Here is a 111933-nt window from a genome sequence, read left to right as displayed (position 1 = left end):
GGACATACAAAAATCCCTCCATGATAATCAGATGAATTATAGTATTTCATCTGACAACCATAGAGGGATCATAACAGCCAACTGCTCACACTTTTTTTATCTCAGCAACAGCTATTACATTTTGTTATGTTCACTTTACAAACTCGTTGATAAGTGGCGTTTTGTAGGCATTCTTTATTTTTTGGTATTATAATAAATTATGTTCAATCAAGTCATCTTTTTTTAAGAAAGTCACAGCCACTGACAACTTTTTGCCAGTAGTACGGGTGACTAGACTAGCGGTCGAAAGTTAACACACCCCCTTAACTAATAAGTAAGCCTTATGTTTACAAAAATAAACGTTTTAATTTCTGCTATACTAGCTTCAGGTTGGTAAAAGTAGTCATTAGCCTCATTTATAGTTTCAAGGGGTCAACTTTAATACGGGCTATCTAACACAAAGTACGCTAAAATAGACGTAGGCCCAGTAACAATCAAGGTTTCCACGTATCCTTTCAATTATCACCTGATATATGACAGGGCGTTAACTGATAAAAAATAGTTATACTGATTTTCTTCAATTATTTCTTTAATCACATAGATGTGTTAAAATTTTTAATCCGTGATAAATTTTAGTTATCACTTTAACCCGTTAACCTTTATCCTAATCGTCAAACATTATTCACAGTTATTTAATATTTAGGCTAAGATTATTTGTTAAAGTGAGCCATACTTGGGATTCTTGGGGCTTACACCCCGTTAAACTAATGTACCCCCTTAACCCATAACTAAATTGGACTGACGGATTTATAAAAATGCTGTTAAACCGGCATTTATATTAATTTTATTTAAATGAACATTAGTAATACTTATCAATTCAGGGCATTAATTATTAAATCAATTTTTGCGTTATATCGTCAACAACACTATTTATAATATCAGTGGTATGATTAATCGGTAACTTACCTGAAAGATTGATTACGCTCAATCAAAATTTCGGCCCACTTGGCTAAGTACCCATTAACATTAATAATTTTTATGGAGGCTGCATTTTTCATGAACATTAAGGATCTGTATTACTTCCAGCGTCTAATCAGTACTCAGAGTTATACGCAAACAGCTGCTGATTTCCATGTCAGTCAGCCCACCATTTCACAGGCCATCAAACGACTGGAGCGTCATTTTCAAACGACCCTCTTTTTCCGGCAAGCGAAGACCAAAGCACTCGTCTTAACCCCTAGTGGGCAACAGCTTTTATTAGCGGCGAATGATATCATTTCTAACTAGCAACATGTTAACGAATCCATTGGTCATTTACGTCAACACACGCTACGGCTAGGAATCGAACCTGCTGTGGGTGAACATTACTTACCTGCAATCACAAAGCCAATCATCGAACACGACTTATTAAGCAGCGTTCACACCGTTGAAATGGGTGCCAACCAATTAGTTAAACAAGTCTTGGGCGGTCAACTCGACTTAGCCATCAGTGGTAACTTGGATCAAACCTTAGACGAACGGCTTGCGGTGACCCCACTACGGTCATTCCAGTTTAAAATCCTAGCTAATCCAGACCATCCACTCGCTAAAATGGCTCATCCAACCTTTAAAGAAGCCCTTAAATCACCATTTGTTATTTTAAATGCGACTTACTTAAATAAGTTGGTTTTCCATCAATTGGCGGAACAACTTTCAATTGAGCCACAGGTGCTCTTTGAATCCGATAACAGTACTTTAATCAGCGGCTTAGTCCGCGAAAATCTGGCTCTCGGCTTTATTTCAGATATTGCGACGCCACCGGCTGATGACCTCGTCGAAATTCCAATCGAAGATGTTCAAGTCCCTAGCGTGCATATCAATCTAATCCGTCGTGCCCACCAATTTCCAATTGGTTTGTTCAAGCAAATCATGGATATTGTCGAACAAACTTTCAAAACGGAAGATGCCGCTGCGAAAGAATAATTCGGGCGCCTTTAAGCCCAACTCAAAAAGCAGATCTTCCAGTCACTTGACTGCAAGATCTGCTTTTTAGTACGTTAAAACTGATAAACTTTCGCCTCATATGGCCGTAACTGGTCACCGGCATCATCCGTGTAATTGCTAATTAAGACTTTAGCGGTCGTCGGCAACTGGTCAAAGTGGCGGGTTTGAGCCGTCGCTGTAAAGTTGCAAATAACCAGTAGCGTCTGGTCTGCATCTTGACGAAGATAAGCATAAACTGCCGCGTCATCTGCCGCCAATAACTGATAGTTGCCATCTGTGATCACCGGGAGCGTATGCCGCAATTCAATCAAGCGTTGGTAATAACTGAAGATCGAATCAGCTTGCGCCAAAGTTTGCTTAGCATTAATTTCCGCATAATTTTCATTAACCTTCAGCCATGGCATCCCCGTTGAAAAACCAGCGTTTAAGCTCGCATCCCATTGCATTGGTGTTCGCGCATTATCACGTGAGATGTGTGACAAATAGGCCAGCATCGTTGCGGCGGGTACCCGTTGCTCATCGTCGACAAAATGATGATAGGCGTTCAATGATTCCAAATCTTGATAGTCGCTGAGTTGTGTAAAGTGGGCATTCGTCATTGCCAACTCTTCGCCTTCATAAATGTATGGAGTCCCTTGAAGAAAATGAAGCAAGGTTGCCAACATTTTAGCTGAACGTTCGCGATAGACCGGACCGTCATCACCAAAGCGTGACACAATTCGTGGTTGGTCGTGATTATTCCAATATAAACTATTCCAAGCCGTGCCGTGTAACCCAGTTTGCCACTTGGTCAAACTCTGTTTCAAAGCGGTTAATTTCACTGGCTGATCATTCCATTTACCAAGTTCTGGCGCCGGATTTCCATCAAGTCCCATGTGCTCAAATTCAAAGACCATGTTTAACTCATTCGTATTCAGGCCCGCTGACTGCTTGGCATCCGTCACAGTTGCCGCCGGGGACTCACCAACCGTAATTAAATCGTGACCCGCCAAGACCTTGGCGTGCATTTCTTGTAGGAATTCGCTTAACCGCGGGCCGTTTGCAATGAGTGGTCCAATGTCAGCGTAGGGTTCCCCAGGATTAGGTTGACCATCGGCAAAGCTGGCTGGTTTCGAAATCAAATTGATCACATCTAGGCGGAATCCATCGACTCCCTTATTAACCCAGAAGTTCATCATGTCATAAACCGCTTGACGCAATTTAGGATTTTCCCAATTTAAATCGGCTTGTTCCACTGCAAATGAGTGCAAATAATATTGCTGACGGCTCTCAACGTACTCCCAAACGGAACCACCGAAGAAGCCGCCCCAATTGTTAGGCGCATGACCATCAACCGGATCACGCCAAATATAATAATCTGAATAAGGATTGTCTTTACTCTTGGCACTCTCTTTAAACCACTTATTTTCAGTCGACGAGTGGTTAACAACGATATCCATCATAATTTTCAGCCCACGCTCATGCGCAGCGGCCAATAGTTTGTCGAAATCAGCCATCGTCCCAAACTCCGGATTAATATCGTAATAATCGCTAATATCGTAGCCATTATCAACACCGGGCGAGCGATAAACGGGATTTAGCCAAATAACATCCGCACCTAACTTCTTGATATAGTCGAGTCGACTAGTGACACCGGGTAAATCACCGATACCATCACCATTTGAATCTTGAAATGACCGTGGATAAACTTGATAAACGACCGCCTTTTGCCACCATTGCGTTGTTGTCAAAAAATCACTCCTCTGAAGTTATTAATGTTAACGTTTCCAACAGCTCCATTTTAACATTGCAGCTTAATGATTATTGATAAAACAATTTCTAAATTTGAAATATATTTCAAATTCAAGATTGGTTAAAAAATCTGATTGGACCAAGCCCGTCCTGACGATAAAACTATTAGTCGTGAGACTTATTTTTTCGCTAAATTCAACCTGCTGGTAGGAAGATTGGTGAACAAATAAGCGCCCTCCATCTCTGATTGAGTGGGCATCTAGTTATGACCGATCATTCAAAATGATGCCCATTTCTAGCCGTGAGGGGGCTTTGTTTGGGGCTCAGCCGTGGCATTTGACTTAGCACGGCGATTTGTCCGCGCTTAGTCAAAAACCAGCTTTTGAGACCGCCCTTTGGCTCAAAAATGGTTCACAGCGTTCCAGCCCCAAACGAAGCCCCCGGTAGGCAGAAATTAACACCAATCCTTGACGCCCTCAAAAGTTCATGCTATTATCGCAGTTAACTTCATAAGGAACATTTAGGCTACTTTCAAGTAGGATGAACACTGTGCGTCAGGAAGTCGGTGGTTGCTGCGAACCGATCAGGTGTGACATCACGAAATACAGTTAGCCGTTGTCCGGGTGCGCCCGGCGGATTGTAATTAGCGCCGTTATCAGCTAGTGAGTGGAAAAGTGTTCGTCTTTTCAAGCTGGGTGGTACCACGGTCTAACCAATCGTCCCTGTTGCAATTTATTGCAGCGGGGACTTTTTTTGTCAAAAAATTAGAGGAGTGTTTAAATTATGAAAAATATAGAAAACTGGCGACCGGTTCATTTACCCGAAGCCTTAACCGTGCTACTCATTATGCTCGCCATCATGGGTTTAGGTGTCATCAAGTTTGGTCTCTCACCACAGACCCCTGTCATTCTAGTCATTGCCTTAGTTATTTTATGGGCGCGTATCAGGGGTGCCGCCTGGGACGACATCCATGGGGGCATCATCGATGGGATTAAAACTGGGATCATTCCCATCTTTATCTTCTTACTGATCGGCGCCTTAATCAGTGTTTGGATTGCGGCCGGCATCATTCCATCCATGATGGTCTTCGGCTTCCATCTCATTTCGGCCCAATGGTTCGTTCCTTCGGTCTTCCTAGTCTGTGCCATTATCGGAACTTCTATTGGGAGTGCCTTCACAATTATTTCAACCATTGGAATTGCCCTATTTGGCATTGGCACAACCATGGGCATCAACCCGGCCCTAATCGCTGGCGCCATCATTTCCGGGGCGATTTTTGGCGACAAAACTTCGCCACTGTCGGACTCAACTAACTTGGCCGCCGCGATCGCTGAAAGTGACTTGTTTGATCATATTCGAAATTTAATGTGGTCAACGATTCCGGCCTTCGTCGTTTCGCTAATTTTATACACGGTGTTAGGTGCCGGGGCCGCCACTGAAACCCATTTGGGCAAAATCAGCACGACCTTAGCTGTTCTAAATCAAAACTTCACAATCAGTTGGTGGGCAGCCTTGCCTTTAATCTTAATGCTCGTTTGTGCCATTCGAAAAATTCCAGCGATTGCGACACTTTTAATGAATATCGCCCTAGCAATCGTCATGATTTTTGTCCAAAATCCACACACACCTTTAATCAAAATTGCGACCATGATTGAAACTGGCTTTGTTTCGAAAACTGGTAATACCGGTGTTGATCAACTGCTCTCTCGTGGTGGGATCAGTGCCATGATGGGAACCGTTTCGCTAATCTTGCTGACGCTCTCATTGGGTGGCCTGCTAATGCGCTTCAATTTAATCCAAACTGCCATGGTGCCACTCGCTAAACGACTTCAAGGTGCCGGAATGACCGTTACTGCTACGATTTTGGCCGGTATCGGCGTGAATGTTTTCGTTGGTGAACAATACTTGTCAGTTATTTTACCCGGAAAAGCTTTCAAGAAGACCTTCAATGACCAAGGCTTGGCTAATCTGGCCTTGAGTCGGGTGTTGGAAGATGGCGGAACGGTGATTAACTACTTGATTCCTTGGGGTGTCGCTGGGGCCTTTGCGGCGAACACCCTGGGCGTCTCCACCTTAGCCTACTTACCATTTTGTTTCTTTAGCTTGCTGTCCCCGGTCTTCTCAATTATTAGTGGCTTCACTGGTTGGGGGCTCAAACGACAAAAAACGCTTAAAGCTTAAAATCAAGCAAAGACGCTTGCTAAGTTAGTCAGTAAACATAAGCTCGAATCCGATGGTCGTGACTTGTGCTTATTCCCTCGCCCCCGCTACAATTAATTAAAAGGACTTTTTGTCAAGAAGGGGGCACATGATGCTTGCATATGGTTATCGAAAATTTGGGGGACCTGCCGTTTTTGAAACACTTGACCAGCCGGCTTTAAAACCAACGGCCAACCAAGTTATTATTACAACATTGGCAGTTAATTTGAATGATGAGGATCGGATTGAACGTTTAGGCGCCAACGAAGCCACGCCATTGCCGGTTATTCCGGGACATGATGTGGTGGGCCGTGTGAGCCAAGTTGGCGCCGCAGTCACCGATATTTCAGTCGGCACATTGGTCGCCGCTCATACTGAACACGCCTATGCCGAACAAGTTTGTTTGGACGCTGACAGTACCGTCACGGTGCCGGACAATTTGACGCCAGCCCAGGCCGTCAGCCTAATTACACCCGGAATTACGGCCTATAAAACAGTGCGTTATTTTGCTGATATTCAACCAGACCAGACCGTCATCGTCAAAGGGGCCGATGGTGGAGTCGGGTTGCTAGTCGTTCAGTTGTCAAAACGGCTCGGCGCTAAGGTTATTGCGATTGCGAGTCAGCAACACGCTGACGCCTTGACCGCATTAGGCGTCGACCAATTTGTAGCCTATGACCATCAAGACCCTGCTCACGTCCTGGCCGACAGCGGTGATGTGGTGATTAACGTTGCGTTAAACGGTGTTGATGGCAAGGCGGATTTAGCAATGGCTAAGTTTGACGCGACGATTGTCTCTATCGCGACCCACCTACCGGTCACTAGCAAATCAATTCGCTTCCGTTCGATTCACGCAACAAACGCCATTTCCGACCAAGCCGCGCTACAGATGTTATTCAGATTGTTAAGTATCGGCGAATTACAGACCAACATTGGCTATCAATTACCCTTTAATTTAGCCGGTTTCATTCAAGGTCACGAATTATTGGACCAGCCACATACCGGCCGGATCGTGATTAAAAAATAAAAGATCGTGCCTAGTTCAGTCTGAGATGACTGGGCTGGGCACGATTTTTTTTTTTTCAAAAGCTTAAAAACACGCAAAACGAATTGTAAGCACTGTTATATCAGCCACGAATACGCCTAAATTAGTCTCGTGGTGAGCCATTCCACTAGTCAGATTCGTGTGCTACGTGGGACAGCACAACGATGTTATCAGTCCAGCCAGAAGCCTATTAAAACCTTTTACAGCGCGTAGACCTTAGCCTCATAGGGGCGTAGCTGATTACCACCGTCATCTTGATAGTTACTGATTATCAATCGCGCTTGCGCGGTTACGACCGACGTCAGCTCACGATCAATTGTCTGGTCGGTAAAGTTACAGATGACGATCCAAGTTTGCTCCTGCCAGCGACGTTCATACATGAAAACTGCTTCATCATCTGGTAATAACAACTTAAAATCACCCAATGTGATCAATGGATAATCATGGCGCAAGTCAATCAATTTCTGATAATAAAACCACACTGAGTCAGGGTCTGCTAAGGCAGCTTTGACATTCACCATTGGATAATTTTCGTTCACCCTAATCCAAGGGGTTGTCTCACTAAAACCAGCATTTTCAGTGGCATCCCATTGCATCGGTGTTCGTGAATTGTCACGTGAATTTGCCTCAATCCGTGCCATCATCTCGGGTGCAGACAGTTGGTGTTTTTGAGTGACCACTTCTTGATAAGCATTCAAGGTTTCAATATCACGATAATCCGTGAGCCGTGTAAAATGGGCATTGGTCATCCCAATTTCTTCACCTTGATAAATATAAGGTGTGCCTTGTAACAAGTGCAAACAAGTTGCCAGTAGTTTAGCTGAGCGTTCCCGATATTGTGGCGAATCATTGCCAAACCGCGAAACTGCCCGCGGTGTATCATGATTATTCCAAAATAAGCTGTTCCAAGCTTGGCCATTTAAGCCAGTTTGCCACTCATTAATCACCTGTTTTAAGCCGACTAATGGTGTCTTGCGCGTACTCCATTTACCAAAGCCATGTTGGCTATTATCCAGTCTCAAATGCTGAAACTCAAATATCATGTCAAGTTCGTGTCGATTTTGACCAGCATATTTCAGCCCATCCGCTGGCGTCACGCCATGTGTTTCCCCAACGGTCATCGCATCGTACTTAGACAAAACTTCTCGGTGCATTTCACGCAAAAATTCATGTACGCGGGGCCCATTTGTCACTTGGGAATCACCAAATTCACTATGTGGTTTCACCGGCCCATCTGGTAAGCCCGGTCGTTTTGAAATCTGATTGATGACATCCATCCGGAAACCATCAATGCCCTTCGTTAGCCACCAATTCATCATGTCATAAATACTTTGCCGCAACTGCGGATTTTCCCAATTTAAGTCTGGCTGTTTTGTTGAAAACGTGTGTAAATAATATTCTTGCGTCTTCTCATCATACTGCCAAGCTGAACCACCGAAAGCCGAATCCCAATTATTAGGCGCTTTTTCACCGTTACCGGCACGCCAAAAATAGAAATTACGATAAGCGTTATCCCGACTGGCTCGGCTTTTTTTAAACCAAGCATGTTCATCCGAAGTATGATTGACGACTAGATCCATGATGAGTCGCAGTCCTCGTTGATGGGCAGCTTCCAATAGCCGGTCAAAATCACTCATCGTCCCGAATTCATTCGCGATTTTTTGATAATCACTGATATCATAGCCATTATCATCATTGGGGGACTGATAAATCGGATTCAACCAGATCACATCAATTCCCAGTCGTTTTAAATAATCCAGATGATCAATGATACCTTGAATATCACCAATCCCATCATGGTTCGTGTCTTGAAAGCTGCGTGGATAAACCTGGTAGACAACGGCCTTTTGCCACCACTTGATTGTCGTCTCTGTCACGTCCATATTCCTCCAATTTTCATCAAATAAGCATCCGCTCGATACGTTTAAGCCGTCGTGCCCTTGATCAATTTAACCGGCAAAATGTACTTCTCTTCCAACTTACAGTTGGCATCGTCAATCCGTTGTAATAACAGTGAAACTAACAAGGTACTAATATCCGCCAACGGTTGCTCGATTGTCGTTAGTGCCGGATGGTAATTGCGTATCAACGCCGTCCCATCATAGCCGACAAGACGTAACTCATCAGGAATGCTTATTTTTAATTGCTGGGCAACATTGACCGTTAAAAGTGCGGTCAAATCGTCACTACAAAAAATCCCGTTATAATCATGATTTTCTAAAATCGTTCTGATTTCCATGGTCTTCAAAGCTGGCGACAATTCAAAGGGTAATTCATGCACATGTGCCGTTAATCCTTGTTGCTTCAAATACGCTTCATAACCTTCACGACGGCCATTCGTCGGCGAGCCAGCATGACTCTTACCCGTAAAAATAGCAATTTTGTCCGCGCCAGCTTGTTGTAACGTTTGGGCCGCGAGCCAGCCCCCATTGAAGTTATCCGAGCTAACGATCGGCACATTATCCGACAAATAGCGGTCAAACGAAATAATCGGTAACCCGTATTGTTGGTACTCTTCAATCCCCAAGTTATGTGCACCGGCAATAATCCCGTCCACCTGATTTGCCATCAACATTTGCAAATAATCTCGTTCCTTTTGGGGATCATCCGCGCTGTTACATAGAATCACTTTATAATTTTTCGCAAATAGCAACTTTTCAATTCGTGAAACTAGCTCTGCAAAAAAAGGATTACTAATATCCGAAAAGATTAAGCCAACTAATTGCGTATTTTTTCCTTGTAAGGATCGTGCCATATTATTTGGTTGATAATGTAGTTCCCGCATCGCCGCGAACACTTTTTGTTTCGTCTTCTCACTGAGATAACCGTGGTCATTAATGACTCGCGAGACCGTGGTCACTGAGACGCCAGCGAGTTGAGCCACATCATTTAATTTTGGTTTCATTCAAACGACTCCAATAACACCTTATTTACGCCAATTCCAAACAGTTCCGCTCACTGCCGCGACATTTCCAGCTAATTGTAGCTGCGTTGGCGCATCATCCAAGAAGAAGCGGCCAGTCATGGTCGTATATCCATTATTAATATAGCATTCAAAAACCGAGACATCTATGATTAGCCGGAGTTTTAACGCCGTGTGCCGTAAAACTTGGGTCGTGCGCGTTTGACCATACTTTTCGGCAAATGGGTGTCCGGTGTGACGACGATCAATCGTGACTGTGCCCGTTTGAGAATCTAAGTCAATTAACAAATAGTGCGCCGCATCAGTAGTCGCCACCTTTAGTCGGACTTGTTCATCCGCCGCTAACGTCAACTCAGTCTCAAACGCACCGGTCAAACTAGTGACCTCAGCTTGCAAGACTTGCGCATTTTCACGCAATCGCTTGGTTTCAATAACCGGATTCTGATATAAATGATTATCTTTTAAAGTTAGCTCCTTAACTAAGCTCAAACAATGTGCCCAGTTTTCTGAATCGGTCGGGTATCCAATTTCTGGCAGGCCTATCCAACTGACGGCTAACGCCCGCCCATCCGGTGCATTGAAGGCTTGGGTCGCATAAACATCAAAGCCCGCATCCAATTGTGTCGGTGCTCCCGCTGCGGTAAATTTAACTTGATCCAAATCAAACTGGGTCCCAACTAACGAAACGTTCGGATAAATATTCTCATATGCCAAGGTTGTCTGTGGTAAGCCTTGTGGACAGAAGATCAGGACCGGCTGCCCGTCGATCTCAACTAAATTAGGACATTCAACCATATAACCACGTAATTCGGCTGGCAAATCTAGTTCGCCTTGCAAGTCCCACTGTTTTAAATCTGAACTGTGATAAAGCAATGCCGCACCGCGATTGGCGGTTGTTTGTGCGCCAATCAAAGCATAATACTCGCCATTGCGTTCAAATAGATCAGGATCACGAAACGACGTCGTATAGCCCGCTGGTGCAGCCATAATCATTGGCGGGGTTATTTTTTTAACCTGATTATCAGTGTCCATCCAGGCCCCAATTTGATAGGCATGCCGGTTCCAGTCAGCATCGCGCACATTACCGGTATACATAATAAATAGCCGGTCACCTACCGGAATCGCAGTTCCCGTATAGGCACCATGTGAATCATATTTAGAGTCGGGCTGAATGGCTAAGCCTTCGTCATGCCAATGAATTAAATCCGTTGAGGTCAGGTGCTGCCAAGCTTTTAATCCATGAACGGGACCATATGGAAAAACTTGATAGGATAACTGCCATTGATGATTAAAATAAGCAAACCCATTCGGGTCATTCAAAAGACCAGAAGCCGGTTGAATATGATTGTGCAAGCGCCATTTAGACGTCGCCACTTGTGCCGTTAAAGCGGGTAGCGTTGACTTGGGCCAAGCGTTGTATGGGGTATATCTCGTTTCACGATTCCAAATCATTAGTTAAAACTCCTCTGAGGTCAATTTAAGTTGGCTCTATTATAAAACCGCTTTCAACGTTATGTCAAACGTTTATCATTTTTATGTTAATCCTGTCGCAAATTGCTTACATAACCGCACTATTGAGCTCAAAAACAATTTATGGCAAACGCTTGACATAAAATTAAAACTTGTTATGATTGGATTTGTAAAGCGCTTGCAAAAATCGAATTGCAAAAATAATTAAAACCTCAAAGGAGTGGTCTTAAATGAACCATCAAGAAGTTGCGAACCGTGTTCTAGCCGCAATTGGTAAAAACAATATTCAAGCAGCGGCACATTGTGCGACCCGGTTACGCTTAGTTATCAAGGATGAATCCAAAATTGATCAAAAGGCTTTAGACGACGATCCCGATGTTAAGGGAACCTTTGAAACCAATGGCCAATTTCAAATTATCATCGGCCCTGGCGATGTCGATCACGTCTACGATGCCCTAATTGCCGCAACTGGTCTTAAAGAAGCAACCCCCGACGATATTAAAGCCGTCGCTAGTGCCGGCCAAAAACGCAATCCATTAATGGACTTTCTTAAAGTGCTATCAGATATTTTTATTCCTATTATTCCAGCGTTAGTCGCTGGTGGGCTATTAATGGCTTTAAACAACGTTTTGACTGCCGAACATCTTTTCATGGCAAAATCAGTCGTTGAAGTTTATCCTGGGCTAAAAGGAATCGCTGAAATGATCAATGCGATGGCCAGTGCGCCCTTCACGTTCCTACCAATTCTGTTAGGCTTCTCCGCGACAAAACGTTTCGGCGGAAATCCTTACTTAGGAGCTGCCATGGGGATGATCATGGTCTTACCAGACTTGGTCAACGGTTACAGTGTTGCTGCAACTATGGCTGCTGGGAAAATGCCTTATTGGAATGTCTTTGGCTTACACATTTCGCAAGCCGGCTATCAAGGTCAAGTTTTACCAGTCTTAGCCGTTGCCTTCATTTTGGCCACTTTGGAAAAGTTTTTCCACAAGCATATCAAAGGGGCTTTTGACTTTACGTTTACGCCAATGTTTTCAATTGTCATTACTGGTTTCTTAACTTTCACCATCGTTGGTCCCGTTTTACGAGCGGTTAGTGATGCCTTAACGAACGGCTTAGTTGGTCTCTATAACACCACTGGTTGGGTCGGCATGGGAATCTTCGGGCTTCTCTATTCAGCAATCGTGATCACTGGGCTACATCAGACTTTCCCAGCAATTGAAACCCAACTTCTGGCAAACGTTGCTAAAACCGGTGGCTCATTCATCTTCCCAGTTGCTTCAATGGCCAATATCGCTCAAGGGGCCGCAACTTTAGCTATTTTCTTTGCGACTAAGAGTCAAAAACAAAAGGCCTTGACGTCATCCGCCGGTCTTTCTGCCTTACTTGGGATTACCGAGCCTGCCATCTTCGGAGTTAACTTAAAGATGAAGTTTCCATTCGTCTTTGCCGCGATTGCTTCTGGGATTGCCTGTGTCTTCTTAGGCTGGTTCCACGTTTTAGCCGTTGCCATGGGACCGGCTTCCGTCATTGGGTTTATCTCAATTGCCTCAAAATCAATTCCAGCCTTCATGTTGAGTGCTGTCATTTCATTTATCATCGCTTTCATCCCAACCTTCGTTTATGCTAAGCGGACACTCGGTGATGACAGCGATAAAGTCGAAACCACTAATACCGCAACAACACCAGCGGTTAGCCTAGTTAACGACGAAGTTTTAACGGCACCAGTTAGTGGAGCTGTTGAAAGTCTCCGCGATGTGCATGATCAAGTTTTCTCTGCCGAAATTATGGGTAAAGGTGCTGCTTTCATCCCCGCAGACGATCAAGTTTTAGCGCCCGCCAACGGAACCATTACCGTGACCTATGAGAGTAAACACGCTTATGGAATTAAAACTGATGACGGTGCTGAAGTCTTGATTCATTTAGGGCTCGATACCGTCAACTTAAATGGTGAACATTTCACCACTAACGTTAAAAAGGGCGACACCGTGCATAAAGGCGACCTATTAGGGACTTTCGACATTAAAGCTTTAAAAGCCGCTAACTATGATCCAACAGTGATGCTTGTCATCACCAATACTGCCGATTACGCGAACGTTGAACGACTAAAAGCACAACAAGTTCAGGCTGGCGACCAAATCGTTGCCTTAACAGAACCAGCCGAAACTGGGGTTGCCGCCGCAATCTAAGTCGCTAAGGAGGGCTGATCATGCCGGTTACAGTAGATAAAGAAACAGGTTTGATCAACCTTTACAATAATCAAATCAGCTATGTGATCCAAATCTTGGCACAACGCTATCCGGTGCACCGCTATTTTGGTAAAGTATTGACCGATGTCCAAACATTGCCACCACTGCCAACCGGCGACCATGCCTTTGCTGTTGATACCCAGCCAGACTTTCCCTATTCTGTTACCTCACTGCCCTTGGAGTATTCAACCATTGGTAGCGGCGATTATCGCCAACCGGGAGAGCTAATTGCGTCATCAACTGGCCAATTGTTACCAATTTTAACGTATACCGGTATGACGATTACTGATCAGCCCCTAAACCCTGACCAGTTACCGCCAACTGTGGCTGCGACGACTGCCGTGACCACGTTAGTGCTACATTTAACGGATACGTTGACTGGCCTTAACTGTGATTTGAATTATACGATTTTTGAAAAATCGGCGCTGATTTTACGTAGTACGACCTTAGTCAATTCCGGAAAACACGCCCTTACCGTCCAGGCACTCAACAGTCTGCAATTGGACTTAGCAGACGACCACTACGAAGCCTTAACGTTTAGTGGTACTCACGCACATGAAGCTAATCCGACGCTGGCACCACTGCATCCGGGAATTCAAAGTCAACGTAGTTTGCGCGGCACTAGTGGACCGCAGCAACAGCCTTTCATGGGACTAGCACGACCACACGCCACCGAATTTAGTGGTGACGTCTTAGGCACTGCCCTTGTTTGGAGTGGTAATTTTCAAACCACTGCTGAAGTCGACCAGTACGCCCATACACGCTTGACGATTGGCCTAGAACCAACGACCTTTCAATGGCAGTTGGCAGCTGGGGCGCGTTTTCAATCACCCGAGGCAGTCCTTGCTTGGTCGCCGGATGGCTTTAATGGCCTATCACAATGCTTTCATGAGTTTGCCAATCAGCTACAACCGAGCCTCGCAGCTAATCCGATTGCAGTGAATAGTTGGGAAACCTGTTTCTTTGATGTTAATGAAACTAAGATTAGTCAGATGATCGCCCAAGCTAAAGCGTTAGGCTGCGACTTGGTTGTCATCGATGATGGCTGGTTCGTTAATCGTCACGACGAAAGTGGGCAGTTAGGGGACTGGCAAGCAGATCCGGTCAAATTTCCCCATGGGCTACGATTTCTTGCTGATCAGGCACATCAATCGGGTATTCAACTCGGCTTATGGTTAGAGCCAGAGATGGTAACAACTAACAGCCAACTCTATCACGATCATCCAGATTGGGCGCTTCACTATCAACAACGCGACCCAATCACCGCGCGCCATCAGCTCGTCTTAGATCTCTCACGAGCAGTGGTTCGACAACAGCTGCTAACGACAATTACTGACCTAATCACGACGAATCAGCTAGACTATCTCAAATGGGACATGAATCGTCATCTGACCCAAGTGGGTAATGATGTGTTGCCTCCTGCTCAACAAGGTGAAATCTATTATCGCTACGTTTTAGGTCTCTACGCACTTTTAGCTGAACTGCAAGCCCGCTTTCCTAAGCTGATTATCGAAAACTGTTCGGCTGGCGGTGGCCGCTTGGACTTTGGGATGCTTGCTTATACGCATCAAACTTGGTTGAGTGACCTCACCGATCCAGTCGATCGTGCCAAGATTGAAAATGGTGTCAGTTACTTATTCCCACCAAACGTCTTTAGTACCCACGTCTCCGCGTCACCTAATGGTCAAAATGGTCGGGTCACGTCTTTACAAACCCGATTAAACCTAGCTAGCATCGGTAATTTGGGCTTTGAAATGGCGTTAGAGACGCTAACCGCTGCGGACAAGCAACTCATCAAAAGACAAGGCCAACAAGTGAAAACTTGGCAACCTGATTTTAACGAGGCTTCTTTCTACCGCCTACAAGATTGGCGTGATGACGCAAACTCCCAGGCATGGCTGCTAGTCACGCCTGACCGTAAACAAGCTCTTTGTTTTTACACAACGGGCCTAAGTTCTGCCGTAAAAGTCCCCCATCAGCTCCCGTTACATTACTTAGCTGATCAACGGTATTATCGGGTTAACGGCCAACGCCAGCTCGGTCAAAGTTTAAATCTAGTCGGCTTGCAAATTTCACCGCCCTCACGAGATTTCGAAAATCAGTTAGTTTGGCTGCAAGCAACTGATTAAGGGATAAGCTGAATCTTTACAACTTTCATACACAAGCTTAATCATAACTATGCATTGCATGCGTATATTAAAAGGTGAAATAACTGCAACACCCCCTGGGTATTTTTTAAAGGTTCGACTTGTTTGTTCGTAATGACGTAAAAACAGCAATGACTTTAAACGGTCATTGCTGTTTTTTGATACTGTTAGGCTAAATCGTTCCAATAATTACCGGTTCGCCAGTGAACTTGAATTTACTATCGGCAATCACAACCATCGTCTGATCGCTTGCATTCTGGTAATCTCCTGCTGGTAATTGACAGTCCACTTCTCCAACAAAGGGACTAAAAGCAAAATAACCAACAATTTTTTTCGAGTCATCCGTATACGTCACCGACATAACGGACTCGTTCTCTGCCTGAATGGTATAGTTACCAGTACTAAAAACGGGCTTATGTTTCAATGCAGCCAATCGACTAATCAACCCTGACAAGTCAGTCGCCCCGTGCAACTCAATCGGATCAGATTCAAACAAACTTGGCAAATGTGCTGCGCTAAATTCTTCACCGTTATAAATAAGCCCGGCACCCTTTTGAAAGAGACTGAAAGCTAGCATATTGCGTCTTATCTGGGGATTCGGCAAATATTCAGCTGCGCGTGGCACATCATGATTTTCCAAGAAACGCATCTTAACGTAATTCTTAGGGTAAGTCACGTCTTGCTTCATTAGAATCCGTGCAAATTCCGCTAATGATCGTTCCCCTTTAACTGTCGCCCGAAAATCTTCCAGAACATCGTAGTCATAAGTTAGGTCAAAAGCTTGATAAATTTCACTATCAGATAAATCATCAAACCCGGCTTCACGCACTTGTTTGATGAAATCAGGACCATTCGTCTCTGCCAGCCAGATTAAGCCTGGTTTATATTTAGCCAGTTCGCGTCGTGCCGTGAGCCAAAAATCCAATGGGACTAATGGGGCCACGTCACAACGAAAACCATCGACATAGTCAGCCCATTGCTTCAATGTTTGAATTTGATAATCCCACAAATCTCGCTGATGATAATCCAAATCTATAATATCTGACCAGTCAGCAACTCGATTACCTAGACGACCATCTGGTTTATGATAGAACCAATCTGGATGGTCTCGGAGAAGCTTGGAATCTGGTGACGTATGATTATACACAACGTCAATCATGACTTGCATTCCTTGCGCGTGAATCTCCTTCGTTAAGGCAATAAAGTCGGCCATCGTTCCCAATTCTGGATTAATGCCGCGGTAGTCTGAAATCGCATAAGGAGAGCCGAGGGTTCCCTTACGATTTTTCAGACCAATCGGCTGAATTGGCATTAACCAAATTATTGTCGTTCCTAGTCCCTTAATCCGAGGTAAGTCGGCCTGAACGGCTTTGAATGTTCCCTGTTTTGAATAATTACGCGTAAAAACTGAATAAATCAGCTGTTGTCGTAACTTAATATCTGTCCCAATTGCCATTGTTAAAACTCCTTTTTGTCATTGATAGTGACGGTCATCGACCAGGGAGAATAATTCAATTGACCCGCATGCTGGTCAACAGCTCCAACCGTTAGACTAGGCTGCCCGCCATCATTATTAGTGACCAATTGCACTGTGTCCGATAAATTACAAGTTACCGTTGCGAGTTGTCCTGCTAGTTGGCGGGTGTATTGAAATACCCCATTGGCAGTAGGTTGAATCACCTCATCGCCTGCCGTAAATAATGGCGTTTGTTTCAGCTGGAATAACTGCCGATAAAACACCAATAAACTTGTCGGGTCTGAGGTTTCAGCCGCAACTGAAACTGGCGTCGTTTGTTGACCATTTAGCCAAGGTTCATGCTTTGAAAAACCTTGGTATGGTTGGTCAGAATCCCATGGCATCATCCCTCGTGCCGCCATCTTATGCGTTTGATTTAGCATTTTCATAGTCTGATCCGCCGAATAACCCACTGCCAGTGCTTGTTGATAGAATGGTAATACTGTCTGGTCATGAAAATCCGACAATTGCTTCAGGTAACTATTTTTCAGCCCCAGCTCCTCGCCATAATAAATAATGGGCAAACCACGTTGTAAATATAGCATTGCAGCCAAACATTTCAGACTTTGCCAATAATAGTCCGTGCTAGCATACCTCGAAGCAACCCGAGCCATATCGTGATTACTCCAATACAGAACTGGCAAGCTAACATCAGCAAGCTTTGTCTCAATTGTTGTTAACCGTTGGCGCATTCCCTCAACATCTAGAGCTTTAGGTTGAAATTCTGCCGGCAACCGCGAATCAAGCTGATCTAAACGGTCCACAATTGAACGAAAAGTAATTACCGCATCACATTCATCATTCTGCGGCCGACTATAATCAATCAATAACTCTGGGCTAGCAGAAGCAGCTTCACCTAAAATGAAGACATCTGGTTTAATCGCCCGCAACGCATGACAAAATTCACGCAAGTAAGGCTGCACTCGACTCAGATGGGCATAAAACGTATCATCAATAACTGGTTTTTGTGACTCACCCACTGCAAATTGTTTAAAATTGGCTTTATCAATGTGAATAAATGCATCCAGTCTTAACCCATCAACACCTTTATTTAGCCAAAACTTGGCAATTTCAATCATAGCTTGTCTCACGGCCGGATTCTGCCAATTTAAATCTGGCATATGCCGGTCAAATAGATGAAAGTAATAATGATTAGGTGCTTTGGGCGTTGGCTCCCAGACACTACCACCAAAGAACGACCCCCAATTATTCGGTAACTGTCCTGGCTTGGCTTGGGCCCACAAATAATAATCATGATATTTACTTTGGGGGTCCTTCAAGGCTGCTTGAAACCAAGGATGTTGATCAGACGTATGGTTCATGACAAAATCCAATAATAAATGCATTCCATTCTGATGTAAGGCTTGGATCAGTGCTTCAACGTCGGCCATTGAGCCCACCGATTGGTCAATCTGATAATAATCGGCAACATCATAACCATTATCAACTTGAGGTGACACATAAATTGGATTCAACCAAATCGTCGTAATTCCCAAAGCCTTCAAGTACGGGATTTTTTGGATAACCCCCTGCAAGTCCCCGATACCATCATCGTTAGTATCCTTAAAGCTTTTAGGATAAATTTGATAAATAACTTGTTTTTCATGCCAATTTGCCATTTCGATTACACCTCCTAAGCCAATGTTTGAACCGAATTACGTTCAATAATTCGATGTGGTACGATAATCTTAGCAGCTAAGCTATCAGCGTGTTTCAAATCAATCACAATTCGTGCTGCTTCCGCTCCCAATCGCCGTGGAAAAATTTCAACAGAGGTTAGAGTAGGGTGTGACGCCTCTGCAAAAATCGAATTATTAAACCCAATGACTGACGGACGGTCCTCTTTTGAATGTACTGCATTCAAGACTTGCTGTAATCGCAGTCCTAGCATGTCATCAACGGCAACAAAAGCGGTTACATTTGGATAGTCGTTCACATATTGTTTAATAATTTCAAAATCATCCACATATTTAGCAAATGCTATTTTTAATTTACGCGTTGAATAGCCGTGTGCCTCAATAATTTGACGATAGCCCATTAGCCGGTCATTTTGAACCATTTTTCCTAAATCACTATAAACAAAACAAATCTCTTGATGACCATGTGCCACGAGGAACCGCGTTGCGTCAGCCCCAGCTAGAATATTATCGTTATCAACATAAGGGGTTTCATTGACATGCCGATATGGTTTTCCAACGATAACAAAGTGTACCTTGAGCGCAATCAATCTCTCAATTACGGGATCATTTTTCTCAGAGTATAGTAAAATAAATCGCCGAATCATACCCTGCGTTACCATCGTGTTAATACTATTTAATAACTCTTCTTGTGAAGTGCCAGTCGCTAAATTAACCATTAATTTAGCCTCATAGCAGACTTCACTTACGCCACGAATAATCTCCATAAAAAACGGGTTAGCAAAAATATCTTGATGGTCAACAGGTAAAATAACACCAATTGCATTACTCCGCTTGTTGGCTAAACTTTGGGCATTAAAATCTGGTGCATAGTTTAATTTAGCCATCGCCTCATGGACTCTTTTTTGCGTTTTGGGGCTAATAGTTGGATTATTATGCATTGCTCTGGAAGCAGTTGATGGCGAAACGCCTGCTAATTCTGCAACATCTTTAATCGTTGCCATAATCTCATCTCCTGCATTTTCTCACTGCCGATTCTGCAATAATTCGGGCAACCAACCGAATTATTCGTATGACACTTTTATTATAAAAACATTTATATTAAGAACCTATTATACTTATAAAATTAGGCCGTGCACAATGCACAGCCTAATCATTAACTTATTAACAAACATGCCAGATTAGCATTTAATGTAAACAACCATTAAGCTTTAGTATCCGCCATCACTTTGTCCTTTAAGATAACGTCTTCACCGTTCAATTCAATCGTTAACGCATCGCCGCTGACTAACTCAACCGTCGTCTGCTTTTGATCAACATCGACTTTTAACAACCGGCCTCGGAAGTTAACGTGGAATTGATAGTGTGACCATTCCTTTGGTGCGAATGGTGCGAAGGATAGTTTGCCATCACGAACTCGCATCCCAGCGAATCCTTGGACAATTGCTAACCACGATCCGGTCATCGACGTAATGTGTAAGCCATCGACCGTATCGTTGTTATAGTTATCCAAATCTAGCCGAGCAGTCCGTTGATACATTTCAACTGCCTTTTCTTCATAATGAAGATCGGCCGCCAAGATGGCATGAACAGCTGGTGACAAGCTTGATTCATGAACAGTCAATGGTTCATAAAAATCAAAGTTAGCCTTCTTCTGCTCAGGGGTAAAGTGATCCATGAAGTAGTAAATGCCTTGTAAGACATCCGCTTGCTTAATGTATGGTGACCGCAAAATGTGATCCCATGACCAATGTTGATTGATTGGCCGTTGATCCGCTGGAATTGATGACGCTGGCTTCAGGTCTTTATCCAAGAACGTATCGTTTTGAACGAAGATCCCCAAGTCATCATCATGTGGGAAGTACATCCGGTCAACAATATCTTGCCACTTTGCTAATTCATCGGCACTTACCTTTAACGTGTCGCGTTTAGCAGCAGCAACCTTCTTTAAACTTGCCAACGTGTATTGTAAGGTCCAGCGTGCTAAGAAGTTGGTGTACCAGTTATTGTTAACGTTATTTTCGTATTCATTGGGACCAGTGACCCCGTGGATCATATATTGTTGCTTACGTTCGGAGAAGTGCACCCGATCAGCCCAGAAGCGTGAAATCGCCGTCAGGACATCGATACCTTTTTCCTTCAAGTAAGTTTCATCACCAGTGTAACGGGTGTAATTATAAATCGCATAAGCAATCGAGCCATTCCGATGAATTTCTTCAAAGGTAATTTCCCATTCATTATGACATTCAATGCCGTTGAAGGTTACCATTGGGAAGAGTGCCCCATCGAGGCCTTGCATCTTCGCATTATGGAAAGCGCCGTCCAATTGATTATAACGGTATTCCAACAGATTCTCAGTCACTTTAGGCTTAGCCAGTGACAAGTAGAACGGTACCCCGAAGGCTTCAGTGTCCCAATATGTGGCACCACCGTACTTTTCACCAGTGAACCCTTTTGGTCCAAGGTTCAAGCGCTTGTCTTCGCCATAATAAGTGGAGAACAACTGGAATAAATTAAACCGAATTCCTTGTTGCGCAGCATCGTCGCCATCAATAGCAACGTCCGCTAATTCCCAACGTTTGGCCCAAACGGCGACATGCGCCTTTAGCAGTTCATCATAAGTTTGGGCATGCACCGTTTCGGCTAATTTTGCCATCCCAGCACGTAATGCTGACATGTCTGGATAGTCCCGTGAAGTGACGACGACCACCCGTTTTTCAAAATTCTTGGTTTCATCAGGCGCTAGCGTGCCACGGAAAATATTGGTTACTGCTTTTTCCGTATCAGGCGCATTTGAGCCGCGGAAGTCCGTGAGATGCATCATTTGCATGCCTAAAGTGAAGCGGGGAGTTCCAAAGTCGTTAGGCTTCGTTTCGGCTACCATGCTCCCACCAGTGACGGCATGGCGCTTATCAAGCACTTGCCAGAACTGTTCGTCATAGTTAGCGTCTTCATTGAAAACATCCGCGTCAATTTGAGAAATGAAGCCGACTTGCACCGGTTCATCGCTCAAGTTATGCACACTATAATGCACATCGAACAATTCCTTTTGGGCAACACTCACAAAGCGATCAATTTGGAATTGCACGCGTTTTTCGCCTTTAGTCACGATAAATGACCGGCGTAAAACGCCCGTATGCATATCTAAATCAATCATGAAGTCGCTGATGTCATCTTTCGCTAAATCAACCTGATCGCCATCAATCGTTAAGTTGACTTTGACGAAATTGACCGCATTAATGACCTTACCAAAATAGTCTGGATAGCCATTCTTCCACCAGCCGACACGGGTTTTATCTGGATACCAGACCCCGCCAATGTAAATGCCTTTCAAGGTGTCATTGGAATAATGTTCCTCAAACATCCCCCGCATGCCCATATAACCATTCCCGATACTGGTCATACTTTCTTGTAACCGTTTATCCGTTGGTACTAATTCGTGACTGACTACGTGCCACGGGTCGACCTCAAAAATACGTTTCATTTTGATACGTCCTCCTAAATAATTGGGATAAAAAGGGAGTCTGTGACAATAAAGTCTCCAGACTCCCTTTTGAACCACCTAACGTTTCTACATCAACTCTCGATTATTATTCAATCGTCAATTCAGTATCGTCATCGAAGAAATGGGCTTTACTCATTTCAAACGCCATTTCAACTTCTTCGCCTGGTTTATGATAATCACGTGCATTAACTTGGGCTACAAATTCAGTTTCACCGGTACGTGAATAAAGCATTGAATCAGTACCCAAGAATTCTGAAACTTCAACTTTAGCACTTACAACTGCATCAGGCATCGCTTCCAAAGCTACTTGTTCAGTATGAATATCTTCAGGACGAATCCCGACCGTTAACTTCTTACCGTCGTAACCTTTTTCACGCAAGACCTTTAATCGGCCTTCTGGAACAGCAACATCTAAACCACGACCATTTGAAACCCGACCATTCTTCAATTCAGCATCGAAGAAGTTCATCGATGGTGACCCCATGAATCCAGCCACGAACTTATTAGTTGGCTTATTATAGAGTTCATCAGGCGTCCCAACTTGTTGAATCTTACCATCATTCATGATAACGATTCGATCAGCCATCGTCATTGCTTCGACTTGATCATGGGTGACATAAATCATGTTCGTTTGTAGCCGTTGATGTAATTGGGCAATCTGTGTCCGCATATCAACCCGTAACTTGGCATCCAAGTTTGAGAGGGGTTCATCAAGTAAGAACAACTTGGCATCCCGAACGATTGCTCGTCCTAATGCAACCCGTTGCCGTTGCCCACCAGATAAAGCCGCTGGTTTCCGTTGAAGAAAATCGGTTAGCCCTAAAATTTCGGCTGCATTGTCAACACGCTTTTTGATTTCATCCTTTGGCATTTTCTTAATTGAAAGGCCAAAACCCATGTTGTCAAAAACCGTCATATTTGGATACAGGGCGTAGTTTTGGAAAACCATCGCAATATCCCGATCCTTAGGTGCTAAGTCATTAATGACCTTGCCATCCATCACTAGATCACCTTTTGAAATATCTTCCAAACCGGCAATCATCCGTAATGTGGTTGATTTCCCACAACCAGATGGGCCAACGAAAACAATAAATTCTTTATCTTTAATATCTAGATTAAAGTCACTTACGGAATAATTATCGTTACCGTCGTATTCCTTATAAATATGCTTTAAATTAATTTCAACCATCTTAACTGTCTCCCCTTACTCCGATTTCACCAATCGCATCAATGCTTAAATATGAACTCAGTTTCATTAACTATTTAACTGACCCACTTGTTACCCCAGCAATAATGTATTTCTGGAAGAAGACATACATAATTAAGACCGGCAGTAAAACTAAGACGTATGAAGCAAAGGCTAAGTTGTATTGCGTTGAGAACTGACCTTGGAACACATACTGTGCCAATTGCAACGTCTGTTGATCTGGATTACTCAACAAGACTAATGGCATTAAGAAGTCATTCCAAGTCCACATGAACGAAAGAATTGCAACCGTGGCATGCATCGGCTTCATCAATGGGAAGATCACTTTAAAGAAGATCTGCATTGGCTTAGCCCCATCCATTTCAGCAGCTTCTTCAAGCGCTGTTGGAATTTCCTTAACAAATCCTGAGTATAGGAAGATGTTTTGTGGTAACCCAAAGACAATATATAGGAACGTGATCCCAATAATATTATCCATATGGAAAGCACTAACTTCTTTAACTAACGGTAACATGATGACATTGAACGGAATGAACATCGCACTGATGAAATAGTAATACATCATATTAAAGAATTTGTTCTTTAACCGATACCGTGTAATGACATAAGCAGCCATCGAGTTCGTGAAAATCGTAAAGATGACGTTAACAACTGTGATAAACAAGGTGTTCAAAAACATCTTTGGAAAGTTTGTCATTTGCCAAGCGTTCTTAAAGTTTTCCCAATGAATTTGTTTCGGGAGTGATAAGACGTTTGTCATTTGGCTTGGATCCTTTAAAGCAATCACAACTGTGATATAAAGCGGTCCTAAAATTGCAAAGATCGCAAGCACCATCATGACACTAGTCAGTGTCCAGTTTACTTTTTTCTTACGCTTCTTGGACTTACGTGGAGCCGGCGTATTATTATTCAAATCTGCATTAGCTTGCATTATCCCAACCGCTCCTCTCGTTTATTCAAAACTCTCAACTGAATGAGTGAGATCGTAAGTACAACAATGAACAGTACCACGGCGTTCGCAGATTGAATGGCGAATTGTGAGCCTTGGAAACCTTGCGTATAAATTTCAACTGAAATTGATGTTGTACTATTACCTGGACCACCGTTTGTCATCGCCATAATCTGGTCGAAGACCATTAGGTAACCCTTAACTGATAAGACTAAATTAATCGTGAAGAACGGTGCAATCAATGGGAATGTCAAACGCATGAATTTTTGCCATGGGTTGACGCCATCTAGGGCCGCAGCTTCATAAATTTCTGGATCAACTGATTGGAGTCCAGCCAGATAAATCAAGGTATTAAACGCTAATCCTTGCCATATGGTCATAATTAAAATCCCAATCCAAGCATGCGTCGTTCCCAAAATGTTACTGGACATAAAGCCCCAGTGAAGTGTTTGTCCTAAACTTGGTAATAAATTACCAAAGATAAACTTGAACACGAACCCAACAATTAATGAACCAAGCATGTATGGTAAGAAATAAATTGCCTTCAAGAAATTTTGATACTTGATTTTACCGTTCAAGCCAACCGCAATCGCCAAAGCAATCGCATTAACTAAAATTGTGGCAAACAGGGCAAATTTAAATGTGAACCAGTAGGCATGCGTAATATTACTGTTACCAAACATATATAGATAGTTCTTTAAACCGACAAACTTCCAAGTGCCATACCCGCTCCAGTCAGTGAAGCTGTAAAATACTCCGCGTAAAAACGGAATAGTATGAAAAATGAAGAACAGGATTCCAATTGGAACCACCATCATATAATATGCAAATGGTATCTTTTTCCCCTTACGTTTGGGTTTTCTCTTAATCGTCTCTTGCATTAGTTATCGATCCTTTACTTTACATTGGCAGACTTAAAGGCAGAATCAGCTTTCTTCAAACTCTTCGTGATATTAGTTGCATCGCTCATACCCTTAGTTTGGTTAACACCAGTTTGAGTTAAGACTTGAGTCATATCGAAACCATCTGGATAGTAGTGGTCTGGGTAGTTGACAACGTCACCCTTAGCTAAGTCCGCTGAAATTCCTTTAAGGGAAGCATCATTCTGGTCGACACCTTTAATCGCTGAGAAGGAGAATTGTTCCTTATTGTAAAGTTTAGCGTTCTTTTCAGTCATCATGAATTTAACAAACTTCATTGCGGCTGCTTTATTCTTGGAATTCTTAGAAACTGCTAAAGCAACATCAATCCCGGATGTAACTTTGTTCTTGCTGGCATCGTTATTAACTGGCAGTTTGAACATATCCAAGTCAGCGCTCTTCTTGCTAGTCTTAGCTTGTGGAATGACAAAGTTACCATTAATCATCATGGCTGCTTTACCTTCTGCTAAAGCCTTGGTCCCATCATTGTAAGTAGTCCCCATGTAATCTTTTTGGGCATACTTAGAAAGTTCAAGATACTTTGTCATCACTGGTTTGTAAGTTGAAACAAATGTCGTCTTGTTATTCTTACGTTCTTTGATCCATGAGCTACCAACCATGTTTGATGAAAGTTGGTTGAAGACGCCCATCGTTGTCCAACTGTCTTGGAATGGCAATTCAAATGGTGTAATACCCTTGGCTTTTAAAGTCTTGGCATCAGCAATTAATTCGTCCCAAGTGGTTGGTGTCTTAGTAATACCAGCTTTTTTGAAGGCTGCTTTGTTATAAACAACACCGGAAGCGTTAGTTGCATATGGAACCGCATCCAATTTGCCGCCCTTAGAAATTGATGTAATCATCTTTTGATATTGTGGCATCGTATTCTTAGTAAATGATTCCTTGCTCATGTCAACTAAGACACCAGCTTTTTGAATTTGTTGATAGTTAACGTCCCCACCAACGGCCATAATGTCAGGAATTGAGTTCTTAGCCAAATCTGACTTTAAAACAGTTCCGGCATTACTTGGCGATGATAATTGAATCTTAATGTCTGGATTTTGTTTTTCAAATGAAGCAATCATCTTTTTATAAGTTGGCGCATTTTCAGTCTTCGTTGAGAAGAATTGTAAAGTAGTCTTCTCTGAAGAACTGCTATTTCCACAGGCGTTTGTAACTAGTGATAACGCAATTAAACTAGCTGAAACTGCAAGTAACTTGGTTCCTTTTTTCATGTTTATTTCCCCTTTTTTTACCCGATAATCGAGCTATAAACTTTGGCTTCAAACGGACGTAGCTCACTGCCACGGTCGTCATCGTAATTACTGATTAATAAATTGCTATTACTATCTGGTTTAACTTCTGTTTGAATGATTTGATCAGTGTAATTAGCGACAACTAATAATGATTGTTGAGCATTTGTCCGCGTATAAGCATAAACGCTTTCATTTTGTTCTGTCCCCGAAACTTGTTCGTAACGACCATCTGTAATGACATCTAACGTATGGCGTAAACGAATTAATTCTTTATAGAACGCAAATACTGAATGATCATCATTCAATTCAGCCGCAGCATTAATTTCTTTATAATTAGAATTAGCTGCTAACCATGGTTCGTGATCACTGAAGCCACCATTGGCTTCGGCCGACCATTGCATTGGTGTCCGAGCATTATCACGGGAATGAACCCGTAAGTATGCTAGCATCGTGTCCCCGTCAACTAGCTTCTCATCATCAACCAATTCATGATACGCATTAATGGATTCCAAATCTCGATAATCGCTAAGTGATTTAAAGTTTGCATTCGTCATCCCGAGTTCTTCACCTTCATAAATATAAGGTGTCCCCTGCAGCATGTGCAAAACCAACGCTAGCATTTTAGCGGATCGAACCCGATAAGTCTCACTATCATTTCCAAATCTGGAGACAGCTCGTGGCTGATCATGATTATTCCAATATAATGAATTCCAAGCCTTGCCATGGAGACCAACTTGCCATTTAGTTAGGTTGTTTTTCAAATCAACTAAGTTCGTTTTGCGTGAGTCCCACTTACCTAGTGCCGGATTAGCATTTGAATCAAGTCCCATATGTTCAAATTGGAAAACCATATTCAATTCATCACTATTTAAGTTAGAATATTTCAATGCATTTTCAATATCAACACCGGGAGTTTCACCAACCGTAATCAAATCATGTTTTTTCATGACTTGCTGGTTCATTTCTTTCAAATACTCGTGCACATGCGGCCCATTGGAAACTAAGCCTGAGTTTCCGTACATCGCACCGTCAGATTTAGGCCCATCTGGTAATCCAGCTGGTTTGGAAATTAAACTAATAACATCCATTCTAAAACCATCAACACCACGATCAGACCACCAGTTCATCATGTCATAGACCGATTGCCGCATCTCTGCATTTTCCCAATTTAAATCTGGCTGTTCAGGAGCAAACAAATGCAAGTAATATTGTTTTGTGGCCTCATCGTAAGTCCAAGCTGGACCAGAGAATGCTGCGCCCCAATTATTCGGCGCATGTCCATCAACTGGATCACGCCAAATATAATAATCGCGATGCGGATTTTTAACTGACTTTCGGCTTTCGACAAACCAATTATGTTGATCTGAAGTATGATTAACAACCAAGTCCATCATAATCTTCAATCCCAACTGATGTGCTTTTGTCAATAACCGCTCAAAGTCGGCCATTGAACCTAACTCAGGGTTAATGGCTTGATAATCACTGATATCATAACCGTTATCAACACCTGGTGATGCATAAACTGGGTTTAACCAAATCACATCGACGCCAAGATCTTTAATATAATCCAAACGACTAGTAATCCCGTTTAAGTCACCCATACCATCATGGTTACTATCTTGAAAACTACGTGGATACACTTGATACACAACAGACTTTTGCCACCATTGTGCCTTTGAATCCCGTTCACCCATTATTTCGCCTCCAAAAGTGCTAAATACACAACCATTTCAAATGTCTACACAATTACTTTCAAACGTTTATGCAACCGTTTGCACAATGTTGCATAACTAAAGGAATCGCTTACATGTCTATTATACGTATGCATAAACGTTTGTCAATAGAATTAATATTCTGAATTAAATATAATTATTCTCGGATTTTAAGCAACCGGTTGCACAACCGTACCAATACTATTCTACAGACATTAATTCAAGAATCATTTCAGTAATATTCGGAACATCAATACTAGTCAAATAACTAATAAATCCAGCCCGATTCTGTGCTTGATATTGTTGCCAAATAGTTTGTTTTAAATCAAAATTAATTTTTGCAAATTGTAATTTTTGTTGTAAGGCCTGTTCGATTGCTGTCACTTGATTAGTTGGTTGCGGCTTAATCACCTGATAACCCTTGACCGACTCTGATGACTCAATTCGGTCGTAGCTAATTCCCACCGGATTCAAAGTATATTGCCGATTAGTTGGAATGATGTGCTGTGGATCATCAACTGTTATCATGAGTTTACCCGTGGTATCTTGCCACTCAAACTGCGTCTTAGCAATTGCTGTCGCGGTATGTTCAACCATTTCGTAGTGTCCATCACAGCCGCCAAAGATTTTCAGCGTCAAGTGGTCGGGCAACTTGTCAGCAGCGTCCATATAATCAACATTTAATGGCACAATACTGCCGGCTTTGACAAATACTGGATACTGAGATAAGGGCCGAAACGCTGTCACAACGCGATTACCTTGATAGCGGATGCCAGTAAACCAATCGTACCAACTGCCAGCTGGCAGCCAAGTCTTGGCCTTCCCTAACTGAGCCGCATCCGCCATCGGTGTTGTAATTGGTGCAACGATCATGGCTTCGCCAAATTGGTATTCATTTTTGAAGTGGTAAGCCATTTCATCTTCTGGATGACCATAATAGAGCGGTTGAACTAACGGAATCCCCTCAGCATGTGTCCGATAATTTTCACTATCTAAATAAGGAATTAACTGACTCCGTAGTTGTAAAAATTCAATCATGATTTTCTTGATGTCAGGACGATAATTCCAAGGTTCTTTCCCCATAAATATATTATTTGAGCTGTGCATTCTGAGGATCGGACTAAAGACCCCAAATTGGAGCCAGCGTAAAGACAACTCACCGTCATAACTGCCAAACATATGCCCACCAATATCATGGCTCCACCAGGTATAGCCAATATTGGCGGCCGTTGCAGTGAAGTATGGTTGAAACTGGAGTGATTGCCATGAAGCTACCGTATCACCGGAAAAACCGATTGGATAACGATGACTGCCTGGGCCTGCATAACGTGATAGTATCAGCGCATCGTTAGCACGTTTGTGTTTAAGATCTTGATAATGCAAAATGTTTAACAGCCAGAGTGGATCTACCTGTTTCGCACCACGTTGTCCACCTTGTTGCCAATCAATCCACCAAAAATCGACACCTTGTTTTTCGAGATCTGTGTGAACCATCTCAAAATATGCCTTTCGAAACGCCGGATTTTGCAAATCAAAAATTGCTGGCTCTTCTTTGCTCTTATCCAAATGTAACGTCTCCGCAACTTGTGAATAGCTTTCTTCATTAGGCCGAATTCCTGCCGCTGGATGGACGTTCAAGGTGATCTTATGTCCAGTCGTATGCAGCTCGGACATCATCTTAGTAGGATTAGGAAAATAAGTTTTATCCCAAGTATAGCCGGTCCAACCACTGCCATACTTTGCTGGAATATCAGTAGTATGCCAATTCATGTCCAAAACTGAAACTGCAATGGGAATCCGCTGTTCCGTGAACTTTGCCATTAATTTCAAATATTCGTTTTGATGGTAAGGATAGTAACGACTCCACCAGTTACCCAAAGCAAAGCGTGGCACCATTGGTGGAAAACCGGTTAATTCATAATACATTTTGAGCGTCTGACGGAAATCGCGACCATACGTGAAATAGTAGACGTCTTGTTCTTCATGGTCTCGTCGGCTGACTTGATCACCAACTAATAAAAATGAAGCTGAGTCATCAAGCACCCCAAAACCATCTTTGGAAATTATGCCTTCTTCCAATGGAATCGCCCCGTCGGCTTTATCCAATGTACGGGCCGTGCCTTTAAGATTATATTTAACCTTTTCACCATAGTGCCAGCGACTGTAGTGTGTCCCATAGTTACTACGGGCATCAATAAAAAGGCTACCAGCATCAAACTTGCCACCAACATAATATAAAGTGAAATTAGTCGTTCTGAGGACTAATTCATAACCATCAACGGCCATAATTTCATAGTCACTCGACTTCAACTCACGATTTTGAACCAACGAGGTTGTCTGGTCTTCAAATTGTCCTGTCTCAGAATACTCCATCCGCAATAGCCCTGCATCCAGAACCGAAAAGCGAGCCAAACCAACTGTAATGACATTTGTTTTCACAAACTTCACCGCACTTTCTTTTTGAATATCTATACAGTACCACAAAGATAACCGCTTTCAACATGCGGAATAACTTTGATCACTCTTGGAAACAATCTATCTATTACCCTTTAAAAATATATTAATGAGAAAAAGCCAATAAAAACTGTTGTTAGTCGTCAGTTGATTGAACCTACATTTATAATTCTGAGATAACAACTGACAAAATCATTAAAATTATTAACACGGATTCAGATACTGAAATCGACAAAAAGACCGGTAATCGGCTGAATTTGTCAGCCGATTACTGGTCAATTTTTAACTTAGATAAATTCAAAACTCGTCTTCAAACAATCTCGACTATTGCTCCCTACAAAGACATTAAACTGGCCTGGCTCAATTGTGAGCTGATTTTGTTGATTGTAGAATTGCAACATTTCAGCGGTAATCGTAAATGTCACCGTCTTAGTTTCGTGACGATGCAAAGCCACCCGTTGATAGTCCTTCAAAACTTTCACCGGTTGAACAACACTCGCAAAAACATCTTGCAAATATAACTGGACCGTTTCAATGCCGCCAACATCGGATTGGTTTTCTAATTCAATCGAAACTTGGGCCGTCGAAAATTCGGTTAACGAACACCATTAACTACTGAATTTCACCTAGCATTACCCACTCATTTCCAGTAAAATACTAGTCAAACAACTCACCTATTGGAGGCTTCATCATGACAACTCACGCATCCGTCAAATCAATCACACTACTCGGCGTCTTAACCGCCATGCAAATTATGCTTAATAGTCTGTTATCCGTGCAATTTTTAACAACCAAGATCGCATTTGCTTTCGTTGTCGTCGCAATTACCGCGCGGCTATTTTCGCCACTGGTCACGGCCGGCAGCACTGCCCTAGCTTACTTTCTCGGCATGGTCTTGTTTCCAAAGTTCACGTTTTTTCCCGGCTTCATTTTAACCGCTTTTTTAACGGGCCTCGTCTTTGGACTCGCCTTTTATCGGCGGACCTCGCTACCGCGAATTCTGCTAGCAAACTTCATCGTTTTATTTATTCTGAATCTATTTCTCAACAGTCTGTGGTTACATCTCATGTATCTAACACCTTGGTCAGCCCTACTGACCACACGTTTCATTCAAGAAATTGTCTCCTACATCATTTATACTAGCGTGCTGATTGTGCTCTTCAAAGTCCCGGTTATTAACCAATTAACGACGCGTTTCAACGCCAAATAAAAAATATCGATTAGCCCAATTCGGTTAATCGATATTTTTATCAACTATTATTTCACGTATTTAGCAACTTGTGTTCCGGCTTGGCGGCCAAAGATCACGATTTCCGCGACCGAGTTCCCACCAATACGGTTATCACCGTGGAGCCCACCGGTGACTTCACCAGCAGCGTAGAGGCCAGGAATCGCCTGCCCAGACTTCTTCAAGACTTCCGTTTGTGGATTAATCTTCACGCCACCCATTGTGTAGTGAATCCCGGGGGCAATCTTAATCGCATAATATTTCGGTGTATTTAGCTGATTATCCATCCCAGTCGTCCGATCATACTGGGAATCCTTCTTAGCCTTAACATCGTCATTCCACGTTGCGACAGTCTTTTCGAGTTCAGCACTAGGGACGTTCAATTTCTTTGCCAAATCGCTCAATGTTGCGGCTGATTCGACCATCCCTTTCTTTTCGTACTGATTGATCGCAGTGACCCGTTGTTTGACACCGCCATCGAATAAGACATACGCATACTGATCAGATTGCTTGTTAATGGCCGCTGACACAACATCGCGTGTGCCCATTTCATTAGTGAAACGATCACCAGCGGTATTGACTAGAATCCCACCTTCACCACGAACGGCTTCACCAACTAAGTACGGTGGCTTTTGGTAAACCGTTGGATGAATCTGAATCTTATCCATATCAACCGTATAACCGCCCAAGTCAGTAATCATTTTGATCCCATCACCCGTGCTACCAGCTTGGTTCGTCGTGACGTACTTCGATAGATCTGGTCGATATTGCTTAATCATGGCCTTGCTAGCACCAAAGCCACCAGTCGTGACGATGACTGCCTTTGAACTAATGGTTTTCGTCTTGTCTTGGTTAAATTTAACCTTGACGCCATTAACTTTACCGGCTTTTTCATTAATTTTGGTCACATCGGCATTGACATAAATCGGAATTGAATTCTTCTTCACATTTTTCAGTAAGCCGTTAACTAAATAGCCCCCAACGGCCGACCCATCAGCGGGACGATGGGTTCGTTTAACACTCATCCCACCAGTAATGGTCAGGTTAGTCAGCTTGATTCCCATGCCGTCTAGCCAATCCACGGCACTCGCTGAATGATCTACGAAGAACCGCAGCATCGCCTTATCATTCGTGCCATGCCCACCAGTTAACGTTTCCTGATAGAATTTCTCATTGGAATCCTTAATCCCCGCTTTTTTCTGAACCTTGGTTTCAGAGGCATTCATCCCGGACGATGCCTTCAGTGTATTACCACCCGCAACCGGCATCTTTTCTAAAATAACCGGTTTCAAACCTTTTTCTTTAGCAGCCAGCGCCGCCGACATCCCAGCACCCCCGGCACCAATAATGACCACGTCATATTTCGACTTCAAGTCCTTCATGGTTGAATACTGGGTCTTCGACGCTCCGGAAGTCACTTCCGTCTTCTTCGATGACTGACTTTTACTACTGCTGCTTGATTTCGAGCTAGTTGAACTGGTATTCCCACAACCAGCCAAGCTGGCAACAACTAATGTTAAACTGGCGACTAACGCCAAACCACGTGTCTTCATAATATTCCCCTCCAAAGCGATATTTTTCGATATTGTGAAGCATTGCGTTAATTGTAACATGACCTTACTAACCAATGGAACCCTTTTCAACAGCATAAATGCGCAAAAAAAGAGCTAACCAATCCATCAGTTAGCTCATCATTCACAATATCAACGGTTAATTCAATGCGGCAATCATTCCGGTCAAAAAGTCAGTGGCAGTTCCAACAAAGGCCTGCTGCGAGACCTTAAAAATCGGGGCTTTTTCATCTGGATTGACCGACAGAATATGTTGCGCACCTGCCATCCCAAGCACGTACTGTTCCGCGCCGGAAATTCCGATATTAATAATGACTTCGGGCGTGACGGTTGCGCCGTCAATCCCAATCAGTTGTTCAACACTGAACTGTTCCAATTTGGTCAGGGGCTGGGTCACCGCAATGGCTGCACCAATCCACTTAGCCAACTGTTGAGCCTGTAACAAAGTCGCCGGTTCCATCGCGCCTTGGCCTAATGCCACAATGCGTTTAGCATTTTTGATGGCACCAACTGTCACGGGCACTTCCTCGGTCAAGCGTAGCGTTTTAACGACTTGATGCAAACTGCCAATCTGAATTCGCTTGGCAACTGCCACCGGTTGATCGGCGGTCAATGGGTCCCAATGATCGACGCCTAATGCCTGGCGCCCAATTTTACGCGTCAATTGGGTTAACGTCCCCGTCGCCAACGTGATTGCCTGCGCCTCAGCCATTAATTGCGTCAACGGTAGCGTCCTAGTGGTCGAAATCCCACCCATAAGTTGACTTGCCTGTTGGACCATGCTGACGCCATTTTGACTACTCGTGACAGCCGCCATCGTTGCTGCTGTTTCAAAATCACGCTTTTGATCCACTTGTTGCGCCGCATCCCAAGTCAACAACTCACTCGTTCGTAACTTGGTTGCGAGCTCACCTGCTTGAAGCTGAACGACAGCATCCATGTTCAATAGCGATTTACCTAACACCCGTTCACGTGTATAGCGTTTGACGATTGCCATAGTCCGTTGACCGATACCAACACTAATGGCCGCACTCATCACCCGAGCAAGCGCATTAATATGGCGCGCAATCGTGACGCCTTGATCTTGATACCCAAGCAGCTGTGTCTTGCTAACCTGAACACCATTTAGCCGTAATGTCGCCATTGGCACGGCAGGCAGACCAGCGAGGTGTACCGGTTGCAGTGCTCGCAATCCCGCCTGACCAGCAGAAACCACAAACTGTAGCCGGTTTTCACGCAGTGTTTTTGCTAAAACAATATAGGCGGCGGCTTGACCACCATTGACGACCAACGTTTTATCACCAGTGAGCGACCAGCTCTCATCCGCCTGTTTGGACGCACTACACTGAATTGCCTCGCGACCACCACCGTCCGGTTCCGTCATCGCAATGGCCAGTGGCTTTTGCTTAGCTGCTTGTAGCGTTTCAGCAAACTGTGCCGGCTTGCCGTATAGCGATAAGGCAGCCGCGGCGGTCCAAGTGCTTGCCAACATCACGGCCGCACTAACCGACCCTTGCGCAATCGCTGCTAGCACTAAAATTTGTTCCGAAAAACTGGCCTCTGAACCAAATGGCTTAGCTAAACCGAGTTCTGGCAGACCTTCATTGACTAGTAATTGATACGCTTCAGCGCTAGTTTGTTGGCCCTGTGACAATTGCGCGTCAAATGGTGCCAATTTTTCCTGACTAAAGGTCGTTAAATGTTGCCATAAGTCCCGTTGTTCAGCAGTTAAATTCTCATCCATGCCGCACCTCGCTTCGTTAATTGTTTAGCTCTAATTTACCACAACTACAAAAAAGGTGGCGACAATTGCCGCCACCCGTGACACTTATTTCGGTGCGATGAAGCCATTTTCTAAAATCGCCATATACTTTTTAGCCCGTTCGGCGATCCACTGCGCATCCGCCATTGTTTTCATTTCTGGACTAACTTTGGCCTGCGCTTGAAATTCAACAAAAATCTGATTATAAATCCCCATAATTAACTCAATCACCGTCTCACGGTCAACTTCTGGCCGCAAGGGAAGCCGGTCAATGATTTGCCCAATCATCAATTGTGACAACTGCAAGCTTTGCGTATAGAGCGCCTGCAGTTTACCTTGAATCACGACAGGCAGTTTATCCGCATTGCCATACGCGTTGATCATGAGTCGCATCTCATCAGGGTGTTTACGCCCAAATTCTGCCTTATATTGGGTACTGCGCACCACTAATGCAACCAAATCAACGGGTGTTTTAAAGGCTTGTGGTGTCACTTCTGCTTTAATGCGATCCGTCGCAACGACAACGGTTTGAAAGTACAGTTGTTGTTTACTACCGTAATAGTGAAAAACCAGTCCCTTTGACACTTCAGCTGCCAACGCAATCTGCTCAGTTTTAGCGGCCGCGTAGCCGTGTATCGCAAATTCATGGGTCGCTGCAGTCATAATTCTGGTGACTTTTTCGGGATCTTTGGGAGTTGCTGCCCGTGCCATTTTCCGACTCCTCTCTGCTATTGCGCCAAGTCCCGACGCCGATAGCCAATACTTGCTAATACTAATATTAGCACAGTTATTGCAAGTAGCCACCAGCTCGTTGACCAGTCAATTGCCTTGATTGGCACTTTATTCACAAAACCGAGTGGGGTAAACTTTTTGGCCCAAACGGGTAACTTGATCAAGCTGCCTAAATATAGTGAGAAGAAGCCGTACAATACCCAGACCCAGGCTAAATAACGCCATTTTGGCAGCCAACCTGCTAGCAAACTAGCAGCCGCCACCATGACTAACATCGCTGGCACATAGGCCAGGAACACTTGCCAGTAAGTCGACCATTTGATTGGATCGGTCATGACAGTCAGCCCGGTCACATACATGCCAACCAAGCCCGCCATAAAGACCACAACAGCTTCAACTAACGCAAAGACCGTATAGCTTGCCCAAACATGCCAGCGAGAGGTCGCCGTCGCATAGAGTTGATGCAAGTAACCTTTATTTTCATCACTCACCAATTTCAACATGGTCTGTACCGCTGGAATTAGCGCCACAACCACGATAACAATCGCTAGTACCGCGATAAAGTTTTTCACAATAACCCGATTGGCGGCCGCCAATGCTGAAGCGCCTAGAAGCTGCTTGATCATTGGATTACTTTTGGCCAAATCCCCAATCGTATTAAAAATGGACCCGTAAGCTGCGCCTAACACTAAGTTCCCCACGGTCCAAGCAAGCAATACCATGCGAGATTCACGCCACAGTAACGTAGCTGGGCCAGCTAAAAATGGTGACGCCGTCCGTCGACCTTGTCGGGTTGCCAAAAATCCGGCACCCAAATCTCGGCGCCAATTCAACGTCGCTGCCAAAGCGGCACAGATTAATCCGAATAAGAACATCCAGAGTAAGGGGCGCCAGTCGTTCTTTTGATAAATACTCATTTTCTCGATCCAGCCGAATGGAATCCACCAAGTCTGCCGTGGGTCACTGACATCCGTGCTCATCCGTGCAATGTACATCACCCCGAAGATGGCGTAGCTTAGCATCGTGGTCTCACTGGCATTATCTGCCAACTGGGCAACCAGAAGCGTTAGCATGCCAAACAGCCAGCCCATCGCCGCTAGTCCAAAACCAATCAGCCAGTTCCCGGCCGCATCTGCGCCTGGCATCCCTGAAAGCTGTAATCCAAGTCCATACAGCACGCCGAGAATCAAGTTCAGTCCCGTTAATTCTGCCACGCCAGCTGATAATGGGGCTAGGCGGCCAACTGCGTGTGCCCGCACGAGTTCCAGCAAGCCATCATCTTCCTCACCACGAGTGGTGGCGACGGCTAACATAATATTCATAATAACCATGATGATTGCCATGAAGACGACCATTTCAGTGGCAAAGATCTTGGCAGTGGTGTAAGGCGCTTTGGCTGTAAAGGCACCAAACAACGAAACCATCGCTGGTGTCTTCAACGTTGTCACAATGGAATCAATGGCTTTTTGCGTACTATAGATCCCATCAAATTTAGCAGCAATCGCCGTCAGCAACGCGGCCAAAGTGACCGTCCAAATCAAAATTTTCGTCCAGTCACGTTTTAAATTCAGTCGAATCAGTAAGCCGGTTCGTTTAAATAATTGTCCTGACATCATCTGACTCACTTCCCATCAGCGGTCCGCGCATCGTTTGGTGATTCATAATAGCGCATAAATAAATCTTCCAAAGTTGGCGGCGTACTCGTCAAGGTCACAAGCTGTTTTGTGGTTAAATAGCTCATAACGGCCGTCAGTTGATCGGCCTCAACCGCAAGACTGACATGGTTTTCGCCGTGCTTAGTCGTCAGACCGTGTACCCCAGGTAATGTGGCTAACTCTGACAACGGCTGAACCGTCTGAACATCAATGGTCGTTCGCGTTAAGTGCCGCATTTCGGCTAGCGTCCCCGTTTCAACAATACTGCCTTCACGAATGATGCCAATTCGATCACACATTTTCTCCACTTCTGACAAAATATGACTGGAGAGTAAGACACTCTTACCTTGCGATTTAAGCTGCAAGACGTGTTCTTGGAAAGTCTGTTCATTGAGCGGGTCTAAACCTGACGTTGGTTCATCGAAAATATAAAAATCCGCATTCGTCGAAAATGCCGCAATCAAGGCAACTTTTTGCCGATTCCCTTTTGAATAAGTGCGGGCCTTTTTCCGTGGGTCCAACCCAAATTCTTTGATCAACGCATCCGTTTTCTCAGAATGGTGTTCACCGTTCATCTTTAAGAACAGGTCAATAATTTCGCCACCACTTAGATTGGGCCATAAATAAACATCGCCGGGTACATAGGCAATCCGCTGATGAATGTCGACGCTCTTTTCCCACACATCCTCACCAAAAATCGTTGCTGACCCACCGTTAGCCTTTAAAATACCTAACAATACCCGAATCGTCGTAGACTTGCCGGCACCGTTTGGACCGATAAAGCCAAAAACTTCCCCAGGATAAATTTCAAAATCAATATCTTTTAATGCTTGAAACTTGCCAAATCGCTTTTGTAAATGCGAAATCTTTAATAATGGCGCTGTCATCGTCGTTTCCCCCTTGTAATGTGTCAGTAGGTGCTCGCCAACACACAGGTTTTCTAATGCAGAGCAATAATAGTTCTCGTTGACTCGAAAGTCAATGACCAGCTAGTCAATCACTGATTTATTTTTGACATCTGCCTTGAAGTGCCGTTGCACGGCCATTTTGAGTACTGAAATTAACTTAAACAAGTGTCTGGGGTTAGCTGTGCAAAAAGCCGATTTAAAATTGAGCCGATTAAAAAAGCGCCAGTACAATTGTATTGGCGTTATTTTGAATGACCCACTATCGAGCTGCAGGAGACGGGGCATGGAATTTGCTGTGTCGGTGGCGTTAGCGCATGGGTTGGGCGCTTACACCACGGGCGTCTTTCAAGACTTGCTTTTTTAGGCTTGAAAGCGAAGCCCCAGACCGCTCCTCAAGCTGGGGCTGGCCCTCACAGCTAATGAAATGACCCGTCACCTAAAGCGGTCAAATTTTAGTGATGCCCCAGACTCTAAGTAACCTTTCAAAGATCAGGTTAAAAAATCGTTGGCACTAGTCCGCCATCGGCTCGTAAAGCTTCACCTGAAAAACTGCTAGCAAAGGGACTGGCGACAAAGACGGCTAAACGGCCAATCTCAGCGGGGCGAATCAGCCGTTGAATTTGGGACAATGGCCGATGATTAATCATAAAATCGTGTTCCCATTGATCCGCTGGCAGATCGGAATCGGCGTACATGTCATTCAGCATATGCTGAACCCCTTCCGTCAAGGTCGAGCCCGGCATGACGGTATTGACAGTGACATGGGTCCCAACCGTCAATTTTGATAAGCTTTTAGCCAATGACAAATTCATCGACTTCGTCATTGAATATTGCGGCATCTCACCAGATGGCATGACGGCCTCTTCACTCGCAATAAAAATAATCCGCCCAAAGTCATTGGCTAACATCGCCGGCAAATAATGTCGTGCCAAGCGATTCCCTGACAACACATTCACCTTGAAGAACCGTTCCCAAGTCTCATCGTCAATCGTGTCATAGGCCATTGGCCCGAAGATCCCCATATTATTGACGAGGACATCCACAGTCGGCACTTGTTCGAATAACTGGTCTGCTTCCGCGGGACGACTAATATCAAAGGGGGCCGCAATTGGCTGCGTTTCTGGGTAAGCAGTTGCCAATTCGGTCACAACCGCTTGGACCGTTTCCGCGCGGCGGCCATTAATCACGACATCCGCCCCTTCCTTAGCGAAGGCTTCGGCGATTGCCCGACCGATACCTTTTGTTGACCCCGTGACCAAGACCCGTTTATGTTTCAAACCCATTTCCATGCTAAAAATCCTCCGTTCGACTTGATTTTCTGGTTAAGCTTAGCGGTTCTATCCTTAAAAAACAAACAAACCGCCCTTATTGGGACAAAAAAGCGACCCGAAGCAACGATAAAAAACTCGCCTCGACCCGCTTTGATATGTACGCGTTTTATTCCGCGCTAGTTTTTGCATAAGCTTCTAGAATTGGTTTGACATAACGTTCTTCAGCTTGTTTCCGTGCAACGATCGCATCATCCATATCTGCAAATTGTTGATTTAAAACTAAGTGCCCACGGTACATCAACCGTGCGACCCATTTTTGAGAACAACGATCAAAGGAAACCCCAATCACACCACTACGGTTACGACTGTTCGGCTTCAAACGATCCACTGAAGTCCCTTGGTATAAGGGGAGATTGTCACTCCGCCCCATATTTTGACGTGTCTTCGGATTCTCAAAAATATTCTTACGGCTGACATCAGCGCGTAAGCAACCACAACTCTTAGTAATACCCTTGCGTAGCCGATAGCTATCGACGACGACTTGCCGACCACATGAACATTGACACAACCACCGGGCATTCCCGTTTGGCGCACTCTCTGCACGTTTAATCACCGTCAATCGGCTAAACGTCTCACCGGTTAAATCTTTTAGTCGCATCAAAATCACCTCGATTTCTTCTAGTTCTCTGATACCGCACCCGTTACCAATTGAACTTAACTATAAGTTATACTGATTTTGTGAAAATAGTATGACGAATACAAAAATATTCATAGTGTTATTTATTTTAATTACGTGATACTTTTTAGAAACACTCAACCAATGCCAGCTTTGTCCAGTCATTAGAATACTACTATTTTTATTTAATGTCACTTAATATTATTCATATTATATTTATTTAACAATTGTCACCACTCAAAAAAGGCATGCCGCTAGTTTTGCGATCACGCCTTTTTTAAAGTTAACGTTTCTAAACTTGTTATAACTTTTCCGTAGCGCTATGCAAACGATATAGGGCTATATAAACCAACCGATTGGTGCCAGGCCCAACCAGCTGACCACATAGACAGTTGCTTCACTTGGTACCACAGGCCGGAGTACTTGCTTAATCTCGCTCTCCGACGCTAGTGTTTGTAGCTCATACGAATACCCATTTTTACGGGTATGTCCCACCAAACGCCACCGGCCTACTGACTTTAATGCCTCCGTGTCGAGTTCGGCTGTCAGTGGTTCAATGTACACATGCATCGTTGGCATCCATGCGCCATCATAGTCACGTGTCTCCCGCCGCAAAATAACAATCTGTTTCTGTAGATTTTTAGCACTCAGCCAGAAACAGAGCAAGATGCACAAGGCGAACAGGATATATAGTTGAAAAAGTACAAGTTGGTTGTCGTTTTGCAACAGGAAAGGAAGTACTCCCAAGAATCCGACTCCTAAAAAAATGAATACATTCATCGTGTTCAGTGTCTTGTCTCGCATCCCCAGCGCCACATCTAAACGCATTTTCGGATCACCTGGTGAGACTTGGGCCTGAATCACTTCCGGCTGATCACTCCCCGTATACACCACTTGAATATCGGGCTTTTTGACTTGAACGGTTGCTAAAACTTGGAAGATCCGATTTGCTTTCGTAATTTCTGTCACCAATTCACTAGGAACATACTCACTAAAAATCCGAAAAGTCGTTCTAACATGTTTAAACCGATACCAATTACCATGAATACCGGCTAAACACCAACCACGTTTCGCCAACTTATTCAGCCATTTTAGCTCCTGTTCAGACCCTTTGATTAAAAATCGAAATCGCCACATCTTACCGCTTCCCCTTTTATTAACTAACCGCCCTTAAAAGTAACCGATTGGTGCTAGTCCTAATGTCCCAACCACGGTTACCGTCGTTTCTACTGGGACAATCGTCTTCACAGCAGCCCGAATTTCGGACTCACTGGCCAACGTGCGGACGTCATACCAATAAAACCCTTTTTTATCGTGACCAACCAGTTGCCAGGTCCCGATGCTGTCAATTTTTTCGGTTTCTAGCTCCGCAGGCAACTTTTTTAAAAAGACATGTTTAGTTGGCAACCAAGCGCCATCATAATTTTGAGTTTCACGCCGTAACCGTGAAACATCAAAGTGAACTCGGATCGCTCGGATCGCTAAAATCACGACGATTAGTAACCAAGTGTCAAGAATCACTTCCCCAACAGCATTTGGAATCCCATCGTTTGTCAAAAATATCGCGGTAATAATGAACACTAACCCGACAAAGAAAAACACGTTCATCACGTTTAAGTCATGCGCGCGCATTGCGACGGCGATTTTTAACTGTAATGGCGCATCTTGGCGGTTAACCCGCGGCTGTTGCATTTTTGGCGCCGAACTACCAGTATATACGACCTGAACAGCCGCAACCGCTAATGGCGCAGCGGCCAGCACTTTAAAAACTTGCTCATGAGCAGCCAAGGTTGGCACTAACTCGTTCGGCACGTATTCACTAAAAATCCGATAGTGTGCCGTCGTTCGGTCAAAGTCATACCAATTTCCATGCACCTGTGTTAACAGCCACCCCTTCGCAGCCAGCTGATTTAACCAAGTTAATTCTTTTGATGATCCCTTAATCATCATTCGATAACGTCGCATTGCTAACACTCCCCATTAGATTGGACTAGTCTCCCCCTAGTCCAATCACTATTCTGCTTTTAAATCTTCATTTTCGATAATTTCAGTCAATAACTTCAACCGGTCGCGTTCCGCAATCAATAGTGCCTCACCACTCCCAGTAATTTCATAAATATGCACGTCATCGGCATCGACCCGTTCGGTCATTAAATAATCTCTAGTCATTGCATGCAAATTCGTGAATAACGTTCCCAAACCTAATTGCAACTTGTTATGTGTCAGCTCCGCAATTTTTTGCGGAATATCATCACTTTTGATGGGCTTGCGGACACTAACTAACGTCAAAAACGCCGCTTCTGTCATTGGTTCATATTTGTCGATCAATCGTTGATAAAAATTTCCAGCCATAATAAAAAGGCCTCCCTTTTAATTAAGAAAACGCTTACTATATTATTCAAATTATGCACCTCTTATTTCGGGATTGCAAACCGCTCAATTACCGAAGTTACACAGTTTACAAGCACAAAAAAAGACCCAGCAATGAGTCTTTAAACCGCTTAGTGGACTTGAATATCTGCGACCACCGTACTGCTAGCATAAGGAAAGTGTGATTCGGAAACTTCGAATGGTTGACCGTCGTCGGTATAGCTCACCTGATTGATCACTAAAACTGGATCGCCAAGCTTAGCATCCATGGCCTCAACGTCTTCATCAGTAGCTTTAGCGGCCGAGATTAACCGGTGCGTGCCCGCAATCGACATGCCGCGTTCTTTTTCGAGATAACCATAAATGGACCCTTCCAGCACTTGCTTCGTTAAAGTCACAATGCTCGTGGGCATAATCGTATGTTCGTAGGCCCACACTTGCCCTTCAACGTAACGCGTCCGCCGAATCACGTAGACGGGGTCCATGGCGTCGATCATGAGTTGTTCCGCTTCACGTTGAGTTGGGAGGCGTGCTTCCAGCTCCAATACCTTACTCGTAACCTTTTTCCCCTGGTTCGTTCGCGTCGTTCCCAATGGGCGATCAACTTGCGTTTCTTGCCGTGTGTCGGTCAAACCGAAGTCTTTCCGCACAAAAGTCCCCGCACCCCGTTTCGAGTAAACCATCCCTTCAATAATTAACAATTGAATGGCTTTGTGAATCGTAATCCGGGTTGTATCAAACGTCGCTGCCATTTTGTTCTGGTCAGGCATCAATTCCCCCGGCGCATATTTACCAGTTTTAATGTCCTGACGTAAGCTGTCAGCGATTGCTTCATACTTATAAGCCAAATTAGTCACATTCTTTCTTTGTTAACTTCTTGTCAAATAGTTTACCCCATTTCATACCCAAAAGGAAACAGTTATATATACTTTTTATCCAAAAACTCATTTTTGTTTTAGCGAAGCCTTAATTAACCGTCACTACTGATAAATCGCTATAATAACAACTAACGACACGACTGCCAACCAGCAGGCATACAACAATAATTATGAGGTGACTAACAATGGAAGTCCATACATTAAAACTCGATCAAGACGCTGTCATCTATTCAGCGGCCATTAAGGCACTCGCCGGTTTCAAACCAGAAATCGACGTGGATTTTTCGAAGACCACTAATCAAGAAGAAGCTAAAATTCTGGCCAAAGAAACAACGGCACAATTTTTGCCAGTTTTCGAAGAATTATTAGAGCAAGGTTACGCCAAGGCGATTTCAAAAGGGCAATTAGCCGAATGGGGCGCCTATTATATGGCTCATAAAGTCCATAAAAAATAATTAATCCGGTCAATTTAACTGTAACCGTTTTATTCGTTCGGATTTACTTGCGTGTCTGCGCAGATTGGCGTATGCTATGATAAGTTAAATTCAGATGAGAAAAAGCTGTGACAAGATGAGTAAGCGTGCGGTTGTCCCAAGAGAGTCGTATTTGGTGCAAGCGATGGCAACCCCCGCTGAAGATGGTCTTGAAGAAGCTGCTAGGTGCAATAACCTGGCCGGAGCGATCCGTTACCATCATGAGAAGTCCGAGTCATCGGAAAACACTAGGTGGTACCGCGCTAACGCGTCCTTGCAAGCAATTGCTTTTGGACGCGTTTTTTGTTGGCTTTCGTTTGCTGAACTAACTTGTTGCTCGTCTTTATTACTATATTGTTTATTTTAGGGAGTGTCTGAATGATGCAAAATAAGCAATCTAATTCCATTCGTACCGTCGTAGCAACCGGGATCGGCGCCGCAGTTATTTTTGTCCTCATGAAATTCGTCGCCATTCCAACTGGGATTCCAAATACACAAGTTAATGTCGCCATCGGCTTTTTAGCGTTACTAGGAGCCATTTTCGGCCCAGTCGCCGCTGGGCTCGCCGTCTTTATCGGTCATGCGCTCAATGACTTCGTCACTTATGGGTCTCCTTGGTGGACTTGGGTCATTGTCGACGGGTTGATTGGCGTTGCCTTTGGTTTAGCGAAGAATCGGCTCAAAATTGACAGTGGCGTCCTTGGTAAAGGGAAGCTGATTTGGTTCAATATTTATCAAATCATCGTTAACTTCGTCGGCTGGGTGCTGTTAGCGCCAACTGGTGATATCATTATTTATCATGAACCGGCTAGCAAAGTTTACGTCCAAGGGGTCACAACTTGGTTGGTAGATTCAATCTCAGTCGCCGTTATTGGGACCATCTTACTCGTCTTATATGCACGAACACGTACCCAACACGGGAGTCTAACAAAGGAACGTTAATATGATGACAGCACCAATCATTAGTTTTAAAGATTTTTCATTTCAATATGATAGTCAGACTGAGCCCACCTTACGACACTTGAACTTGGATATTTATCCAGGTGAAAAGGTCCTAATCGCGGGCCCTTCTGGTTCAGGTAAATCCACCCTAGGTCGTTGTTTAAACGGGCTGATTCCACAATCCTATCCCGGAAAAATGAGCGGTCAAGTGTTGATCAATGGTCAAGCTATCAAGACGAGCACTATTTTTGACCTATCCATGCAAGTTGGGACCGTTTTACAAGATCCTGACAGTCAATTCGTTGGCCTGACCGTCGTAGAAGACATGGCCTTCTCATTAGAAAACGACCAGCAAGATCAGGCTACCATGCGCACTGATACCGCTAAATGGGCTCAGACCCTCGAGTTACAAGACTTGCTGACCCATCGGCCACAAGAGTTATCTGGTGGTCAGAAACAACGTGTCGCCATGGCTGGCGTCCTCATTGATAATAGTAAGATTTTACTCTTTGATGAACCTTTAGCGAGTTTAGACCCCGCGTCTGGCAAGGCCTCAATGGCGTTAATTGATCAATTAACGCACAGTGAAGATTTGACGGTCATTATTATTGAGCATCGGATTGAAGACGTACTCCAACAACCGATCGACCGCTTAGTCGTCATGCAAGAAGGTCGCATCGTTGCCAATGACCAACCGGAACCAATCTTACGTCAATCACTCATGGCCCAATTAGGGCTGCGTGAACCGCTCTATTTATCGGCCTTATTGCATGCTGGGATTGACTTGGATAATTGCGACCACTTGGATCAGCTCTCCCGTTTAACCGTTCCTAATTTAACGGAAAAGCTGCAGGCGTGGAGCGCTGACATCACACTCAAGGCACCGATTGTGCACACGGAACCACTATTAACGCTCACGCATTTGTGCTTTGGTTATGAGCCAAAACACCGAATTATCGACGACCTGTCACTAACATTGCATCGCGGTGAAATGATTAGTCTGGTCGGTCAAAATGGGACCGGTAAATCAACGCTCAGTAATTTAATTACAGGATTCTTAACGCCCCAGGCTGGCCAATTAAGCTTTGATGGTCAGAATTTAGCAGCGCTATCAGTCAAAGAACGGGCTGATCATATTGGGTACATTTTACAAGACCCTAACCAGATGCTCTCAAAAACGTTAATTTTTGACGAGGTCGCGGCGGGCTTAGTTTTACGTGGCCTCGAACCCGCGACAATTGAAAAGCGGGTGCTAGCCACCTTAAAAGTCTGTGGCCTTTACGAGTTCCGACACTGGCCAATTTCAGCCCTAAGTTTCGGTCAAAAGAAACGGGTTACCATCGCAGCCATCTTAGTGCTTGAACCAGCGATGTTGATTCTTGATGAACCAACTGCCGGCCAAGATTTACAGCACTACACCGAAATGATGACCTTTTTAACTAAAATTAATCGTGAACAAGGGATGACCATCATGTTGATCACCCACGATATGCATCTTATGCTCGAATATACGGACCGAACGATCGTGCTTGGTAACGGCAACGTGCTCATGGACGATGCGCCTGCTAACGTCTTAACTAACGACGCCATCATTGAACAGGCCTCCTTAGCGAAGACGAGCCTTTACACACTAGCTGAGCAAAACCAACTCAACCCCACCGAATTCGTCGCTAAATTTGTCCAAGCCGAACGGGAGGCACGCTAATGCAACATCAACTTTTAATTGGCTATGCCGATCGCAAAACTTTCTTAAATCGCTTGAGTGGCAGTACTAAACTACTCAGCTTTATTGGCCTATCCATTATTGGGATGATGACTTATGACACGCGCTATTTAATCGGCATCATGTTGTTTTCCTTAGTCATTTTTCACTTTTCAAAAATTCGCTATCGTGAAATTTCGTTTGTGGTCAGTGTCATTGTCGGCTTTTCCGTTTTGAACCTCGTCATGGTCTACGTCTTCGCCCCCCATTACGGCGTCTCAATTTACGGTACCGAGCATTTACTTCTCGGCAGTAACCAGCATTATTTTAATTTGACGACTGAACAATTATTTTACGAGTTCAACTTGCTATTGAAATATACGTTTGCGGTTCCCTTGGCGTTAATCTTTCTGATGACGACTAATCCAAGTGAATTTGCCGCCAGTTTGAATAAAATCGGGCTCTCCTATCGGGTCAGTTACTCGGTCGCGATTGCGCTACGTTATATTCCAGATGTTCAAAGCGATTACCGCACAATCAGTCTAGCGCAACAAGCGCGGGGCTTTGAAATTTCTAAGAAGGCCAAATTTATGACCCGGGTACGTGGCGGGATTCAGATTTTATTGCCATTGATTTTTTCGAGTTTGGATCGCATTGAAATCATCAGTCAGGCCATGGAATTGCGCCGCTTCGGTAAAGGTAAACACCGCAGTTGGTATATGGCTCAAAAATTTAAAGCAGCTGATTACCTCACGTTATTGGTTGTCGCAGTGCTCATCGTTATCGGCATTGCCCTCTTTCATGTAAACGGTGGCCGGTTCTGGAATCCGTTCAAATAAGTCCTACACCACTACAGCTAAACTCACTAGCTCGCGTGTCGACCCCAATCGTCGGCACGCTTTTTTGACGAGTCTTAAAAATTTTTATGCTGATAGAATACTAATTAATTAGCATTGAAAGCGATTACATATAACTTTGTTTATAAAAGACTATACAAATATCAATAAAAGGATTGTTTTTAATACCAATTCAGTCTATACTATCCAATGTTAAGGAAAGCGCTTCCTGTTAGATTTCAGATTGGAGGAGACTATGTCAGTTCTACGTAAAATGCCCAAAGATTTCTTTTGGGGTAACTCAGTTTCAAGTATGCAAACCGAGGGTGCTTGGAATGTTGATGGTAAAGGGTTATCCGTTTATGATGTCCGTCCAGCGACCGACAAAACTTCGGATTGGCACGATGCCATTGATGAGTATCATCGTTATGATGAGGATTTGGATTTAATGAAATCAATGCACATGACGATGTATCGGATTCAAGTTTCTTGGTCACGCGTGGTTCCCGATGGTGACGGTGCCTTCAATGAGGCCGGCTTGGCTTTCTATGACCGCCTTATCGACGCCATGCTCAAACGCGGGATTACCCCAATGATCTGTTTGTATCACTTTGATATGCCATTAGCTTTGGCACAAAAAGAAAACGGATTCATGTCGCGCCACACTGTTGACGCCTTTGTCCGCTTTGGTGAGAAGGTCATCGACCACTTCGCTGATCGTGTCAAATATTGGATTACGTTCAACGAACACAATCTTTACTTCAGTGATGAAGTGTTTAACATTTCTGGCTATACCAAGGGTGATCGTTCCCTCAACGATATGTATACGATTTTTCATCACACGATGCTCGCACATGCACAATTAGATGCGTATGTTCACGACCATTATGATGATGTGCAATTCGGTGGAATGTTAGCGGATACACCGGTTTATCCGGCAACCGCTAAACCTAATGATGTCTTTGCTGCTCGCCAACTTGATCAATTTTCTAATCAAAATTTGAACGAAGCGTTCGTCTACGGTCACTATGACCACGAAGTCCTAACATATATCAAGAATCATGATATTGACTACGACTTACAACCTGGCGATAACGAAATTCTCGCCAAGATGCACGCTGACTTTATTTCATTTAGCTATTATCGAACAACGACGATCAATGCCGATAAGATTCCAGCAGGGACAGCGCCCAACCGCTATTTAAATTACGCCATGGAAGCTAATCGTTTCCTAGACAGTAATGAATGGGATTGGACCATTGATCCATTAGGGTTTCGAACTTTAATCACTGACTTGTACAATCGTTACCAAGTTCCCGTTTTCCCAATCGAAAATGGCGTTGGGATCAGTGAACATTGGGACGGCCAACATATGATTGAAGATGATCTACGGATTAAGTATCATGCCGAACATATCAAAGCAATGAAGGATGCCATGTTTATCGACGGTGCTAAGGTTTTAGGTTACCTTGGCTGGGGATTAATTGACATTCCAAGCTCACATGCCGACATTGAAAAACGTTACGGGGTCGTTTATGTCAACCGCAGTAACCACGATTTGAAAGACATGAAGCGCGTGCCTAAAAAGTCCTTCTATTGGTTACAAGCACTACTAGAAAAAAATGGAGATGAATTGTAATGGATGATACGCAAAGTAATAGCGCATTTAGTAATTTCATTAACAACAAAATTTTGCCACCGGTCATGAAGTTCGTTAACACCAAACCGGTTAAAGCGTTACAAGATGGGATGGTTTATGCCTTACCATTTATCATTATTGGATCAGTTTTCTTAATCTTATCGAACGTGCCAATTCCTGCCGTCGCAGCCGCGATGAAAGCTTCTGGCTGGTCAGCGTTCTTTAACCAAGCCTATACCGCAACTTTCGGGATTATGGCACTTTGGGCTTCTATCGGGATTGCTTATGTTTATGTTCGTAATGAAGGCTATGAAGCATTGCCTGCTGGCTTAACTTCTATGGCCGCATTCTTAATTCTCCAATCCTTAAACATCGCTAACCCATTAGTTGCCGCAATGGGTAAAGCTGGTACTGGGATTACGAATGCCGCTGGTAGCACAGTGATGTCTGGTGCCGCGGTTCAAGCGAACATCGACAAATTGCCACACGCTTTACAAGGTTTCTTGACTGCCCCAGTTACTGGCGTCATTAACATTACTTGGCTTGGTGGCCAAGGGATGATTGCCGCCATCATTTGTGGGATTTTAGTTGGTTGGGCTTACTCCGCAATGATTCGTAAAGGTTGGAAGATTACCTTACCTGAACAAGTACCATCAAGTGTTGCAAACCAATTTACAGCCATGATTCCTGCTGGCGTTATCTTGATTGTCTCACTGTTAATCTACGCGGCCTTCAGTGCCTTTGGTAATACTGATGTTTTGCAATTAATTTATAAATTACTACAAACACCACTTCAAGGCTTATCTGATTCATTTGGTGGCGCCATCATCATCGCCTTCTTAGTCCCATTCTTCTGGTTCTTTGGGGTTCATGGTGGCTTAATCATGGGTGGTATTACAAGTGGGATTTTAATTCCTAACACCTTTGATAACGCCGCTTTATATAAAGCTGGTAAATTGACTATCGGGCAAGGCGCCCATGTCGTTACTAACGAATTCTACAATAACTTTATTAACTTAACTGGTTCCGGGATTACCTTAGGGTTGGTTGTCTTTACTTTAGTCGCAGCCCACTCTGTTCAATTTAAGACCATTGGTAAAATTGAATTAGTTCCAGCTTTATTCAACATTAACGAACCATTCCTGTTTGGGTTACCAATCGTTATGAACCCATTCTTGGCAATTCCATTCTTCTTGACACCAGTTATCGTCGCGGCATCAACTTACTTGGTCATCCGCTTCGGAATTGTGCCACCGCTGAACGGATTCGCCGCGCCATGGACAACTCCAGCCATTATCTCCGGTTTCTTAATCGGTGGTTGGAAGATGGCCATCTGGCAAACCATTACCTTGTTAATGTCAGTCGGAATCTACTTCCCATTTGCTAAGAAGTACGATGCTGTCTTGACGAAACAAGAACATGACAAAGAAGTTGCTGAAGCTGCTGGTAATGCCGAAGCTGCTAAATAATATTTCGGTAATACTGAATACTTGATAACAAATAACTTCTAAAAAGCCGTCCGACAACGATCACAGTTGTTGGGCGGCTTTTCTGTCTCATCTAATTGTTCCGGCTTTCTATTTCGCGGAAACTATGCTACCGTTACTTATCGAATAAGCGAAATGAGAGGTTTTTGCGATGACTAAAAAAATAATTATGCTGGCGTGTGCCGGTGGCATGTCCACTTCCCTGCTAGTGACCAAAATGAAAGCAGCGGCTAAAGCTAACAATGAGGATTATCAAATCTTCGCGACCGGGGCTGCCGAGATTCATGATCGACTGACTGGGGAAGCTTGTCCCGATGTCTTGCTTCTCGGCCCACAAATTCGTTATATCGCCGATAAAGCACAAGTCATAGCTGATGAAGCTGGGATTCCGATGGCCGTCATTAATATGCACGATTATGGCACCATGAATGGCGTCAATGTCTTGAATACAGCTAAGCAATTATTGGAAAAATAGCCTGTTTCACGTGAAACAATCGTTGGGTTAATTTTCGATGAGCTGTCAGGCCGACCCTACCGTTGGCTCGATTATTACGATAATTTTAAAATGATGCCAGCACACACATGTGCTAGCATCATTTTTTTTGTGTGCGATGTTAACTAAACAACTGGCCGGGTACCATTCAAGCTACGACTAATCGGTCAGCAGCATCTTTAGTTGTGCCAATGCAGCCTGATGATCCCCCACACTATGTTTGGCAATATAGTAATAAGCCAAGGTTTCAGCCGTCTGTGCTTGCTTTGATTCCGAGAGCTGATAAGTCGTCTGGAAACGTTGCACAAAGGCCGTGAGATCCTCACTGGCGGTTAATTCGCGCCGACAAAATTCACGTAACTCGGAACGTTTGAGCTGAGTTCGGGCAATGCCAGTTAATTGTGGCTGTGCCGCCAAGCGCTGGTTCAACTGCCGCGTTAGCGGTGATTCGGGCTGTGATCCCAACCAGCCTCGAATCTCAGCAACCGTGGTCAATTGCGCCGCTTGTTGGAACCATTTCAGTGATAATTTGGTCGCCCATCGCGTCCCTAACAACCGCTGCCAATCGGCCAGTTGATCGGTCTCACGGTGATACTCCCAGCCCCAGCAGATATTATAGACATCATCATAAAAACGAGTCGTTTGCCGCTGGTCGAGCTGTTGGGTCACTTGATTTAAATCAGTGACAAACTGCCGATCTAACATCGCCAATCGTCGCACTTGAACTTGTCCAGTCTGCGTATATTCCGTCACCATCAGCCCAAACTGATACGAATTCACTAATGGTCGTTTTAACTTGAGCGTTTTTAAGCCGTCAAATAACTGTTTTGCAACTGAACGCGTTGGTCGCCTGACCAGAATCCCCGCTAATTGGCGCAAATACTGGCGATAGGCCTGACTTTGGCGCAAGTCTTGTTCATCCGCCGCCGCGACTTTTTCGGCGGTTACGCGCGCTTGTTGTTGCACACTAGCGTCCTTTTGTTGCTGAGCCAATTGTTGTGCGGCAATCGTCTCAGTCTCAAGCTGTACTAAATCGGTATAGCTTTTTAACGTTGGTTTCAAAGCTTTCAGTGGTAACGTTTTGCTGCGTCGCTTTAAGTAAGTTGTGACCGTTTGACTCGTTTCGCGACGGACAGCCCGCGCTTGGGCTTGATGCGTTGCCGGTAATTGTGGCAGCCAGGGCTGTTTGAACATGATCGTTGGCACTGACGGCACTTGTGCCGTCAACGTCTGATATTGGGCGACGGCATAAAAGTTATCTTCCGTGGTGATTACCATCAAATAACGTGTCTCGGCATTCATGAACTTTTTAACGCATTCAGAACCAACAATCAATTCACGTTGATCATGCTTATTTTGAACGTGATATTCATAGCGTACTGGCTTATGACAGAGCTCACAATGCTGCCACTGCTGCCGATTATCATTGGGATTAACCACGTAAGGTAAACTCGCTAATAATTGCCATTCATGACTGCAGGCAGTTAACCAGGCAGCATGATCGTGCACAATGAGATTACGAACGGTGTCTCTCAAAAATGGACTGTCAGCTTTAACCGTAACGTGTTCGCGTAATAACCCACTAATTTGTTGGAGCGAAGTTGCACGGCGGGCTTGTTCACTTAACCGGAAGAACCGATTTTCCGCCGGTGTAATTAAAGTTGTCATCGTGGACATACATACGCCCCCCCTTTCAAAAAACTCTTTCTAGCATAGCATACTCACGCGCCAGTTCTAATTAAGACCACTCAAAAATAGTTTTATAGCCAGTCTAATGCTGTAATCAGTGGGAATTTTAAGCCTTCACACTTTTCTCGAAATGACAACTTCAAAAGTCGCGATAAGCCTGTTAATTATAATAACTACGCTAACGTAATATTTCAAAACAATTACATGTCACAATATTGTAAAAATATAATTAAGGTACTAGACTATCCCTGTATCAATGAAAGTGTTAGTTAAGGGGGATTCTAGATATGAAAAAAATCAAAACATTACTCGCAACCGTTGCTTTAGCTTTACCCATTGCCGTGACGCCATTAGCGCCTGCCGCGACTTTGCTGGCAAACGCCGCCACAACTAAGACCGCTCCGTCAACTACTGAGACCTTAGTGGCCGCCACGACCGTCGCTAAAACGACCTATCACGCTGCAAGAACTGGCGTCCCAGTGTATCAGATTGCTTTTGCCGCAGATAAATCAGTCGCAACCTTAACGCCAACAACTAAAACTGTCGCAACTAAAACGACTTACAGTACCACTAAGACGGTTGACCTCTCAACCGGTAAAAAAGACGCCAAATCAACCACGTATGTCTTGCTTAAAACTAGTCATGGCACGCTCGTCGGCTGGGTCAAAGCGGCTAGCCTGACCAAAGGTGCTTACCTTGCGCCTAAAGCCACTGTTGCCACCAAGGAATCTGTCAAAAAGACAACACCGCAAAAAGTCACCGTCAAGGCTACGCCCAAGCAAGCGACCGCAAAAAAGGTCAGCCAGAAAGTAACGCCTAAAAAGGTTACCAAAAAAGACAGCGCCAAGACTAAACACACCGCTAAAAAGACTACCGAAAAAATCGTGCCAACTAAAGCAACTTGGTTGTTACTCACCAAACGCACAACTCCAGCCAAGAAAGCCTATACACCAACTAAGACAACCCCTTATTACCGCGCAGCCTTCGCCGCAGACCGGCCAACTGTCAGTCTAACAAAGGCTGGGACGCTAAAAACTGGGACAGCTTATCGGGCAACCAAAGCCTTCTACGCCAAAACTAGCGCTAAAGCGACCGCGCACGAATACGTTTTGTTAACCGGCACGGGTTGGACTAGCACCGCCAATCTCAAAACGGCTAAATAAACGATTGATTTAACTCATGATCGGCATAAGAAAAAACGACCTCGTTTTTGACAACGAGATCGCTTTTTTTAACTTAAATTTTAATCAAATAACTTCTTAGTAGCTTTCATCAAGGTCTTAGGATCCTTGTCGTAACGTGGTGTCTTGACCAAGTTCTCCATTGGAACCCCAGCAAAGTGATAAGCAGCAATTTCACCAGAACGAACCGCACTTTGTTCCGTGAAGATCATTTGATAAGGTTGTTCTGCAAATTCACCAGTGAAGGCTAAGTTAGTTGAATGCTTTGGCAATACTTCTGGCCGGTCAGTCTTGGCACGGTTGTTGAATAATGCTGAAGCATATGGCATGTAAACTGGAATATTATTGATGATGCTGTCCATGATTTCCTTTTCCTTATCCTTGATGTTGCCAGGACCAGGATCAACCTTGGAGAGTTGACCAATTAATTCTTGTGCCATTTCCTTACCAGTCATCTTAATGTATGGCTTGTGAACGAACTCACCTTGACGCCGTGGATAGAGGAAGTAGCCCCAAAGGACGGTTTCATTAGGATTTTGGGTGGTAAAGTGTGGTTGATGATGAACCACGATCGACATGTTAATATCCTTTTGATTCAATGGCGTGATTGGCGTCGTTGATAAGAAGGAGTTCAACGCGTTCCCAGGTTCCTGAGTCGTAATCCGCACGATTTCGTTTAAGAACAGATGGTCCTTAGTCGTTAACGTGAAGCTGACCCATTCACTAGCACTCCGGTCATTGAAGAATTTGTCTGGCGTCCCTAAGTTATAGAAGCGTTCAGTTGCTTTCTTCCAAAGGGCGGCAGAAATCCCATATTCCATGTTTTCTGGCGCTGGTGTGTTGTAATCACCCATGGTTGCAGAGTCGGTAATTGAACCATTGGTGAAGATAACGGCAGTGTCATCGTCAACTTCAACATCTTCAACTTCACCGGAATCAACATCTTTAACTTTCAAACCAGTTACAGTGATTTCGTCTTGCATCGCCGTGTCTTTAAACTTCCAGTCTTCCACAATCTTGTTGTCGATGAAAGTGACATTTTGGCCTTGTAAGTACTTGATCAATGGTTCGATCATACTTTCAAATTGGTTGTAACGGGTCCGGTTAACCCCAACCAAATGTTCAATTTGTGTGAATTCATAAATCATTTGATGCATGTAACGACGTAATTCTTGTGCAGAGCTTTGTGTTCTGAACGCGAAAGTCGTTTCCCACATGTACCAGAAATTTGTCTGGAACATGTGTGGATCTTCTTTGAAGTAGTCGGCGATTGAAACGTTGTCGAGCTTTTCTTCTTCATTGTCTGGCATCAAGATTAACTTCGTCAGTAATTCGCGGTCTTTATTGTTAAAGCCCATCTTGCTGGCATTAAGAATCCCTTTACCACCTTGTAATAAGCGGGCTTTGTCAAAGGTCCGGTGCTTCGAATCGAAGTCCCGAGTATCTTCGGCTGCCGTCATTCCTGGTTCCGTCACTGATGGAATCCGGTCCAACACATCCATTAAGTCCACATAAGTCCGGTAGTTTAACATCCGGCCACCACGAGCCACATACCCGGTCGTGTTTTCCATTGGATGATTCTTGTTCCAATATTCATTGGTAAAATCAGTGGTAATCCCACCATCATTGGCACCGTGCATATCAACACCATAGAAGGTAATATCTTTACCATCCCAGTGACCATCTTGAATTAAATAAACCGCTGAAGCCATGTTTGATAGCCCAGAACCAATCATAATTGCTTTACTTTTAACCATAAATAACGCCCCCAAATTCGGTTTTTGTTAACGCTTACAGGTTCATTATACAACTTGGATACCAATTGTCTAGTTTGAACTGAAAATTTTTCAGAATTTTCATAGCATTGCCGTTAGATCAGACTTTGGCCTACTCATAAATTTAATAATAAAACGGGTTACCAGCAGCTAGGTCTAGTATAATTGACGTTGCTAGGAGTGAAACCAATGACAACTTATTTAATTTTTTCCGATGTTGATGGCACCTTAATGATCAACCATACCCAACTGACGGACTTGACCAAACAGACCCTGCATCAGGTTATGACACTCGGTCATCAATTTTATATTGCCAGCGGCCGCATGTTACCACTTGCGCGTGAAGCTGCCAACCAAGTTGGTGGGCCCGTTAAAGTGATTGCAGCCAATGGTGCCACCTTTGAACAAAATAACGAACTCGTCACCACCTATCTCACCGCGGAGCAACTCGATAAAAGCTACGAGATTGCACTTGGTTATAATTGTAAGATCTTTTTCTTTGAAACGAATCGCTTATATTATACCGGCGATGAGGTGCCTTATGCCAAATATGCTGCCAAAGCCAACGTGTTCAACATGGCAGACTTACATTCGCTCCCGCTAATTGGACCCGAAATGTTACCTAACTTGGCTGGGCATGTGACTAACGCGATTGCATACGGTCAACCGGCTGATTTAAACTTGGTTCGCATCGCCTTAGCACGACAAACCAACTTAAACTTAGCAAGTTCGAACGACAATAATTTAGAAATTATCCCGCATGGTATTGATAAGGCCACTGCCATCACCGCCATCCAAAACGCAACCGGCATTGATCGCGATCACACGATTGTTTTTGGTGACGGCCTAAACGACTTGGGTATGTTCAAAGTCGCCAAATACAGCGTCGCGATGGGTAATGCCGATGATGTGTTAAAGGAAGCGGCGCATGCGATTACGTTGCCCAATACACAAGATGGCGTTGCCGTTTACTTACGGGACTTCTTTAATTTAACGGATTAGACGGCAAAAAGCTCGTCAGTTGACTGATAATTAAGTTAGTTTGTCAGTACTTTAAAAATCATTACCACTTATTAAGAAATTTATTGCGTCATCATCTAGGAGGCACTTTTTGAACCATGACTCAGCTAAGACCGGCAATTCGCTCACTGCTCGGATTGCCGCGTTAATTTTTAGTTTAGTGTTAAACGCTTGTGGGAATGCTTTATGCATCACCTCAAATGTTGGTAGTGGGATTTGGACCGCATCGGCCGTCAATATGCACGAAGCATTCGGCCTAGATGTCGGGGTGTTGCTCTTTTTGATTGGCTTAGCTAACACCATTACGAATCAATTTCTCATCCGGCGCTTGGATATTAAACGTTTTATCGGTGAAATCATTTTCGTCTTATGTTTTAGCTACTTTGTCGATTTGTTTACAATCGCGTTTACAACCATTGGTCTGCCAAGCTTACCGTGGTTTGTGCGGCTGTTAATTTCACTCTTAGGCGTCTCAACTTTCTGTGTCGCGATTTCAATTTACCAGCGTGCCAATATTTTTATGCATCCGAATGATGACACGACCAATATTTTACGATTTATGTATCTAAAAGGTAACGCGACCGCTTCACAGTTAATTGACTTCATTCCGCCAATTGTGATCATGCTAGTCACGTTCACCATCACGCACCGCGTGGCTGCCGTCAATATTGGGACTTTCTACTCATTCTTAATGAATGGGGTGCTGATTGCTACCGCTGATCGCCTAGTTTTCCCAAAATTAGTGCACAATTTTAAAGTTAAACGAGATTAAAAAACGAGTCCGGAAAATCCGAACTCGTTTTTTTGACCAATCATTCAACTTTAACGAATGGCACCCGTATATTGAAAGGCATCCGAGCTGGGGTCCTGTAGAAAGGCTCTCAAATCAGTCATATTCTGGATGGTCGCTTTGCCAGACTTGGCTAACATCACGTTAAATGTCCCGTCAGCCAAGGTTTCAGCATAATAGGCGACTGGAATGTCTAATCCAAACGCGGTACCCGTTTCCCAAATTGTCCCTGTGTCAAAATCATCAATCACGGCAACAACTAACTGCGCTTGTTTTAGATGAGCAACATTATCTGCAAAAACCGCATTCCGATCAGCTTCAGTCGCATCCGGTGTTAAATCAATCCCATCTAAACGTGGGCTATAGTAAGTCAGGCCTAACTCATTCATGAGCTGCTCAATTTTGGCCAGCCGTTCTGGTTCTCCAGCGGTAAACCATGGTCCAGCCAAATAAATTGCGGGCCGAGTGCTTTTAATTCGTGGTGTCATTTTAGCTAACCTCTCTCAATATAATCTCTTTTCATCCTAGTCGTTATCATCTGATAAGCGCAAGGCTTGCTATCAGACCTAATTATACGCGAAAATTCGAAAAAAAAGCGAGCCAAGCCAGTAGACTTAGCTCGTCGAATATTTTATTTCGTACTTAATTGACTCAATTCATTAAAATCAGCATCCGATAAAACCACATTCGCAGCGGCAACATTGTCTGCCAAATGGTCAACAGAACTCGTTCCTGGAATTGGTAAAATTGCCTTGGAACGTTTCAACAACCAAGCTAATGCAATCTGAGCAGGACTGACTTCATACTTTTGGGCCATTGTCGTTAAGGGACTCCCGGCTTGGGCCAATTTTCCAGTCGCAAGTGGGAACCATGGCAAGAACGCCATCTGTTGTGATTCAGCATAAGCGAGCACATCGTCATCATGATGGTCGGCAACGTTATACAGATTTTCAATCGCATCAATTTTGGCCACTTTTTGGGCTTCCTTGATTTGATCAACCGTGACCTGACTTAACCCGATGTGTTTGATCTTACCTTCATCTTGTAGCTTTTTCAATTCGCCAACTTGCTCAGCCACTGAAAAATGGCTGTCAATTCGATGTAAGAAGACTAAATCTTCATGATCCAAACCAAGCGTCATCATAGAGACTTCAACTTGCTGACGTAAATAGTTAGGCTCACCATGTGGCGTCCAAACATTCGGACCTTGACGCGTCTGACCAACCTTATCAGAAATAAAGATCTGATCCCGATTAGCGGCACCCTTTAAGCCGGCTGCCAAATAGCGGTCAGCAAACCAAGGGCCATATGAGTCCGCAGTGTCAAAAAAGTTAATGCCATAGGCCAAAGCCTGTTTGATCACTTTGATCCCATTTTCAGGGTCACTGTAAGGTCCCCATGTACCAGGACCTGTAAGTTGCATCGTGCCATAACCCAACCGATTAATTTTAAACGTCTCGTCAAATGCATAGGTTCCCGCATTTGCCGCATTAAGTGTTGTCATCAAATCGCTCCAATCATTAATGAATTTTCATTACTAACCTAGTGTAGCGCCTTGAGTCAGGTCGAGGTCAATTATTTTGTTCATGACTTGGCTTTAACTTTGGCTTGCTGTTTAGACCGGGTTGGATCACCGACTAAGGTTAATAACCCGACTGCGACTAACACGACGACTAAAACTTGGATAATTGCCATTACTGTTCCCTCCGCTTTAAATCTAAGATAGTTGCTAGTTTACTGGCTTCCACCAGCTCGAAGGCAAGGGCTAAGTTTCAAAAACCGCCATTAACTTTGTCGCGTCAATGGCGGTTTGGTTTAATCTGGCATTAAAATTAATTTGGCTTTAGTGTGTCCGGTTTCTACCCAATGATGGGCTTGGGCTGCCTTTGAAAATGGCAGAACCTGATACTCATCATCTAATAATCGTCCTTGGCCCATTAGCTGATTGACAATTGTGCCAGCCGACTGTAACTGGGCCAAACTGGCATGACTAATAACAAAGCCTTGAATCTGTTGCTGTTGCATATACAGTTGGCGAACATCAAACGTAAACTGATTGCCCGTTGGCTCCGTGATTAGACCAATGCGACCACCTAAGCCTAATAAATTTAAATTAGTTTGTAGCGCAACTTTGCCAGAAGTATCAATAATCCCAGCAACCCCCTGCGGATACTGTTGCGCAATGGCTGCCGCAAAGTCCCCACGATAATCATAATTTTGCTGACTGCCTAAAGTCGCCACCCGATCAAAATCGCGCCGATTCATAGTCGCTAAGACTTGAATCCCCAATGCATGGGTCACTTGAACCAACTTCGTCCCCACATGCCCCGCCGCACCTTCAATCACGACCGTCTCACCAGCATGCAACTTTAAAACTGACTTAATCAAAATCACCGCGGTCGCTGCTGAATGCACTGCCGCAATCAATTGTTGTGGCGCAACATCAACCGGTACTGGAAATAGCCGGTCAGCTGGAATCGCGGCTAACGCACTGGTCACTCCTGGTCGTCCTGCGTCCTGCATACCCCATACTATTCGTCCAGACCAATTGACCAGCTTCAAACGCCGTTACGGCTGAACCGAGTGCTTGTACCGTCCCCACTGCATCACGACCGATCACGGCTGGCAATGTCAACTCAGTTTTAAAGGCACCACTACGCACAAACGTATCAACGTGATTCACCGCAACTGCTTGAACTTTAACCAGCACTTCATTAGGTTTAATCACTGGATCTGGTAAGTTGCCAACTTGAATTTGCTGGTAAGACCCCGTTTTTGTAATATAAGCTGCTTGCATTTGTAAAAGACCTCTTAATCATAAATTGATGTATGCCGTTGCAAGACGCCACCACATAAGGCCAGTAACGCTGAAAAACCCATCGCTAGCCAGATGACTAAATTCCACCCAACATGACTGCCGAGCCAGCCAAAAATCACCGGCCCAAAAGCGGCTAACAAATAGCCTGCCGATTGCGCCATCCCTGACAAGTCAGCTGTTTCAAACCCGTTAGTCGTTTTTTGCGTGAAGAACACCACCGCTAAACTAAACGCGGCACCAGACCCTAAGCCTAGTAACACAGACAGCACAACAGCCAGGCCAAAACTTAACCCGGGCAATAAAATACCAGCCGCACCGGCGATGAACCCCACCCCAATTACCGCAATCATCGTGATCACGCCACTTCGTTTGCCAGAAGTTGCTGGCACTAAAAAGGACATCGGTAACCCGCTCAATTGCATAATCGTCACCAAATTACCCGCAACGACTACGCTAAAGCCATGGGCGACAAAAATTGTTGGCAGCCATGTTAATAACGAATAGTAAACTAATGCTTGTAGGCCAAAGAAGGCCGTCACCACCCAGGCTAACGGTAACCGCCAGACACTCGGATGATCGTCCGCTTGTACCTTGTTCGCAGTAGCAACTGGTGCGCGATGATTATATTTCAAATTAGGTAACCACAGGACTAAGTTAATCAGCCCAATAACTGATAAGATCGCTAAGGTCATGGGTAACGACCAATGTGCCGCCATCATTCCCGATAAGCCGGTCCCAAGTGACCCGACAAAGACCATTGAGAGTGTATAACCACTCGTTGCAAGTTCAATGCGTTGCGGAAAATTATCTTTGATGATAGCTGGAATCAAGACATTCCCACCATCAACCCCAATGCCGACGAGTAATGTCCCCACGAATAATAGTGCGATTGATGGCACGACACGGATATAACTCCCAACTGCCAGAACGATCAACATGAGATAAATCGTCAACTCATTCCCGAATCGATGACCTAGACGGGCAATAACGGGCGACATGATGGCGAATGTTAATAGTGGTATCGTCGTAATCAGTCCCGCCATTGAGCTCGGTAACCCCAGTGTGTGCCGCATCGCGCTAATCAGGCCTGGCATCATCGTAATTGGTAATCGCATATTGGTTGCCGCTAACACCATGCCTAAAGCAAGATAGCGACTATGCTGATGTGTTTTCGTCATTGAACTATCCTTCCCCCTATTTATTAGTTCGATTAATGTCGAACTAAGAAGCTTAAAATCACAGGGTTGCTAAGAACCCTGGTAAGTAACGATCAAAAGTCGCTAGCTGTAGCGATAAATATTTAGTTTGGGCAACTTGGCGCGTATTGGTTAACCCAACCACCCGTAATGCTTTAAAATGATACGACACCGTCGACTTGCTAATGTTCAATTGTGCCCCCACTTCGCTGCAAGTCATTTCCCGATGTGTCTGATAAAGCACCCGAATGATTCGTAACCGATTTTGCTCAGCTAATGCCTTAAATATTGCCACACGTCGCTGATCTTCAGCGGCTGAATTTGCTTGTTCGATATTCATGAAACTAACACTAAACATCTTCCGAAAAAAAGTCAATATAAAAATGGCTAGTCGTTAACTTGACTAACCATTTTTCTCACTAAGCCGTTCGTCGATTGTTTTTCCAAATGCCTGGCACCAACCATAGAATCAACACCAAGTTAATCAAGAGGACAATTGCGGTTAAAATAAACACCGAATTGTAGTCGAAAATACCCGCAATCACACCACCAGCAAACGCCCCAACCATATTTCCGATTGCTTGGAAAGATTGGTTGTAACTAAAGATCGTAGACGTCAAATGAACCGGGGTGTTCTTGGTAAGCATTGTTTGAATTTCTGGAAATAATGCCCCGTCCGAAATCCCAATGGCAAATCTCAAAAATCCTAAGACCACCACGCTGGAGACTAACCCTTGTGGGAAGTACATCACCACTGCAAAGATATAGCCAAATAACAACACGCGACCCGAACCATGTTCATCACCATATTTACCTAATCGTGGGGCAGCGATGATATTGGAAATACCCGGCAGTGCCGCAATGATGCCGGCCACCACCGTGATTGGGCCGACATTATGCATTAATTGCTTCACATACAAACTAATAATTGGCGCAATTGAAGCATTCCCCATTTGCACAATCATCGTAGAACACAACATCATAATAATCAAAGTTGGATTTTTAAATGCTGATAATGGGTTACGGCTCTCACCCGGCTGACGATGATGTTCAACTGGTTTAAAGTGCTCTTGGACAAAGACTAAGCTTAATAAGAAAGCTAACATCAATAGTCCCGCCGTAATAAAGAAAGTATTCCGAATTGAGAAAAGCTGAGCCAAGACACCACCAATTACAGGGCCAAAAAGTTGACCGCTAACGGCCCCAGTAATCAAGGTGCTCAGCGCACGACCGCTGTATTTACGCGGCGTTTGTGAGGCCACTAACGCCTGCGCATTCGAAATAAAGCCCGCAAAGACCCCTTGTAACGCTCGTAAGGCGACTAATTGCCACACACTAGTGACAAAGCCCATCAGACCCATGGCAACCGCCATACCTAATGAGGCCCGAAGTAACATAATCTTACGGCCCTTTTTATCCGCAACAATTCCCCACAATGGCGCAGAAATAGCCGCAATCGCGTAATCCGCCGCATATGCTAAGCCACTGTAGAAGGTCACTTGTTGCTTGCTAAAATTACCTAGTTGGCTCACAAATAATGATAAAAATGGCATGATTTCACTAAAAGCCATCCCGGCAACGAACGTACAAAACCATAAAACGATTAAATTACGATGCCACGGTCCGCGCTCACGTTCTGCGTCGTCCACGAAAGTCATCTCCAAATTAAAGTCCAACTAATTTTCAGTAAGTAGTTGGCATGTCAACAGCTTATCACATTTTCGCGGCTTAGTAGTCCCTTAATTTAACAATCGGGACGACTGCTGTAAATTTTCAGCTCATATTTCCCGGGAAATATCTCAGATCGTTGCCAGTTAATTTCAAAAAAAGACGTGACTAGCCAGTGGCCAATCACATCTCCTCAACAACTTTAAATCAATTTTTGCAACACATCTGGATTCAGATTTGCGCCATTCGATGCAATAACTTGCCGGTACCAGTAAAAACTCTTTTTAGGAATCCGTTTAAAGTCGCCTTGCTGCTGATCATTGCGGTTGACGTAGATGAAGCCATAACGTTTTTCCATTTGACCAGTTCCAGCCGACACCAGATCGATGCAACCCCAGGGCGTATAGCCAATCAGGTCCACCCCGTCGTCAATCGCGGCATGCATCGCTTCGATATGTTCTTTCAAATAAGCAATACGGTAGTCATCATTGATTTGCCCTTCTGCAGTCAGCTCATCGCGGGCGCCGAGACCATTTTCAACAACCATGACCGGTACGCCATAGCGACCGTAGACATCGTTTAAATAAACCCGTAGGCCAGTCGCATCGGTGCTCCAGCCCCACTCACTGTATTTCAAATAAGGATTCTTCGCACCAAACGTCATATTGCCGGCTGATTCCGCCTTCGCAGGATCAGCAGTTCGGGCATTAGAAGAATAGTAGCTGAAGGAATAGAAATCAACCTTACCTGCTTTCAAAATTGCGGTATCTTCGGGTTCAGTTTGCAAGTGAATATGATGTTCGTCAAAGTAGTGCTTGGCAAAATAAGGATAAGCGCCGCGAACTTGAACATCCCCACAGAACCAGTTGTTCATCGCCATCTCTTGTTGGTTCAATAAGACATCCGCCGGTGCTGGCGTTAACGGGTAACTCAGACTACCCGCAATCATACAGCCAACCCAGTTGTCGGGATTAATCCGATGGGCCAGTTGAACAGCTTTCGCACTCGCTAAAAATTGATGATGTAAGGCCTGGAAGCAATCTTGACGGGTGGCATCCGTCATTTCACCGCCAAACATTGATTCACCGTCTTTTAACGGTAAGCCCGCACCAACATAGCCGCCCATCATAATTAAAATATTAATTTCATTAAATGTCAGCCAGTAGTGAACGAGATCTTTATAGGCCAAGAAGATCGTCTTGCAGTATTTAACATAAAAGTCGATAACCCGCCGATCCAACCAGCCATGGTACTTTTGGGTTAAATGATAAGGCGTTTCATAATGAGAGATTGTGACAATTGGTTCGATGCCATAATCGCGACATTGTTCAAAAATCTGACGATAGAAATCCAATCCGGCTTGGTTTGGTTCTTCATCGTCACCATTTGGGAAAATCCGCGTCCAGGCAATCGACATCCGATAAGTGTTATAGCCCATTTCGTGCAATAATTTTAAATCCTCGCGCCAATGATGGTAGAAGTCACTGGCCTGATGCGATGGATAGTATGTGTCTGCTTGTAATGTCGCGGTATAATGCCGTGGCGTTTCAAATGTTCCCCCTGTTACCATGTCGGCGGTGCTAGGGCCTTTGCCGTCAACGTTCCAAGCACCCTCGATTTGATTAGCGGCAGTCGCGCCACCCCACAGAAATCCTTTGGGAAATGCTGTTGTCATTCCAATCACCTTTTCTAACTTGATAAAAACTACTCTTTTTAAATGTATACGCTTACATTTACATCATACCGATTATTTGCAATGGTTGCAACACATTGTTTGCTACCTTCTAGCTTAATCGACCACCACTTGGCGACTTTATAGATCGTTGATTTGACGCCCAGCAACCACTAAAAATAAATAAGTTATCAAGTAAGAAAGCCTCTAAAGTGTCTATAGTATAAATTATTTTGTCACAAAACCTTGATTATATTATTAATTCTTTTATAATTAAACTGTTCCTATAAGAATAGATAAGGATGTGCAGTTTAGCATGAATTTCAACGCAAAAAACAACCTTCACTTTGATGAAGCGGAAAGATTCAAACTTTATAAATCTGGCAAGCTCTGGCTCGTAACCGGCTTATCATTTTTCTCAATTTTAGGTGGTACCTTAATTAGTAATCCAACTGTCCATGCCGATGCCGTCACAACTTCAAGCAGCTCAGTCAGCAGCGCCACGAGTTCAAGCAGTGTGAATACATATGTCAGCGCCGCCAGTAACGTTAGAAGTACTGATGTGAGTGAGACGGACACGACCCAAGCAACGAGCGCCAGTTCTGATAGCACTAGCGCCGCCACCAGCAGTTCAAGTGTCGTAACTAGCACGAGCGCAACTGAAAGCAGTGCTAGTGAAGCGACAAGTTCAAGTACTAGCACGGAAAGCAGCGCCAGTTCCGTTGCAAGCAGTAGTGCCAGTTCAAGCAGTGCCACATCAACTGCGACTAGCGCCGCCAGTTCAGCCGCTGTGACTAGCACCAACTCAAGTGCCGCTACCAGTACTGTTTCAAGTGCCGCCACGACAACACCAGCCGCAGTCGCAGCCGTCGCCGAATCTACGACAACGACAGATACTTGGACCATCGGCGATACGACTCGGCCACGGGTAGATGCCGTTGACGTTTCCTCTTATCAATCTGGGATGACTCAATCGGACTACAACACCCTTAAATCTTTGGGCGTTAAGACTGTCATTGTTAAAGCAACCGAAGGAACGACCTACACCAATCCAGCTGCCGTCAGCGAAGCTAAAATGGCCAATCAGGCTGGTTTGAACGTCGACTTTTATCACTACGCGACCTTTAGCACGACTACTGAAGCGAATGCTGAAGCAGCTAACTTGGTCAGCTTTTTAACAACTAACAACGTTTCCAAAAGTGTCCTGATCTTTGCTGATATGGAAGACTCACTGACGGACTCGGTTAATGCTGAGGCCAATTTGAACGCTTTCTGGTCAACGCTTAACGCTGCTGGTTATACGAACCACGGTGTTTACGCTTCCAAGTATTACAGCTATATCACCGCGGTCACAAATACCGTTGGTAGCTCGCGCGTTTGGATGGCGCAGTACCCTTATTCGCCTTCAAGCAGCAACCTGTTGAATACGACTAGTGGTGCTTGGCAATTTGCTTCCACCGCCAAACTCCCCTCAGGTGCTTCATACACCGGCGATTTAGATGTCAGTATTGATTATACGGGGCTAACCGAAGATAGTGCGGGTACCGCCACCTTTGGCTCAAGTTCGACTTCAACCGGATCAACGTCGACTGGGTCAACGTCAACGGGTTCCACCACGACTGGCTCAACTTCGACCGGTTCAACCACAACGACGACATCTGGTACTTATACGTTCACTGGCACCACCGCAATCAAGTCGGCTGCTAGTGACTCGTCTTCAACTGTTGGCACGTACTACCAGGGCAGCACGGTTCGTTACAATGCCAAAATTTCAGTCAATGGGGAAACTTGGCTACGTTATTTAGCAGCTAGTGGTGCCCAACGCTACGTTAAAATTAGCGGGACAGCTTCAAGTTCCACAACAACTAGCAGTTCTAGTGAAACAATTAAATCTGAAACTGGTGCTTACACATTTAGTGGCACGACCGCAATCAAGTCATCAGCCAGCGATTCAGCTTCAACGGTTGGCACTTACTATAAGGGCAACACAGTTTATTACAATGCCAAAATTACCGTCAATGGGCAAACTTGGCTACGTTATTTATCAACTAGTGGCGCGCAACATTACGTTAAAATTAGTGGCGGTACAACGACTAGTTCTACGACCAATACGTCAACGAGCAGTGCCAGTTCAACGACGACAGCAACCTCTGGCACCTACACGTTTACTGGCACAACTGCCATCAAATCATCAGCTAGTGATTCGGCTTCAACGGTTGGTACTTACTATCAAGGTAGTACCGTCAACTACAACGCCAAAATCACTGTGAACGGGGAAACTTGGCTACGCTATTTGGCTGCCAGTGGTGCCCAACGTTACGTCAAAATCAGTGGTTCAGCTTCAAGTTCCACGACAAGTTCATCGAGCACGACTTCAACATCATCTGCAACCGGAACTTACACTTTCAAAACAACGACGAATATTCGAACCGGCGCCAGTTTAAGTGCTTCGATCGTTGGGACCTACTATGCGGGTGAAACCGTTCATTATCTCGGAATCATTTCCGCTAATGGCTATCAATGGCTGAAATACTTATCAACTTCCGGCAGTTATCATTATGTCGCGATGATTAGCTAATCCGTTAACCATTGCCGCAACAACCAAAAAATCACCGATTAAGCTTGGAATTTTCCGAGCTTAATCGGTGATTTTTAGTTATCGGCGTTTATCATGGTTGCTTAGTCAATTGCGATCTTACCACTGTCCGTCACTTGTTTGGACTTTGGTAAGGTGATCGTTAAGACACCATCAGTTTGAACGGCCTTAATTTTTTCAGGATCAACATCTGGCAACATATAATCACGTTGCAATAAGCCTTCACGGCGTTCGTTCATCACAATATCCTGTTTCTGATCGCTATGATCCACAAAAGAATGCTTCTGAACTTTAATCGACAACCGATTATCGCGATAGGCTAACTTAACGTCCTGTTTATCGATGCCAGGAATATCAACCTTAACTTGATATTGATCGTCCGTTTCACTAATATCAGTCTTCAGCACTTGTTCACCGTCATTAAAAGGTGCCCAAAAGCGTTGTGCCATCCGTTCAAATGGATCCAACATACCGAAATCATTCCGATTCATCATTTCATTAGCCATAATCACAATCCCCTTTCAAAATTAATAATTGGCTAAAATTACCGGGCCGGCCGTGTCAAAATCTCTTTGACCTTTCCTGACCTTCAAGTTCTATTCTAGCAGCTGTGACGCAACTTGCAAGGATTTAGCACTCCCATTAATCGAGTGCCAAATTTAAAGCTTAATTTCACTGATCCGATGCATCAGGCTAACGAAGCGGGCTAACTCGGCGGGGGTATAATCGGCAGCAATGACTTGCGCCCGTTTAGCGATTTCTGCATCTAGCTGTCGATGCAGCCCTGCCACCTGTTGCCCAGAGTCGGTTAGCCGTACTAAAATTTCTTTATTATTTTTCAAATCACGAAACTTGGTCGCTAACGCTAACCTCGCCAGCTTGGTCAAGCAACGCGAAATCGTCGCTTGTGACAGTCCTGTCAATCGTGGCAAGCTTTTGGCATGACACGCTTCTGACTGGGCCAATTGGGCAATGATTTTAATATCCGTGGTCGACAGCTGCTTTACTTTTGCCTGTAATTGGGGATCATCAAGCTGACGTAAGGCCCACTCTTTTTCACGATCATCAACCCCATCTTGGGCAATAAATCGGTTTAATTCCGTCATCAATTGTGAGATCTCTGTTGTTCTCATTCGGCATCTCCTTTTTTATTCACATGAATTAATAGTTGATTTAAATCGTATCCACGTCTATAATATCATTTTGTATTCACACGAATCAATATTTGAAACGAGGTTAATTAATCTTATGAAAACAATCGCTATCATTCTTGGAAGCACCCGAAAAAATGCCTTAGGACGCCGCCTATTTAACTACTTGAAACAGCTGACAGCTGAAACCACCCACGCAACAACGCAATTTACCTTTTTAGACTTAACCAATTATCACTTGCCATTTTTCGATGACCCCCTCCCACCAATGGCTAATTCACAACGTGACTTACCGGCAAACCAACAACAATGGCTCGATGACATCGCGGCCGCCGATGGTTATATCTTTCTTACACCAGAATATAATCACGCCGAACCGGCCGTTTTGAAAAATGCTTTGGATTTTCTAGCCTTTGAGGCTCAGCACAAACCTGCCAAGCTCATTTCTTATTCAGACAATCTTCGTGGTGGTCAATTTGGAGCCGCGGCTTTAGTTCCAATTCTCCAACGACTTGGCATGGTGGTTCTACCGAAGCCGACACCCGTGGGTAACGTTCAAGCCACACTGCAACCGGATGGGCAATTGATTGCCAACGCGCCGTTAGCATCACGCTATCGTCAAGGGCTGAGTGCCGCATTAAATGAAATCAACTACTATACAACAGTACTAACGGATCACCCTTTTAAAGCCTAGTCATTTCGGTAGACTACCACGTTCAAAAACGCTACACTTAATGCAGAAAAGACTAATTAAGGAGGAAAAATCATGAAAATTAATATTCATCGTTCAGGTCACGATCGGGTTATCGCGGGGGTTATTGGTGGCATTGCTGAACATTTTGATTGGAATGCTAATTTAGCACGTTTAATCTTTGTACTGCTGGCCATCACACCAATGTTTCCAGGGATTATTGCTTATCTCGTTCTTTGGTTAATTATGAAAGATCCCATTGAAGACTAAAATGTTTCACGTGAAACAAAAGTGACGTTACTCGGCCAATTTAAAGCCAAGCAACGTCACTTTTTCAATCGAGTAAAACGGCTAAACTGTAATCATCGACAAACTGCCCATCCAAGTAGAACGCATCTCGACCAACGCCTTCTACTTGAAAACCTTGTTGTGCATAAAATTGACGCGCAACTAAATTGGTCGATAAGACGCGTAATTCAATCCGGTGGATGCCACGGGCCTTAGCTTCAGTCTTTAGCCTGGTCATCAGTTGTCGACCAACACCTTGATGTTGTGCCATTGGTGACACGCCAATCCCAATATCCCAAGTAAAACGTGCTGATGAAAATGGGGGTAGCGGATTCCAAGAGATCATTCCTAAGACCTGATTTCCCACAACCACAACTAATTGACTACCGGCTGGATAATTATTTGCATAGTCAGTTAATGTTCGGGCTAAAATCGGACCCGGACTATTTTTAGTATTCCAAATCTGCTGATCAATGGCAAATAAGCCTGGCAAATCGGCTTCAATCGAATACCGTATTTTAATTTGAGTCAAAACTGGCCCTCCTATTCACTAGCATTCTACGCATTTATTAGCGCACACGCAAACGTTAACAGCGACTTTTTCCGAAAAATCTGATATGATATTGCAACTAAAGTAATAATCAGTAATAAAAATGTCAAACAATTTTATAACATATACTAATAATATTCGTTTATAATAATAATTAACAAGACTAACAAACTGGAAGGGATGTGGCGAAATTGGCCTCCTTGATTCGTAATAAACGTCGAGACTTCACCGAACCAAACCGTTAAACAAAACTAGTAAACAGGAGTGATTTTTTTAATGAAAGATGATAATACCCAGCAGGCAGTCCAGACTGAGACAGCCGACCAAGACGCAATGCCACCGGATGACCCTAATTTGTGGCAGCTTGATGAACCAACTTTAGCCAAGACTTACCAAACTGACCCGAAAAACGGGTTAACCACGGCAGAAGCTGAGCACCGTTTACAACAAGACGGTCGGAATGAGCTCGAAACGAAACATGTTTCGCGATTCATTCAGTTCATCAAGCAGTTCAATAACAGCATTATTTATATTTTAGCCGCGGCCGCCGTCATGACCTTTTTCATGCACCGGTATTCCGATTCCATCGTTATTGGTTTAGTGATTATTGCCAACGCCATTATTGGCTATGTGCAAGAACGCCAAGCTGGTAACGCCTTGGAACGGATTCGCGAAATGCTGATTTCAAAAAATTTCGTTATTCGAGATGGTAAAAAGCTCGAAGTTGACGCTCGCGATTTGGTCGTGGGTGATTTAGTCAACTTGGAAGCTGGGGATGCAGTACCCGCAGACATGCGGTTAATTGCTGCGGATAATTTAAGCGTGCAAGAATCTGTCTTAACCGGTGAAACGAATGCCGTTGAAAAGATTGAGGAGCCCATGCCCGAAACTAAGTTAGCACTAGCTGATCGTCTGAACATGGTCTACGCCTCTACGGCTGTAACTAGTGGTTCAGGCTACGGGATCGTTATCGCGACCGCCGAGGATACAGAAATTGGTCATATCCAGCAATCAGTCGGCGAGGTCAAGAATAAGGCAACCCCATTAATGCGCAATTTAAATTCGTTGGGATTTGGCTTATCAGTTGCGATTGTCGTCGCCGCCATTCTGTTATTCTTGCTCGGATTAGTCATGGACACCTACAGTTTGCCAACGCTGTTGATTGCCGTCATCACGATGGTCGTCGGCTCAATGCCGGAAGGATTGCCAGCTAGTACCTCCGTTGTTTTAGCGATGGGAACGCGTCAAATGACTAAGAAGAACGTCATTGTGAAGTCCTTACCCGCCGTGGAAACCCTCGGTGCGGTGGACATCGTCAATACCGATAAAACCGGGACGCTAACGAAAAATGAAATGACTGTCACTAAAGTTGTCACCCCGCATCATTTCTTTGATGTCACTGGTGTGGGCTACGATGATAATGGTGGTGTTAACTTTGATGGCGCCTTGAAACTCAACGGCAAGACGATGGACTGGCACCAAGATAAAAGTATGGAATGGCTCGTGAACATCGCCGGTCAGACAACCGATGCACAGCTTCATTTTGAAAATAACCGCTGGGAATTAACTGGTGAACCGACCGACGGGGCCTTAACTACCCTTTATCGTAAAATGGCTGGTCACGATCCAGAGGTGGCAGAAATTGATTCGTTGCCGTTTGACTCAGCCTTTCGTTTCTCAGCACGCCTAGCAGACTTAGATGGCCAACGTTTGTTAATGGTCAAAGGTTCGCCGGCGACCGTGCTCCGTTTGACGAATCAGGCAAATCAGTCAGACTACTGGGAACATGCCATGTCTGATTTAACCTCGGACGGCTTGCGAGTGGTAGCCCTCGCCTATCAAGTCGTTGATGATCAGGTCGAGTCAATTGACGCTAAAAACATTAGTGGCTTAGAACTTGCCGGAATGGTCGGCATTATTGATCCACCACGTGAAGAAGCTGCGACCGCAATTGCCGAGCTTCGAAAAGCCGGTGTTGAGGTCAAAATGATTACCGGTGACCATCCAGATACTGCGATGGCGATCGCGAACAAATTAAACTTGGCGTCACACGTTAAGGCCATTTCTGGTCCTGAAATTGATGCTTTAGACGATGAGCAGTTGAAGGCTCAGATTGATGATTATAACGTCTTTGCCCGTGCCACACCTGAAAACAAGTTACGGATCGTGCGTGCTCAACAAGCGAATGATCACGTGGTTTCGATGACTGGTGATGGCGTCAACGATGCGCCTGCTTTAAAGCAAGCTGACATCGGTGTTGCCATGGGGATTAAAGGGACTGAAGTGGCCAAGGAGTCGGCTGATATGGTTCTCGCTGACGATGACTTCGCCGATATCGTCGCCGCTGTCCGTGAAGGTCGCCACGTCTTTGATAATATTCGAAAAACCATTCGTTTCTTGCTACCAACTAGTTTTGCAGAAGGCTTGGTCGTCATCATCAGTATTTTGATGGGACACGACCTGCCACTCTACCCAACTCAGTTGCTCTGGATTAATATGGTTTCCGCCTTGACGATCCAGTTCGCGTTCATTTTCGAACCACCTGAGGCTGGAATTATGTCCCGTGGTCCTCGAAATGTTAAGGCCGGACTATTGTCGAAGCTGGATTCATTTGAAATCGTTTATGTCTCGTTGCTGATTTCTGGTTTAGGGATTTTCGCCTACAACTATTTGACGGCACTTGGGTTGCCAAACGTTGTCGGGAGTACAATGTCACTAAACATCATTATTTTCGGGAAGATTTTCTACCTATTCAACTTGCGAAATGACCATCCAGTGATTTCCAAGTACTTCTTCCAAAATAAGATGGCGTTTTATATTATCGGCATTCTGATTGTCTTGCAGTTGGGAATCATCTATCTTCCATTCATGCAGTCAATCTTCCACACAACCAACGTCAACTTCTGGTATGGTTGGGGAATTCCAATTATCGCCGGGATTATCGTGCTGATTGTGACCGAAATTGGCAAGTTTATCCGGTTTAAATTTATTGACCGGGATGAAGCATTGAATTAAAAAATCGCTTATAAAATACACGTCGGAACCTTGTTTTGGGTTTCGACGTGTATTTTTTTGCTTGTTCAAGCTTAACCTTTTTTGAGATGACTACTATTCAAGATAACCTTATTGATATGACTACGAACTATCAAAATCGTGCGCGCTAGCTATAAATTCAAATTGCTTTAAATGTGCCCCGCATCAACCAATGCATCACCATCGGTAATTGCTGATTCCATAGTGGCCAATCATGCCTTCCCGGTAATTCGTGCCACATGAATTGCTCACCAAACTTCGCCGCTAATCGTGGCTTAAAGGTCCAATCCATCTCCCGTAACATATCCTCACTTCCGGTTGTCATTAAGACGCGTAAGTCCGTGTGCTCGGTCGATAGTCGATCTAACAAATAGTCCAAGCTTACTGGTGAATCCAGCAAATGTTGCTTGTCAAAAACGCCATCAAAGTCTGGCATGATCGCGGCCTGATCAATCCGAAAACGGCTTAAATCTGTCACGGGAGACAAAGCAGCGACAGCAGCAAATTGCTCTGGCATTGACAGCGCCCAGCGTAATGCCCCATAGCCTCCCATTGAATTACCGACAACAAAATTTTGTGAGCGGTCGGAACTTAGTGGGAAAATAAAGCGCATCCGTTCTGGCAGTTCTTCGGTCATGAAGGTCCAGTACTTTGGTCCTTCAGGCACATCGTTATAAAAGCCGCGTTCCGTTTGTGGCATCACCACGGCCACACGATATTGCGTCGCTAAAGTTTCAATGGCCGTTTGCCGGATCCAAGTCGTCGCATCGCCCCCCAAGCCATGCAATAACCAAATGACTGGTAATAATTGCCGGCCACTACGATATTGTGCCTCAACTTCACCAGCAGGGTTCACTGGTTCTGGCAAGATCACTTGTACCGTTACTGATCGTCGTAACGTATTTGAGTAAAAATTATTACTATGAATTGACATAAGCTGCCCCCATTTCTATCGCACTTATCCCTAACTAATCGTTATAATATATTCGAATAAATTATGTCATATTTAGTTAACAAATACAACTAAAAACAAGTCTCAAACTTGTCTAATGTGCGCTAGAAACGACAATAAGACATGATTAAAAGCGGCCGATTGCTCGGCCATCACCAAATGTCCTGCTGCCGGGATCACCACCGCCGTTCCCTGAGCAGTCATCTGCGCGGTTACTTCCGCAAACTGGGGTTTGAATAAGGGGGACGCTGCACCAGCAATGATTAAGCATGGGCAGTGCAACCCGGCCAAGACTGGTCGCCAATTATGACGCAAATGATCCAATAACAACGGCGCCATCGCCCATTGTTGAAAGGGCCGTTCCGACTCTGTCGCAGTGACTAATGCTGAAGTCGTCTGATCAACGGCTTTGAAACGAGCAGCCCCCCACGGCCGAGCTAAATAATCACGCCACTTTGCCCACCGAATTGGCTTCATGCCATAGTGCCAATGCCTCGTATTCAACACTTGCGGTGGCTGATCAACATCAACCATCGCCGTGATGCTTTGCTCACCAAATTGCGCAATATAGGCAAAACAAGTACCGGCGCCTAAAGAATGGCCAACTAAAATTGGCTTTTTAATTCCAAGATGCGTCACCAATTCATGCACATCCGTTGCCCGTCGCCACAAAGACTGGCCTTTTAGGGTACGTTCCGATTGACCATGACTGCGGCCATCGAGGCTGATGACCCGATAACCAGCCCCAACGAGTGCTGGAACCTGGGCCTGCCAAATTTCCTTTGGCACGCCAAATCCAGCTAATAAAATGATGGCTTGACCACTACCATGGTCAGAATAAACTAATGTGACGCGATCCGAAGTCATGAACCGCATGTCATCGCCCCCCTTTTTTGGTTGACCAATTAGTCAAAATCAGCTGTCGTTAACTTTTTTAGTTGCGTCAACCAAGTTTGAACTTCACTAGTCACGATACTGGGACTTTTAAGTGGCCCCAGTAAGCTGGCTACTTTGACCCAATCAATCCCGTTTGACCCTTGAATACTCGCCTGTAAGGCTTCAATCTGTGCCTTTTTTAGTTGCGCTAGCTGTTGTTCACTTCCAGATAATCCTAATAAAGCATTGATGGCGAGTTGCTGACTCAACATGGCTTGCCAACTTGCCAGCGTAAATGGCTCGCTTAAACGCAACCGATCCTGTAACGGCACCGCTGGGACTTCCTTAATTAAAAAGGCCTGAAAATCAACCCAATTCTGATCAATAATCGCGTAGCCTTGCCATGGCAACTGCAGATTAAATTGTTGCAAGGTTTTGACCGTCGTTGTCGTTAACGACAAAGTAGTAGTTTCAGACCCGACCGCTAGCGAGAGCCACTGGGTCAAAAAGTGCTGCATCGTTTTGCGAACGACTGGCCGTTGCTGCTTGCCACGAGTTAGATGATAGCGGACCAACAGAAACTCCGTCACGGCATTGGGTGCAATAACCCGATCAGCCTGAACTTGATGACGTTGTTTGAGTCGCCGAACCCGTTGCCGACGACTTGATTTAGCATAATGTCCTTGTTTGACCATCGACGTTGCCTCCGATTTAAACGTAATAACTCATTCTAACACCCATTTTAGCGAAAGAAAAAACACTCATCATTTTACTGATGAGTGCTTACATTAATGTTCAGCTTTAGGCCGCCCATATTTGTGGAAATAAATGATTGTCATAATCACAAGGAAAACGACCCCAACAAGAATTGAATAGCGCGTTTCCGGATTGATAAACATGAAGACTAACGTTAACGCCAAAAAGGCCAATGTTAAGTAATTTGAATATGGTGATAATGGCATTTTAAAGGGGTGATCGACCATCTTATCCGCATTTTGTTTACGAAATTCGATTTGACTAATCAAAATCACGACCCATGGCACCATCCCAGGTAACACACTAGAACTATAGACCATCACAAAAATTTCACTCGCATCTTTAAAGAATAGCGGCAAAATCACGTTTAAAACCACGCCGATCAAAATCCCAGCTGAAATCGAAATTACCGCATAAAATGGCACGCCATGCCGATTCAACAACGTCATCCGATGTGGCAATTGCTCATTTTCGGCTAAAGTGTACGTCATCCGACTAGCACTATAAATCCCGGAATTAGTCCCAGATAATGACGCCGTAATGACCACAAAATTAATAATCGACGCTGCCGCCGTTATCCCAATTTTAGCGAAAGTCTGCACGAATGGTGAGCCGATTTGACTCAACTGATCCCAAGGGTAGATGCTGACGATCACGAAGATCGCACCGACATAAAAAATCAGAATTCGCGCGACCGTTGATCGAATCGCTTTAACTAAGGTACTCTGTGGATTTTCAGCCTCACCAGCCGTCACCCCAATCAGTTCGATCCCCTGATAAGAAGCTAAAACGATTGATAGCGCGAAGACAAACCCCTTGATGCCACCAGTGAAGAACCCGCCGTGTGACCACAAGTTACTGATTCCAATCGGTTGACCATGATTCCCGAAGCCAAAGAGAATCAAGCCTAATCCGGCAATAATCATCAACACAATCGTCACGACCTTGATCAGTGAAAACCAGGTCTCCAGCGTCCCAAACATTTTTACGGAGATCAGGTTTGCCACCGCTAAGAAGACAATCGCAATCAGCCCCGGAATCCAGTCCGGTAAATTCGGCCACCAGTAGCGACAATAACCGCCCAGTGCAATCATTTCACTCATCCCAACGACGACAAATTGGAAAATATTGCTCCAGGCCGTTAAATAGCCAAAAACAGGATGTATGTATTCGGACGCAAACTTGGCGAACGAACCGGTATTGGGGTCCACGTACAGCATTTCGCCTAACGCCCGCATAATCAGGTACAAAAATGCCCCTGAAACAACGTACGCAATTAAAACTGACGGTCCGGTCCACTTGATGGTCGAGCTAGATCCCATGAAGAGACCAACACCGATCGTGCCACCTAATGCAATCATCTGCATTTGGCCCGTACTTAATTTTCTCTGCATAACTTTCTCTCTTTTCATTAATTCAAGCAACAACTTGCAATCCGTCACAAGTGTTAACTTCCATCTTAGCTAAAATTTCGCTGTGGCGCAAATGATAATTTCCTAATAAACTGGGCTGATAGCGTGAGCTAACACTGATTTCAGCGACTATGTAGAAGTTCGTTAACATATTATTTTCGAGTTGTAACCGGTATACTATAGAAAACAACTTAAAGTGAGGTTGGCAGTCATGGCAAACTATATCAAAGAATTACGCGCATTAGTCGGTCACAAACCGTTAATTTTAAATACAGCAGCAGGTATTTTAGTTAACGATCAACAACAAGTGTTGTTAAATCTCAGAACAGATACGCATAACTGGAGCCTTCCCGGCGGTTATTTGGAATACGGTGAATCGTATGCAACCGCCTGTGTGCGTGAATATAAGGAAGATAGCGGTATCGACGTTAAAGTCATTGCACCGATTGGTATCTTTGACCAAGGTGAAACCATCTATCCAAATGGCGACGTTGTGCAAACAATTACTGAACTATTCTTAGTCGAAGCTGTTGGTGGCCAACCGTTACAAACCGCCACTGATGAAACCTTGAAGCTCGCATATTTTGACTTCGATCAGTTACCACCATTACTCAACCAACAAACCGCAGACACGTTAGTTGCAGCCAAAGCGTTTCTGAAAAACCGCTCCGAATAGCTAAACCGAAACATGTCGCAAAAGGCAGCTAACACCCTTTTGCGGCATGCTTTTTATTTTGACTAATTAGTCCACATCATTCCAACTGGTCAAAAATAGTGATAACCAATCCAGTTCTTCCGGTGCCAGTGCTTGTTGCGGATGCTCTGGGTTCTCAATAATTGCCACACTCGAAATGGCCGTTAAGGGGGCTTGTTCTAACTCAAAGGACTCAAAATTGTAAAAAGCTAGCCAACCGATTTCTTGGTCATCATCTTCACCTAACGTTGCACTAAATAATTGACAGGGATAAATCGGCAAACTGACCATCCCACGATCGGGTGAGAAATAGCGCAAGGTACTGATTTCATGATAGATTGTCGCATGAATCAGTGCCTGCAACAGGTCGGGATCAACATTATCCAAACTGCCGGCAACTAATTGGACGCGCTCCTGATAATTCGCCAATGCGTGATAGGCCTGGTCGCCTAAAACTGCGCGTATTTTAGCTAACGTTAACTCGCTCACACTAGGCGCTAGCTCCTGACCACCTTGAATATTTGGCCGTGGTGACACCATCAAGGCCGCAAGCTCTGTCCGCGTCAAACTGACTTGCGTTTGCACTGCCGGTTGCGGTGTATAAGGTGACCAGACTGGCGTATTAGGATAATTTAGCGCGTGTTGCATGATTTTTTTGACCTGCAACGCCCCAAATGACACCCAACTGACAATAAATCCCGCAGTCTGATGTGCCGCAACCCGATCAACCCGGTAAAAAGCCCGTGGAACGGTAGCATCCGTTATAAAATTATCATTAGCAGCGATATACGTCTTGGCACTCAGACCGACTACATAAAAACTATCGCTATTTGCCATAACAACGGCTTGTTCGGTCGCACTTTGCCAAGTCTCGATAACCGTCGTTTCAGTGCTTAATTCACAGCTCACCAAACTTTGATCTGACACCACTGACCAATCAGGCGTTACCAAATAGCGCCGGGTCACCGTCAGTCGGTCATCTGGAGTCAGCCAAGGCGTTAAAGGCGTCAGTTGATAGGCAATTGGACTGCCGTTGCACTTCACAATCAACGTTCCTAGCGGCGTCATTAATAACTGTTTTGGTAAGGCCGCTGGACCGGCAACTGGCAGTTGCGCCAGTTGCTGCTGTATTCGCAATGCAGGGTTATCCGCGATGCCGGTCACCCGAAACAACGTAATTTTTAACTTTTGAGCCGTTAAGTCAAGCTGAGCAACTTTACCATACAAATAGGCCCCTTGATCAAGCAACTGCGCATACGGGCTATTCTGATGACGAGAAATGTATCCAAGCCGGGCATGGCCTAAAGTCCACACAGAAATCGCTTGCTCATCGTACTGGTTATTTGCCTCCCGTTGTAGCAAAACGGTCATACCGACAGTTAACGTCGCCAACGCTTGTTCGATACCGACGACATAATGTTCCCCCACAACGGCAACTGATGCTAGTTCTTGGTCACCGGTTTCAGTCGCACTTGCCGAAGACTGTTCAGTTATCTGAATAATTTTGCTAGTTTCAATAATTTCGACAACTGCCGTTTCCTTTAACTGCTTCGCCAAACAGTGCTGTCCATGATCAATGACCGCCAAAAGTTCATATTGCTCTCCAGTTGACAACAATACCTGCATGCCATTTTGAAGTTCCATCCAACCTCACCTCCTGATTGTCGCTGTTAATTATAGCCTACTTAGATTGGCTAATGAAAGCCTTCTCAAAAAACCCTTTAAAAACACAACTAGCAACTAGTTTGCCGATGATAAGGATTTTCAGCGTCAAAAATAGCCCCATGGCTTATGCCACAGCGCCATTCAGACTTATTTTAAAGTTGTTAAGTAACGATAAACTTGTTGCCCCGCTTGCCGGCCAAAGACCACCGTTTCAGCAATAGAATTACCGCCGATACGGTTATTGCCATGAAGTCCTCCGGCAATTTCACCCGCGGCGTACAACCCTGGAATCACGTGACCAGTTCTCGCAATCACCTGAGTCAGCGCGTTAATCTTGACCCCACCCATTGTGTAATGAACGGCTGGCGCAATATGAATCGCATAAAAAGGCCCAGTTGTCAGTGGCTGGGACATCCCGGTCGTTCGACCAAATTCAGAATCGGCTTTGGTGGTCACCGCTTCATTCCAGGTTGCGATGGTCGCCGCTAATTCGTCAACCGGAACCTTAATTTTAACGGCCAAATCGGCCAGCGTGTCGCCCGTCACCACTAGACCAACGGAATCATAGAAATTGATTGCTGGTACCCGTTCACGAACCGCATGATCCAAAATCAAGTACGCATGCTTCGTTGGTAATTGATCAATTGCCGCAGTAACTGCCTTGCGCGTCGTCAGTTCGTTTACAAAGCGCTGACCAGCCTCATTAACTAGAATCGCACCCTCACCACGGACCGCTTCGCCAATCAAGAAGGCATGCGCCGTATCTTGTTGCACGGTTGGATGAACTTGAATCTGAGCCATATCAACTAATTCAGCACCGGCACTAGTCGCCAAACTGATACCATCACCCGTTGCCCCCGGTTGATTCGTCGTCCGGTAGGCTTTTAGCTCCGGTCGATATTTCGCAATTAACTTTGGATTGGCACCGAAGCCACCAGTTGCTAGAACAACCGCTGACGCCGCTAACTGTCGTTGGCTACCAGTGGGCAATGTAACCGTTACCCCTGTGACCTTCTCAGCATCTTTTTGCAACGCAGTCACATCAACTTCCGTAAATAACGGAATCTTTTCGGCCGCCACCACTTTCAATAATTGTGTCACCAAAAAACCACCAATTGGCGCTAAGCTGCTTGGTCGGTGGGTTCGTTTCACACGCATGCCACCCGTGATGGTTAAATCATCTAATTCAATCCCATGGGCTGCCAGCCAATCTATCGCTAGCGCCCCATGCGAGGCAAAATATTCCAGCATTGCCGGATCGTTTTGCTCACCGCCACCGACAAATGTTTCATGATAAAAATCAGCATAACTGTCCACCACATGATGCTTTAATTGAACGAGCGTTTCGGCCGCGTTCATCCCAGATGATGCTCGCGTCGTATTGCCACCAATCTTCGGCATTTTTTCTAAGATAACCGGCCGTAAGCCTAACTCGTGCGCTTGAATCGCGCTTACTAACCCGGTACTGCCAGAGCCGATAATAATCACATCATATTGATCCTGCAAAGCTGCTAACGGTGTTGCTTCAAATTGAAACTTAGCCATGCGTTTCCCCATCCCTTCACTAAATCCGTGTAACCTATCAGATGTTTCACGTGAAACATTTTTGTTAAATCCTATTTTACTGGTTCACTCTAAAAATAAACAGTCTAAACTTAAAACTGGCTCCGACAAGTTGTCAGAACCAGTTTAACAAGCAAGTTATTTCCAATAAGCATAGCGGTACAAGGCATCTCGTAGCAACGTAAAATGAACGCCACCAACCTTATCACTAATTAAATGAGCCGCTGCCGTCTGATACAGTGGCGTGACCCCCTGTTCCTCAGCAACTAATTTAGCTGCCTGTTGCATCGTTTGATAGCGGGCCGTTTTAGTTTGGGTTCCCGCTGTAATTGTCGCAATCTTTTTTTCGTAATCACGATTTTGGAATTTCCCAAAATCAACGGAATTTGTGACAGAAGCTTTGTTGAGAAAATCAACCGGATCTTGGAAATCACTAGACCAAGCTAAAGTCGCAAAATCAAAATTGCCTTTACTTAATGTCGAGATTTCATTCGTTAGTGGGACTGACTTAACCGTGACTTTGACGCCATCCAAATGTTTTTCGATGGCAGCCTGAACGAATTCAGCCACTGATTTATTCACATCAGTATCATTGGTCAGTAATTGTAACGTGATGTGCTTTTTACCCAAACTGGCTTGCGCCTTCTGCCAGTATTCCTTGGCCTTGGCTGGACTATACGGATATAAGTTGCCAGTATCCTGATTGAAATCTTGCCCGGTTTCAGGATTTTTAGTGTTACCCGTTGGTACGAGCGATGTTGCCGCCGTTGACCCATCTTTCAACACGTTTTTTACTAGGGAGTTGCGATTCAACGCATAGCTCACTGCTCGCCGTAAATCAGCATTTTTCGTCAATGTGCGTTGGTTGTTCCACGGCATGAAGTAGAGCTGATTGAGTTTGGTCACTGTTAACGATTTCTTCAAAGCGCCTTGCTTGGCACTGGCAACTTGCGTACCGGTAATCTGGGTGACTTGAACGGCATTGCTTTCAAATAAATTTTGAGCCGTGCTGTTAGTTTTAACCGTTTCAACCTTAACGTTATTAATATGAACGGCCTGACGATCGTAATAATTAGGATTCTTGACGTATTTCCAAGTATCACTCGTCCCATCCCAATTTTTTAGGACATAAGGCCCATTTGATAAGGTTCTAGCGGCAGTAGTCCCATATTTGTTGCCGTACTTCTCAGTAAACTTCTGATTAAGTGGATAAATTTCAGTCGCCAACCGATAGTTAAAATACGGCACCTTTTGGGTTAACGTCAGTTGCAATTTATACTTTCCTAGGGCCTTAGCACCTAGGGTTTTGACTGCCTTTTTACCGGCAGTAATTGCAGTCGCATTTTGAATTTCAGCAACATGTCCAACTTCTTGTGATTTAGTTGCCGGATTAACTTGTCGCTGCAATGAATACACGAAGTCCGCGGCCGTCACCGGTTGCCCATTCGACCACTTGGCATTCCGCCGAAGCGTGAATGTGTATTTCTTACCACCATCCGTGGGTTTGACCACTTTTGTCGCAATTGCTGGCACAACCTTACCCTTAGTATTAGTCGTGTAGAGGCCCTCCATAAACTGTGCAATGGCAGCCTGACTCGCAATATCGTCAGCCTTATTCGGGTCGGCGGTCGCAATGGCCTGTGAGGCAGTCACCGTCAACGTCTTACTGCTATTTTTAGTCTTAGAAGTCGTTTGTGTCCCACAACTAGCTAAGACTAATCCTAATGTCACAATTTCGAGACCACTTACCCATTTTTTTGTTTTGTTCATACATTTTCCCCGTCTATCTTAGCGCTGACTAGTTACAATAAATTTGGCAAACAAACGTGCCATGACTGGTTCGACTGCCTGCATTTCTTCGGGATGCCACTGGACTGCCAATTGTAACCCGCCGTCCGTGGCTTCAATTGCTTCAACCACCGAATCGGGCGCCGTCGCAACCACTTGAAACCCTGGCGCAATTTGGTGCAACGTTTGATGATGAAACGAATTCACCGCCAACTCAGTTTGACCTAAAAACTCAGCCAAGACTGATTTAGGCGCAACCTGGACATGGTGCATGCCATATGCCGGTAACTGCGCCTGCAAATGTTTAATGGTTCCTTGCCCGGCTGGCATATACGAAAGATCCTGATAAATCGTCCCACCATAGCATGCATTCAAAATTTGGATCCCGCGGCAAATGCCAAAAATTGGCTTGTGTACTGCATGTACCGCTTTGATTAAAGCAATTTCATAAGTATCCCGCTCCGGATCAATCCCACCTAATTTTTCTAACGGTTCTTCGCCATACACTAACGGATTCACATCTTGTCCCCCGCAGAGCAGCAGACCGTCAATTAGCCCAACATAGCGCGCAATCGTCTCTGCGTCATTTGTGACGGGCAAGACTAACGGCACCCCGCCGTTAGCTGTAATTGAGCGTAAGTAAACCCGATTGACATAATCACGCTTACGACCAGGAAACATTTGACTATCTACCGCAAGCGTTCCGGGCGCCACCCCAATAATTGGCTTTGTCATCTTCAACAACCTCTTTCTTTTATCGCCAAAAAATCCCTGCACACAATAATTGTATACAGGGACGATTGGTTTCGTGGTACCACCCCGAGTTCGTGGTTAACCAAACCCACCTCGATAACATTAAAAACATGTCAGGAGACTAACGACTCCCCTCGGACTAGTATCAGCAACACCAGTCAGTGCTCCAAACCCATCTTCAGTTAAATTAAGAAGCCACCCTCACACTATCGGCAGTCGCTAATCTTCGGCCTTTAACTTACTCTGCTCTTCACAGCACTCAATATTCAATTAAAAAATTATGGCGATTTGATTAATTAAAGATTAAGTTTTATTTCAGCTAATGTCAACTATTAAGTTAGGAAAGTGTTCAGATGCCGGGAATTTCTGATTTTGCGTACTAGTCAGGCTAGGTATCGTCGAGACTAGGGCCACAGCGAATTTCAACCACTCATGTCTGAATAGACACCACTTATTACTTTTTTCTTTGCATTTTTGTCAGTAAATAATTAGAAAAGTGTTTTAAGATAGTTTGATAAATCGTCTAAGTGATCTCCCAACCCCGTAGGATCTAGATAAGTAATGCCTAGTCTATTTAACAGTCCTGCTAATGCGGGTATGAAGGTAAAGTCTGGCAAACTGATCTTAAATTTTTTGCCATCAGTTTTAGTAAATGTAATCGTAGCAATAAAATAAACGCTAGCAAAGGGTATGGCCATGGCTTGCGTCATCATCTCTTTTTGAGCCACGTCAACACTAACATTGCTAATCTGATCTATCGGCAAAACAATCGTTCCCTTTTTAGATGAAAACTTTACACCGTCAACAGTGATTCCAACATCAATTGGTTTGACTTTGTGATAAGTACTATCACGCGGGAGCTGAAATTTCCAAGTTTCTGGAAATGTCTCATTATCAAGCCGTATAGATGCCGGTAAATAGTACTGATGAAGTTGTGATTCAAACGGTTCCCAAGCATTAATCTTCACATCGGATTTTACCATTTTCAGTTTGTCTCCTTCTTCATAACAGTTCTGGAGCTAAAAGTAGCTAACAACAATTTCAATATAACACTGAACAACCATTTTATCGATAAAACTCGCATGTATTCAACCATGCCATTTATTCACAACCGGACATTCGTTTATTTCCCGGGAAATCATTTTCGGGCCGTTACTGCTAACATTTCTTGTACTGTTGCACCCATATTATCGCGCTGTGCTAACAAAGAGATCACCGCCGCACCACGCGCACCGGTGGCCGCAATTGCCGGTAATTGTTCAGCAGTTATCCCGCCGATTGCCACAACTGGCACTTTAGAAAGTGCTACGATGCGTGTTAAGCCATTCAGCCCAATCACTGGATCAGCATCCGCCTTGGAGCTGGTTGGAAAAACCGGGCCACTGCCCAAGTAAGCAACACCTGACAGCTGATTAGCCGCTTCAACTTCTGGCAGCGTTGAACAAGATAATCCCACAAACATTTTTCCCTGAACCCGACTTAGCACTTGCTGAATTTTTTGGTCATGCTGACCAACATGAATCCCATCTGCTTTTAAAGCCAACGCTAAATCCACATTATCGTCGACAATAAACGGGACTTGATAAGCTTCACATAACTGGTGTAACTTGCAACCTAATTGCAATCGCGCCGAGTCGCTTAACTGACTACGCCCTTTGTCCCGAAATTGAAACGCGGTAATACCAGCCTGCAATGCTGAATCCACAACTGTTAAGATGTCACGACTACCAACATCTTGTGAGCCACAAACAAAATAGGCTCGTAACTGTTCGGGTGAAAATTTACGCGTCATGGCGACTCACCTCATCACTTGGTTCAACCCAGTGATTCAAAGGACCATGACCGTGACCAACCTGAATCGTATTTTTAATGGCAGCCGTCACATAGGCTTTGGCCGTTTGAATTGCTGTCGCCATTGGCACCCCTTTAGCTAATTCAGCCGTTAAACATGCTGACAAAGTATCACCAGTGCCATGCGTGCGAACCGTGTCCGTTCGTGGTGCTGAGAGCCAAAAAGACGTCCCATCTTCCAGTAATACATAATCGGCAGCAGTTGCACGATCTGCTTCATGACCACCTTTAATGATGACATTTTTCGCACCCAAGTCTTGCAGGGCGTGCCCGGCAGCCACCATCCCAGCCGCATCCGTAATTTTCGCATGGGTTAGGCGTTCGGCTTCCGGCAGATTAGGCGTGACAACCGTTGCTAGTGGTACCAACTCTGTTCGAACCGTTTCAATGGCATCATCTGCTAGCAGCGCAGCGCCACCCTTGGCAATCATCACTGGGTCAACGGTCAATGGCCCAAAATCGACCCGTTTTAACGCTTCTGCAACGACATGGACATGTTCTGCATCAGCGAGCATCCCAGTTTTACAAGCTCGAATTTTGAAATCGGCTGCTAATGAGTCAAACTGCTCATTAATTATTTTAGCCGGTAGCGCCATAAAATCTTGGACCCCCAACGTATTTTGAGCCGTGACAGCAACAATCACCGCTGTCCCGAAAACATGCCGTGCTTGCATCGTTTTCAAGTCTGCCATCACACCGGCGCCACCACCACTATCAGTTCCTGCAATCGTGACAACTTGTGGAAAATCATTCATCCCAAATAGCCTTCTTCCTAACTTATTTCTGCAATTTTTTCAATTTCTGCGACAGTAATCAAATGTAGTTTATCTAATAGTTCCACCGCAAATGTCCCCGGGCGATCGGCCGTCATTTGTTTAACGACCAATTGGCCAGTCGCTGCCAATACTAAGCAAGCTACCTGAGCCGCTTCGAAGTAATCACGCTCACTCACAGCGGTAAATGCTGCCACCAAACTTGAAAGTAAATCACCTGAACCTACATGCAATTGAAATAGCGGCGTCCCATTATGCACTTGGGTGACGCGCTGACCATCTGTAATGACATCCGTTGGCCCTGACAACACAACGACACAGTGAAATTTCAACGCACAAGCACGCGCAATTTGAGCTAAATCACCCGTTCCTGAACCCGCATCAATGCCTTTTGGCTGCCAAGCCATTCCAGCAAGTGTGGCAATTTCACCAGCATTTCCCCGAATCACAGCAACCTGAAAACTTGTCAGCAATGTTTCGGCAACCTTTTGGCGATATGGACTCGCACCGACTGCGACTGGATCAAAAACAATTGGTTTGGCTTGCGCATTTGCGAGTTGCCCGACAGCTTTCATTTGGGCAACTTGTGACACCGTTAAAGTGCCCAAATTCAGACAAACTGCCTGAGAAATATTAACCATATCTGGTGCTTCTTGAATTTCTGCTGACATAATTGGCGAGGCCCCAAGCGCATTCAACCCATTCGCGACATCTTAAACGGTGACAAAGTTGGCAATATTAAAAACAATCGGATTTTCCGAGCGTAACGTCCTTAATAAGTCTAAATTCATGATCAACACCTCCAGAATATAAAAACCCACCGACTCAACTTTCATTGAACCAGTGGTTGCCAATTTACAGCATCTCGACACTTTCCCTACGCGAGTCTGAACTCACAGGTTCAAAGGGATTAGCACGCACATTACCATCTCAGCCCATCTGTGGACACCCCTAGTGTTTATTAACTTACCCCAAGTGTAATTGATGTAAGCGCTGCCGTCAATGTGATCTTCTCAGACTTAGCATTGATTAACCTAGCCAAACTTTGCTATGATTAAGTAGGATTTTTATTTGGTTAATTCTGTAACTCCTATTATTAGAATTAGCTAACACTGTCCATCAAGGTGACATTATTTTTAATAATGCAATTGATGACTTTAAACTGAGGAGTGAAGACTTTGATTAATCCAAATGGTGCTGTTCATCGTGGCTGGAATCGCCGAGTTGTTACCGGTAAGACTTTAGCCGAATGTGACGAACGTCTCGTCACTTATTTAAATAATCAAGATTATGGTTCTGGCGAATTTGTTGTTTTGCACGAAAACGACGGTTCTAACCAAAATACCGGTTATGATTTACCTGACGGCGATAACTGCTATATTAGTTTCTTAATTTATAATAGTCGTCTTTAATCACCAAAAAGGCCCGGCTGAGTTGACTGACTCAGTTGGGCCTTTTTAAACCAATTAGGCGCCAACGGCAAGAAGCCGCTGACGCCTAATTTTTTTATTCAGCCAATTCGTTGTTTAGAACTTCAAGGTTCCCTTCTCCTGACCCAGACCGGGATCAACGTATAACGCTTTGAGTTTAAGTTCAAAGACGACGAGTTGCGGGCCAATTAAGTCCCAGACCTTTTGGTAATTTGGAACGGTTTCTAAATACAACGGCAATAAGTCAGTCATTGTTTTTTCAGAACGCACCAATTGCACATGCTGAGCACGAATATAAGGATTGCCCACTGTCCCATCATTGGGAACTGAGATAAACGCGACATCTGGGTGTTGCGCATAGGTCGTTAAGGCAGCACTATCCTTAACTGACGAGAAAAATAACGTATCCGGCTGTGCCGCAGTCCAAACAAAATTAACAATTTTAACATCTGCTTGATCATTTAGCGCCGTCCCTAAGGCAATTTTATTAGTCATCGTGACGACATGTTGCAACGTTTCAAGATCCATTTTCCGCACTCCTCTTGCTAATTGATAAGCTTAATTATACGCTACTTCGTCATTAAATCAAACGTATGTTCGAGTTAATTTAAACTCCTGTGATTGAATCAACGTGATAAAGTGTTGCGCAAGTAACGATAACTTTGATGGCTGCCAAATAACCGCTGTCGGTCGCGTCAACTCCGGCACCGCCAACACTTGAACTTGTAGCTGTTTCGTTGGCACTAAGTCCAGCCAATCTTGAGGAACCAACGCCGTTCCAATACCTTGATTCGCCAGTCTTAAAAGGGTTAACGGCTCGTCAACTTGAGCCAAAAAGTGTGGGTTAAAACCGGCATCGTAGCATAATTTTTCAATCACAGCCACATGGTAATGATGTACTAATAACGGTTGGTCCTTTAAGGCTAAAATTGGCGACGCTTTACGCTCTGCCGAAACATGTAACTCACGGCTAATCATTACTAGCGGAACGCTTGGTAGTTCCAGTTGCTGGAATCCTTTCAGTCGTCTAGTCGTTCGGACGAGACCAAGGTCGATGCGCTGTTGCTGGATCATTTGTCGTATCTTGCTGCCCGACTGTTCCTCGATTAAAACTTGTACTTTTGGATAGTTGTGATGATATTGAGCCAACCAAGTCGGTAACAACCCATTATTGATGGATGCCATCATCCCAATTTTCAAAGTTCCTAGCATCCCATTCGCCACCGCCGTCAGCTCCCGCAAAGATTGTTGTCGCAACTCAAGCAATTCATGCGCGCGTTGCTGCAACACGCGGCCAGCCGCAGTTAATTGCATGTCACGTGTCGTCCGTTTCAATAGCGTGACGCCCAATTCATCCTCTAGCTGTTTCAACTGACGACTCAGGTAAGGCTGGGCAACATGTAATTCAGCAGCCGCTTGCGTCATGCTTTTCAATTCCGCAATCATTAAATAATATTTCATCTGTTTGAAGTCCACTTTCCTAGCCCCCTTCGAGTTGATATCGCTTAATTAGTTATCACATCATACCGTATTTTTATTTTGATAACATCAAATTCGCTCAACCGGTTTCATGAACAAAATAGCTCCAAACAAAAAAGTTCGAAACCAACCCTCAGGCTGACTTCGAACTTACTCATCTTTTAAAACCTAGATATAGTCAACAAACCGACTACGGAACTTCAAATGGATATGACTACCGAAAATCAATAACATCAACGTAATTGACCAAAAAATAATCATACTTTTAATATCATGGTAGAACAAGCCAGTCCCCAGAAAGGCCTCGCGCATCCCAGCAATAATATAATAAAACGGATTAATCTGAATAATATGGATAACCATTGGGTGTTTTTCGATAATCGCATTGGCACTAAAGTTGAAGATCGCGCCACTGACCCAAAACATCAACTGCATCGCACTATTCAATAATGTATGAAAATCACGAACCACAACGGTAATCGTCGAAGTCACTAGACCCACTGCATATAAAAAGACAATCATACAGAAGAAGAAGTAGATAAACTCAAGCCAATAAAATGACGGTCTGACACCATACATCAACATGATTACCATGCTAATGCCAAGCATCCACCAATAATTAATCAGCTGGCTCGCTAGCGTCATACTAGGGATGGTTGACACTGGAAACTGCATCTTACTAACCATCTGCACCCGACTAACCATACTACGGCTAGCGCCCAAAATTTCAGACCGCATAAACTGCCAAGCAATAAATCCTGGGAGTAACCACGCAATGTATGAATAACCATCCATTGGCTTATTACCATAGAGAACCATCCCAAAGACAAACCAATAAATGGCAATATTGATTGCGGGATCGAGAATTTGCCAGACATTTCCCAAAATATGTGCTTGGAAGGTTGATTTTTCTTCGTACTTCGCAAGCCGACGAATGACCTTTAAATTTTTAAATTGTTCAAGTAAAACTAACCAAGTTTCTCTCATTAGTCCAATACATGCCTTTCCTTACGACGTCGCGATAAGATTCCGATGCCTGCAATCACCGCAATAACGGCAACAATCACAATCAGCCATTTTAACGAGATGATCGTGAGCGGATGTAAGACCGCCGTTCGCAATGGCACTTCTCTTAAGGTTGCGGTAATCGTAAAAATTAGCAAGAGGGTCAAGAAACCTAGTACGGTTTGCGTTGGCCAACTTAGCGGTTTGTCATATAACTTCTTTTTAAAATAACTAATTGGTTCTTCAGGATGCGCCTCGTGTAACTCTTCCAAACTGAAGTCTTGGCCTGAATCACGAGTGATTTTCGCCCGTTCTGCCTTGGACTTTTTGTTGTATGTCCGTTGGAACTCTTCGAACTGTGGCAACACTTCAGCGGCGGTGCCTTCCATGACAACCCGGCCATGATCAATCCAAACCACTTTGTCACAGAGCGTCTTAACCTGACTCAGGCTATGACTCACGAACATAATCGTCTTGCCTTGAGCTTTAAATTCTTTCATTCGGGCAACACCCTTTTCGAAGAATGGGGCATCCCCAACACTAAGGGCTTCATCAATAATTAGAATATCGGGATCTTGATGCACTAACACACTGAATCCCAACCGGCTCTTCATCCCGCTAGAATACGTCTTGACTGGTTGATCAATTTTTTTAATGACTTGATCACCTGAAAAGTTGATAATATCTTCCATCTTGTCATCAATTTCAGCGGTACTCATGCCAAGCATTTCACATTTCATAATAATATTTTCACGCCCAGAGAGCTTACCGTTCAATCCGGCACCAACTGAGATAATATTAGTGGTCCCATTGACCTCCAGTTCACCAGAAGTCGGCGGGATGATTTGTGAAACGATGTTGAGTAATGTCGACTTACCGCCACCATTCAACCCAACAATTCCGACACTATCGCCCTCATAAATATCAAAGCTTACGCCCTTTAAGGCCCAAAATTTTTCAATTGCCGTATTACCAAATGGCATTAATGACTTTAGTTTATCGCTTTTGGTTTTCATCATGTCGTATTCTTTAGTCAAATAACGCGCACGAATCTTGAGCTTCTTATCCAATCTACTAGCAGCTCCTTCCTAGTACAGTCATAACAACCGAGCTTTTTATATTATACTCATTCGTTGTTAGCTTGTCGTTGACCAGTTATTTAACTTAAACGTAAGTTAATGACTTAGTCATAAAAATTTCATTTAAACAAATATTGGCCACAACCACTTGGATTGTAGCCAACAGCCTTACATCTTCAAATCTTTTTTAATCTTCGTGGTTGAAATTTCTGGCGTCCGGGGAAGATAAATGACTTCTGCATCAGTCTGTTCGCCAACAAAGTCGAACTGGCCCTTCCAGTCATCACCCATCACAAAAGTATCAATTTCATACAACTTAATGTCACGAACTTTTTGATCCCAAGCCTCTTCGGGAATAACCAAATCAACATAGCGAATGGCTTCAAGGAGGGCTTTACGCTTTTCATATGAGAAGTAAGCCTTCTTCTGTTTACTATCCCAATTAAATTCATCAGTAGACAAAGCGACAACTAGATAATCGCCTAAGGCTTTAGCCCGTCTCAATAATTCAATGTGTCCATAGTGTAAAAGATCAAATGTCCCATACGTGATTACACGTTTCATGTGTACATCCTCCTGAATATAAGTACCGGTTCGCGGTGTTCAATAATAGCCCCAATTATAGCACGTCACTACAATGTTTACCAAATGTCGCACTAGTCGCGTGGTGACCGACCGCTAGCCTGCTAAACTCAAGCCGAAAGTGGCTGTTTACGTTGTCTAATGCCTTGGACGACCCAGAGCACTAAGACCGCTAACCATGAAATCAGTGCAGCCAGACTAAGCAGTGTAAAGGTTTTGCCTGGATGATACTTAATAATCAGGGTATTCTTACCTGGCTTTTGATCGACAATCAAGGCACCGAGGTTACTATGCTGGTATTGACTATTCCAGCCCTTAGTCCCATTAAACGTCACCGCTGACTTCGCATAGCCCACGACTGGCAATTGCGTTTTGCCCCGCCGTTTAGCCTGCCACGTAACCGATAAGCTTCCATCGGCTAAGACTTTTTTATTATAAAGGTGATTTTTCTTAACAATTTGGTTGATATAATCAGCGTAAGTATTTCGGTTTTGATTATATTTCACATCACTTGCCGGCTGATTCAGATAATCAGTCGTTCCCTTAGCGGCTAACGCCAGGCCTTTACTCAAATCTTTGCCTTTAAACCCAGCTCTAATTTCGGCTACCGTCGCATGATTTGATAAATAAATATTATCCATTCTTTGAATGGGCTGTGCCGTGTCCCATTTCTTTAATTGCCCGTTCATGACCGTTACATTTTGCCAAACGAGCATTAGCGCTGCGAAAGCAAATAAGCCGGTCGGCCAGTTCAAGAACGTGCTGGTACCCACTTGATGATGACTATTTTGAGTTGCTTTAACCCTCGTCGTGAGGTACCCAGCGGCCCCAGCAATTAAGAGAATCCCCGCAATCGACCCTAAACGTGACGGGAATTGTAGCCAATTTTTAGCGGCGGGTAAAACTGTCGCTAGCCGTTGCCATGGGAATAATTTGGACCCAATAATCAGGAAAAATGCCCCAACAAACGTGTTCAAATAAGTCGCTAGCTGAAGCCCCTTAGTACTCAACGCCGCAAAGATTTGGCATACAAACAAGATGGAACAAACTGTGCCTAACGCGAATAAATAATTATCACCGATTGAAAGGTTCAGCGAAACATTGTCCATGTTTGCCACTGTAAATGGCTGCATCAGATGGTTACCAGAAGTAACATTCAGCATGCCTGCCCAGACATTCGCCGACATGATTATGGTTAAAACTGCCGCCAAAACCGTTTTCTGTAGCATTTTCACACGATCATTAGCCCGTTGCATCCCCACAATAAAGTAAGGAATCAAAGCAATAATAATCAGTAGTGTACTCAACATGTGAACTTGGATAATCACGGCCACACTGACCGCCAGTGGTAACACGCGGACTGGCTGATCGTGGTCGGTAATCATTCTAATGCCCATGATTAGCACGTATGGCATGATCATCATGCCCCAGGCGGTAAATTCTTGTCCTGTTAGCCAAGCGACGAACCAGCCAACATTCATGTAAAGAATCGTCCCAATCGTGGCAAATAGCTCATTGGCACCACTTTTACGGGTGAACAAGTACATGCCGCTGCCGCCAACAACTAATAATAATAAGTCAGAAACAATCTGAAATTTGACTAGACTGCCAGTCGCAAACAAAATGAATCCCAACACATAACCCCAAATTGGGCCATACATTGCATTAACAATTCTCCCCGACTGTGAAAAGCCATAGTTGGCTTGAAAATAACTAAAGTTGCCAGTTTTGATCTGCATCGCATCTTCGTAAATACGATTCAAATGAAAATTAGAGTCAATTCCCAAAATGGGATTCTTGAGCATAATTTGTGGTAACACCATTATGATTGACACAATCAAGATAATTATATATGGTCTGACCAGATAGCCACTTTTTTTTGACACAACGCTACACCTCTACCTTTGAATAAGCTAATTTCCCATTAATTCATGAATCAACTGTACATTTTACACTACCACATTAACTTTAGATAGCCCGCTTAGTTCGGGCTAATTACTGCCCCATCCGTGACAATAACTGTCAGTTAATCATTTGTTAATTGCCTAAACAAAAACTTAACAAAAAATCTGTTATCGAGAGTGGGACAAAAGGCGGTTTGCCACCGAGCATAGCCTAGGAAACCGAATGATTGGGGCTTTCAATCGTTCGGTTTCCGTAGCTAAGCGGAGGTTGCAGCCTTTTGTTCCACGTTTCGGCTATTAATATTCGGAGTTACAAAAAGAGTCTGGGGGTTTGTCCCAGACTCAATAACAGATTGAAAAAATTGTCTTACTTAGATTTTGACATAATAATTTTAAGCGACTCTGCAGTTGACCCCACATGCTCATTGGTCAATAGCCGTTCTTTGATCAAACGTGAAGACGCACTCGTATCTGGCGCCGTTAAAATAGCCTGAACGAGCCCGGCCGTATCATAATTATCGGCATGTAAGCCAACTTTATCTTCGATACTGAAATACCAACCGATATTTTGGGCATAATCTGCTTCATCTTCTTGCATAATGACAATTGGCTTATTGAGTAACGAATAATCAAAAATGGCCGAAGAATAGTCAGAAATTAGCAAATCAGACAACAGGTAAAGTTCTTGAATATCCACTAATTCATTGTAGAAACAGAAAATCCGAGGATCAAGATCAGCATATTGTTGCCGTAAGTGACTCTCCAACGGATGTAGCTTAACAATCATCAAATAATCATCTGGCAATGCCTGGATAACGGCTTGTAAATCAAGATCAGAAACATCTTTCCGTTTGCCTTTACGCCAAGTTGGACAGAACAACACAATTTTCTTGGTCGCATCGTAAGGTCGGTTAAAGTACTTTTCAAAAATACGTTGCTTTTCAGACGTGCTATCGATATTTTTTAACAAATAGTCGTTCTTAGGCGTCCCATTATCAAATACAGTTAACTCAGCATTATCATCCAAACGAAACGCAGACTTGAGCAATTGAACATTGTAAGCTGAAGAGGTCGTTAAATAGTCCCATTTCTGCATCCGTGGCGCAAAGGCTTCGGATTCCTTCGTCCGCTGCGCATCATCCGCTAAATCATTGACCATTTGCTTCATTGGAAAACCATGCCAAGTTTGAATAAAGACTTGTCCATCCCGTTTACCGGCCTTATCGAGACTATTCCCATTAATGAAGACATACTTACATTCCTGGAATTTTTCGATATATCGCAGACTTCCGACCCGAATTGGTGTAAAACCGTTGGCCAGAATTTCCATATCGACAAGTTGATTACGAGAGCTGACGAAAATTTCTGCATCCGGATTCTGCCGCTTGATTTCAAGCGCAAAATATTTAGGATCGCCAGACAAGTTACTACCGTGAAAGGACTCAATGAAAAATTTATTTTCATCAATCGGTTCCTCAGACGTGAAATCTGGTGTTTCACCAACCAATTTACTGAGTAACCGCATTGAAGGCACTCGAATCCAATCTTGTTGAACAATTGCCCCAACTGCCGGCACCTTACGTACTTTGTAATAAAGTCGACGGAAACGACGCATGCCATCAAATTTAGTCCGTTTCTGAATGACTTCCCACATTTGATCATAGGTAACCGCCTGATCATCAACCTGACCAACATTTTGTTTGAACTTCGCAGTCGTTGCTTCAAAGTTCGTCACGTAATGCTGCTTCTTTTTGGCAATTTGCTCAAGATTATAGTGATAATCAGCTTCGGTCCGTGGCTGCTTAATGAACGCTAAAATTTTAGGCGCATCAATCTCTGGATCTTTCTTAATCCAGAGCACATCCTTAAACGCCCCAAAATTCTCACGCGTCACATTGTCGTTCCCTGGATAAGCAATGACTGGGTGGCCACTCGCAAATTCTTCCACAATTGAGTAACCAAACGTTTCATAGAACGAGGTCGACACGTAAATATGACGATCAGGAACCTGCTTACTATTGAAGAAAACATAATCATCAAGCCCATAGAAGCTGACTAAATTGTGATACATCGTGCCACTAGGACCATAGCCAGTAATATAAAACCGAAACTCGTCATGATGTAGATAATGAATCATGTAATCCAGTAATTTGATAATTGCCGAGATATCTTTTTCATGATCAAATCGGGACCGGACAATCAAATTGACATTGCCATTTTCATCCACAATTTCAGGATCAAACGTTGCTTGCTCGTTAGCGATATGTTCTAGACTAACTGTTTGAACATAAACCCGATCAAAATGGAAGCGCCGCACGATTTCAGCCTTAATCGACTCAGTGGCAACTCGTACGCAACTGAAATATTGTAAGTAATCGGTTAAATCGGTTTCTTCGATCAATGCCAATGGCGTATGAATTTCACCAACAATGATGGCATTGCTGTTAGCCCGAATATATGGCGCCACACAGAAAAAGCTTTCCCGCGTAATAAAGAAGTAATCGAAATCAACATGTGTTTCTAGTTCGGAAATGTATAAGAACTCAACATCTGTTACAGTGGGGTTTTCTTTTTTTAATTTTCGCAAATCTCGCCGCGTAAACTGTCTAAAATTAAAAAAGGTAATCTGATAACCGGCACGACCAAACTCTTCCAATAAATTAATATTACTTCGGGATGTTCCCCCTGGTGCAAAAACATTAAACCCTAAAATCGCAATCTTTTTCATTTATAAACAATCCTCTACTTGATGTGATCTTTGTCTTAATCTTTACAATCAAACTTTTTAAACCTACAAAGACGTCAGTAAACGCTCTGAGAAAGACAGTCAAAATCCTTGGCGCCGGTGACATTAACCATCAATGGCTAAAAAGGCCAGTCTTTCCCAATCCTTCCTTAGATAATATCACTACTTACTATTACCAACAACGTTGGCCACTATTCCCCGGGAAATATCTCGATCACGTGAGTCATGCTGAATGGCCGTAACAACTGGAAAGTCGCACCACCGATTGCTTTCTTCAAACACCGTCCGTCCCCACGGTCAAGGCTTGCAAGGTCGCAGTTTGAAAGCCACCAATTAAATCATGAATCTCTGTCAACGGTTCCCGCTGTCCATTAAACAACCATTCTCGCCAAATGGCATACACCCCGGCACTCATAAACTTCATCCAGTACTGTCGTTGTGCTGTCGTTAAGGTCATTGGTAATACCAAATCAGCATAAAAATGCAACATCTGCTGATCGAAACACTGTCGAATAATTGCCTCAAATCCGCGTTCAACAGATAATTTCAATACCTCAGCTTGTGTCGAAAAGAAGCCACTAATCGCCATTAATTTATCCGCAACCGGCAGCTGTTGTTGAACATCTGCAAATCGTGCCGCAATCAAAGGATCAAAATAAGCCGTCAAAACATCTGATAGTGTCGTAAAATTTCGATAAAAAGCCATCCGACTTACCCCAGCGCGCTTAACGACTTGGGTTACCGTAATGGTCGCCAAATCGTGCGTCTCTAGTAATTGTAACAAGGCTGTGGTCAAATAATCGCGTGAATCCTGCTTAATTAGCTGCGCATGTTGCGTTGCTGCCATAACAATTCCACCTTTCTGTCACAGATGCCGCAATATCGCTTGTTTATTAGTGAAACCCATTGTAAGCTATCTCCACACACGTTACAAGTGTAACTATAGAACTGGAGGAACTTTTACATGAAGAAGGAATTAGTCGTCGTTACCGGCGGGAGTGGTTTTATTGCGATTCATATTATTTTGCAATTACTGAAACAAGGGTATCGGGTCCGAACAACGGTCCGCTCACTAAAAAAGATCAATTTGATTAAGGAAATGTTGACAACTGGTGGCTTAACCGACTTTACCAATCTTGATTTCGTTGAGGCTGATTTAACCCATGATCATGGCTGGGCTGCTGTCATGCAAGGTGCAACTTACGTCATTCATGTGGCCTCGCCAACGCCCACCTTAAATTTTAAAAATGAATCCGAAATGATCCGACCGGCCGTTGATGGCGTTGTCCGAGTTTTGACGGCCGCGCGCGATGCTAAAGTGAAACGTGTCGTCTTAACATCGGCCTATGGCGCAGTCTTCGCCGGCCACAAACACCGGGACACCCCTTACACTGAAAGAGACTGGTCAAACTTAGCTGCTAAAAATATTCATCCCTATCAAAAGTCTAAAACATTGGCAGAACATGCTGCTTGGGACTTTATTGCTCGCGAAGGTCACGGTATGACACTCGCCACGGTTAATCCTGTGGCTGTCATGGGTCCCGTCCTATCAGCAGATTATTCTCATTCAAATAACCAAATTCAGCAATTACTGGCTGGTCAACTTAAAGCTGTCCCGCGCGTTGACTCTGGTTACGTTGATGTCCGCGATGTGGCAAGCCTACATTTACTTGCCATGACTGCCCCGCAGGCTGCTGGCGAACGTTTTCTAGCCACAACTGGTGAGACCCTTTCAATGCTAGAAGTGGCAACGATCTTACGACACCATTTTCCCGACTTCGCAGCCAAGTTGCCAACCAAGATCATTCCTGATCCACTCATCAAGGTCGCCGCACTGGCCGATCCCATGTTACGAATGGTGGCCAGTTTATTGGGCGTTTACGCCGAAACCAGCAATGCTAAAGCCGTTTCGATGCTCAATTGGCAGCCAAGATCAGCTGAGACTGCGATTGTCGCGACCGCGCAATCAATGATTGACCTTGGAATCGTCAAAGCCGATTAAATTTAACTTTCAATTGACGACACAGACGCGCCATGCGATAATACTCTCGGTGCCAAACCATGATGAGGGTACGTGATCGGCGCGCAAGCGTTCAGAAGGTCACCGCACCTCATCAAGAAGACCACCCGACGTAACTGCGTCGGATGGCCTTTTTTTATAACCGTTTTTCAAAATAAATGAGATGCATTTGTGGCTGAATTTCATCACAATATTGACCTAATTGCGTATAACCAGCGTGTTGGTATAACTGGACTAGTTTAGCTTCTTCAGCAATCGTGTCCAACTGCCAACAATTGACAGCTGGAAAATGGGTTTCTAACGACCGTAACATTAGCTGCGCATAACCACGGTTTTGATAACTTGGCAAAATGAGTTTTGACCATTATTTATCCTCCTCGTAATCATGGGCCGTCAACCAAGTCGTTAACTGGTCAAAATAAGCTGAAGTTTCATCAATAAACGCCATATGTCTGCTATGGGCAAATAACCGCCAACTGGCGTGCGGTAACTGATCCACCATGGTTTTCGCAATCAGCGGTGTACATAAATCGTTGACACCACTAGTCACTAATGTCGGCAGCTTAATTTGGGCTAACTGTGCCGTATAGTCAAATTCGCGAAGGGTTCCGGTTGGGCAATATTCATTCGGTCCCCAAGCCGTTTCATAAGCGACCGTTCCAGCCTTTTTCGGTCGGCGTAAAAATTCAGGTGAATCAGCCGTGAGTGGTCCAGTGGCGTGTAACATCATAAAGTGTGCATTGGCCGCTAAATAGGCCGCGGTGGTAAAATCACCAGTTGCTTCAGCTTGCGCAATCGCCGCCTGCTCAGCAGCTGGCATCAGTTTAATCAAACGATGTTGCTCTTGTGCCCATAATTTTGCCGAGGATAAGGTACTCGCTAAAATTAGACTCTGAATACCTCGTGGTTGCTCGTCGCACAAGTAACTAATTGCCAGCATCCCGCCCCAGGATTGACCGAGCAAATGAACTTTAGTCAAACTTAAGTAATCACGCAACGCCTGTAACTCAGACAACCATGTCGTCGCCTGCCATAAGCTGGGATCATCTGGGATAGACGACAACCCGCAACCAATTTGGTCGTACATCACGACTGGCCGGCCTGTTTGGGCAACAAATTGATCAAAAACTTCAAAATAATTATGTGTTGACCCTGGGCCGCCATGTAACAGCAGTAATGGGGTCAACGTGCTAGTTAGATCCCCCATAATGCGATAGTAAGTCTGGTAGCCTCGAAACGGCATTGCCCCGGTTTGAATTTTCATGCCCTCATCCCTTTTATTTTTGATTAAACCTACTTTATTACAATTCAGCATATTATGCTAAGCTAATCATAATAATCCCTGATGAAAGAAGTTGTCTGTATGAAAATCATTATTGCGCCAGCTAAAAAGATGGTCGTTGACACCGACACGTTTGATAGTCAGGGCAACCCCGACTATCTCAATCAAACCAAACAACTTTTGACACGACTACGACAACTCTCATACAACGAAGCCAAGCAATTATGGCATTGTAGTGATAAGCTGGCACAGCCGAACTATGCTTGGTTGCAAGAACTTGATCTGACGCGTCACTTAACGCCAGCAATTCTAAGTTACAGCGGCATCCAATACCAATACATGGTCCCCGATCTATTAACTGACGCCGGTCTAACATACATTCAACATAACTTGCGAATTCTATCCGGTTTCTATGGCATCCTTCGGCCATTTGACGGCGTTGTCCCCTACCGTTTGGAAATGCAAGCCAAACTCACGGTGGGAACTAGTCAGAACTTGTATGACTTTTGGGGAGACCGCCTCTATCAAGCCCTTGCGGCACCAACTGAGCCAATCCTCAATTTAGCTTCGCAAGAATACGCTAAAAGTATCCGACCTTATTTAAACGCGACACAACCATTTGTTACCGTCGTTTTTGCCAGCCTAGTTGACGGTCAATTGAAGACCAAGGCAACTTTAGCTAAAATGGCTCGTGGTGCCATGGTACGTTTCTTAGCTGAAAATCAGATAACTGAATTATCAAAGCTTAAATATTTTGATCATCCGCACTATCAATTCGATGACCAGCGCTCAACGCCGACAAAATTAGTCTTTATTCATATCGACTAAAAAAGACTGGCAACTGCCAGCCTTTTTAGCACTAATCACTAATCACTAACAATGATTTAATTGCCCGGCGTTGATCCATCGCTTCATATGCGGCTTGGATCTCATCCAAACTGAAACGTTGCGTGAAGACTTTGCCAGGATGAATATCACCCTTTAAAACGGCATCTAACAGTACTTTGCGGTCATCGGTTGTGACAGAAGCAATCCCACCTCGTAGACCGATATTTCGCCAGAATAACTCATTCGTATTCATTTCGGCCTTTTGTGGCACGCCGACGCGACCGACTACCGCACCCGGACGCCCAACTTTGATTGCAGTATCAACCGACAATGCGGTCCCAACACATTCCAAAACTGCGTCTGCTCCGGCGCCGTCCGTTAACTCTTGCACCTTTTTGACCGCCTCATCACCACGTTCAGCAATAATATCTGTGGCCCCGAATTCTTTAGCTAAGGCTTGGCGATCAGCATGCCGACTCATGGCAATAATTCGCGTCGCACCTAGTAGTTTAGCGGCAATGACACCACACAGTCCAACCGCGCCGTCACCCATGACCACGACAGTATCACCAGCTTTAACTTCTGCGCTCGCTGCTGCATGATAACCCGTTGCCATCACATCTGACAAAGCTAACAAGTCATTTAATTGGGCATCGGTATAATCAGCCGGTTGTCCTGGAACTTTAACTAAAGCCCAGTCCGCATTTTTGAAACGCAAGTATTCCCCTTGATAGCCAACAATTTCATCATCTGTTTTATTTAGGCAATCACCGTCAAAGCCCGCCAAGCACGCTGCACAATGGCCACAACCATGCGTGAACGGTGCAATCACAAAGTCACCTGGCTTCACATTTTTTACCGCAGCGCCAACGGATTCCACGATTCCAATGGCTTCATGCCCAACCGGACTATTGGCTTGGCGTTTTGAAATGCCACGATACCACCAAAGATCTGAACCGCAGACGCAGGCGCGGACAATTTTCAATACCACGTCAGTTGGCTGTTTCACTTGTGCTTTTGGTAACTCCTGTACGACCATTTTTCCTGGTTCAACAAATACTGCTGTTTTCATCAAGATCATCTCCATGTTTAATTAAATTAATTGTAGCGAGTTAACTTCAACTCGTCGAGAAAAGAAACTTTATTTACAATGACCAGTCTACGCCTTGAAGTCCACTTCAAGGCAAGCGTGTTCCCAAATTAATGCTGTTTCATGTGAAACATTTTGCCGTATACTTATTTCAACGATGGGAGGCACTAAAATGAATCCAGAAAACTTCTTTAAACAAGCAAAAATCGCGCTAAAATTACCTGTAGAGACGCCGCTACAAAGTTCGTACCAGTTCGGTGCTGATCCAGATACGTTGGCACAATTGGTCTTAACAGGTACCAAGACCGCCACAACTAGTGCTTATGACTTATATGAAACCGACGAGCCCTTACCACAAGTTGGGGCCTACGATGTCATTTTTAATGCTAAAAATATCCCAATTTGCGTCACTAAAAATGATACCGTGACGATTACACCTTACGCAAAAGTGGGTGCTGATCATGCTTACCATGAAGGAGAAGGTGACCGGAGTTATGCTTATTGGCGCAAAGTCCATGACGCCTTTTTCAGCCAAGAATATGCGGCAGCGGGCCAAGTATTCGATCCAGCAACGGCCAAAATGGTGCTTGAGCGATTCCATGTCGTGTATCCATTATAAAAAATCGAGAGTGGGACAAAAGGCGGTTTGCCACCGAGCATAGCCTAGGAAACCGGATGATTGGGGCTTTCAATCGTTCAGTTTTCGTAGCTCTGTTGCATCCGTGTCTTTTGTTCCACGTTTCGGCTATTAATATTTGGAGTTACAAAAAGAGTCTGGGGTTTTGTCCCAGACTCGATTTTTAGGAATTTAGGCTTTCAAGTTGTGACGCACTGTACACATATGGAAAATGAGCCATACTTGGGACTTGATCCCATGGCACCGGATACCCAGCACCATGCGCACAAAAAACGGAATCGGGAGTATTTTCCAAATCACTGACAGGATCGTAAGGCTGTGCCGCCAAGACAGCAGGTTGATCATGGCAAGGCCGATAACCATCAATCACAACTGCCAATTGACCCTGACCATGGGTGTAGGCCCGAACGACCTGCGCATAGCCTTGCATTTCAGAAACTGGCGCCGTCCCAGTCAAGGTCGTAACACCGGCCGCATCAGTCACTGGCGGCTCAAACTGACCATGCATCCGCTGAACATCCGTCATTGCACGCCCCATTTGATCCTGACCGACTATCAAACGAAACTGATACCAAGGTTCTAACAACTGACAACCATTGACTTGTTTTAACATCATCAAGCCTTGCCGAACCGCCCGCCAAGTTGCCTCACGGAAATCGCCCCCAACCGAGTGAACGTTGCTTGCTCGACCGCCGACCAATGTGATTTTGACATCAGTTAATGGTGACCCAGTCAACACACCTAGTTGCGTTTTGGCTTGTAAATTTGATAAAACTTGATGTTGCCAATTCTTACCTAAGACTTCCAAAGAACAGTCAGTTTCAACCGTCAGCCCACTCCCGCGGGGTGCCGGTTGTAGCAACAAATGAACTTCAGAATAATGTCGTAATGGCTCGAAATGGCCAACGCCTTCGATAGCTTGTGTCACCGTCTCTTGATAGAGGATACTGCCCTCAATAAACTTAACCGCTAATTGAAAGCGCTCGGCCAATAGTTGCGTCAAAACTTCCAGCTGAATTGTCCCCATAATCTGGACACGGAGTTCTTGCAATTGGCTGGACCAAGTCACTTTGAGCTGAGGATCTTCATCTTCTAATTGACGCATGGCCGCCAAACAAGCCTGTAGATCATGACCATTTGGATCTAGCCGATACGTTAATACTGGTTGCATCACTGGCTTTTTTTCATCTGCTAAGGCTCCTAACCCTTGGCCGGGATAAGTGTCGGTTAATCCCGGAATTGCACACACGTCACCAGCATGGCTTTCGGGACAAATTTTAAATTTTTCACCATTGTAGACCCGAATTTGGTTAACCTTTTGCTCGTTTAAAATAACGGCCTTATTGACTAATTGCCCACCCGTAAGTCGTAGCCAAGTTAGTCGTTCACCAGACGCAGCCGTCGAAATTTTGAAAACGCGGGCACCGAACTCAGTCGGGTACGTTGGCTCAATCGTCCAGCGTTCAAGACCCGCAATTAGACCGTCCACGCCAGCCACTTTTAGTGCTGAGCCAAAGTAACAAGGAAAAACCGCTCGCTGCTGAATTAAGCGTTGTACCGTCGTATCGGCTAACTTGCCGTTAGTCAAAAAATCATCCAGCAAGTCATCATCTTGCAGCGCCATCGCCTCATAGGTTTCCGCAGACAGCTCACCAGCATCAAACGCCACACATTGATCGGAAAGACTCGCTTGTAGTTGGGCTAAAACTTGTTCAGTCGCCGTACCGGCAATATCCATTTTGTTCACAAAAATGAACACCGGCACATGGTAACGTGCCAATAATCGCCAAAGCGTCCGCGTATAGCCCTGAATGCCATCGGTCGCTGAAACCACTAAAATGGCATAATCGAGGACACTTAACACTTGTTCAGTTTGGCTCGCAAAATCCACATGTCCCGGCGTATCCAAGAGTGTCATGGCAAGGGTTGGTGTTTTAAAGCTGGCCTGATGAGAAAAAATCGTGATTCCGCGCTGTTTTTCCAAATCATCGGGATCCAAGAAAGCATCCCCATTATCCACACGTCCTAATTGCTGCAACATCCCCGTCCGATAAAGTAACGCTTCTGAAAGGGTCGTTTTTCCGGCATCAACATGCGCAATCACACCGGCAACTAATGATTTCATATTACCCCCCCTTTTCTAGCGATGTTTCTTATTTTTGAGTAGCTTACGGGCCTGTTTCATTGAAATAACCTTACCTTTAACTTTTTTAGAACTAACGACTTTGGCAGTACTTCCCGCTTTTAAAGCCTCAGGTAATTGATTGCCTTGCGTCGCCGTCAAAATCCCAGCCGCTGTTAACACGGTAATCAAACTAGTTAATAAGGTTATCATATCGTCATAGTCAGCTTGGGAACGATTGTCTTTGAGCCACTGACCAACCCGGCTAAATATTTTGGTTGTCCATTCATTGGGCGCGACTAACCACTGCGCATAAAGCCGGTCAGTCAACCCGCTCACATTAGAAATTACTTCCGGCGCATCCCAACCAGCTGGTAAGACGATATTTTCCCGGTGGAACCATAATCGTAATCCTGCTTGAACACCGGTTGAATGCACGGCAATTGCCGTTTTCTTCAGCCAGCCATCGTTAATCGAGCGATGATCCCCGGTCAAGTAAGTCTGGCGTTTGTCTGGATCATAAACTTGCGCAACGCCCGAAAAAGCTGCTGGATTGCTCATCACTTCTTCAATTTCAGGTGCTACGCCATCGTTTTCTGACTGATCAGCTTCGATCGTATTATCACCATATAATTGCTCATATAACTCGGCCAAACCACCAGTTGCTTCCAGTTCATCCACGAATTTTGCAGCCGCATCTGGATCTTTTGGATCAATACCAGCTGCCACCATTTTTTGATTAATAATCGCTAACGCATCAGGATTATCGGCATAATCCTTGGCGCCAGCAAGCATATCCGCTTCACCAGCTTGTAAATACCGTTGATAATCTGCGGCGCGTTTCGCATTAAGCCAACCTTGATCTGCCACAAATTGTAAGAAGCTAGTCAACATTGGGACAAGTAAGGCATACTCTTCCGCTGAAAACTCATATTTAGTAATGATTGTTGTCGTCAAAATATCAGTTAAAACCCGCTTACTCCAACTCTTCGGCGTTTTTCGGTAATAGTTATAACCACGCTGAACGAACTCATTCAACACAACCGTTAAGAACGCTTCACTAACCCCTTCAGGTCGATTTTGCCATGCCGCACTCCGTTGATAGGCGATTACCCAGTCAGCCGTATAGCTTTGAATGCTAACCGCTGTGCGTTCTTGCCATTCAGGTAATGTCGGATCAACATTGATCGCCATGTCTAAGTCATCATCAGTTGACTGGTTAAATAAAATCGCATTCTGTTCTTCATAATCATGAAAAAATGCCGCTAAAGTTGCTGGCGTAGTCGTGATTACCCGTTGTTCGGCTAAGTATCGCAAAAAAGCAGTAATAATCGTGTACATCGCATCAAAAATTTGATTGGCACGCGTATCTGTTTCGTTAAGGGCGAGATTACTGAGTTCACCTAAAAGTCCGGCAAAGTCTGACAACTCCCATTTTCCAATCGTTGCGGGTAATGAGTCAAAAATTGTTTCGATGCCGCCTTTTACCATGGAGACTGGATAGACGAGACACTCCTGATATTCCGCCGATTTGTGAAACCCAGTCCAATATTTGGACAGCTTATTTTGTTTTGCCATTTAAATTCCTCTTTCAATTAATCGGACATAATTTTCGCAATTTGTTGTTGTAACGCTGGCACAACAGTCGTCATAAACCACGGATGTTGTTTTAACCAACCGTAATTTAGTGGTGACGGATGGACTAATGGAAAATAGTCCGGTAGGTAATCGGCATAATGTTCAACAGTCGCCGTTAAGGTCTTCGGTCGATCGCGTAAATAAGCCTTTTGGGCGTATGCACCAATCAGTAATGTTAATCGAATCTTTGGCATTAATTCAAGTAGTGGCGCATGCCACTTGTCGGCAAATCCCTGACGTGGCGGGAGGTCCCCACCATGGGGCTGTTTGCCTGGATAATAGAAATCCAATGGTAAAACGGCCACCTTACCTGAGTCGTAAAATTGGGCTTTAGTCATGCCCATCCATGCTCGTAGTCGATCACCACTCGCATCATCCCAAAAAGTCATCGATGCTTGGGCCTGACGACTAGGTGCCTGACTGATCAGCAAAATTTCAGCATCCGGCGCAACGTGATATAGTGGTTGAATGCCTTGCGCCGTATAAGTTTGATTCTGTGGATCAGCTTGAATCGCCTGAAAAATTTCATCGGCCGTCATTGATTATCCCCCCGAAGCTCACGTCATTTTTGCTTGTATCTAGCGTACCATACCTTCGCTTTTCAGCCGTTAAATTAGGTGAGTTTCAACGAAAAAACAATTATTTTCATCGTTTATGATTTCCAACGCCTAGAAAGCGCTTAATTTGGTATGCTAGAGCTAAGTCTCAGAGGGGGGACACACATGCATACGATTGAAGAACTCGACGACGGTCGCGCCGTCTTTTTGAATGGTCAACAGATTAAGGTCTCAGATATTCCAATTTTCCGCAAGACACTTGCTTTGAACAATCAATACTATCACTTGCAACAGGAACATCCTGACGTTCACACCTATGTCGAAAACGGGCGCCGTTACGATATTGCTTACAAGGTACCACGAACCGTTGCTGATTTGCGTCAAAAACACCAAGCTTATCAAGAAATTGCACAAACCAATAATGGGATGCTTGGCCGCACACCCGACTTTTTAGCTACGGGTATGGCTGTCTTAGCAGAGCGGAGCGCCTTTCTAGGTCATAACCAATACACCAACTTTGGGGAGAATGCCAAACATTACGCCGAATGGGTTAAAGCGAATGATGTCTTCATCAGTCACGCCTTGCAAAACCCGCAACTTGACCGCAGCAAGCCAATTAATGCAATTCCTAGTGGCTATGCCGGTGTTCACACGATTGAACGCCGTCCAGATGGCATCGTCGTTTCTGGCGCCAAAATGGTCAATACGATGGCCCCAATTGCGGATGATTTACTGATCTTCAATCCACCGGAATTATTGTTGGAAAAAGGTGATACCAGTTACGGCGTCGCCTTTGCAACACCGCTAAACACGCCCGGTGTCAAAATCATTTGCCGTAAATTACTCGATCATCCCGGTTATACGGAAGACGACTACCCGCTGAGTAACGCGCTTGACGAAATTGACGCGTACATCGTTTTCGACCATGCCTTCATTCCTTGGAAGCAAGTCTTCGTCGAAAACGATTATGAAATGAGTAACCGTTTCTTTATTGAGACTGGCATTTTCGGTCATACGTCACATCAAGATGAGGTCCGCGGTATTACTAAATTAGAGTTTGCCACCAGCTTAGCCATCCGGGTCGCACAGACCCTCGGTTTGGATCACTTCTTAGGCGTTCAGGAAAAGTTGGGTCACTTAACCGCCAACTTAGAATTGATTAAGGGGACGATTACCCGCTCGGAAGATAATGGTCACTTGGATGAGTTTGGCATCTATACACCCGACTTACAAGCACTATTAGCTGTCCGCGCCAGCTTGCCTAGTTTCTTCGAAGAAGCCATGCAGGTCACACAACGGCTCGCTGCCGGTTCGATGGTCGGCGTCCCAGGCTTTGCAGAATTTGATGGTGAAAATGGTCAGATTTTAGATCAAGCACTGTCCACCTCACTCGCGAGCGCCAAAGATCGCTCAAAGCTTTTGAATCTAGCCTTCGACTTATCAAGCTCCGGTTTCGGTCAGCGTCAATTGATGTATGAATACTATCATGGCGGCGACCCCATGCGCATTCGCTCAAAACACTATTTGGATGAAAATTTGAGTGCTGGAGACGCGATGTTGGATAAATTATTAGGAAAATAAAGAAAAATGATTCAATGGCTAAGCGTGCCATTGAATCATTTTTTATGTTTTGCTGCCATTTGGAATTAAAATCCTCCTAAAACTAATAATTATTGATGTAATCAACAAAATATTCTGCGGTTGAGGCATCTGTGCCATCGAGCAAGACGTCACGGTGGCCGTCAATTTCGATGGTATAAACTTTCTCCTTTTTATCACCATCAGGGATGTTTAAGTCAATCGTCCGATTGCTGAGTGGCACAGCCGAACAGCCCTTACCAAATATTACGTCAAGTGGCGGTTCAATATTTATGCAAAAATCCGTCATATCGAATGAGTCGAGTGCTGCCGAAAGCGTCATGTCAAGATCGTACATAGCTTTGTCGTATTTTCTTTTTTTCTCACGAGCTTCATTGGCCTTTTGCCTCTCAGCAGACTTTGCTAATTGCGCTGCTGTTGGTTTTGGCCGCCTAGCGACGACGGCTCTGTGGTGGCGCACGATAGCCCGAATAATGAAGAACCAAAAAACGAATACTATGGCTAAAGCAATAAATAATTGAATGTGAAACATGGTTGTATCTCCGTTTGCCATAATGTTTAGCTCCCTTTTCAACAATTTAATCATACTCCTTTGTTTAATAAAGCTCTATATAACAAACAAATGGATAACGATTAAGTCTTTTTAATAAAAACGAGCCGAGTTACCCATGACATTAAACAAATCGCGAAGCGCTCAACTCATCAGAGCTTTCACGTTGTTGTATGACTAACATGTCAAATCCGTAATGGCTAAATGACCTCATAGGCCATCGCAATTTTGGACCTGATCAAATTGCTGATATTGTTTAACAACTTCAACCGTAACTTTTTCTCTGTTCTTCAATTGATCGACAAGTAAACTTTGGTCAGATTGCGCGCCGTTTTGATCGTAAGCTCAGGGCTGTGCGGAAATTGGCAAAGTAAAAATACGGTATACAATCATTTGCAGCTATTCTGACAATATTAAAAGCCACATACTTTTCCCACACGAGTTTGACGTAATAACTATGGTAATTTTAACAACCAAATAATCCTTCAAGCGCAAAAAAATACTGACGGCGTCGGCTAATCGACGCCGTCAGTATTTTTTGCGCTACACTTCTATACCGACCAAGCCTAAATGTTTCACGTGAAACAAGTTAAACCAGCTTCTTGCTAGTCGCCACATCATTGGCCACTTGAACCAATAAATAGGATGACTGCGTAACCGTTTGTAAGGGAATTTCGGTTAAATACAAGTCGCCCAGATCAGGATGATCGAGTAATAATGGTAACGGGCGCAATAGTTGTGTCGTCAGTGCTTGCCAAGTTCTTTGAAAGTCAGAATCCGCTTTGATTGCGGTGAAAACGTCGTACAAGAACTTAGACTCCGGCATCGTGCTGTACAACTGACGAAATTGGGCCGTTCGGTGAGCCGCATACGTCGACCAATCGGGCATCAAACGCCGCAATTTTGGTGATCGAAACGTTTGCCAAAACAAATTGCGCGCCAATGCTGATTGTTGACTGAGATCACCATAGACCTTCGTGAAACTCGAATTCCAGTCACTAATCGTCAAATTTTGATCAAGAATTGCGGCAACGTTTGGCGTCTGTTGTGTCATCAATGCCGTTAAATAGGCCAAGCTGTCTGAATCAGTCTCAATCGTTGTTGGCAGCTTCGCCCCGATTAAATTAAATAAATACTGTTGTTCAGCAGTCGTTAATTTAAGCGTTCGGCTTAATGCTAGCAAAACCGCAACTGACGGTGTTGCCCCGGGACGACCTTGCTCTAAACGTGTGACCCAATCAGCGCTAACATGAGCCAAGTCCGCCACTTCATCACGCCGCAAGCCTTTGACGCGACGGCGACTCGTGACTTCAATCCCGAAATCTGCTGGATTTAACATGGTTCGTTTATAAGTTAAAAAATGACCAACGACTTTTTCATTCATTAGTAATCCCCTCTGCTGCTTAAACTAGGACCAATTATCCTAGGATAATCTCAAGCTGGTTGTGACCCCGTTAATCCGCCATACTGTCCTTGTACTTAGGAGCGCACAGTGCGTCACTAAGCATTCAAATAAATTATAGCATGTCTACTTTTAGGAGGAATTTTCATGACAGTAAAAATTGGAATTAATGGGTTCGGTCGTATTGGTCGCTTAGCTTTTCGCCGTATTTTAGACTTACAGCAACAAGGAAAAACGGCCTTGGAAGTCGTGGCCATTAATGATTTAGCTTCACCAGCTTTATTGGCACATTTATTAAAATATGATTCAACTCATGGGACATTGGCAGCCACAGTAACTGCCGACGATCATGCCATTATCGTTAATCAAAAACGTTATCCAGTTTACGCTGAAGCGAAGGCTGAGCAGCTGCCTTGGGTCACCGAAGCGGGCGTTGATATTGTCTTAGAGTGCACTGGCTTTTATACGTCAAAAGCCAAATCAAAAGCACACTTGACGGCTGGCGCACACAAGGTCCTCATTTCAGCCCCAGCTGGTAGCGACGTTCGCACAATTGTGATGGGTGTCAACGATGGAACTTTAAAAGCCACAGATCAAATCGTTTCCGCCGGTTCATGCACGACGAACTGCTTAGCGCCAATGGCTTATTATTTAGATCAAGCTTTCGGCATTCAAGTGGGAACCATGACAACGGTTCACGCATATACTAGTACGCAAATGTTGCTAGACGGACCAGTTCGTGGCGGTAACTTTCGGGCAGCTCGGGCAGCAGGTGTAAATACCATTCCACATTCTTCCGGTGCGGCTAAAGCGATTGGTCTAGTCTTACCCAACTTGAATGGCAAGCTTCAAGGACACGCCCAACGCGTTGGTGTCGTGGCTGGCTCGCTTACCGAACTAGTCACAACATTGAAGCACCACGTGACTGCCGATCAAATAAATGCTGTCATGCGTCAAGCAACGACTGACAACCCAGCTTATGGCTATAATGCAGATCAAATTGTTTCTAGCGATGTTATTGGGACAACTTATGGCTCAATTTTTGACCCGACTCAAACTGAAGTTGTCACTGCCGGTGAACAACAACTCGTTAAAACCGTCGCCTGGTATGATAACGAATATGGCTTTACTTGCCAGTTGATTCGGACACTTGAAAAGTTGGTAGAATTCGACTAACGCTCTAAAAAGTGATGTTGACTTAATCTGTTATGATCCCTCTATGGTTGTCAGATGAAATACTATAATTCATCTGATTATCATGGAGGGATTTTTGTATGTCC

Annotated in this window: 92 protein-coding genes, 2 pseudogenes and 1 riboswitch; of the genes and pseudogenes, 28 read left to right on the top strand and 66 right to left on the bottom strand. The window is 44.4% G+C overall.

Translation table 11 applies throughout. The annotated features are described in order from the left end of the window. Positions 1-1035 precede the first annotated feature (1035 nt). On the top strand, positions 1036-1266 hold the full coding sequence (locus tag FFM74_RS13750; protein WP_223877178.1) for a LysR family transcriptional regulator: 231 nt from the start codon (positions 1036-1038) through the stop codon (positions 1264-1266). A gap of 18 nt (positions 1267-1284) precedes the next feature. Then, a complete protein-coding gene (locus tag FFM74_RS05985; RefSeq protein ID WP_223877180.1) occupies positions 1285-1941 on the top strand; it encodes a LysR substrate-binding domain-containing protein in 657 nt (218 codons plus the stop codon). 74 nt (positions 1942-2015) lie between these two features. Here FFM74_RS05985 and FFM74_RS05980 read toward each other — a convergent pair whose 3' ends face one another. Then, positions 2016-3692 (bottom strand): alpha-glucosidase, encoded by a 1677-nt coding sequence (locus tag FFM74_RS05980; protein WP_137625725.1) that lies wholly within the window; start codon positions 3690-3692, stop codon positions 2016-2018. A 784-nt stretch (positions 3693-4476) separates the two neighbouring features. Between FFM74_RS05980 and nhaC the strand changes: the two genes are divergently transcribed. Then, positions 4477-5874, top strand: a complete 1398-nt coding sequence (gene nhaC, locus FFM74_RS05975; protein WP_137625724.1) for a Na+/H+ antiporter NhaC — start codon at positions 4477-4479, stop codon at positions 5872-5874. Between the two features lie 130 nt (positions 5875-6004). Then, positions 6005-6919: an NADP-dependent oxidoreductase gene (locus tag FFM74_RS05970; RefSeq protein ID WP_137625730.1), complete on the top strand. Its 915-nt coding sequence runs from the start codon at positions 6005-6007 to the stop codon at positions 6917-6919. Positions 6920-7137: 218 nt separating this feature from the next. Here FFM74_RS05970 and FFM74_RS05965 read toward each other — a convergent pair whose 3' ends face one another. Genes FFM74_RS05965 through FFM74_RS05955 form a run of 3 tightly spaced genes read right to left on the bottom strand, consistent with a single transcriptional unit; the run spans position 7138 to position 11312 of the window. Continuing rightward, positions 7138-8814, bottom strand: a complete 1677-nt coding sequence (locus FFM74_RS05965) for a glycoside hydrolase family 13 protein (protein WP_223877177.1) — start codon at positions 8812-8814, stop codon at positions 7138-7140. A gap of 47 nt (positions 8815-8861) precedes the next feature. Then, entirely contained in the window at positions 8862-9842 is a 981-nt protein-coding gene (locus FFM74_RS05960; RefSeq protein ID WP_137625722.1) for a LacI family DNA-binding transcriptional regulator, read from the bottom strand. Between the two features lie 21 nt (positions 9843-9863). Then, positions 9864-11312, bottom strand: coding sequence for a sucrose-6-phosphate hydrolase (locus tag FFM74_RS05955; RefSeq protein ID WP_137625721.1), 1449 nt, complete (start codon positions 11310-11312; stop codon positions 9864-9866). A gap of 248 nt (positions 11313-11560) precedes the next feature. Here FFM74_RS05955 and FFM74_RS05950 point away from each other — a divergent pair, with 248 nt between their 5' ends. Next, a complete protein-coding gene (locus tag FFM74_RS05950) occupies positions 11561-13519 on the top strand; it encodes a sucrose-specific PTS transporter subunit IIBC (RefSeq protein WP_137625720.1) in 1959 nt (652 codons plus the stop codon). Positions 13520-13539: 20 nt separating this feature from the next. Further along, positions 13540-15708 (top strand): alpha-galactosidase, encoded by a 2169-nt coding sequence (locus tag FFM74_RS05945; RefSeq protein ID WP_137625719.1) that lies wholly within the window; start codon positions 13540-13542, stop codon positions 15706-15708. Positions 15709-15898: 190 nt separating this feature from the next. On the opposite strand, the gene FFM74_RS05940 is transcribed toward FFM74_RS05945, so the two are convergent. The 11 genes from FFM74_RS05940 to FFM74_RS05890 form a co-directional block, all read right to left on the bottom strand. Continuing rightward, the gene (locus FFM74_RS05940; RefSeq protein WP_137625718.1) at positions 15899-17182 is read right to left on the bottom strand and encodes an alpha-amylase family glycosyl hydrolase; all 1284 of its coding nucleotides are present in this window, start codon (positions 17180-17182) and stop codon (positions 15899-15901) included. Positions 17183-17184: 2 nt separating this feature from the next. Continuing rightward, positions 17185-18861 (bottom strand): alpha-glucosidase, encoded by a 1677-nt coding sequence (locus tag FFM74_RS05935; RefSeq protein ID WP_137625717.1) that lies wholly within the window; start codon positions 18859-18861, stop codon positions 17185-17187. A gap of 14 nt (positions 18862-18875) precedes the next feature. Further along, positions 18876-19883 carry a LacI family DNA-binding transcriptional regulator gene (locus tag FFM74_RS05930; protein WP_137625716.1) on the bottom strand — a complete coding sequence of 336 codons (1008 nt, stop codon included), beginning with the start codon at positions 19881-19883 and terminating at the stop codon, positions 18876-18878. Between the two features lie 200 nt (positions 19884-20083). Then, on the bottom strand, positions 20084-22363 hold the full coding sequence (locus FFM74_RS05925; RefSeq protein ID WP_137625715.1) for a glycoside hydrolase family 65 protein: 2280 nt from the start codon (positions 22361-22363) through the stop codon (positions 20084-20086). Positions 22364-22469: 106 nt separating this feature from the next. Then, positions 22470-23573 (bottom strand): ABC transporter ATP-binding protein, encoded by a 1104-nt coding sequence (locus FFM74_RS05920; RefSeq protein ID WP_137625714.1) that lies wholly within the window; start codon positions 23571-23573, stop codon positions 22470-22472. A gap of 70 nt (positions 23574-23643) precedes the next feature. Next, positions 23644-24522, bottom strand: coding sequence for a carbohydrate ABC transporter permease (locus tag FFM74_RS05915; RefSeq protein ID WP_137625713.1), 879 nt, complete (start codon positions 24520-24522; stop codon positions 23644-23646). After that, positions 24522-25421 (bottom strand): carbohydrate ABC transporter permease, encoded by a 900-nt coding sequence (locus FFM74_RS05910; RefSeq protein WP_137625712.1) that lies wholly within the window; start codon positions 25419-25421, stop codon positions 24522-24524. Before FFM74_RS05910 ends, FFM74_RS05915 begins: the two co-directional genes overlap by 1 nt. Before the next feature lie 14 nt (positions 25422-25435). Further along, positions 25436-26692, bottom strand: a complete 1257-nt coding sequence (locus FFM74_RS05905; protein ID WP_137625711.1) for an ABC transporter substrate-binding protein — start codon at positions 26690-26692, stop codon at positions 25436-25438. A 17-nt stretch (positions 26693-26709) separates the two neighbouring features. Then, positions 26710-28407, bottom strand: coding sequence for a glycoside hydrolase family 13 protein (locus FFM74_RS05900; protein ID WP_137625710.1), 1698 nt, complete (start codon positions 28405-28407; stop codon positions 26710-26712). A 219-nt stretch (positions 28408-28626) separates the two neighbouring features. Then, a complete protein-coding gene (locus FFM74_RS05895; RefSeq protein ID WP_137625729.1) occupies positions 28627-30798 on the bottom strand; it encodes a glycoside hydrolase family 31 protein in 2172 nt (723 codons plus the stop codon). 368 nt (positions 30799-31166) lie between these two features. Then, the gene (locus FFM74_RS05890; protein ID WP_223877179.1) at positions 31167-31415 is read right to left on the bottom strand and encodes a fibronectin type III-like domain-contianing protein; all 249 of its coding nucleotides are present in this window, start codon (positions 31413-31415) and stop codon (positions 31167-31169) included. Between the two features lie 155 nt (positions 31416-31570). Between FFM74_RS05890 and FFM74_RS05885 the strand changes: the two genes are divergently transcribed. Next, positions 31571-32089: a folate family ECF transporter S component gene (locus FFM74_RS05885; RefSeq protein ID WP_137625708.1), complete on the top strand. Its 519-nt coding sequence runs from the start codon at positions 31571-31573 to the stop codon at positions 32087-32089. A gap of 47 nt (positions 32090-32136) precedes the next feature. Here the strand turns inward: FFM74_RS05885 and FFM74_RS05880 are convergent, their stop codons facing one another. The 11 genes from FFM74_RS05880 to FFM74_RS05830 form a co-directional block, all read right to left on the bottom strand. Next, on the bottom strand, positions 32137-33660 hold the full coding sequence (locus FFM74_RS05880; RefSeq protein WP_137625707.1) for a flavocytochrome c: 1524 nt from the start codon (positions 33658-33660) through the stop codon (positions 32137-32139). A 157-nt stretch (positions 33661-33817) separates the two neighbouring features. After that, the gene (locus FFM74_RS05875; protein ID WP_137625706.1) at positions 33818-35422 is read right to left on the bottom strand and encodes an FAD-binding protein; all 1605 of its coding nucleotides are present in this window, start codon (positions 35420-35422) and stop codon (positions 33818-33820) included. An 84-nt stretch (positions 35423-35506) separates the two neighbouring features. Then, positions 35507-36151 (bottom strand): TetR/AcrR family transcriptional regulator, encoded by a 645-nt coding sequence (locus FFM74_RS05870; RefSeq protein WP_137625705.1) that lies wholly within the window; start codon positions 36149-36151, stop codon positions 35507-35509. Between the two features lie 17 nt (positions 36152-36168). Next, on the bottom strand, positions 36169-37788 hold the full coding sequence (locus tag FFM74_RS05865; protein ID WP_223877175.1) for an ABC transporter permease: 1620 nt from the start codon (positions 37786-37788) through the stop codon (positions 36169-36171). Between the two features lie 5 nt (positions 37789-37793). Then, positions 37794-38714 (bottom strand): ABC transporter ATP-binding protein, encoded by a 921-nt coding sequence (locus FFM74_RS05860; protein ID WP_137625704.1) that lies wholly within the window; start codon positions 38712-38714, stop codon positions 37794-37796. A 515-nt stretch (positions 38715-39229) separates the two neighbouring features. Further along, positions 39230-40024 (bottom strand): SDR family NAD(P)-dependent oxidoreductase, encoded by a 795-nt coding sequence (locus FFM74_RS05855; RefSeq protein ID WP_137625703.1) that lies wholly within the window; start codon positions 40022-40024, stop codon positions 39230-39232. A 148-nt stretch (positions 40025-40172) separates the two neighbouring features. Beyond that, on the bottom strand, positions 40173-40664 hold the full coding sequence (locus FFM74_RS05850) for an alcohol dehydrogenase (RefSeq protein ID WP_137625702.1): 492 nt from the start codon (positions 40662-40664) through the stop codon (positions 40173-40175). Between the two features lie 357 nt (positions 40665-41021). Beyond that, positions 41022-41819 (bottom strand): hypothetical protein, encoded by a 798-nt coding sequence (locus FFM74_RS05845; RefSeq protein ID WP_137625701.1) that lies wholly within the window; start codon positions 41817-41819, stop codon positions 41022-41024. A 33-nt stretch (positions 41820-41852) separates the two neighbouring features. Beyond that, a complete protein-coding gene (locus FFM74_RS05840; protein ID WP_137625700.1) occupies positions 41853-42647 on the bottom strand; it encodes a hypothetical protein in 795 nt (264 codons plus the stop codon). 48 nt (positions 42648-42695) lie between these two features. After that, positions 42696-43034, bottom strand: a complete 339-nt coding sequence (locus FFM74_RS05835; protein WP_137625699.1) for a helix-turn-helix transcriptional regulator — start codon at positions 43032-43034, stop codon at positions 42696-42698. 149 nt (positions 43035-43183) lie between these two features. Then, positions 43184-43900, bottom strand: coding sequence for a GntR family transcriptional regulator (locus tag FFM74_RS05830; protein WP_137625698.1), 717 nt, complete (start codon positions 43898-43900; stop codon positions 43184-43186). 215 nt (positions 43901-44115) lie between these two features. Between FFM74_RS05830 and FFM74_RS05825 the strand changes: the two genes are divergently transcribed. From FFM74_RS05825 to FFM74_RS05795, 7 genes are all read left to right on the top strand, one after another. Beyond that, positions 44116-44385: a hypothetical protein gene (locus tag FFM74_RS05825; protein ID WP_137625697.1), complete on the top strand. Its 270-nt coding sequence runs from the start codon at positions 44116-44118 to the stop codon at positions 44383-44385. A gap of 399 nt (positions 44386-44784) precedes the next feature. Next, complete coding sequence (locus tag FFM74_RS05820) at positions 44785-45345, top strand: ECF-type riboflavin transporter substrate-binding protein (RefSeq protein ID WP_137625696.1); 561 nt, start codon at positions 44785-44787, stop codon at positions 45343-45345. 4 nt (positions 45346-45349) lie between these two features. Then, entirely contained in the window at positions 45350-47050 is a 1701-nt protein-coding gene (locus tag FFM74_RS05815; protein ID WP_137625695.1) for an ABC transporter ATP-binding protein, read from the top strand. Further along, positions 47050-47886 (top strand): energy-coupling factor transporter transmembrane component T family protein, encoded by an 837-nt coding sequence (locus FFM74_RS05810; protein WP_137625694.1) that lies wholly within the window; start codon positions 47050-47052, stop codon positions 47884-47886. The genes FFM74_RS05815 and FFM74_RS05810 overlap by 1 nt, the downstream gene beginning before the upstream one ends. Before the next feature lie 253 nt (positions 47887-48139). After that, the gene (locus FFM74_RS05805) at positions 48140-49522 is read left to right on the top strand and encodes a glycoside hydrolase family 1 protein (RefSeq protein WP_137625693.1); all 1383 of its coding nucleotides are present in this window, start codon (positions 48140-48142) and stop codon (positions 49520-49522) included. Further along, on the top strand, positions 49522-50991 hold the full coding sequence (locus tag FFM74_RS05800; RefSeq protein WP_137625692.1) for a PTS sugar transporter subunit IIC: 1470 nt from the start codon (positions 49522-49524) through the stop codon (positions 50989-50991). Before FFM74_RS05805 ends, FFM74_RS05800 begins: the two co-directional genes overlap by 1 nt. A gap of 169 nt (positions 50992-51160) precedes the next feature. Beyond that, positions 51161-51484: a PTS sugar transporter subunit IIB gene (locus FFM74_RS05795; RefSeq protein ID WP_137625691.1), complete on the top strand. Its 324-nt coding sequence runs from the start codon at positions 51161-51163 to the stop codon at positions 51482-51484. A gap of 177 nt (positions 51485-51661) precedes the next feature. Here FFM74_RS05795 and FFM74_RS05790 read toward each other — a convergent pair whose 3' ends face one another. Beyond that, complete coding sequence (locus tag FFM74_RS05790) at positions 51662-53179, bottom strand: hypothetical protein (protein ID WP_137625690.1); 1518 nt, start codon at positions 53177-53179, stop codon at positions 51662-51664. Between the two features lie 299 nt (positions 53180-53478). On the opposite strand from FFM74_RS05790, the gene FFM74_RS05785 reads away from it, so the two are divergent. Next, the gene (locus FFM74_RS05785; RefSeq protein WP_137625689.1) at positions 53479-54354 is read left to right on the top strand and encodes a hypothetical protein; all 876 of its coding nucleotides are present in this window, start codon (positions 53479-53481) and stop codon (positions 54352-54354) included. Positions 54355-54434: 80 nt separating this feature from the next. Here the strand turns inward: FFM74_RS05785 and FFM74_RS05780 are convergent, their stop codons facing one another. Continuing rightward, positions 54435-56129: an oleate hydratase gene (locus FFM74_RS05780; RefSeq protein WP_137625688.1), complete on the bottom strand. Its 1695-nt coding sequence runs from the start codon at positions 56127-56129 to the stop codon at positions 54435-54437. Positions 56130-56336: 207 nt separating this feature from the next. Between FFM74_RS05780 and FFM74_RS05775 the strand changes: the two genes are divergently transcribed. Next, positions 56337-57149 carry an HAD family hydrolase gene (locus tag FFM74_RS05775; RefSeq protein ID WP_137625687.1) on the top strand — a complete coding sequence of 271 codons (813 nt, stop codon included), beginning with the start codon at positions 56337-56339 and terminating at the stop codon, positions 57147-57149. Between the two features lie 109 nt (positions 57150-57258). Continuing rightward, positions 57259-57939, top strand: a complete 681-nt coding sequence (locus tag FFM74_RS05770) for a DUF6198 family protein (RefSeq protein ID WP_464411784.1) — start codon at positions 57259-57261, stop codon at positions 57937-57939. Between the two features lie 50 nt (positions 57940-57989). Here FFM74_RS05770 and FFM74_RS05765 read toward each other — a convergent pair whose 3' ends face one another. From FFM74_RS05765 to FFM74_RS05735, 7 genes and pseudogenes are all read right to left on the bottom strand, one after another. Next, positions 57990-58445, bottom strand: a complete 456-nt coding sequence (locus FFM74_RS05765; protein ID WP_137625686.1) for a nucleoside 2-deoxyribosyltransferase — start codon at positions 58443-58445, stop codon at positions 57990-57992. 143 nt (positions 58446-58588) lie between these two features. Then, positions 58589-59461, bottom strand: coding sequence for an aldo/keto reductase (locus FFM74_RS05760; protein WP_137625685.1), 873 nt, complete (start codon positions 59459-59461; stop codon positions 58589-58591). A gap of 311 nt (positions 59462-59772) precedes the next feature. Further along, positions 59773-60754, bottom strand: a pseudogene (locus FFM74_RS05755) (alcohol dehydrogenase catalytic domain-containing protein). 14 nt (positions 60755-60768) lie between these two features. Beyond that, positions 60769-61953, bottom strand: a complete 1185-nt coding sequence (locus FFM74_RS05750) for a CynX/NimT family MFS transporter (RefSeq protein ID WP_137625684.1) — start codon at positions 61951-61953, stop codon at positions 60769-60771. 58 nt (positions 61954-62011) lie between these two features. Then, the gene (locus FFM74_RS05745) at positions 62012-62311 is read right to left on the bottom strand and encodes an ArsR/SmtB family transcription factor (protein WP_171000661.1); all 300 of its coding nucleotides are present in this window, start codon (positions 62309-62311) and stop codon (positions 62012-62014) included. A 79-nt stretch (positions 62312-62390) separates the two neighbouring features. Beyond that, positions 62391-63620 (bottom strand): MFS transporter, encoded by a 1230-nt coding sequence (locus tag FFM74_RS05740; protein ID WP_137625682.1) that lies wholly within the window; start codon positions 63618-63620, stop codon positions 62391-62393. A gap of 221 nt (positions 63621-63841) precedes the next feature. Further along, on the bottom strand, positions 63842-65314 hold the full coding sequence (locus FFM74_RS05735; protein ID WP_137625681.1) for a glycoside hydrolase family 1 protein: 1473 nt from the start codon (positions 65312-65314) through the stop codon (positions 63842-63844). 313 nt (positions 65315-65627) lie between these two features. On the opposite strand from FFM74_RS05735, the gene FFM74_RS05730 reads away from it, so the two are divergent. Then, positions 65628-67889 carry an SH3 domain-containing protein gene (locus FFM74_RS05730; protein ID WP_137625680.1) on the top strand — a complete coding sequence of 754 codons (2262 nt, stop codon included), beginning with the start codon at positions 65628-65630 and terminating at the stop codon, positions 67887-67889. Between the two features lie 101 nt (positions 67890-67990). On the opposite strand, the gene FFM74_RS05725 is transcribed toward FFM74_RS05730, so the two are convergent. Beyond that, entirely contained in the window at positions 67991-68413 is a 423-nt protein-coding gene (locus tag FFM74_RS05725; RefSeq protein ID WP_137625679.1) for an Hsp20/alpha crystallin family protein, read from the bottom strand. A 153-nt stretch (positions 68414-68566) separates the two neighbouring features. Further along, positions 68567-69040: a helix-turn-helix domain-containing protein gene (locus FFM74_RS05720; RefSeq protein ID WP_137625678.1), complete on the bottom strand. Its 474-nt coding sequence runs from the start codon at positions 69038-69040 to the stop codon at positions 68567-68569. Between the two features lie 115 nt (positions 69041-69155). On the opposite strand from FFM74_RS05720, the gene FFM74_RS05715 reads away from it, so the two are divergent. Together FFM74_RS05715 and FFM74_RS05710 are read left to right on the top strand one after the other, a co-directional pair. Beyond that, complete coding sequence (locus tag FFM74_RS05715; RefSeq protein ID WP_137625677.1) at positions 69156-69752, top strand: NADPH-dependent FMN reductase; 597 nt, start codon at positions 69156-69158, stop codon at positions 69750-69752. A 72-nt stretch (positions 69753-69824) separates the two neighbouring features. After that, entirely contained in the window at positions 69825-70019 is a 195-nt protein-coding gene (locus FFM74_RS05710) for a PspC domain-containing protein (protein WP_137625676.1), read from the top strand. Between the two features lie 64 nt (positions 70020-70083). Here the strand turns inward: FFM74_RS05710 and FFM74_RS05705 are convergent, their stop codons facing one another. Then, complete coding sequence (locus tag FFM74_RS05705; RefSeq protein WP_171000660.1) at positions 70084-70569, bottom strand: GNAT family N-acetyltransferase; 486 nt, start codon at positions 70567-70569, stop codon at positions 70084-70086. Positions 70570-70863: 294 nt separating this feature from the next. On the opposite strand from FFM74_RS05705, the gene FFM74_RS05700 reads away from it, so the two are divergent. Continuing rightward, positions 70864-73602 carry a cation-transporting P-type ATPase gene (locus FFM74_RS05700; RefSeq protein WP_137625674.1) on the top strand — a complete coding sequence of 913 codons (2739 nt, stop codon included), beginning with the start codon at positions 70864-70866 and terminating at the stop codon, positions 73600-73602. 157 nt (positions 73603-73759) lie between these two features. Here the strand turns inward: FFM74_RS05700 and FFM74_RS05695 are convergent, their stop codons facing one another. From FFM74_RS05695 to FFM74_RS05680, 4 genes are all read right to left on the bottom strand, one after another. Next, on the bottom strand, positions 73760-74554 hold the full coding sequence (locus tag FFM74_RS05695) for an alpha/beta hydrolase (RefSeq protein WP_137625673.1): 795 nt from the start codon (positions 74552-74554) through the stop codon (positions 73760-73762). A gap of 102 nt (positions 74555-74656) precedes the next feature. Next, positions 74657-75448: an alpha/beta fold hydrolase gene (locus FFM74_RS05690; RefSeq protein ID WP_137625672.1), complete on the bottom strand. Its 792-nt coding sequence runs from the start codon at positions 75446-75448 to the stop codon at positions 74657-74659. A gap of 29 nt (positions 75449-75477) precedes the next feature. Then, entirely contained in the window at positions 75478-76143 is a 666-nt protein-coding gene (locus tag FFM74_RS05685) for a hypothetical protein (protein ID WP_137625671.1), read from the bottom strand. A gap of 93 nt (positions 76144-76236) precedes the next feature. After that, entirely contained in the window at positions 76237-77598 is a 1362-nt protein-coding gene (locus tag FFM74_RS05680) for an amino acid permease (protein ID WP_137625670.1), read from the bottom strand. Positions 77599-77827: 229 nt separating this feature from the next. Between FFM74_RS05680 and FFM74_RS05675 the strand changes: the two genes are divergently transcribed. Next, entirely contained in the window at positions 77828-78292 is a 465-nt protein-coding gene (locus FFM74_RS05675; protein ID WP_137625669.1) for an NUDIX hydrolase, read from the top strand. 66 nt (positions 78293-78358) lie between these two features. On the opposite strand, the gene FFM74_RS05670 is transcribed toward FFM74_RS05675, so the two are convergent. From FFM74_RS05670 to thiM, 8 genes and pseudogenes are all read right to left on the bottom strand, one after another. Continuing rightward, positions 78359-79954, bottom strand: a complete 1596-nt coding sequence (locus tag FFM74_RS05670; RefSeq protein ID WP_137625668.1) for an HIRAN domain-containing protein — start codon at positions 79952-79954, stop codon at positions 78359-78361. Between the two features lie 168 nt (positions 79955-80122). Then, on the bottom strand, positions 80123-81520 hold the full coding sequence (locus FFM74_RS05665) for a flavocytochrome c (RefSeq protein ID WP_137625667.1): 1398 nt from the start codon (positions 81518-81520) through the stop codon (positions 80123-80125). 156 nt (positions 81521-81676) lie between these two features. Then, positions 81677-83308, bottom strand: a complete 1632-nt coding sequence (locus FFM74_RS05660) for a peptide ABC transporter substrate-binding protein (protein ID WP_137625666.1) — start codon at positions 83306-83308, stop codon at positions 81677-81679. Positions 83309-83326: 18 nt separating this feature from the next. Continuing rightward, positions 83327-84061, bottom strand: a complete 735-nt coding sequence (locus FFM74_RS05655) for a gamma-glutamyl-gamma-aminobutyrate hydrolase family protein (protein WP_137625665.1) — start codon at positions 84059-84061, stop codon at positions 83327-83329. Between the two features lie 506 nt (positions 84062-84567). Then, positions 84568-85062 carry a hypothetical protein gene (locus FFM74_RS05650; RefSeq protein ID WP_137625664.1) on the bottom strand — a complete coding sequence of 165 codons (495 nt, stop codon included), beginning with the start codon at positions 85060-85062 and terminating at the stop codon, positions 84568-84570. Between the two features lie 155 nt (positions 85063-85217). Further along, positions 85218-85871 carry a thiamine phosphate synthase gene (thiE, locus tag FFM74_RS05645; RefSeq protein ID WP_137625663.1) on the bottom strand — a complete coding sequence of 218 codons (654 nt, stop codon included), beginning with the start codon at positions 85869-85871 and terminating at the stop codon, positions 85218-85220. Continuing rightward, positions 85861-86685, bottom strand: coding sequence for a bifunctional hydroxymethylpyrimidine kinase/phosphomethylpyrimidine kinase (gene thiD / locus FFM74_RS05640; protein WP_137625662.1), 825 nt, complete (start codon positions 86683-86685; stop codon positions 85861-85863). Before thiD ends, thiE begins: the two co-directional genes overlap by 11 nt. 17 nt (positions 86686-86702) lie before the next feature. Next, a pseudogene (gene thiM / locus FFM74_RS05635) lies at positions 86703-87494 on the bottom strand (hydroxyethylthiazole kinase). A 65-nt stretch (positions 87495-87559) separates the two neighbouring features. After that, positions 87560-87666: riboswitch (TPP riboswitch) on the bottom strand. Positions 87667-87881: 215 nt separating this feature from the next. Here thiM and FFM74_RS05630 point away from each other — a divergent pair. Beyond that, positions 87882-88115, top strand: coding sequence for a hypothetical protein (locus FFM74_RS05630; RefSeq protein WP_137625661.1), 234 nt, complete (start codon positions 87882-87884; stop codon positions 88113-88115). 114 nt (positions 88116-88229) lie between these two features. Here FFM74_RS05630 and FFM74_RS05625 read toward each other — a convergent pair whose 3' ends face one another. The 8 genes from FFM74_RS05625 to FFM74_RS05590 form a co-directional block, all read right to left on the bottom strand. Then, the gene (locus FFM74_RS05625) at positions 88230-88661 is read right to left on the bottom strand and encodes a pyridoxamine 5'-phosphate oxidase (protein WP_137625660.1); all 432 of its coding nucleotides are present in this window, start codon (positions 88659-88661) and stop codon (positions 88230-88232) included. Positions 88662-88718: 57 nt separating this feature from the next. Beyond that, positions 88719-89609 carry a LysR family transcriptional regulator gene (locus FFM74_RS05620; protein ID WP_137625659.1) on the bottom strand — a complete coding sequence of 297 codons (891 nt, stop codon included), beginning with the start codon at positions 89607-89609 and terminating at the stop codon, positions 88719-88721. A 171-nt stretch (positions 89610-89780) separates the two neighbouring features. Beyond that, on the bottom strand, positions 89781-90599 hold the full coding sequence (locus FFM74_RS05615) for an ABC transporter permease (protein ID WP_137625658.1): 819 nt from the start codon (positions 90597-90599) through the stop codon (positions 89781-89783). Then, positions 90599-91687: an ABC transporter ATP-binding protein gene (locus FFM74_RS05610; protein ID WP_137625657.1), complete on the bottom strand. Its 1089-nt coding sequence runs from the start codon at positions 91685-91687 to the stop codon at positions 90599-90601. The genes FFM74_RS05615 and FFM74_RS05610 overlap by 1 nt, the downstream gene beginning before the upstream one ends. 177 nt (positions 91688-91864) lie before the next feature. Next, the gene (tagD, locus tag FFM74_RS05605; protein WP_137625656.1) at positions 91865-92260 is read right to left on the bottom strand and encodes a glycerol-3-phosphate cytidylyltransferase; all 396 of its coding nucleotides are present in this window, start codon (positions 92258-92260) and stop codon (positions 91865-91867) included. 128 nt (positions 92261-92388) lie between these two features. Next, positions 92389-94113 carry a glycosyltransferase family protein gene (locus FFM74_RS05600; RefSeq protein WP_137625655.1) on the bottom strand — a complete coding sequence of 575 codons (1725 nt, stop codon included), beginning with the start codon at positions 94111-94113 and terminating at the stop codon, positions 92389-92391. 436 nt (positions 94114-94549) lie between these two features. Next, on the bottom strand, positions 94550-96910 hold the full coding sequence (locus FFM74_RS05595; protein WP_137625654.1) for a CDP-glycerol glycerophosphotransferase family protein: 2361 nt from the start codon (positions 96908-96910) through the stop codon (positions 94550-94552). A gap of 292 nt (positions 96911-97202) precedes the next feature. Beyond that, complete coding sequence (locus tag FFM74_RS05590) at positions 97203-97775, bottom strand: TetR/AcrR family transcriptional regulator (protein WP_137625653.1); 573 nt, start codon at positions 97773-97775, stop codon at positions 97203-97205. A 117-nt stretch (positions 97776-97892) separates the two neighbouring features. Between FFM74_RS05590 and FFM74_RS05585 the strand changes: the two genes are divergently transcribed. Then, positions 97893-98930 carry an SDR family oxidoreductase gene (locus FFM74_RS05585; RefSeq protein ID WP_137625652.1) on the top strand — a complete coding sequence of 346 codons (1038 nt, stop codon included), beginning with the start codon at positions 97893-97895 and terminating at the stop codon, positions 98928-98930. Between the two features lie 154 nt (positions 98931-99084). Here FFM74_RS05585 and FFM74_RS05580 read toward each other — a convergent pair whose 3' ends face one another. Continuing rightward, entirely contained in the window at positions 99085-99297 is a 213-nt protein-coding gene (locus tag FFM74_RS05580; protein ID WP_349724654.1) for a GNAT family N-acetyltransferase, read from the bottom strand. 15 nt (positions 99298-99312) lie between these two features. Further along, positions 99313-100212 carry a proline iminopeptidase gene (pepI, locus tag FFM74_RS05575; protein ID WP_137625650.1) on the bottom strand — a complete coding sequence of 300 codons (900 nt, stop codon included), beginning with the start codon at positions 100210-100212 and terminating at the stop codon, positions 99313-99315. 99 nt (positions 100213-100311) lie between these two features. Here pepI and yaaA point away from each other — a divergent pair, with 99 nt between their 5' ends. Next, positions 100312-101058: a peroxide stress protein YaaA gene (yaaA, locus tag FFM74_RS05570; RefSeq protein ID WP_137625649.1), complete on the top strand. Its 747-nt coding sequence runs from the start codon at positions 100312-100314 to the stop codon at positions 101056-101058. Positions 101059-101089: 31 nt separating this feature from the next. Here yaaA and FFM74_RS05565 read toward each other — a convergent pair whose 3' ends face one another. Continuing rightward, positions 101090-102130, bottom strand: coding sequence for a zinc-dependent alcohol dehydrogenase family protein (locus FFM74_RS05565; protein WP_137625648.1), 1041 nt, complete (start codon positions 102128-102130; stop codon positions 101090-101092). Between the two features lie 190 nt (positions 102131-102320). Between FFM74_RS05565 and FFM74_RS05560 the strand changes: the two genes are divergently transcribed. Continuing rightward, a complete protein-coding gene (locus tag FFM74_RS05560) occupies positions 102321-102767 on the top strand; it encodes an ASCH domain-containing protein (RefSeq protein WP_137625647.1) in 447 nt (148 codons plus the stop codon). A gap of 181 nt (positions 102768-102948) precedes the next feature. Here the strand turns inward: FFM74_RS05560 and FFM74_RS05555 are convergent, their stop codons facing one another. The 3 genes from FFM74_RS05555 to FFM74_RS05545 are packed head-to-tail and all read right to left on the bottom strand — an operon-like array spanning position 102949 to position 107084. Next, entirely contained in the window at positions 102949-104910 is a 1962-nt protein-coding gene (locus tag FFM74_RS05555) for an elongation factor G (protein WP_137625646.1), read from the bottom strand. A 15-nt stretch (positions 104911-104925) separates the two neighbouring features. Then, on the bottom strand, positions 104926-106485 hold the full coding sequence (locus tag FFM74_RS05550) for a hypothetical protein (protein WP_137625645.1): 1560 nt from the start codon (positions 106483-106485) through the stop codon (positions 104926-104928). A 17-nt stretch (positions 106486-106502) separates the two neighbouring features. Beyond that, positions 106503-107084: a uracil-DNA glycosylase family protein gene (locus tag FFM74_RS05545; protein ID WP_137625644.1), complete on the bottom strand. Its 582-nt coding sequence runs from the start codon at positions 107082-107084 to the stop codon at positions 106503-106505. Positions 107085-107267: 183 nt separating this feature from the next. On the opposite strand from FFM74_RS05545, the gene FFM74_RS05540 reads away from it, so the two are divergent. Further along, positions 107268-108683: a 4-hydroxyphenylacetate 3-hydroxylase N-terminal domain-containing protein gene (locus FFM74_RS05540; RefSeq protein WP_171000658.1), complete on the top strand. Its 1416-nt coding sequence runs from the start codon at positions 107268-107270 to the stop codon at positions 108681-108683. A gap of 82 nt (positions 108684-108765) precedes the next feature. Here FFM74_RS05540 and FFM74_RS05535 read toward each other — a convergent pair whose 3' ends face one another. Together FFM74_RS05535 and FFM74_RS05530 are read right to left on the bottom strand one after the other, a co-directional pair. Then, positions 108766-109254, bottom strand: coding sequence for a hypothetical protein (locus FFM74_RS05535; RefSeq protein ID WP_137625643.1), 489 nt, complete (start codon positions 109252-109254; stop codon positions 108766-108768). A 586-nt stretch (positions 109255-109840) separates the two neighbouring features. Further along, on the bottom strand, positions 109841-110635 hold the full coding sequence (locus FFM74_RS05530) for a helix-turn-helix transcriptional regulator (RefSeq protein WP_137625642.1): 795 nt from the start codon (positions 110633-110635) through the stop codon (positions 109841-109843). A 165-nt stretch (positions 110636-110800) separates the two neighbouring features. Between FFM74_RS05530 and gap the strand changes: the two genes are divergently transcribed. Next, positions 110801-111829: a type I glyceraldehyde-3-phosphate dehydrogenase gene (gap, locus tag FFM74_RS05525; protein ID WP_137625641.1), complete on the top strand. Its 1029-nt coding sequence runs from the start codon at positions 110801-110803 to the stop codon at positions 111827-111829. Positions 111830-111933: the final 104 nt, after the last annotated feature.

The sequence above is a fragment of the Lactiplantibacillus pingfangensis genome (genome assembly GCF_005404945.1).
Taxonomy (GTDB): domain Bacteria; phylum Bacillota; class Bacilli; order Lactobacillales; family Lactobacillaceae; genus Lactiplantibacillus; species Lactiplantibacillus pingfangensis.
The sequence above is the reverse complement of the archived record's forward strand: the minus strand, read 5'-3'. Positions and strand labels throughout refer to the sequence as shown.

Excerpts from the sequence above, each read along its gene's own strand:
- FFM74_RS05805 (WP_137625693.1), top strand. The coding sequence starts at position 48,140 with ATGTCAGTTCTACGTAAAATGCCCAAAGATTTCTTTTGGGGTAACTCA.
- thiD (WP_137625662.1), bottom strand. The coding sequence starts at position 86,685 with ATGAATGATTTTCCACAAGTTGTCACGATTGCAGGAACTGATAGTGGT.
- FFM74_RS05665 (WP_137625667.1), bottom strand. The coding sequence starts at position 81,520 with ATGGCTAAGTTTCAATTTGAAGCAACACCGTTAGCAGCTTTGCAGGAT.
- FFM74_RS05560 (WP_137625647.1), top strand. The coding sequence starts at position 102,321 with ATGAATCCAGAAAACTTCTTTAAACAAGCAAAAATCGCGCTAAAATTA.
- FFM74_RS05730 (WP_137625680.1), top strand. The coding sequence starts at position 65,628 with ATGAATTTCAACGCAAAAAACAACCTTCACTTTGATGAAGCGGAAAGA.
- FFM74_RS05545 (WP_137625644.1), bottom strand. The coding sequence starts at position 107,084 with ATGACGGCCGATGAAATTTTTCAGGCGATTCAAGCTGATCCACAGAAT.
- gap (WP_137625641.1), top strand. The coding sequence starts at position 110,801 with ATGACAGTAAAAATTGGAATTAATGGGTTCGGTCGTATTGGTCGCTTA.
- thiE (WP_137625663.1), bottom strand. The coding sequence starts at position 85,871 with ATGACGCGTAAATTTTCACCCGAACAGTTACGAGCCTATTTTGTTTGT.
- yaaA (WP_137625649.1), top strand. The coding sequence starts at position 100,312 with ATGAAAATCATTATTGCGCCAGCTAAAAAGATGGTCGTTGACACCGAC.
- FFM74_RS05675 (WP_137625669.1), top strand. The coding sequence starts at position 77,828 with ATGGCAAACTATATCAAAGAATTACGCGCATTAGTCGGTCACAAACCG.
- FFM74_RS05940 (WP_137625718.1), bottom strand. The coding sequence starts at position 17,182 with ATGGCAATTGGGACAGATATTAAGTTACGACAACAGCTGATTTATTCA.
- FFM74_RS05565 (WP_137625648.1), bottom strand. The coding sequence starts at position 102,130 with ATGAAAACAGCAGTATTTGTTGAACCAGGAAAAATGGTCGTACAGGAG.
- FFM74_RS05655 (WP_137625665.1), bottom strand. The coding sequence starts at position 84,061 with ATGACAAAGCCAATTATTGGGGTGGCGCCCGGAACGCTTGCGGTAGAT.
- FFM74_RS05875 (WP_137625706.1), bottom strand. The coding sequence starts at position 35,422 with ATGGATGAGAATTTAACTGCTGAACAACGGGACTTATGGCAACATTTA.
- FFM74_RS05720 (WP_137625678.1), bottom strand. The coding sequence starts at position 69,040 with ATGAGAACAACAGAGATCTCACAATTGATGACGGAATTAAACCGATTT.
- FFM74_RS05735 (WP_137625681.1), bottom strand. The coding sequence starts at position 65,314 with ATGACAACAGCATTTCCCAAAGGATTTCTGTGGGGTGGCGCGACTGCC.
- FFM74_RS05750 (WP_137625684.1), bottom strand. The coding sequence starts at position 61,953 with ATGACGAAAACACATCAGCATAGTCGCTATCTTGCTTTAGGCATGGTG.
- FFM74_RS05950 (WP_137625720.1), top strand. The coding sequence starts at position 11,561 with ATGAACCATCAAGAAGTTGCGAACCGTGTTCTAGCCGCAATTGGTAAA.
- FFM74_RS05650 (WP_137625664.1), bottom strand. The coding sequence starts at position 85,062 with ATGGTAAAATCCGATGTGAAGATTAATGCTTGGGAACCGTTTGAATCA.
- FFM74_RS05765 (WP_137625686.1), bottom strand. The coding sequence starts at position 58,445 with ATGACACCACGAATTAAAAGCACTCGGCCCGCAATTTATTTGGCTGGA.
- FFM74_RS05800 (WP_137625692.1), top strand. The coding sequence starts at position 49,522 with ATGGATGATACGCAAAGTAATAGCGCATTTAGTAATTTCATTAACAAC.
- FFM74_RS05900 (WP_137625710.1), bottom strand. The coding sequence starts at position 28,407 with ATGGGTGAACGGGATTCAAAGGCACAATGGTGGCAAAAGTCTGTTGTG.
- FFM74_RS05775 (WP_137625687.1), top strand. The coding sequence starts at position 56,337 with ATGACAACTTATTTAATTTTTTCCGATGTTGATGGCACCTTAATGATC.
- FFM74_RS13750 (WP_223877178.1), top strand. The coding sequence starts at position 1,036 with ATGAACATTAAGGATCTGTATTACTTCCAGCGTCTAATCAGTACTCAG.
- FFM74_RS05855 (WP_137625703.1), bottom strand. The coding sequence starts at position 40,024 with ATGGAAATGGGTTTGAAACATAAACGGGTCTTGGTCACGGGGTCAACA.
- FFM74_RS05680 (WP_137625670.1), bottom strand. The coding sequence starts at position 77,598 with ATGCAGAGAAAATTAAGTACGGGCCAAATGCAGATGATTGCATTAGGT.
- FFM74_RS05860 (WP_137625704.1), bottom strand. The coding sequence starts at position 38,714 with ATGACAGCGCCATTATTAAAGATTTCGCATTTACAAAAGCGATTTGGC.
- FFM74_RS05780 (WP_137625688.1), bottom strand. The coding sequence starts at position 56,129 with ATGGTTAAAAGTAAAGCAATTATGATTGGTTCTGGGCTATCAAACATG.
- FFM74_RS05955 (WP_137625721.1), bottom strand. The coding sequence starts at position 11,312 with ATGATTTGGAATCGTGAAACGAGATATACCCCATACAACGCTTGGCCC.
- FFM74_RS05540 (WP_171000658.1), top strand. The coding sequence starts at position 107,268 with ATGCATACGATTGAAGAACTCGACGACGGTCGCGCCGTCTTTTTGAAT.
- pepI (WP_137625650.1), bottom strand. The coding sequence starts at position 100,212 with ATGAAAATTCAAACCGGGGCAATGCCGTTTCGAGGCTACCAGACTTAC.
- FFM74_RS05845 (WP_137625701.1), bottom strand. The coding sequence starts at position 41,819 with ATGTGGCGATTTCGATTTTTAATCAAAGGGTCTGAACAGGAGCTAAAA.
- FFM74_RS05935 (WP_137625717.1), bottom strand. The coding sequence starts at position 18,861 with ATGGCAAATTGGCATGAAAAACAAGTTATTTATCAAATTTATCCTAAA.
- nhaC (WP_137625724.1), top strand. The coding sequence starts at position 4,477 with ATGAAAAATATAGAAAACTGGCGACCGGTTCATTTACCCGAAGCCTTA.
- FFM74_RS05960 (WP_137625722.1), bottom strand. The coding sequence starts at position 9,842 with ATGAAACCAAAATTAAATGATGTGGCTCAACTCGCTGGCGTCTCAGTG.
- FFM74_RS05970 (WP_137625730.1), top strand. The coding sequence starts at position 6,005 with ATGCTTGCATATGGTTATCGAAAATTTGGGGGACCTGCCGTTTTTGAA.
- FFM74_RS05825 (WP_137625697.1), top strand. The coding sequence starts at position 44,116 with ATGGAAGTCCATACATTAAAACTCGATCAAGACGCTGTCATCTATTCA.
- FFM74_RS05835 (WP_137625699.1), bottom strand. The coding sequence starts at position 43,034 with ATGGCTGGAAATTTTTATCAACGATTGATCGACAAATATGAACCAATG.
- FFM74_RS05810 (WP_137625694.1), top strand. The coding sequence starts at position 47,050 with ATGCAACATCAACTTTTAATTGGCTATGCCGATCGCAAAACTTTCTTA.
- FFM74_RS05555 (WP_137625646.1), bottom strand. The coding sequence starts at position 104,910 with ATGAAATCATTAGTTGCCGGTGTGATTGCGCATGTTGATGCCGGAAAA.
- FFM74_RS05710 (WP_137625676.1), top strand. The coding sequence starts at position 69,825 with ATGAAAATTAATATTCATCGTTCAGGTCACGATCGGGTTATCGCGGGG.
- FFM74_RS05745 (WP_171000661.1), bottom strand. The coding sequence starts at position 62,311 with ATGAATATCGAACAAGCAAATTCAGCCGCTGAAGATCAGCGACGTGTG.
- FFM74_RS05840 (WP_137625700.1), bottom strand. The coding sequence starts at position 42,647 with ATGCGACGTTATCGAATGATGATTAAGGGATCATCAAAAGAATTAACT.
- FFM74_RS05945 (WP_137625719.1), top strand. The coding sequence starts at position 13,540 with ATGCCGGTTACAGTAGATAAAGAAACAGGTTTGATCAACCTTTACAAT.
- FFM74_RS05930 (WP_137625716.1), bottom strand. The coding sequence starts at position 19,883 with ATGGCAACGATTAAAGATGTTGCAGAATTAGCAGGCGTTTCGCCATCA.
- FFM74_RS05820 (WP_137625696.1), top strand. The coding sequence starts at position 44,785 with ATGCAAAATAAGCAATCTAATTCCATTCGTACCGTCGTAGCAACCGGG.
- FFM74_RS05695 (WP_137625673.1), bottom strand. The coding sequence starts at position 74,554 with ATGTCAATTCATAGTAATAATTTTTACTCAAATACGTTACGACGATCA.
- FFM74_RS05530 (WP_137625642.1), bottom strand. The coding sequence starts at position 110,635 with ATGAATGAAAAAGTCGTTGGTCATTTTTTAACTTATAAACGAACCATG.
- FFM74_RS05920 (WP_137625714.1), bottom strand. The coding sequence starts at position 23,573 with ATGGTTGAAATTAATTTAAAGCATATTTATAAGGAATACGACGGTAAC.
- FFM74_RS05795 (WP_137625691.1), top strand. The coding sequence starts at position 51,161 with ATGACTAAAAAAATAATTATGCTGGCGTGTGCCGGTGGCATGTCCACT.
- FFM74_RS05715 (WP_137625677.1), top strand. The coding sequence starts at position 69,156 with ATGAAAACAATCGCTATCATTCTTGGAAGCACCCGAAAAAATGCCTTA.
- FFM74_RS05685 (WP_137625671.1), bottom strand. The coding sequence starts at position 76,143 with ATGGTCAAACAAGGACATTATGCTAAATCAAGTCGTCGGCAACGGGTT.
- FFM74_RS05785 (WP_137625689.1), top strand. The coding sequence starts at position 53,479 with ATGAAAAAAATCAAAACATTACTCGCAACCGTTGCTTTAGCTTTACCC.
- FFM74_RS05670 (WP_137625668.1), bottom strand. The coding sequence starts at position 79,954 with ATGGAACTTCAAAATGGCATGCAGGTATTGTTGTCAACTGGAGAGCAA.
- FFM74_RS05625 (WP_137625660.1), bottom strand. The coding sequence starts at position 88,661 with ATGGATCTTGAAACGTTGCAACATGTCGTCACGATGACTAATAAAATT.
- FFM74_RS05895 (WP_137625729.1), bottom strand. The coding sequence starts at position 30,798 with ATGGAGTATTCTGAGACAGGACAATTTGAAGACCAGACAACCTCGTTG.
- FFM74_RS05725 (WP_137625679.1), bottom strand. The coding sequence starts at position 68,413 with ATGGCTAATGAAATGATGAATCGGAATGATTTCGGTATGTTGGATCCA.
- FFM74_RS05550 (WP_137625645.1), bottom strand. The coding sequence starts at position 106,485 with ATGGCAAAACAAAATAAGCTGTCCAAATATTGGACTGGGTTTCACAAA.
- FFM74_RS05870 (WP_137625705.1), bottom strand. The coding sequence starts at position 36,151 with ATGGCACGGGCAGCAACTCCCAAAGATCCCGAAAAAGTCACCAGAATT.
- FFM74_RS05905 (WP_137625711.1), bottom strand. The coding sequence starts at position 26,692 with ATGAAAAAAGGAACCAAGTTACTTGCAGTTTCAGCTAGTTTAATTGCG.
- FFM74_RS05885 (WP_137625708.1), top strand. The coding sequence starts at position 31,571 with ATGACAACTCACGCATCCGTCAAATCAATCACACTACTCGGCGTCTTA.
- FFM74_RS05690 (WP_137625672.1), bottom strand. The coding sequence starts at position 75,448 with ATGCGGTTCATGACTTCGGATCGCGTCACATTAGTTTATTCTGACCAT.
- FFM74_RS05880 (WP_137625707.1), bottom strand. The coding sequence starts at position 33,660 with ATGAAGACACGTGGTTTGGCGTTAGTCGCCAGTTTAACATTAGTTGTT.
- FFM74_RS05910 (WP_137625712.1), bottom strand. The coding sequence starts at position 25,421 with ATGCAAGAGACGATTAAGAGAAAACCCAAACGTAAGGGGAAAAAGATA.
- FFM74_RS05535 (WP_137625643.1), bottom strand. The coding sequence starts at position 109,254 with ATGGCAAACGGAGATACAACCATGTTTCACATTCAATTATTTATTGCT.
- FFM74_RS05790 (WP_137625690.1), bottom strand. The coding sequence starts at position 53,179 with ATGTCCACGATGACAACTTTAATTACACCGGCGGAAAATCGGTTCTTC.
- FFM74_RS05700 (WP_137625674.1), top strand. The coding sequence starts at position 70,864 with ATGAAAGATGATAATACCCAGCAGGCAGTCCAGACTGAGACAGCCGAC.
- FFM74_RS05585 (WP_137625652.1), top strand. The coding sequence starts at position 97,893 with ATGAAGAAGGAATTAGTCGTCGTTACCGGCGGGAGTGGTTTTATTGCG.
- FFM74_RS05660 (WP_137625666.1), bottom strand. The coding sequence starts at position 83,308 with ATGAACAAAACAAAAAAATGGGTAAGTGGTCTCGAAATTGTGACATTA.
- FFM74_RS05615 (WP_137625658.1), bottom strand. The coding sequence starts at position 90,599 with ATGAGAGAAACTTGGTTAGTTTTACTTGAACAATTTAAAAATTTAAAG.
- FFM74_RS05925 (WP_137625715.1), bottom strand. The coding sequence starts at position 22,363 with ATGAAACGTATTTTTGAGGTCGACCCGTGGCACGTAGTCAGTCACGAA.
- FFM74_RS05850 (WP_137625702.1), bottom strand. The coding sequence starts at position 40,664 with ATGCGACTAAAAGATTTAACCGGTGAGACGTTTAGCCGATTGACGGTG.
- FFM74_RS05595 (WP_137625654.1), bottom strand. The coding sequence starts at position 96,910 with ATGAAAAAGATTGCGATTTTAGGGTTTAATGTTTTTGCACCAGGGGGA.
- FFM74_RS05815 (WP_137625695.1), top strand. The coding sequence starts at position 45,350 with ATGACAGCACCAATCATTAGTTTTAAAGATTTTTCATTTCAATATGAT.
- FFM74_RS05915 (WP_137625713.1), bottom strand. The coding sequence starts at position 24,522 with ATGCAAGCTAATGCAGATTTGAATAATAATACGCCGGCTCCACGTAAG.
- FFM74_RS05760 (WP_137625685.1), bottom strand. The coding sequence starts at position 59,461 with ATGACAACACTTAATGCGGCAAATGCGGGAACCTATGCATTTGACGAG.
- FFM74_RS05865 (WP_223877175.1), bottom strand. The coding sequence starts at position 37,788 with ATGATGTCAGGACAATTATTTAAACGAACCGGCTTACTGATTCGACTG.
- FFM74_RS05590 (WP_137625653.1), bottom strand. The coding sequence starts at position 97,775 with ATGGCAGCAACGCAACATGCGCAGCTAATTAAGCAGGATTCACGCGAT.
- tagD (WP_137625656.1), bottom strand. The coding sequence starts at position 92,260 with ATGAAACGTGTAATCACGTATGGGACATTTGATCTTTTACACTATGGA.